101 protein-coding genes, 2 pseudogenes and 1 riboswitch (1 of these 104 running past the window's edge) are annotated in these 114002 nt (G+C 65.2%); of the genes and pseudogenes, 54 read left to right on the top strand and 49 right to left on the bottom strand.

The window, feature by feature from the left end; all coding sequences use genetic code 11:
* Positions 1 to 537 carry the 5' portion of a sodium:calcium antiporter gene (locus tag AB3X99_RS34370; RefSeq protein WP_368619514.1) on the bottom strand. 462 nt of this gene lie to the left of the window's left edge, so only the first 537 of its 999 coding nucleotides appear in the window; its start codon is at positions 535 to 537; the stop codon falls past the left edge of the window.
* A gap of 177 nt (positions 538 to 714) precedes the next feature.
* Positions 715 to 818, bottom strand: a riboswitch (yybP-ykoY riboswitch).
* A gap of 710 nt (positions 819 to 1528) precedes the next feature.
* Here AB3X99_RS34370 and ugpB point away from each other — a divergent pair.
* Positions 1529 to 2875, top strand: a complete 1347-nt coding sequence (gene ugpB, locus AB3X99_RS34365) for a sn-glycerol-3-phosphate ABC transporter substrate-binding protein UgpB (protein ID WP_368619513.1) — start codon at positions 1529 to 1531, stop codon at positions 2873 to 2875.
* A 117-nt stretch (positions 2876 to 2992) separates the two neighbouring features.
* On the opposite strand, the gene AB3X99_RS34360 is transcribed toward ugpB, so the two are convergent.
* Positions 2993 to 4840: an acyl-CoA dehydrogenase gene (locus AB3X99_RS34360; protein ID WP_368619512.1), complete on the bottom strand. Its 1848-nt coding sequence runs from the start codon at positions 4838 to 4840 to the stop codon at positions 2993 to 2995.
* 365 nt (positions 4841 to 5205) lie between these two features.
* On the opposite strand from AB3X99_RS34360, the gene AB3X99_RS34355 reads away from it, so the two are divergent.
* Together AB3X99_RS34355 and AB3X99_RS34350 are read left to right on the top strand one after the other, a co-directional pair.
* Positions 5206 to 5583 carry a hypothetical protein gene (locus AB3X99_RS34355; protein ID WP_368619511.1) on the top strand — a complete coding sequence of 126 codons (378 nt, stop codon included), beginning with the start codon at positions 5206 to 5208 and terminating at the stop codon, positions 5581 to 5583.
* Positions 5584 to 5599: 16 nt separating this feature from the next.
* Positions 5600 to 7711, top strand: coding sequence for a putative bifunctional diguanylate cyclase/phosphodiesterase (locus tag AB3X99_RS34350; RefSeq protein WP_368619510.1), 2112 nt, complete (start codon positions 5600 to 5602; stop codon positions 7709 to 7711).
* Here AB3X99_RS34350 and AB3X99_RS34345 read toward each other — a convergent pair.
* A complete protein-coding gene (locus AB3X99_RS34345) occupies positions 7708 to 8010 on the bottom strand; it encodes a CoA transferase (RefSeq protein ID WP_368619526.1) in 303 nt (100 codons plus the stop codon). The genes AB3X99_RS34350 and AB3X99_RS34345 overlap by 4 nt on opposite strands.
* Here AB3X99_RS34345 and AB3X99_RS34340 point away from each other — a divergent pair.
* Together AB3X99_RS34340 and AB3X99_RS34335 are read left to right on the top strand one after the other, a co-directional pair.
* Entirely contained in the window at positions 7935 to 8570 is a 636-nt protein-coding gene (locus AB3X99_RS34340; RefSeq protein ID WP_368619509.1) for an SDR family oxidoreductase, read from the top strand. The genes AB3X99_RS34345 and AB3X99_RS34340 overlap by 76 nt on opposite strands.
* A 28-nt stretch (positions 8571 to 8598) precedes the next feature.
* The gene (locus AB3X99_RS34335; RefSeq protein ID WP_368619508.1) at positions 8599 to 9363 is read left to right on the top strand and encodes a crotonase/enoyl-CoA hydratase family protein; all 765 of its coding nucleotides are present in this window, start codon (positions 8599 to 8601) and stop codon (positions 9361 to 9363) included.
* A gap of 12 nt (positions 9364 to 9375) precedes the next feature.
* On the opposite strand, the gene AB3X99_RS34330 is transcribed toward AB3X99_RS34335, so the two are convergent.
* Together AB3X99_RS34330 and AB3X99_RS34325 are read right to left on the bottom strand one after the other, a co-directional pair.
* On the bottom strand, positions 9376 to 10125 hold the full coding sequence (locus tag AB3X99_RS34330; RefSeq protein ID WP_368619525.1) for an aldolase: 750 nt from the start codon (positions 10123 to 10125) through the stop codon (positions 9376 to 9378).
* A 71-nt stretch (positions 10126 to 10196) separates the two neighbouring features.
* Complete coding sequence (locus AB3X99_RS34325) at positions 10197 to 10676, bottom strand: Lrp/AsnC family transcriptional regulator (RefSeq protein WP_028208368.1); 480 nt, start codon at positions 10674 to 10676, stop codon at positions 10197 to 10199.
* A 115-nt stretch (positions 10677 to 10791) separates the two neighbouring features.
* Between AB3X99_RS34325 and AB3X99_RS34320 the strand changes: the two genes are divergently transcribed.
* The 3 genes and pseudogenes from AB3X99_RS34320 to AB3X99_RS34310 form a co-directional block, all read left to right on the top strand.
* Entirely contained in the window at positions 10792 to 12006 is a 1215-nt protein-coding gene (locus tag AB3X99_RS34320; protein WP_368619507.1) for a diaminopropionate ammonia-lyase, read from the top strand.
* A gap of 21 nt (positions 12007 to 12027) precedes the next feature.
* Positions 12028 to 13203 carry a M20 aminoacylase family protein gene (locus tag AB3X99_RS34315; RefSeq protein ID WP_368619506.1) on the top strand — a complete coding sequence of 392 codons (1176 nt, stop codon included), beginning with the start codon at positions 12028 to 12030 and terminating at the stop codon, positions 13201 to 13203.
* Positions 13204 to 13281: 78 nt separating this feature from the next.
* Positions 13282 to 13473 (top strand): annotated as a pseudogene (locus AB3X99_RS34310) (M20/M25/M40 family metallo-hydrolase); the annotation flags it as partial.
* 260 nt (positions 13474 to 13733) lie between these two features.
* Here the strand turns inward: AB3X99_RS34310 and AB3X99_RS34305 are convergent.
* Positions 13734 to 13946 (bottom strand): annotated as a pseudogene (locus AB3X99_RS34305) (acyl-CoA dehydrogenase); the annotation flags it as partial.
* Positions 13947 to 14421: 475 nt separating this feature from the next.
* Here AB3X99_RS34305 and AB3X99_RS34300 point away from each other — a divergent pair.
* From AB3X99_RS34300 to AB3X99_RS34255, 10 genes are all read left to right on the top strand, one after another.
* Positions 14422 to 14601, top strand: a complete 180-nt coding sequence (locus tag AB3X99_RS34300) for a hypothetical protein (protein WP_368602042.1) — start codon at positions 14422 to 14424, stop codon at positions 14599 to 14601.
* Positions 14602 to 14692: 91 nt separating this feature from the next.
* Complete coding sequence (locus AB3X99_RS34295; RefSeq protein WP_368619505.1) at positions 14693 to 15649, top strand: chemotaxis protein CheV; 957 nt, start codon at positions 14693 to 14695, stop codon at positions 15647 to 15649.
* A gap of 198 nt (positions 15650 to 15847) precedes the next feature.
* The gene (locus tag AB3X99_RS34290) at positions 15848 to 17269 is read left to right on the top strand and encodes a DNA-binding protein (RefSeq protein ID WP_368619504.1); all 1422 of its coding nucleotides are present in this window, start codon (positions 15848 to 15850) and stop codon (positions 17267 to 17269) included.
* Between the two features lie 311 nt (positions 17270 to 17580).
* Positions 17581 to 18810 carry an ABC transporter substrate-binding protein gene (locus AB3X99_RS34285; protein ID WP_368602045.1) on the top strand — a complete coding sequence of 410 codons (1230 nt, stop codon included), beginning with the start codon at positions 17581 to 17583 and terminating at the stop codon, positions 18808 to 18810.
* An 85-nt stretch (positions 18811 to 18895) separates the two neighbouring features.
* On the top strand, positions 18896 to 20107 hold the full coding sequence (locus tag AB3X99_RS34280) for an ABC transporter substrate-binding protein (protein WP_368602046.1): 1212 nt from the start codon (positions 18896 to 18898) through the stop codon (positions 20105 to 20107).
* A 28-nt stretch (positions 20108 to 20135) separates the two neighbouring features.
* Entirely contained in the window at positions 20136 to 21008 is an 873-nt protein-coding gene (locus AB3X99_RS34275; protein ID WP_368602047.1) for a branched-chain amino acid ABC transporter permease, read from the top strand.
* A gap of 5 nt (positions 21009 to 21013) precedes the next feature.
* Complete coding sequence (locus AB3X99_RS34270) at positions 21014 to 22003, top strand: branched-chain amino acid ABC transporter permease (RefSeq protein ID WP_368602048.1); 990 nt, start codon at positions 21014 to 21016, stop codon at positions 22001 to 22003.
* Positions 21990 to 22730 (top strand): ABC transporter ATP-binding protein, encoded by a 741-nt coding sequence (locus AB3X99_RS34265; RefSeq protein WP_368619503.1) that lies wholly within the window; start codon positions 21990 to 21992, stop codon positions 22728 to 22730. The genes AB3X99_RS34270 and AB3X99_RS34265 overlap by 14 nt, the downstream gene beginning before the upstream one ends.
* The gene (locus AB3X99_RS34260; RefSeq protein WP_368602050.1) at positions 22723 to 23424 is read left to right on the top strand and encodes an ABC transporter ATP-binding protein; all 702 of its coding nucleotides are present in this window, start codon (positions 22723 to 22725) and stop codon (positions 23422 to 23424) included. The genes AB3X99_RS34265 and AB3X99_RS34260 overlap by 8 nt, the downstream gene beginning before the upstream one ends.
* Positions 23425 to 23545: 121 nt before the next feature.
* Positions 23546 to 24553: an aldo/keto reductase gene (locus tag AB3X99_RS34255; RefSeq protein ID WP_368619502.1), complete on the top strand. Its 1008-nt coding sequence runs from the start codon at positions 23546 to 23548 to the stop codon at positions 24551 to 24553.
* A gap of 26 nt (positions 24554 to 24579) precedes the next feature.
* Here the strand turns inward: AB3X99_RS34255 and AB3X99_RS34250 are convergent, their stop codons facing one another.
* A complete protein-coding gene (locus tag AB3X99_RS34250; RefSeq protein WP_069266851.1) occupies positions 24580 to 25473 on the bottom strand; it encodes a LysR family transcriptional regulator in 894 nt (297 codons plus the stop codon).
* On the opposite strand from AB3X99_RS34250, the gene AB3X99_RS34245 reads away from it, so the two are divergent.
* Positions 25472 to 25732: a hypothetical protein gene (locus tag AB3X99_RS34245; protein ID WP_368619527.1), complete on the top strand. Its 261-nt coding sequence runs from the start codon at positions 25472 to 25474 to the stop codon at positions 25730 to 25732. The genes AB3X99_RS34250 and AB3X99_RS34245 overlap by 2 nt on opposite strands.
* Here the strand turns inward: AB3X99_RS34245 and AB3X99_RS34240 are convergent.
* The 6 genes from AB3X99_RS34240 to AB3X99_RS34215 form a co-directional block, all read right to left on the bottom strand.
* Entirely contained in the window at positions 25725 to 26462 is a 738-nt protein-coding gene (locus AB3X99_RS34240) for an energy transducer TonB (RefSeq protein ID WP_368619501.1), read from the bottom strand. The two genes, AB3X99_RS34245 and AB3X99_RS34240, sit on opposite strands and share 8 nt — an antisense overlap.
* On the bottom strand, positions 26455 to 26853 hold the full coding sequence (locus AB3X99_RS34235) for a biopolymer transporter ExbD (RefSeq protein ID WP_069266848.1): 399 nt from the start codon (positions 26851 to 26853) through the stop codon (positions 26455 to 26457). Before AB3X99_RS34235 ends, AB3X99_RS34240 begins: the two co-directional genes overlap by 8 nt.
* Positions 26850 to 27443 (bottom strand): MotA/TolQ/ExbB proton channel family protein, encoded by a 594-nt coding sequence (locus tag AB3X99_RS34230; RefSeq protein ID WP_069266847.1) that lies wholly within the window; start codon positions 27441 to 27443, stop codon positions 26850 to 26852. The genes AB3X99_RS34235 and AB3X99_RS34230 overlap by 4 nt, the downstream gene beginning before the upstream one ends.
* A gap of 27 nt (positions 27444 to 27470) precedes the next feature.
* Positions 27471 to 29822, bottom strand: a complete 2352-nt coding sequence (locus tag AB3X99_RS34225; protein WP_368619500.1) for a TonB-dependent receptor — start codon at positions 29820 to 29822, stop codon at positions 27471 to 27473.
* A gap of 370 nt (positions 29823 to 30192) precedes the next feature.
* Positions 30193 to 31281, bottom strand: a complete 1089-nt coding sequence (locus tag AB3X99_RS34220; protein WP_368619499.1) for a hypothetical protein — start codon at positions 31279 to 31281, stop codon at positions 30193 to 30195.
* 682 nt (positions 31282 to 31963) lie between these two features.
* A complete protein-coding gene (locus tag AB3X99_RS34215) occupies positions 31964 to 32839 on the bottom strand; it encodes a hypothetical protein (RefSeq protein ID WP_368619498.1) in 876 nt (291 codons plus the stop codon).
* A 550-nt stretch (positions 32840 to 33389) separates the two neighbouring features.
* Between AB3X99_RS34215 and AB3X99_RS34210 the strand changes: the two genes are divergently transcribed.
* Together AB3X99_RS34210 and AB3X99_RS34205 are read left to right on the top strand one after the other, a co-directional pair.
* Complete coding sequence (locus AB3X99_RS34210; RefSeq protein ID WP_069266844.1) at positions 33390 to 34301, top strand: YihY/virulence factor BrkB family protein; 912 nt, start codon at positions 33390 to 33392, stop codon at positions 34299 to 34301.
* Between the two features lie 183 nt (positions 34302 to 34484).
* Positions 34485 to 35738: an arsenic transporter gene (locus tag AB3X99_RS34205; RefSeq protein WP_368619497.1), complete on the top strand. Its 1254-nt coding sequence runs from the start codon at positions 34485 to 34487 to the stop codon at positions 35736 to 35738.
* Between the two features lie 453 nt (positions 35739 to 36191).
* Here the strand turns inward: AB3X99_RS34205 and AB3X99_RS34200 are convergent, their stop codons facing one another.
* The 3 genes from AB3X99_RS34200 to AB3X99_RS34190 all read right to left on the bottom strand — a co-directional run bounded on the left by AB3X99_RS34200 (position 36192) and on the right by AB3X99_RS34190 (position 39568).
* The gene (locus AB3X99_RS34200) at positions 36192 to 37799 is read right to left on the bottom strand and encodes a rhodanese-related sulfurtransferase (RefSeq protein ID WP_368619496.1); all 1608 of its coding nucleotides are present in this window, start codon (positions 37797 to 37799) and stop codon (positions 36192 to 36194) included.
* The gene (locus AB3X99_RS34195; RefSeq protein WP_069266841.1) at positions 37796 to 38392 is read right to left on the bottom strand and encodes a cysteine dioxygenase; all 597 of its coding nucleotides are present in this window, start codon (positions 38390 to 38392) and stop codon (positions 37796 to 37798) included. Before AB3X99_RS34195 ends, AB3X99_RS34200 begins: the two co-directional genes overlap by 4 nt.
* A gap of 99 nt (positions 38393 to 38491) precedes the next feature.
* On the bottom strand, positions 38492 to 39568 hold the full coding sequence (locus AB3X99_RS34190; protein WP_368602061.1) for an LLM class flavin-dependent oxidoreductase: 1077 nt from the start codon (positions 39566 to 39568) through the stop codon (positions 38492 to 38494).
* A gap of 226 nt (positions 39569 to 39794) precedes the next feature.
* On the opposite strand from AB3X99_RS34190, the gene AB3X99_RS34185 reads away from it, so the two are divergent.
* Positions 39795 to 41252, top strand: a complete 1458-nt coding sequence (locus AB3X99_RS34185) for an NAD(P)-binding domain-containing protein (protein WP_368619495.1) — start codon at positions 39795 to 39797, stop codon at positions 41250 to 41252.
* Between the two features lie 9 nt (positions 41253 to 41261).
* Here the strand turns inward: AB3X99_RS34185 and AB3X99_RS34180 are convergent, their stop codons facing one another.
* Complete coding sequence (locus tag AB3X99_RS34180; RefSeq protein WP_368619494.1) at positions 41262 to 42248, bottom strand: aliphatic sulfonate ABC transporter substrate-binding protein; 987 nt, start codon at positions 42246 to 42248, stop codon at positions 41262 to 41264.
* Positions 42249 to 42494: 246 nt separating this feature from the next.
* Between AB3X99_RS34180 and AB3X99_RS34175 the strand changes: the two genes are divergently transcribed.
* Complete coding sequence (locus AB3X99_RS34175; RefSeq protein ID WP_368602064.1) at positions 42495 to 43556, top strand: LLM class flavin-dependent oxidoreductase; 1062 nt, start codon at positions 42495 to 42497, stop codon at positions 43554 to 43556.
* Positions 43557 to 43577: 21 nt separating this feature from the next.
* Here the strand turns inward: AB3X99_RS34175 and AB3X99_RS34170 are convergent, their stop codons facing one another.
* From AB3X99_RS34170 to AB3X99_RS34150, 5 genes are read right to left on the bottom strand one after another with little or no spacing between them, the layout of a single operon-like run.
* On the bottom strand, positions 43578 to 44819 hold the full coding sequence (locus AB3X99_RS34170) for an acyl-CoA dehydrogenase family protein (RefSeq protein WP_368619493.1): 1242 nt from the start codon (positions 44817 to 44819) through the stop codon (positions 43578 to 43580).
* Positions 44820 to 44841: 22 nt separating this feature from the next.
* Complete coding sequence (locus AB3X99_RS34165; RefSeq protein WP_368619492.1) at positions 44842 to 45849, bottom strand: NrtA/SsuA/CpmA family ABC transporter substrate-binding protein; 1008 nt, start codon at positions 45847 to 45849, stop codon at positions 44842 to 44844.
* Between the two features lie 34 nt (positions 45850 to 45883).
* Positions 45884 to 46627, bottom strand: a complete 744-nt coding sequence (locus AB3X99_RS34160) for an ABC transporter ATP-binding protein (RefSeq protein ID WP_368619491.1) — start codon at positions 46625 to 46627, stop codon at positions 45884 to 45886.
* On the bottom strand, positions 46627 to 47466 hold the full coding sequence (locus tag AB3X99_RS34155) for an ABC transporter permease subunit (RefSeq protein WP_368619490.1): 840 nt from the start codon (positions 47464 to 47466) through the stop codon (positions 46627 to 46629). The genes AB3X99_RS34160 and AB3X99_RS34155 overlap by 1 nt, the downstream gene beginning before the upstream one ends.
* 44 nt (positions 47467 to 47510) lie before the next feature.
* The gene (locus AB3X99_RS34150) at positions 47511 to 48440 is read right to left on the bottom strand and encodes an ABC transporter substrate-binding protein (RefSeq protein WP_368619489.1); all 930 of its coding nucleotides are present in this window, start codon (positions 48438 to 48440) and stop codon (positions 47511 to 47513) included.
* A gap of 168 nt (positions 48441 to 48608) precedes the next feature.
* Here AB3X99_RS34150 and AB3X99_RS34145 point away from each other — a divergent pair, with 168 nt between their 5' ends.
* Entirely contained in the window at positions 48609 to 49520 is a 912-nt protein-coding gene (locus AB3X99_RS34145) for a LysR family transcriptional regulator (RefSeq protein ID WP_368619488.1), read from the top strand.
* Positions 49521 to 49580: 60 nt separating this feature from the next.
* On the opposite strand, the gene AB3X99_RS34140 is transcribed toward AB3X99_RS34145, so the two are convergent.
* From AB3X99_RS34140 to AB3X99_RS34115, 6 genes are all read right to left on the bottom strand, one after another.
* Positions 49581 to 50231 carry a peroxidase-related enzyme gene (locus AB3X99_RS34140; RefSeq protein WP_342950088.1) on the bottom strand — a complete coding sequence of 217 codons (651 nt, stop codon included), beginning with the start codon at positions 50229 to 50231 and terminating at the stop codon, positions 49581 to 49583.
* Positions 50232 to 50295: 64 nt separating this feature from the next.
* Positions 50296 to 51507 (bottom strand): acyl-CoA dehydrogenase family protein, encoded by a 1212-nt coding sequence (locus AB3X99_RS34135; protein ID WP_368619487.1) that lies wholly within the window; start codon positions 51505 to 51507, stop codon positions 50296 to 50298.
* A gap of 309 nt (positions 51508 to 51816) precedes the next feature.
* Positions 51817 to 53028: a cytochrome c gene (locus AB3X99_RS34130; RefSeq protein ID WP_368619486.1), complete on the bottom strand. Its 1212-nt coding sequence runs from the start codon at positions 53026 to 53028 to the stop codon at positions 51817 to 51819.
* A 41-nt stretch (positions 53029 to 53069) separates the two neighbouring features.
* Positions 53070 to 53882 carry an ABC transporter ATP-binding protein gene (locus AB3X99_RS34125; RefSeq protein ID WP_368619485.1) on the bottom strand — a complete coding sequence of 271 codons (813 nt, stop codon included), beginning with the start codon at positions 53880 to 53882 and terminating at the stop codon, positions 53070 to 53072.
* Positions 53876 to 54976 (bottom strand): ABC transporter permease, encoded by a 1101-nt coding sequence (locus tag AB3X99_RS34120; protein ID WP_368619484.1) that lies wholly within the window; start codon positions 54974 to 54976, stop codon positions 53876 to 53878. The genes AB3X99_RS34125 and AB3X99_RS34120 overlap by 7 nt, the downstream gene beginning before the upstream one ends.
* 4 nt (positions 54977 to 54980) lie before the next feature.
* Positions 54981 to 56018 (bottom strand): ABC transporter substrate-binding protein, encoded by a 1038-nt coding sequence (locus tag AB3X99_RS34115; RefSeq protein ID WP_069266828.1) that lies wholly within the window; start codon positions 56016 to 56018, stop codon positions 54981 to 54983.
* A 381-nt stretch (positions 56019 to 56399) separates the two neighbouring features.
* On the opposite strand from AB3X99_RS34115, the gene AB3X99_RS34110 reads away from it, so the two are divergent.
* The 8 genes from AB3X99_RS34110 to groL all read left to right on the top strand — a co-directional run bounded on the left by AB3X99_RS34110 (position 56400) and on the right by groL (position 63731).
* Complete coding sequence (locus tag AB3X99_RS34110; protein WP_069266827.1) at positions 56400 to 56618, top strand: hypothetical protein; 219 nt, start codon at positions 56400 to 56402, stop codon at positions 56616 to 56618.
* Between the two features lie 173 nt (positions 56619 to 56791).
* Positions 56792 to 57259, top strand: a complete 468-nt coding sequence (locus AB3X99_RS34105; protein WP_368602073.1) for a rhodanese-like domain-containing protein — start codon at positions 56792 to 56794, stop codon at positions 57257 to 57259.
* A 45-nt stretch (positions 57260 to 57304) separates the two neighbouring features.
* Positions 57305 to 58267 (top strand): serine O-acetyltransferase EpsC, encoded by a 963-nt coding sequence (gene epsC, locus AB3X99_RS34100; protein ID WP_342950081.1) that lies wholly within the window; start codon positions 57305 to 57307, stop codon positions 58265 to 58267.
* The gene (locus AB3X99_RS34095; RefSeq protein ID WP_069266894.1) at positions 58267 to 58530 is read left to right on the top strand and encodes a helix-turn-helix domain-containing protein; all 264 of its coding nucleotides are present in this window, start codon (positions 58267 to 58269) and stop codon (positions 58528 to 58530) included. The genes epsC and AB3X99_RS34095 overlap by 1 nt, the downstream gene beginning before the upstream one ends.
* 114 nt (positions 58531 to 58644) lie before the next feature.
* Positions 58645 to 59577, top strand: a complete 933-nt coding sequence (locus AB3X99_RS34090) for a family 2A encapsulin nanocompartment shell protein (RefSeq protein ID WP_368602074.1) — start codon at positions 58645 to 58647, stop codon at positions 59575 to 59577.
* Complete coding sequence (locus AB3X99_RS34085) at positions 59552 to 61546, top strand: family 2A encapsulin nanocompartment cargo protein cysteine desulfurase (RefSeq protein ID WP_368619483.1); 1995 nt, start codon at positions 59552 to 59554, stop codon at positions 61544 to 61546. Before AB3X99_RS34090 ends, AB3X99_RS34085 begins: the two co-directional genes overlap by 26 nt.
* A 233-nt stretch (positions 61547 to 61779) precedes the next feature.
* A complete protein-coding gene (locus AB3X99_RS34080) occupies positions 61780 to 62070 on the top strand; it encodes a co-chaperone GroES (protein WP_069266822.1) in 291 nt (96 codons plus the stop codon).
* Between the two features lie 26 nt (positions 62071 to 62096).
* Positions 62097 to 63731 carry a chaperonin GroEL gene (groL, locus tag AB3X99_RS34075; RefSeq protein ID WP_069266821.1) on the top strand — a complete coding sequence of 545 codons (1635 nt, stop codon included), beginning with the start codon at positions 62097 to 62099 and terminating at the stop codon, positions 63729 to 63731.
* An 87-nt stretch (positions 63732 to 63818) separates the two neighbouring features.
* Here groL and AB3X99_RS34070 read toward each other — a convergent pair whose 3' ends face one another.
* Positions 63819 to 64853 (bottom strand): sulfonate ABC transporter substrate-binding protein, encoded by a 1035-nt coding sequence (locus tag AB3X99_RS34070; RefSeq protein WP_368619482.1) that lies wholly within the window; start codon positions 64851 to 64853, stop codon positions 63819 to 63821.
* A 188-nt stretch (positions 64854 to 65041) separates the two neighbouring features.
* Between AB3X99_RS34070 and AB3X99_RS34065 the strand changes: the two genes are divergently transcribed.
* Together AB3X99_RS34065 and AB3X99_RS34060 are read left to right on the top strand one after the other, a co-directional pair.
* Complete coding sequence (locus tag AB3X99_RS34065; RefSeq protein WP_368619481.1) at positions 65042 to 66385, top strand: LLM class flavin-dependent oxidoreductase; 1344 nt, start codon at positions 65042 to 65044, stop codon at positions 66383 to 66385.
* A gap of 104 nt (positions 66386 to 66489) precedes the next feature.
* Positions 66490 to 66834, top strand: a complete 345-nt coding sequence (locus AB3X99_RS34060; RefSeq protein WP_342950075.1) for a DUF3088 domain-containing protein — start codon at positions 66490 to 66492, stop codon at positions 66832 to 66834.
* Positions 66835 to 66878: 44 nt separating this feature from the next.
* Here AB3X99_RS34060 and AB3X99_RS34055 read toward each other — a convergent pair whose 3' ends face one another.
* The 5 genes from AB3X99_RS34055 to AB3X99_RS34035 all read right to left on the bottom strand — a co-directional run bounded on the left by AB3X99_RS34055 (position 66879) and on the right by AB3X99_RS34035 (position 71954).
* Entirely contained in the window at positions 66879 to 67637 is a 759-nt protein-coding gene (locus tag AB3X99_RS34055; protein WP_368602080.1) for an amino acid ABC transporter ATP-binding protein, read from the bottom strand.
* Entirely contained in the window at positions 67637 to 68314 is a 678-nt protein-coding gene (locus AB3X99_RS34050) for an amino acid ABC transporter permease (protein ID WP_069266816.1), read from the bottom strand. The genes AB3X99_RS34055 and AB3X99_RS34050 overlap by 1 nt, the downstream gene beginning before the upstream one ends.
* Before the next feature lie 13 nt (positions 68315 to 68327).
* Positions 68328 to 69107, bottom strand: coding sequence for an amino acid ABC transporter substrate-binding protein (locus AB3X99_RS34045; RefSeq protein ID WP_342950073.1), 780 nt, complete (start codon positions 69105 to 69107; stop codon positions 68328 to 68330).
* Positions 69108 to 69285: 178 nt separating this feature from the next.
* Positions 69286 to 70704, bottom strand: coding sequence for an LLM class flavin-dependent oxidoreductase (locus tag AB3X99_RS34040; RefSeq protein WP_368602082.1), 1419 nt, complete (start codon positions 70702 to 70704; stop codon positions 69286 to 69288).
* Between the two features lie 5 nt (positions 70705 to 70709).
* Positions 70710 to 71954, bottom strand: coding sequence for an acyl-CoA dehydrogenase family protein (locus AB3X99_RS34035; protein ID WP_368619480.1), 1245 nt, complete (start codon positions 71952 to 71954; stop codon positions 70710 to 70712).
* Positions 71955 to 72277: 323 nt separating this feature from the next.
* On the opposite strand from AB3X99_RS34035, the gene AB3X99_RS34030 reads away from it, so the two are divergent.
* From AB3X99_RS34030 to AB3X99_RS34015, 4 genes are all read left to right on the top strand, one after another.
* The gene (locus AB3X99_RS34030) at positions 72278 to 73765 is read left to right on the top strand and encodes a sugar ABC transporter ATP-binding protein (RefSeq protein ID WP_368619479.1); all 1488 of its coding nucleotides are present in this window, start codon (positions 72278 to 72280) and stop codon (positions 73763 to 73765) included.
* Positions 73762 to 74820, top strand: a complete 1059-nt coding sequence (locus AB3X99_RS34025) for an ABC transporter permease (protein ID WP_368619478.1) — start codon at positions 73762 to 73764, stop codon at positions 74818 to 74820. Before AB3X99_RS34030 ends, AB3X99_RS34025 begins: the two co-directional genes overlap by 4 nt.
* Positions 74821 to 74885: 65 nt before the next feature.
* Positions 74886 to 76124 carry an SfnB family sulfur acquisition oxidoreductase gene (locus AB3X99_RS34020; RefSeq protein ID WP_368602085.1) on the top strand — a complete coding sequence of 413 codons (1239 nt, stop codon included), beginning with the start codon at positions 74886 to 74888 and terminating at the stop codon, positions 76122 to 76124.
* Between the two features lie 24 nt (positions 76125 to 76148).
* Complete coding sequence (locus tag AB3X99_RS34015) at positions 76149 to 77207, top strand: substrate-binding domain-containing protein (protein ID WP_368619477.1); 1059 nt, start codon at positions 76149 to 76151, stop codon at positions 77205 to 77207.
* A gap of 55 nt (positions 77208 to 77262) precedes the next feature.
* Here AB3X99_RS34015 and AB3X99_RS34010 read toward each other — a convergent pair whose 3' ends face one another.
* Positions 77263 to 77958 (bottom strand): alpha/beta fold hydrolase, encoded by a 696-nt coding sequence (locus AB3X99_RS34010; RefSeq protein WP_368619476.1) that lies wholly within the window; start codon positions 77956 to 77958, stop codon positions 77263 to 77265.
* A gap of 28 nt (positions 77959 to 77986) precedes the next feature.
* On the opposite strand from AB3X99_RS34010, the gene AB3X99_RS34005 reads away from it, so the two are divergent.
* The 7 genes from AB3X99_RS34005 to AB3X99_RS33975 all read left to right on the top strand — a co-directional run bounded on the left by AB3X99_RS34005 (position 77987) and on the right by AB3X99_RS33975 (position 84149).
* Positions 77987 to 78346 carry a LysR substrate-binding domain-containing protein gene (locus AB3X99_RS34005; protein ID WP_368619475.1) on the top strand — a complete coding sequence of 120 codons (360 nt, stop codon included), beginning with the start codon at positions 77987 to 77989 and terminating at the stop codon, positions 78344 to 78346.
* A 131-nt stretch (positions 78347 to 78477) separates the two neighbouring features.
* Positions 78478 to 79245: a class II aldolase/adducin family protein gene (locus AB3X99_RS34000; RefSeq protein ID WP_069266807.1), complete on the top strand. Its 768-nt coding sequence runs from the start codon at positions 78478 to 78480 to the stop codon at positions 79243 to 79245.
* 73 nt (positions 79246 to 79318) lie between these two features.
* Positions 79319 to 80218, top strand: a complete 900-nt coding sequence (locus AB3X99_RS33995; RefSeq protein ID WP_069266806.1) for a LysR family transcriptional regulator — start codon at positions 79319 to 79321, stop codon at positions 80216 to 80218.
* A 95-nt stretch (positions 80219 to 80313) separates the two neighbouring features.
* Positions 80314 to 80988 (top strand): histidine phosphatase family protein, encoded by a 675-nt coding sequence (locus tag AB3X99_RS33990; RefSeq protein ID WP_368619474.1) that lies wholly within the window; start codon positions 80314 to 80316, stop codon positions 80986 to 80988.
* Positions 80989 to 81010: 22 nt separating this feature from the next.
* Positions 81011 to 82030, top strand: a complete 1020-nt coding sequence (locus AB3X99_RS33985) for a phosphotransferase (protein ID WP_069266892.1) — start codon at positions 81011 to 81013, stop codon at positions 82028 to 82030.
* A gap of 46 nt (positions 82031 to 82076) precedes the next feature.
* Positions 82077 to 82841: an SDR family oxidoreductase gene (locus AB3X99_RS33980; RefSeq protein WP_368619473.1), complete on the top strand. Its 765-nt coding sequence runs from the start codon at positions 82077 to 82079 to the stop codon at positions 82839 to 82841.
* A gap of 69 nt (positions 82842 to 82910) precedes the next feature.
* Complete coding sequence (locus AB3X99_RS33975) at positions 82911 to 84149, top strand: acyl-CoA dehydrogenase family protein (RefSeq protein ID WP_368619472.1); 1239 nt, start codon at positions 82911 to 82913, stop codon at positions 84147 to 84149.
* A gap of 117 nt (positions 84150 to 84266) precedes the next feature.
* Here AB3X99_RS33975 and AB3X99_RS33970 read toward each other — a convergent pair whose 3' ends face one another.
* Positions 84267 to 84659: a hypothetical protein gene (locus AB3X99_RS33970; protein WP_368619471.1), complete on the bottom strand. Its 393-nt coding sequence runs from the start codon at positions 84657 to 84659 to the stop codon at positions 84267 to 84269.
* A gap of 288 nt (positions 84660 to 84947) precedes the next feature.
* Complete coding sequence (locus AB3X99_RS33965; RefSeq protein ID WP_368619470.1) at positions 84948 to 86309, bottom strand: carboxymuconolactone decarboxylase family protein; 1362 nt, start codon at positions 86307 to 86309, stop codon at positions 84948 to 84950.
* A 119-nt stretch (positions 86310 to 86428) separates the two neighbouring features.
* On the opposite strand from AB3X99_RS33965, the gene AB3X99_RS33960 reads away from it, so the two are divergent.
* The gene (locus AB3X99_RS33960) at positions 86429 to 87307 is read left to right on the top strand and encodes a LysR family transcriptional regulator (protein ID WP_368619469.1); all 879 of its coding nucleotides are present in this window, start codon (positions 86429 to 86431) and stop codon (positions 87305 to 87307) included.
* 214 nt (positions 87308 to 87521) lie between these two features.
* Here the strand turns inward: AB3X99_RS33960 and AB3X99_RS33955 are convergent, their stop codons facing one another.
* The 3 genes from AB3X99_RS33955 to AB3X99_RS33945 form a co-directional block, all read right to left on the bottom strand.
* A complete protein-coding gene (locus tag AB3X99_RS33955) occupies positions 87522 to 88379 on the bottom strand; it encodes an MBL fold metallo-hydrolase (protein WP_069266800.1) in 858 nt (285 codons plus the stop codon).
* 256 nt (positions 88380 to 88635) lie between these two features.
* A complete protein-coding gene (locus tag AB3X99_RS33950; RefSeq protein WP_368619468.1) occupies positions 88636 to 89253 on the bottom strand; it encodes a LysE family translocator in 618 nt (205 codons plus the stop codon).
* Positions 89254 to 89866: 613 nt separating this feature from the next.
* The gene (locus tag AB3X99_RS33945; protein WP_368619467.1) at positions 89867 to 90763 is read right to left on the bottom strand and encodes a LysR family transcriptional regulator; all 897 of its coding nucleotides are present in this window, start codon (positions 90761 to 90763) and stop codon (positions 89867 to 89869) included.
* Between the two features lie 84 nt (positions 90764 to 90847).
* Here AB3X99_RS33945 and AB3X99_RS33940 point away from each other — a divergent pair, with 84 nt between their 5' ends.
* Complete coding sequence (locus tag AB3X99_RS33940) at positions 90848 to 91624, top strand: NAD(P)H-dependent oxidoreductase (RefSeq protein ID WP_069266797.1); 777 nt, start codon at positions 90848 to 90850, stop codon at positions 91622 to 91624.
* A gap of 260 nt (positions 91625 to 91884) precedes the next feature.
* On the opposite strand, the gene AB3X99_RS33935 is transcribed toward AB3X99_RS33940, so the two are convergent.
* From AB3X99_RS33935 to AB3X99_RS33905, 7 genes are all read right to left on the bottom strand, one after another.
* Positions 91885 to 92817, bottom strand: coding sequence for a hypothetical protein (locus AB3X99_RS33935; protein ID WP_368619524.1), 933 nt, complete (start codon positions 92815 to 92817; stop codon positions 91885 to 91887).
* 122 nt (positions 92818 to 92939) lie between these two features.
* On the bottom strand, positions 92940 to 93098 hold the full coding sequence (locus AB3X99_RS33930) for a hypothetical protein (protein WP_368619466.1): 159 nt from the start codon (positions 93096 to 93098) through the stop codon (positions 92940 to 92942).
* Positions 93095 to 94141: a DUF2955 domain-containing protein gene (locus tag AB3X99_RS33925; RefSeq protein WP_368619465.1), complete on the bottom strand. Its 1047-nt coding sequence runs from the start codon at positions 94139 to 94141 to the stop codon at positions 93095 to 93097. The genes AB3X99_RS33930 and AB3X99_RS33925 overlap by 4 nt, the downstream gene beginning before the upstream one ends.
* Positions 94142 to 94150: 9 nt before the next feature.
* On the bottom strand, positions 94151 to 95269 hold the full coding sequence (locus AB3X99_RS33920; RefSeq protein ID WP_368619464.1) for an HlyD family secretion protein: 1119 nt from the start codon (positions 95267 to 95269) through the stop codon (positions 94151 to 94153).
* Positions 95266 to 96795, bottom strand: coding sequence for a TolC family protein (locus AB3X99_RS33915; RefSeq protein WP_368619523.1), 1530 nt, complete (start codon positions 96793 to 96795; stop codon positions 95266 to 95268). Before AB3X99_RS33915 ends, AB3X99_RS33920 begins: the two co-directional genes overlap by 4 nt.
* Before the next feature lie 64 nt (positions 96796 to 96859).
* Positions 96860 to 97966, bottom strand: coding sequence for an AI-2E family transporter (locus AB3X99_RS33910; protein WP_342950051.1), 1107 nt, complete (start codon positions 97964 to 97966; stop codon positions 96860 to 96862).
* A 341-nt stretch (positions 97967 to 98307) separates the two neighbouring features.
* Positions 98308 to 98676 carry a hypothetical protein gene (locus AB3X99_RS33905; RefSeq protein ID WP_256094897.1) on the bottom strand — a complete coding sequence of 123 codons (369 nt, stop codon included), beginning with the start codon at positions 98674 to 98676 and terminating at the stop codon, positions 98308 to 98310.
* A 497-nt stretch (positions 98677 to 99173) separates the two neighbouring features.
* On the opposite strand from AB3X99_RS33905, the gene AB3X99_RS33900 reads away from it, so the two are divergent.
* The gene (locus AB3X99_RS33900) at positions 99174 to 99908 is read left to right on the top strand and encodes a type IV pili methyl-accepting chemotaxis transducer N-terminal domain-containing protein (RefSeq protein WP_342950049.1); all 735 of its coding nucleotides are present in this window, start codon (positions 99174 to 99176) and stop codon (positions 99906 to 99908) included.
* A gap of 23 nt (positions 99909 to 99931) precedes the next feature.
* Complete coding sequence (locus AB3X99_RS33895; RefSeq protein ID WP_368619463.1) at positions 99932 to 101326, top strand: MFS transporter; 1395 nt, start codon at positions 99932 to 99934, stop codon at positions 101324 to 101326.
* Positions 101327 to 101382: 56 nt separating this feature from the next.
* Here AB3X99_RS33895 and cobA read toward each other — a convergent pair whose 3' ends face one another.
* Positions 101383 to 102177: a uroporphyrinogen-III C-methyltransferase gene (cobA, locus tag AB3X99_RS33890; protein ID WP_368619522.1), complete on the bottom strand. Its 795-nt coding sequence runs from the start codon at positions 102175 to 102177 to the stop codon at positions 101383 to 101385.
* Between the two features lie 612 nt (positions 102178 to 102789).
* Here cobA and nirB point away from each other — a divergent pair.
* The 4 genes from nirB (at position 102790) to AB3X99_RS33870 (ending at position 110261) form a co-directional block, all read left to right on the top strand.
* Positions 102790 to 105381: a nitrite reductase large subunit NirB gene (gene nirB, locus AB3X99_RS33885; protein ID WP_368619521.1), complete on the top strand. Its 2592-nt coding sequence runs from the start codon at positions 102790 to 102792 to the stop codon at positions 105379 to 105381.
* A gap of 29 nt (positions 105382 to 105410) precedes the next feature.
* Positions 105411 to 105758, top strand: a complete 348-nt coding sequence (gene nirD / locus AB3X99_RS33880; protein WP_069266789.1) for a nitrite reductase small subunit NirD — start codon at positions 105411 to 105413, stop codon at positions 105756 to 105758.
* Between the two features lie 84 nt (positions 105759 to 105842).
* On the top strand, positions 105843 to 110039 hold the full coding sequence (locus AB3X99_RS33875; protein ID WP_368619462.1) for a molybdopterin-dependent oxidoreductase: 4197 nt from the start codon (positions 105843 to 105845) through the stop codon (positions 110037 to 110039).
* A gap of 54 nt (positions 110040 to 110093) precedes the next feature.
* Positions 110094 to 110261, top strand: a complete 168-nt coding sequence (locus tag AB3X99_RS33870; RefSeq protein WP_368619461.1) for a hypothetical protein — start codon at positions 110094 to 110096, stop codon at positions 110259 to 110261.
* A 25-nt stretch (positions 110262 to 110286) separates the two neighbouring features.
* On the opposite strand, the gene AB3X99_RS33865 is transcribed toward AB3X99_RS33870, so the two are convergent.
* Positions 110287 to 111675, bottom strand: coding sequence for an alkaline phosphatase family protein (locus AB3X99_RS33865; RefSeq protein WP_368619460.1), 1389 nt, complete (start codon positions 111673 to 111675; stop codon positions 110287 to 110289).
* Between the two features lie 284 nt (positions 111676 to 111959).
* Here AB3X99_RS33865 and ilvD point away from each other — a divergent pair, with 284 nt between their 5' ends.
* Positions 111960 to 113819, top strand: a complete 1860-nt coding sequence (gene ilvD / locus AB3X99_RS33860; protein ID WP_368619459.1) for a dihydroxy-acid dehydratase — start codon at positions 111960 to 111962, stop codon at positions 113817 to 113819.
* Positions 113820 to 114002: the final 183 nt, after the last annotated feature.

Raw genomic sequence — 114002 nt, 5'->3', positions numbered from 1 at the left:
CAGCTTCAGCGGCTCGAGATCGCCTTCCACCTCGCCGCTATCTTCAGCGGAAAGCTCCTTCCCACAGTAGAACGCGTAGGCCGCGAGAAACGCGATCCCCAGTACCGGCTTGAAGCTGAACACCACGAGCCCGAGCGCGATCTTCGCGACGAAGATTGCGAGGAACCAGAGCTGGTCGCGGCGCAGACGGCGTGTATTCACGTCGACGGTGGCCGCGCGCTCGCGGCCCACGCGCTTTGCTGTCGCTAGCAACGCGAAGCCCACGACGGCATAGGCGATCGTGCTGAGCGCGAGCGGGCCGCCAATCGCGGCGCCTACGCCGATTTCCTTGTGCGCGGGATCGCCGCCGAAAGCGACGGCAACGAGCGTGACCACGCTCTCGGGCAGCGCCGTGCCGAATGCGGCGAGGATCGTGCCGGTTGCGGTTTGCGTGACCTTGAGCTTGTGGCCGAGCCACTCGACGCTATTGACGAACGTCTCGCAGGACAGGTAGATGATGCCGGCCGCGGCAATGAGCAAGGCGAACGTCAAGATCATGACGAACGCTCCGTGGCGCAAATGAGGAGGTGAAGCGGGGCGAGACGAGTCATTATTTTTGCCGTGATGTGCGAGCCGGGCACCGAAACCATGACGCTTCCCTTCGCCCGGCCCGGGTGAAAGGGAAAACGTCATAGGTCTCGTCAGGCCGCGCTATTGCAGCGATGCGCTGCAATGATCCGCAATACGGCTGCCGGCGCCATGGTGCAGGGGCACCAATTATGTTGACGGCGGCGCAACGCCGAAGCAGGCGTTGCAGACTACTCCCCTAAGACAGGGGGCGATTATAGCCGAAGTTCATGGCGGCGAGCGATTTCCGGCGCGCCCGCCGCGGTGCCTCGCGCGAAGCGAACCCGAACTTGTGACGCAGCGCGGCCATCACCATCGCCTGCTTGTCGTTGCTCGCATCGTTGCCGAAGTCGCCGAACGAGGCGACTGCGTTGACGAGCTCGCCCGTGTCCGCGTCGATCGTCTTGCCCGACGCCTTCTGGTGGCCCGCGAGCGCTCGAAAGCTGGGTCGCGTTGCTCGACGTGAGCGGTCTCGATTGGCGTGCGCTGCGCGAGCCGCTCGACCCGCGCAGCGGCAAGCCCGCTTCTGTGCTGCTCATGGCGCAGCGGCGCGGCTGACACCGCCCCGCGCGCCGCTGAGGAGGTAAGGTGCCGACGAGGGCGCGCCCGGGCTGCGCCCGCACTATCACCCGAACTGCTACGGCGCGTACTTTCGCGGCCCCGAAGGCAACAAGTTCTGCGTCTGTTGCCACGATCCCTCGGACCATTGACACCGCGCGGCAAGCCATCACACGGGCGTCCCATTCGCTGTGCTACCCTTGCCCTGCCTTGGGCCGAGGGTGCCGTGCACGCGTGCAAGCGGCCGCCGGCGGACGGTCCGATGTATCAAAGTCGAAAATCGAAGTCCTGAACCAAAGTCCCGCGCCGCGCCTCCTCGCGTGCATGCGCCGGGACAACGACCAATAACAGGAAGAAGACCCAGATGAAAAAGCACGAGATACAACGCGCAGGTTCGCGCGGCCGCTTGCGCGCGCTGATCGCCGCCGTGGTGCTGGCGGGCGGCGCTCAAGCCGCGCATGCCGCCACGGAAATCCAGTTCTGGCATGCCATGGAGTCCCAGCTCGGCGAACGCGTGAACGCGATCGCCGAACAATTCAACGCGTCGCAAAGCGAATACAAGATCGTGCCCGTCTTCAAGGGCACCTACGACCAGACGCTCGCTGCCGGCATCGCGGCTTATCGCAGCGGCGACGCGCCCGCCATCCTCCAGGTGTACGAAGTCGGCACCGCCACGATGATGAACGCAAAGAAGGCCGTGCTGCCCGTGTACGACGTGATGAAGACCGCCGGCGTGCCGCTCGACGAGAAGGCCTTCGTGCCGACCATCGCGAGCTATTACAGCGATGCCAGGACGGGCCATCTGGTGTCGATGCCGTTCAACAGTTCGACGCCGGTGCTCTACTACAATCGCGACGCTTTCAGGAAGGCTGGCCTGCCCGACGCGCCGCCGAAAACCTGGCCCGAAGTCGCCGAAGCCGCCGCGAAGCTGAAGGCCTCGGGCATGAGCTGCGGCTTTACCACGGGCTGGCAGGGCTGGATCCAAGTAGAGAACTACAGCGCGTGGCAAGGCGCGCCGATCGCGACGCGCAACAACGGCTTCGACGGCCTCGACGCGCAACTCGAAATCAACAAGCCGATGCAGGTCGCGCATATCGCCTTCCTGCAGAACATGGCGAAGCAGGGCACCTTCACCTATGTGGGCCGCAAGGATGAAGCCACCGCGAAGTTCTATAGCGGCGACTGCGGCATCATGATGGGCTCGTCGGGTGCGCTGGCGAACGTGCAGCAGTATGCAAAATTCAAGTTCGGCACCGGCATGATGCCGTACGACCCGAGCGTGAAGGGCGCGCCGCAGAACGCTATCATCGGCGGGGCAAGCCTGTGGGTGCTGGGCGGCAAGAACCCCGAGGTCTACAAGGGCGTGGCGAAGTTCCTCGCGTACCTGAGCTCGCCGGCCGTGGCCGCGAAGTGGCATCAGGACACGGGTTATCTGCCGGTGACGAAGGCCGCGTACGAACTCACGCAGCAACAAGGCTTTTACGCGTCGCATCCCGGCGCCGACACGGCCACGAAGCAGATGCTCAACAAGCCGCCGCTGCCGTGGACCAAGGGCCTGCGCCTTGGCAACATGCCGCAGATCCGCACGATCGTGGACGAGGAACTCGAACAGGTGTGGACGGGCGCGAAGACGCCACAGCAGGCGCTCGATTCGGCCAACTCGCGCGGCAACGATCTGCTCAGGCGTTTCGAGCAGCAGGCCGCGAACTGACGGCCCGACGCACGTGAAGTGAACCGATGCCTCGCGTGAGGCATCGGGCAGCGCCCCAAAAGGCCGACGCCAGTCTGGTCTTTTGGGGCGCCTGGCTTTCGCTCCGTGATCGCGGCTTTAGAACCACGCGTCCTGCATGTCGAGCGTGGTGCGGTCGAGCGAGGCGAGCAGATCGAACTGCGCGCCGGTTTTCGGCAACTCCCATGCGAAGAAGTAAGCGGCCGCCGCGAGCTTGCCGCGATAGAAGTCCGCCTCCTCGCCGCCGGTTTTGGCGAGCGCCGCGCCGGCCACGAGCGCCTGTTCGAGCCACACCCAGGCGAGGACCACGTGGCCGAACGCTTCCAGGTACACCGAAGCATTGGCGAGCGTCACCGCCGGGTCGCCGGCTGCCCACAACTGCCGCGTGACTTGCGTGAGCCGCTCGAGTGCGGCTGCGAGCGTGCTTGCGTGGGCGGCCTCGTCTGCCGTGCCCGAAGCGTGTGCGCGTTCGAGCGTAGCCTGCACGCGCGCCACGAAGACCTTGAGCGCCGCACCGTCCTTGATGACGACCTTGCGGCCGAGCAGGTCGAGCCCCTGAATGCCATGCGTGCCTTCGTGGATCGGATTGAGACGGTTGTCGCGATACAACTGTTCGACGTTGTACTCGCGCGTGTAGCCATAGCCGCCGTGCACCTGGATGGCGAGGTCGTTGGCCGCGAGACACCATTGCGAAGGCCAGCTCTTCGCGATGGGGGTGAGCAGGTCCAGCAGCAGCGAGAGCGGCTCGCGCGCCGCGCCGCTGGCGGCACCCGCTTCGTCCACGAGTTTGGCGCACCAGAGGTTGAGTGCGAGCGCGCCTTCCACGTAGCTCTTTTGCGCGAGCAGCATGCGGCGCACGTCGGCGTGCTCCACGAGCCTCACCTGCGGCGAAGCCGGATCTTTGCCCGCCGCGCCCACGGGACGCCCTTGCGGACGGTTGCGCGCGTAATCGAGCGCATGCAGATAGCCGGTATAGCCGAGCATCGTCGCGCCGAGCCCCACGCCAATGCGCGCCTCGTTCATCATGTGGAACATGTACGCGAGCCCGTGATGCGGCTCGCCCACGAGGTAGCCGATCGCGCCCGCGCGGCCGCCCGGCGTGTGCTGCGTGCCTTCGCCGAAATTCAGCAGGCAGTTCGTCGTGCCGCGATAGCCCATCTTGTGATTGAGGCCTGCGAGCACGACGTCGTTGCGCTCGCCGCGCGAGCCGTCCTCGTTCACGAGGTACTTGGGCACGACGAACAGCGAGATGCCTTTGACACCCGCAATGAGCTTGCCATCGGGACCGGGAATCTTGGCGAGCACGAGGTGCACGATGTTCTCGGCAAGCTCGTGCTCGCCACCCGAGATCCACATCTTGTTGCCGCGCAGACGGTATTGCGCGCCGAGCGGGGAGTCGCATTCGAAGTCGGCGCGCGTGGCGACATCCGAAAGCGACGAACCCGCTTGCGGCTCGGAAAGGCACATCGTGCCGAAATAGCGGCCTTCCAGTTCGGGGCGCACGAAGGTGTCGATCTGCTTTGCACTGCCATGCGCGAGCAGCAGGTTCGCGTTGCCGATGGTGAGGAACGGATAGGCGCTCGTGCCGACGTTCGCCCCCTTGAACCACGCGAAGCCTGCCTTCTCGACGACGAGCGGCAACTGCATGCCGCCGTATTCGTAGTCCTGACCTGCGGCCATCAGGCCTGCGTCGCTGAACGCCTTCAACGCCGTCTTAACCTCGGGGATGATCGTGACCGCTTCGCCGTCGAAGTGCGGTTCGTACTGATCGTTCTTCTTGTTGTGCGGCGCGAAGAGGTCAGTGGCGATCTTCTCGCAGGTGTCGAGCGCGGCGTCGAAGGTCTCGCGCGTGTGATCGGCGTAGCGCGGAATACGCGTGAGGCTTTCGACATCGAGCCATTCGTAGAGCAGGAAGTTCAGATCGCGGCGGGAAAGGATCAGCGACATGGCGGAACGGTCTCGCATCTTGAGAGGAGAAGGCTGCTAGCGTACCTAAAATAGAACGGTCGTGCTATTGGTAGTTTCTCCAGCGATAAACGGGGCTCGTTCGGCAAGCGGCAAATAAACGGGACCAAAACATTGCAAACGTTTGCAAATACCTGTCCCATAAAGGGTTTCCTGAAGTTTATTGATTTGCTGCCGTAAACTCGTGCGCGGTCCCGATTTTCCCTGTCGAGCCCGCCAACGAGTCGCGCCGATGCCTTTACGGCGGCTCTTTTTGCAGCCGAATTCAACCAGGCGCATCAAGGTCCATCAGCTGCCGCCGCATTAACGCCTACCTGCAACTTTTCTTCCTCATTCAAGTGCCGTTCATGCTGGCAGATTCGCCGGGTCGCGCGCAGTCGCTTCGACTGTCCGGCTCGCCACCGCGCGTGGCCATTCGCGCGCTCGACGACGTCGCGCGCGCCGCCGACGCGATCATGTATTCGTGCCTCGCGGTGGACGGCGTTCCGGCCAGCGCGCCCACGGCGGTCGCGCTCAAGGGGGCGATCGCCCAGGTGGCGCGCGCCATGCAGGAGGTCAGCACGAGCACGGCGCACGTGGAGCAGGCCGCGCTCGAAATCGCGGAAGGCAACGCGAACCTGAGTGCGCGCACCGAACCACCGAACACCAGGCGGGCAGCCTGGAAGCCGCGCGTGCGGGCGAACAGGGACGCAGCTTCGGCCGACGTCCGGGTGAACGAGTGGTGAACAAGGAGATCTTCCCATGATGAGCGTGGCGGGCTGCATCGTCTACAAACACAACCTGTGGCTCGTCGTCGTCGCGCTGCTGATCTGCGCCGCGGGCTCGTGGGTCACGGCGCGGCTCGTCCTGCGCGCGTTCGCCACGCGATCGCTGCAGCGCATGGGCTGGTCGTTCATCGCGGCCGTCGTGGCCGCCGCCGATATCTGGTGCACGCACTTCGTCGCCATGCTCGGCTTCGAACCGGGCGTGCCGATCGCCTTCGACCCCGTGCTGACCATCACGTCGCTGCTCATCGCGCTCGTGGGTAGTTTCGCGGGGTTCCTGCTCGCCACGAGCCACGCCGCGAACCGTCTCACGCGTGCTGCGCCCGCGCTGGGCGGTGCGATCGTCGGGCTGGCGGTCGCGCTCATGCATTACGCGGGCATGCTCGCGTATCGCGTGGAAGGCATCGTGATCTGGAATCGCGTCGGGATCGCCTTGTCGATCGTGTTTGCAGTCGCAATCAGCGCGCTCGCGCTGCATCTCGCGGGCGTGGCCGCTCGGCGCCCGCAGGAGAACGCGGCCAGCGCGCGGGCGAGCGCCGACGCGTCCGCGCGCCTCGTGGCGGGCGTGCTCGCGCTCGCCATCGCCGCGCTGCACTTCACCGGCATGTCCGCGTTCCAGGTGGTGCCGATGCCGCTCGACGGACACTTTTCGAATCCCGCCGCGTTGCACGCGCTCGCGCTCGCCGTGGCGTGCATGGCGCTCGTGATCGCGGGTGCAGGCTGCGTGAGCTTTCTGCTCGACGACAGCGTGCGCGCCGAATCCGTCGAGCATCTGCGCACGATGGCGATGAGCGACATGCTCACCGGCCTGCCCAATCGCGCGAGCTTCAACGCACGCATCGACGCCGAACTGGCGCGCACGCAGGACACCCGCAAGCTGGCGCTCATCGGCATCGACCTGAACCGCTTCAAGGAAATCAACGACCTGCACGGCCATCACGCTGGCGACGAAGTGCTGCGCATTCTCGCGCGGCGTCTTTCGAGCCTGATGCGCGAAGGCGAGTTCGTGGCGCGCGTGGGCGGCGACGAGTTCGTGGCGCTCACGCGCTTCTCCTCGCGCGATGATCTCGGCGATCTGCTCTCGCGCCTCGAAACCGCGCTGTACCGGCCGGTGCGCTACGACGACGCCGAAGTGCTCTCGGGCGCGAGCCTTGGCGTCGCCATCTATCCCGACGACGCCACCACCAAGACCGTGCTCATCAACAACGCCGACCTCGCCATGTACCGCGCGAAGGCGGATCTGGCGCAGTCGGTGTGCTTCTATGAGCCGGCGATGGACGAGATCGCGCGGGCGCGCCGCTCGCTCACGCACGACTTGCGCGAGGCGCTCGCGCGCGGGCAGCTGAGCGTGCACTACCAGGTGCAGACCTCGATCGCGAGCGGCGAAATTTGCGGCTATGAAGCGCTGCTGCGCTGGGAGCATCCGCGGCTCGGCTTCATCTCGCCCGCCGAATTCATTCCGCTCGCCGAAGAGAACGGCCTCATTCTCGGCATTGGCGCCTGGGTGCTGCGTGAGGCCTGCACGCGCGCCGTTTCGTGGTCGCCGCCGTACAAGGTGGCGGTGAATCTTTCGCCCGTGCAGTTCTCGCACGCGGACCTGCCGAAGCTCGTCGAGACCGTGCTGGTCGAGACCGGCCTCGCGCCCGAGCGGCTCGAACTGGAACTGACCGAGACGACCATTTTCGCGGACCGCGAGCGCTCGCTCGACGTGCTGCAGCGAATCAAGGCGATCGGCGTGAGCATCGCGCTGGACGACTTCGGCACCGGCTACTCGTCGCTCGACACGCTGCGCTCGTTCCCGTTCGACAAGATCAAGCTCGACCAGTCTTTCATCAGCGAGGCCGAGTCGAGCCGCCAGGCCACCGCGATCATTCGCGCGGTGCTCGCGCTCGGCAAGAGCCTCGGCATTCCGGTGCTGGCCGAAGGCATCGAAACCGAGGCGCAGCTCACGCTGCTCGCCGACGAAGGCTGCGACGAAGTGCAGGGCTATCTGCTCGGCCGCCCGGCGCCGCTGAGCCATATCGTGGCGAGCGGGCAACTGTCGCTGCTCGCCGACGACGAAGCAGCGCTGGGCGCGGTGCGCGGTTAAGCGCTCTCGCCGCCGTAGCCCACGAAGCGCGGCGCGCATTGCGGCTGCCATGCGCCGCCGCTCTGCGCGAACGCGCCGCGCGCCACGTTGTGCGCATCGAGCGGCGCTTCCGCAAGACCCAGCACGGGCGTGACGCATGCGTCGCTGCCTTCGAACACGGCGGTCCATTCATCGCGCGTGCGCGTGGCGACCGCCTGGGCGATCCGTTCCTGTACACGCGGCCGTGGCCGATGAACTCGGCGCGCACGCGAGCTTCGTGCCCGCCGACGTGACGAGCGCCGACGACATGAACGCCGTATTCGAGGCGGCTACGAAGCGCGGCACGCTGCGCTCGCTCGTGCATTGCGCGGGTCGTGGCGGCGCGGTGCGCCTGATCGAGAAGGACGGCTCGCCGGGCTCGCTCGAAGCCTATGAGAACGTGGTGCGCGTGAATCTCTTCGGCACTTTCAATGCGCTGCGCCTCGCGGCGGCGGCGATGGCGCGCAACGAGCCCGATGCCGGAGGCGAGCGCGGCGCTTGCGTGCTCACGTCTTCGGTGGCGGCGTACGAAGGGCAGATCGGGCAGGTGCCGTATGCGTCGTCGAAGGCGGGCGTGGTGGGCATGACGCTCGTGGCCGCGCGCGACCTGGCAAGCAAGGGCATCCGTGTGTGCACGATCGCACCTGGTCTCTTCGACACGCCGCTGCTCGCGCGCCTGCCCGAAGAAATTCGCGAATCGCTCGGTCGCATGGTGCCGTTCCCGCCGCGACTCGGTGAAGCCGACGAATTCGCCGCGCTCGCGCTGCACATTCTCGAGAATCCGATGCTCAAGGGCGAGACCATCCGCCTTGACGGCGCGATTCGCATGCAGCCGCGCTGAGCGAGGCCGACCATGAGCGAGGCCGACCATGAGCGACGAATTGCTGATCGAATTCTGTGACGGCATCCAGATCCTCACGATCAACCGTCCCGAGGCACGCAACGCCTGCACGAAGGCGGTGGCCGAAGCGATAGCCGCCGCGCTGGACGAACTGGAACAGCGCGACGACTTGCGGCTTGCCATCATCACCGGCGCGGGCGGCACGTTTTGCGCGGGCATGGACCTGAAGGGCTTTCTCAAAGGCGAGCGGCCGAGTCTGCCGGGCCGCGGCTTTGCCGGGCTCACGGAAGCGCCGCCGCGCAAGCCGCTCATTGCGGCGGTCGAAGGCTACGCGCTCGCGGGCGGTTTCGAAGTCGTGCTGGCGAGCGATCTCGTGGTGGCAGCGAACAACGTGCAGTTCGGTTTGCCCGAAGTGAAGCGCGGGCTATGCGCCGCGGCTGGCGGATTGTTGCGTCTGCAACAGCAGGTGCCGGAGCGTATCGCGATGGAGCTCGTGCTTACCGGCGACATGTTCGGCGCCCAGCGGGCCTTCGAGTTCGGCCTCGTCAACCGTCTCACCGCGCCGGGCGAAGCGCTGGCGGGCGCACTCGAACTCGCGCAGAAGATCGTGGCAAACGGCCCGCTCGCGGTGGCCGCGAGCAAGCGCGTGATGCGCGAGTCGCGAGACTGGCCCAGTACGGAGATGTTCGCGCGTCAGCGCGAGATCAGGGACCCGGTGTTCGCTTCCGCCGACGCGCGAGAGGGCGCGGCGGCGTTCGCGGAGAAGCGCAAGGCAGTGTGGCAGGGGAGGTAGGGCGGCCTTTTGTCAGGCATGCGTGAGGGTTCTTCGCAGCGCCGCGAAGAACAACTCCGACTGCAATCGCTCGCCCTGAATCTGGTCGGCCACGCGCTGCGCGAGTTCGGACGCCACGGGCCGCAACGCGCGCCCGGTCGAGCCCGCGAGCACCTGCGCGGCGCAGGCGCGCTCCAGGTAATAGAGGTCGTCGAACGCGTAGTCGACGCGCTCGCCGCACACTACCACGCCGTGATTGCCGAGGAAGCCGATGTCCTTGCCGTCGAGCGCATGCGCAATGCGCTCGCCTTCTTCGGGGCCGAGCGCGAGGCCGTTGTACTCGCGGTCGAGGGCGACGCGGCCGTGATAGCGCATCGCGTTCTGCGACAAGGTCGTATCGAGCCCACAGTCCTCCGTGAGCGTGAGGGCGGTCGCGTACGGCATGTGCGTATGCAGCACGCAGGCCTTCTTCGCGACGCCGTGGATGGCGGCATGAATGAACATCGCCGTCGGCTCAACGGCATGGCGGCCCGCCATCACGTCCCCCTGTGCGTCGACGATGACGATGTCGTCGGCCATCACCTCGCTCCACATCAGGCCGCGCGGGTTCAGCAGAAAGAGGCCGTCTTCGCCGGGAAGCGCGACACTGAAGTGATTGCAGACGCCTTCACCCAGGCCGAAATGTGCAGCGGCACGCAGCGCGAGCGCGAGGTCCGCGCGCAGCGTCGCGATTTCCGGGTGATGGAACAAGTCTTCGCTTTCAATGGCTCCAGCATCATGCATTGCGTGGCTCATGGGTCGTGGCTCCTGTTGTTCAGATGACCGCGTGGCGTCTGCGTCGCAGCCCGCATTCGTCATTCGCCGTCGAGCGCGAGCGGCACTTCGAGCCCCACCTTCACGCGGCTCATGCTCACCAGCGTCTTGAACCGCTTCACGTTGTTGTTCGAGAAGAATAGCTCGCGCGTGAGTTCCGTGTACTGGTCCATGTTACGCACCGCGAAAATGAGCACGAAATCCCACTCGCCCGCGACGTAGTAGCACTGCTGAATCTGCGGGCAGCGCTCGAAGGTGCGCTTCATGGCGTCCAGCAAGTCGATCTGCTCGCTCTCCACCTCGACGGTCGCGACGATCGTGATGGGATGATCGACCTTCTCGGGTGAGACGATCGCCGCGTAATGGTCGATCACGCCTTCGTCGGCGAGACGGCGCAAACGCCGGTTCACCGCAGCCGTAGAGAGGTTCACGCGTGCGCCGAGTTCGTTTTGGGGAATCTGGGCGTCGCGCTGGACTTCCATCAGGAGTTTGCGGTCGAAGGAGTCGAGATGTGTCGCCATTTACGCGGGAGCCTGAAAGTCGATATTTTTTTGCGTGACGTGGCCGCATTATGAGACTTTTTCGCGGGGGCTGCGCAATATCATTTCGACATCGCAAGTCCACCGGAGCCCACCCATGCTGATCGCCAACCCGCGCGCCACGCGCCATGCCTACCCCGAAACGCTCGGGGCCATCCTGAACGTGAAGTCGGGCGACGAGAGCCGGGCATGGCTCGCCGGTTGGTCGCTGATCAGCCCGGAGTCCACGCCGCTCTGGGATCTGGACGGCGCAGCGGCGCGTCTGGGCGTTGCTCGCATTGGACTCAAGGACGAATCGTTTCGTTCTCCTCTTGGCAGCTTCAAGGCGCTGGGCGCACCCATCGCGCTGATGCGCCTCGTCATGCGCCTGTGGCCCCTGCAGGAGATCGATCCTCGCAAGCTGATCGAAGGCCGCTACGGCGAGATGGTCACGAACCTCACGGTCATCAGCGCGACCGATGGCAACCACGGCAACGCGCTCGCCGCAGCCGCGCAATCGATTGGCTGTAACTGCGTGATCGTGCTGCATGCGAACGTCAGCGTCGAGCGCGAAGCGGCGATCGCCGCGTACGGCGCGCGTATCGTTCGCATCGTCGGCAACTATGACGAATCGGTCGAGCACGCGGCGCAACTGGCGAAGACGAACGGCTGGCACGTCGTTTCCGATACCTCCTATGACGGCTACGAGGCGATCCCGCGCGACGTCATGCAAGGCTACGGCACCATCGCGGCGGAACTCATCGAACAGTCCGGCGATGCGTGGACGCACGTGTTTCTGCAGGGCGGCGTGGGCGGACTCGCGGCCGGCGTAGCCAGCTACCTGTGGGAGCATCATGGCGCGGCGCGTCCGCGTTTCATCGTGGTCGAACCGCGCCAGGCCGACTGCCTGTATCAAAGCGCCATCGCCGGCCGCGCAGCGAAAGCCACCGGGTCGGTCGATTCCGTGATGGCGGGCCTTGCGTGCGGGGAGACGTCGCCGCTCGCGTGGCAGATACTCGAGCCGTGTGTCGACAACTTCATGCTGATCGACGACGAGGATGCCGTGGAGGCGATGCGTAGCCTCGCCACCGGCGCGGCAGGCGACGTGCCGATCGTAGCGGGCGAATCGGGCGCGGCAGGGCTTGCGGGCCTCGCGATGCTAATGCGCGAACCCGATCTCGCGCGCGCAGCAGGGCTCGACGCAGCCTCACGCGTCCTGTTGATCAGTACCGAGGGCGCCACGGCGCCCGGCGTGTACGCGCAACTGGTCGGCGCGTCCGCGGAGACCGTGGCGGCCCGTCGCGACACCTGGCTGAGTCAGGTCGCGCAGTAACCGAAAAGAGGACACCCCCATATGGAAAGCACACTGCAAGGGCAACTCAAAAGCTGGCGACAGTATCTGCACCAACGTCCCGAAACCGGCTTCGAGGAGATCCATACCGCCCACTACGTGGCCAACATCCTCGAGACACTGGGTCTCGAAGTGCACCGCGGCATTGGCGGCACGGGGCTCGTGGCAAACCTCACGGTCGGCAACGGCAAGCGCGTAATCGGCCTGCGCGCCGATATGGACGCGCTCAATATCGCGGAGCAGGCGCCGGGCCGCGCACATGCCTCGTTGAACGCGGGAAAAATGCATGCATGCGGACACGACGGCCATATGTCGATGGTCCTCGGCGCGGCGCGGCTGCTCGCAGAGCGGCGCGATTTCGACGGCACGGTGCGTTTCATCTTCCAGCCGGCCGAAGAGCATGGCCGCGGCGCGAAGGCGATGATGGCGGACGGGCTGTTCGAACGGTTTCCCGTCGATGCGATCTTCGGCGCGCACAACATGCCGGGCATGCCCGCCGGCACGTTCGCCACGCGCGCGGGTGGCATCATGGCGAGCGAGGATAACTTCGTCATCCATATCAAGGGGCGTGGCACGCACGCGGCGCGCCCGCACATGGGGGCCGATCCCATCGTCATCGCGGCGCAAATCGTGCTCGCGCTGCAAACCATCGTGTCGCGCAATCTCGACCCGAGCCTGCAAGCCGTGATCTCCTGCACGGAAGTCATCACCGACGGCATTCGCAATGTCATTCCGTCGAACGTGATCATCAAGGGCGATACGCGCAGCTATTCGAAGGAGGTGCAAGCGCTGCTAGAAACCCGCATGCGGGAAGTCAGCGTCGGCATTTGCCAGACGCACGGCGCCGAATGCAGCTTCGAGTACACGCACGAGTTCGCGCCAACGGTCAATTCGGAGCAGTTCGTCGAACTGGCAGTGAACGCCGCGCGCAGCGTGGCGGGAGACGCCGCCGTTGACGCCAACGTGCAACCGATGATGATCTCCGAGGATTTCGGTGCGTTCCTGCAGGTCGTGCACGGGAATTTCATCTTCATCGGCAACGGCGACGCGCCGGAGCGCGGCGGGATTCCGCTGCACAACGCCGGCTACGATTTCAACGACGACATCCTGATGACCGGCGCCCGCTACTTTGCGGAGATCGCGCGCCTCGCGTTGCCGGGCGGAATCAACCAATCGTGAATATGCTGAAACTGAATGGCGAAGTGCTGCTTCGGCAACTGCGCGAACTGGGTGAAACGCGTTTGCAGGACGCCGAGTGCGGGCCATGACGCCCAAATGATTGCGCGGATCGCGCCGGCGGCGATGATCTTCGTGCCGAGCCGTGGCGGCACTAGCCACAATCCGCGCGAGCACACGGACGACGATCAGCTCATCGACGGCGCGAACGTGCTGCTGGATGTGGTCCTGGAGCGCGTTGGCACGGCGTCAGGCCCGCGTTCGCGCGGTTAGGTTCCGACCGCCGCGGCTTCATCGAGCGCATCGTAAATGCCGATGACCCCCGCGGCGACGTTGTTCCAGTGATCGATGGCGTGCGTGCCGACGACGTCGTCCCAGAACGACTCCGATCCATATTGAAGACGTTGCGCGTGTAACCGTCTCGTATAGAGCTGCAGATCGAACTCGGCGGTGATGCCCATCGCGCCCACGAGCGCATGTGCGCCGTTCGCCACCAGCGGCGCGGCTCGCACGCGCCTTCGCAATGGCCGCCGCACGATGCTCGAATAAATGCGCTCCGGGCCGCTGCGCTCGAACGCGAGTTCCGCGGTGACCTGTTCCCAGCCCGCGCCTTCGGTGCCGATCAGTGCGTCATCGGGCAATTCCACATCGTCGAAGGTGACTTCGGAGAAGTGCGCATCGCCGGTGAGGTCCCGGATTGGCGCGACATGCACGCCCGGCAGTGACAGATCGACAATCACTTGCGAGCCCGCGATGCCGGTCCTCGGGCGCCCGAGGTGCGCACGATTGGGCAGCCATTTTTCTAACAAAAGATTAATCTGGATAGCGAAATAACGACCGTGCTTTTTTGTTCGGATCTGTCGCTTACAACTATTCACGGCGTATCTTTCTGCGGCCCGACATCGATGAGCGTTAGCCGTAAGGGCCAGAATTAACCTGCGGGCTAACCCGAACAAAGACGAGGTAAACGTGTAAATCGACTCAAGGTAGACGCGCCCGAGCCGTTAGTAGGGGAAAGCTCAGATGTCACGCGGAAAGCAGCCGCACAGGAGAAAGAATTGGGCGGATTGCTGATGGAAGAGGCGTCGCCGCGCGCCGCACGGGTGGCGCGCCAGCCGATTACGGATATTTCGCGCGGCCGGAGGTGTTCGCGGTGCGCGCTACGCCGCCGCCCTTCAACGCGGTGCTGGCGGTGATGGAGTTGCTGATGAACAGCGGCCCTTGGCGTTGCGTGCCGTGCTCACCGGTTCGCTCTCGTTGCTGCATTTGGCCCATGGCGCCAGCGCCCGCGCGTTCTGGCAGGGCTTGCCGCTCGCCGGCGACGTGCTCGCCGCACTCGTGGAGCGCAGCGGCGTGCTCGGCGAGCGGTACGAGCCGGTGATGTCTCCTGCATTCGCCTGATACCACCGGAAGCCCCCTGAAACAAGCACAACGGTAAGCTGGATGACCGGTTCCCCAAGCCTATTCGCGACAGATCATTACGGAGTGCAAATTGAAATCAGTACAGCAGCATGGCGTGGACGAGCGTACCACTCTGACGAGCAATAACCGGCTCGAACTGCTCCTCTTTCGCCTGGGTTCGGCGCGCAAGGGGACGGTCCGCGGCCTTTACGGCATCAACGTCTTCAAGATTCGCGAAATCGCGACCATGCCCGAGCTCACGCCGATTGCAGGCTCGCCCGAGCATCTCGCCGGCGCGGTGGATATTCGCGGCCAGATCATTCCGGTGATCGATGTCGGCTCGATGATCGGCTCCGTTTCGGAAAAGCCGCCCGGCATTCTGCTCGTGACCGAGTTTTCTCGCGGCACGCAGGCGTTCGCCGTGGAGGAAGTGGAGGACATCGTCCGGCTCGAGTGGAGCGAGGTGCTGAGTGCGGAATCGAGCGGCACCACGGGCTATGTGACGGGCGTGGCGCGCATCAATCCGGGCACCGCGAACGCGCGCCTCGCGCAACTGCTCGACGTCGAGCAGATCATGCGCGACGCCTTCCCCGAGCAGCACACCGAAGTGGGCGCCGACGCCGTGGGCGAAGCCGTGCGTCTTGCCGGCGGCCGCATCCTCGCTGCCGACGACTCGGGCTTCGCCCGCGCGCTGATCGGGCAGGCGCTCACCGCCCTCGAAGTGCCGCACGTGATTGCCCACAACGGCCAGGCCGCGTGGGAGATCCTCCAGCAGATGGCGACTGATGCGCAGAGCGATGGCATCGCAATTCGCGACAAGGTTTCGCTCGTGATCACCGACCTCGAAATGCCTGAGATGGATGGCTTCATGCTCACGCGCAAGATCAAGGCCGACCAGCGCTTGAAGCACCTTCCGGTGCTCATTCATTCGTCGCTTTCAGGCAGCGCCAACGAGGCGCACGCGCGCAACGCGGGCGCGAACGGATACGTCTCCAAGTTCGCACCTGCGGAGCTTTCGGCGGCGATTCGCAGGGCGCTGGCCGCCTGACGCGAGCCACAAAACCCCGGTGGCCAGCGTGGAGGAGCCGACTTTGGGCTGCGGCAGCGGCGTGACGCGGAGCGCGCCCGGCGGCGCAATCCTGTGAACACCTCCCCTTAAACCCGGCTTTTCGAGCGATTAACCGGGAGGTGGTTGCCTGACAATCTCTAGAAACGCGGGGTGGGCTCGCACTTTCTCGAGGCAGATATGTCAAGCAGCATTACGATCACGGACGAACTGGTTGCTGAAATCGCGGAGCGGATGGCCGACGAGGGTCAGAAGGTTTCTCCCATGGCCATCTGGTCCGAAGTTCATACCGGTTCGGTGGTCGCAGTGGCTGCCTCGCTGCGCAAGTGGCGCGAAGAGCGTGCGCCGCGCGTGCAGCAGGTCGTGGAGCGCCCCGGGCTGCCGGAAACCGTGACAGACACGATGCGCGACGCGCTCGACCGTCTGTGGACGTCGGCGCAGGACGAAGCCGAGCGCGCCGTGGCGCGCCGCCTGCTGTCGATGCGCGAGCGCGTCGAGGACGCGTGCAACGAGCGCGACAATGCGCTCGAAGAGCTGCAGAGCACGGTCCAGGAACTCGACGCCCTGCAAGTCCAATTGGATAACATGACGCGCGCCTACGAGACCAGGCCCAATGCCGGCCCGGCTCTCGAGGAAGACATCGCGAGCGCGATCGAGCGCGCCGACGCCGCCGAGAAGCGCGCCGAGGAACTGGCCGGGCGCGTTTCGGCCCTCGAGGCAGAACTGGAGCGCGCGCTCGCCGAATTGGCCGCTGAGCGCGAAGCGCACGCGGCCCAGGCCGCCCAAGCCGAAGCCGCTGAGGAAAGCGGCCAGGCCGAGCCGGCAGCCTCGACCGGGAATGACGAAGCGGAGCGCGCAGCGCTGGAAGCGGCTCACACGGAAGCTGTGGCGAAGCTCGAGGGCGAACTGGAAGCGATTCGCGCGGCGCTGCAAGCCGAGCAGGAAGCGCACGCGGCCCAGCGCGAACAGGTCGCCGGTGCCCAGGCCGAGCGCGATGCCGCCGCCACCGAACTGCAGAATGCCCAGCAGCAGCTCGCCAGCCTGAGCGACGAGCGCACGGCCGACGCCTCCGAAATCGCGCGTCTCACGGCGAGCCTGACCGAGGCGCAGGAGCGCGCCGACGCCGCGCAGCAGCAGGCGACCGAACTCGCCGAGATGGGCGAATTCGCCAAGGCCGCGGAATCGAGCGAAGCCGCCGAGGGCGCAGCCGAGGCACAGCCCGCGGCCGCCGATCCGGAAGAAGTCGAAGCGCTGAAGGCCCAGCTTGCCAGCGAGACGGCCAGGCACGCCGCCGCGATTGCCGATGCGCGCGAGAACATCAAGCGCTGGTCCGAGTACGCGAACGGACTGAAACAGCAACTGGCCCAGGCCAACGAAAAGGCGATCGTGGGTCTCGCCCGCAGCGCCGGCGAAGCCTCGTTGAGCCGCCGCCTCGCCACCGAGCTGGGCCAGGTCGCGCCGGAGCATGAACTGCTGCGCAAGGAGTCCCAGCAGCAAGTGGTCGTCGAAGCGGTCAGCGCCCATCTCGAGCAGCAGGGCTATGCCTACGACGCCAAGACCGGCATGGTGTCGAAGCTGAGCACCGAAAACGCGCCGGCCTGAGCGCACCGTAGACCGTCCGTTTGACGGCGCATCGCGAGTACGTGCGCCGACCTGGTTCCCAATGACCGCTGCCTGAGTGCAGCGGTTTTTTTTGCGCCGCCTCGATGGATCCGCTGACTGCACGCGCGCAGGCATCGGGACAAATGCCGACTTCCAGCCAGCCGAACGCCCGCTTTCCCGAAAACGAATTGTTGGCCTCGCGCGCCTGAACCACACTGGCACCTGTCCAGTGGCGCGCACAAACGAATCAGGCGGCCGCCGCGCAGCAGACTCCAAAGCAGACAAAAGCCCCCAAGGGCAAAGGAGGAGACATGACGCGACCCAACACGCAGCACGGGAGCATCGGCAAACCGGGACGCGAACGGCCCGCACAGACGAACCTGCGCGGCGCGCTGGCGGCGGCGCTCGCCATCGCACTCGCGCCGTCGTTCGCGCACGCCACGGAATGGCGCGTGGGCGTCGAACTGCCGCTCACCGGCGCGCTCGCGCAGGCGGGCACCGAAATGTACCGCGGCATTCAGGTGGCGGCCGACATCTACAACCGGCGCCATCCGCAGGACAAGATCACGCTGGTGGCCGTCGACGACGAATCGAACCCGGCCAAGGCCGTCGCTGCTGTCGAGCAACTCGCCTCGCAGCACGTGGTCGCGATTGCGGGCGCAGCCAATTCGAACTGCGCCGGCCCGGCGTCGGAAGCTGCGAACAAGGCCGGGCTCGTCTACGTGACGTCGGGCGGCACGAGCGATGACATGGTCACGCGCGGCCTGAAGAACTTCTTTCGCGTGAGCAACACGCCTGGCTACACGAAGGGCATGGTGGGCCTCTTCAACACGCTGGGCGTGAAGTCAGTGGCGATCGTCTACTCGACGAAGGACGCGACGAGCGACCTCGCGAAGCAGCTCGACACGGCGCTCAAGGCGCAAGGCATGAAGACCTTCCTGCATGCCTACGATCCCTCGATCGGCGACTTCAAGCCACTCGTCAACAAGGTCAAGCTGCAGGACAAGCCCGACGCCATGGCGATGCTCGGCTACGAGAACGACTACGTGGGCATTCTGCGCGCCTCGCGCGTGCTCAAGCCCGACCTGAAGGCGATCGCGGCGCCATGGGCGTTCGCGAGTCCGAAGATGGCGCAGTCGTTCCCAGACCTCGTGCCGAACGTGTATGGCGCGACCGTGCTCTCTTCGCCGGCCGACTACCGCTCGGCGGACCAGCGCGACTTCTCCGACACGTACCAGCGGCTCTTCAAGACCACCTCGAACTATCAGTCGCAGACGTCGTTCGTCTACGCGCAGCTGTTGTTCGACGCGATCGCGAACGCGCAGAAAGCGGGCACGCTCGACAAGGGCGGTCTCGCCGACACGCTGCGCGCGACCCAGCGCGACGACACGTTCCTCGGCAAGGTAGCGTTCGACGCACGCGGCGACAACACGAACTACGTGGCGCATATGGGCCAGTTCGCGCGCGACGGCAAGCTCTCGCTCGTCTGGCCCGCGACCTACGCGACGGCGAAGCCGGTGTATCCCGGCGTGCCGTGGTAACGAAAACATAGAAAAACGAAACAGGGCGAGCACTGCAATTGAACGGTGCCGCTTCCTATTACCGAGACTCAGGTTTGGAGGTTCGATGGACCGCTTCGCGACTCGCAGCAAGCCGCGCGCCCTCGTGCGCGCACTCTTTCGCATCGGCGCGGGCGCCGCAAGCGCCTGCGCGCTGCTCGCCCACACGCCCGCCGCATTTGCCGACACACTGCCCGTGGGGGTGGAGTTGCCGCTTACCGGTTCGATGGCGCGTGCAGGCAACGCGCAGCTCGAGGGCATCCGGCTCGCCGCCGATCTCTTCAACAACGGTAGCGGTAAACACAAGGTCGCGCTCACCGTGGTCGATGACGAGGCGCAGCCCGCCAAGGCCGTATCGGCGGTGGAGAAGCTCGCGTCGCAAGGCGTGCTCGCCATTACCGGCGGCTATGGCTCCAATTCGGTGAGCCCGGCTTCCGAAGCGGCCGACAAGGCGGGCATCGTCTATATCACCTCGGGGGCCGTGGACAGCGCGATGACCTCGCGCGGCCTCAAGCACTTTTTCCGCATCGGCCCCGCATCGGGCTATTCGAAGGCCGTGGTGGGGCAGTTGAACGCCATGGGCGTGAAGTCGGTTTCGATTCTCGCCTCGACGAAGCAGGCCACCACCGACCTCAGCAACGAAGTCTCGACGCAACTGCGCGCGCAGGGCGTGGCGGTGACGGTGCATGCGTTCGACCCGGCGATGACGGACTTCAAGCCGCTCGTGAACAAGGTGCGCTTGCAGGACAAACCCGAAGTTCTGCTGATGATCGCTTACGAGAACGACTATATCGGCATTCTGCGCGCGGCCAAGGTGCTGCGCCCGCAACTAAAGGCCGTGATGGGCGCGTGGTCCATCGTGACGCCGAAAATGACCACCGACTATCCCGATCTCGTGAACAACGTGATCGGCTGCGCGATGCTGCCATATCCCGCGGACTTCGGCACGGCCGACGGCAAGGCCTTCGTGCAGGCATATCAGGCTGCATATCACAAGGAGCCCGACTATCTGGCCGAATTCGCCTACGTGCAGTCGCGGCTGCTGTTCGAGGCCATGGCGCGCGCTGCCGACGCGGGCACGCTCAAGCAGGACGGCATTGCCGCCGAACTGCGCGCGAAGCCGCACGACACGCTGATCGGAAAGGTGAGCTTCGCGCCGAACGGCGACAACCCCGTGTTCCTGAACAACATGGCGCAGATCCAGGGCAATCGCATCGTGCTCGTGTGGCCGAAGGAGCGCGCCACGGGCAAGCTGAACTACCCCGCGCTGCCGTGGTAATTGCGCGCGCAACGAAGGAGGAGCCGCGATGACGGACCTGTTGCTGCAATCGCTGTATTCGGGCGTGCTGGTGGGCGGCGCCTACGCGCTCGTCGCGCTGGGGCTCGCGCTGGTATTCGGCTCGATGCGCATCATCAATCTCGCCCACGGCGAACTGGTGCTGCTTGCCGCCTATATCGCCTATACGTTCGAGACGAAGCTGGGCCTGAACCCCGTGTTCGCAATTCCGGTGGCGATTCCGGTGGTTTGCGCCGCGGCGGCCGCTGCGTGGTATCTGGTTAGCCGCATCAAGCGCGACCGCGAGCTGAACTCGCTGATTCTGACCTACGGAATCGGCATCGTGTTGACCAATGCCGTGCTGCTGGGCTGGGGCGCCGACGTGCGCTCGACCGGCAGCGCATGGCTGCAGGACAGCGTGATGCTCGGCAACCTGCTTTCCATGCGCAGCGAAGTGCTCTCGTTCGGTATCAGCGTCGTGCTGATGCTCTCGCTCTGGTGGTGGCTCTCGCGTTCGTGGTATGGGCGCGCCGTGCGCGCGATTTCCAGCAACCGCGATGCGGCGCGCCTGATGGGCATCGACCCGCGCAAGACCGAACTGATCTCGTTCGTCGTAGCAGGGCTGCTCGCTTCGTGCGCGGGCGTGTCGATCTACGCGTCGAGCGCGATCCAGCCATCCATCGGCGAAGCGCTCACCGTCAAGGCGTTCATCATCACGGTGCTCGCGGGCGTGGGCTCGATTCCGGGCGTGCTGGCGGGCGCGATGCTGCTCGGCATTACCGAGGCGCTCACCGTCACGCTCGCCAGTTCGGCGTTGCAGGAACTCGCGGGCATGCTGCTGTTTCTGCTCGTGCTCTACGTGCTGCCGAACGGCTTGTTCGGTGTGGCGAAACGAAGGGGATGAGATCGATGTCGACTTTGAAAATCACACTGGCCTGGTCCGGCCCGCGCCTGGCCGGGCTCGCGGTGGCGCTGGCCGTGCTGTATGCGGGCGTGCCGCTCGTGTTCGGGCAAAACCTGTATCTGATGAGCCTGGCGGTGGCCTCGCTCACGATCGCGGGCGTGGCGCTCGCGTGGGCGCTGCTCGGCAATCTGGGCGGCATGGTGAGCTTTGGCCACGCGGCATTTTTCGGCGTGGGCTCGTATATTTCCGCGCTCCTCACGCTCAAGGCCGGCTGGCCCGTGTTTCCCGCGATGCTCGCGGGCGGCGTGGGGGCGGCAGTTGCCTCGCTTGCGATGGCGCCCGCGCTGCGTCTGAAGGGGCCGTACTTCGCGCTTGCCATCCTCGCCTATGCGCAGATCTTCCGCATCATCGCGACCGAATGGTCCGATCTCACGGGCGGCGCGAGCGGCCTTTCGAGCATCCCGGGGCTGCCGAAGGTCGCGGGCTTCGACTTCGGCAGCAAGAGCGGCGGCTACCTCGTCGTGCTCACGCTCGTGCTGGTGTTCGCCGCGATCTATGCGCGGCTGCGCGGCAGCCATGTGGGACTCGCGCTGCGGGCGATGCACGAGTCGGAGGACGCCACGCGCGTGGTGGGCGTGAACAGCGTGATGCTCAAGCTCGCCATGTTGATGCTTTCCGCGCTGATGACAGGGCTCGTCGGCGCATTCAACGCGCACTACATCAACTTTCTCGAACCCGACTACGCGTTCAACGCGAGCTGGGCCGTCGTGCCGATCATCGCGGCGATCTGCGGCGGCTATCGCACCATCCTCGGACCGCTCGTGGGCGCGGTGACGGTCTATCTGGTCGACCAGCTCGTGCTCAAAAGCCTGCTGCCGACGGGGCACCAGATCGTGCTGGGCATGCTGCTCGTGGCGATGATCATCGTGAGCCCCGCGGGTCTGACCGCGCTGCGCTTCAAACGTACCCGGCGAGGTGTCTATGCAGCAAGCTGAACAGGCGGCGGAACTGCGCCTGCAGGATGTGTCGATCCGCTTTGGCGGCATCACGGCGGTCAACGGTGTAAAGCTCTCGCTCGGCACGCGCGATGTGGTGGGGCTGGTCGGCCCGAACGGCGCGGGCAAGACGACGCTTTTCAACGCGATTTCGGGGCTCGTTCGGCCCACGAGCGGCTCGATCCGTTTCGGCGATGTGGATTTGTTGAAAGCGCCGCTCTATCGACGCGCGCGCCTGGGCATCGGCCGCACGTTCCAGGTGCCGCAGCCCATGCACGAGCTCACGGTGCGCGAGAACCTGATCGTCGCGCAACGCTTCGGCACGGGGCGAGTGGACGAGGCGCGCATCGACGAGATCCTCGCGTTCCTGGGACTCGAAGGCAAGGCGCAGCGCGACGCGGCCACGGAACTTGCGCTCACCGAACTGAAGGCGCTGGAGGTCGCGAAGGCGCTCGCGACGGGGCCGAAGCTGCTGTTGCTCGACGAAGTGCTGGGCGGTCTCGAGACGGCCACCAAGCGCCGCTTCATGCAAACGCTGCTGGTGGCGCATGAGCGATACAACGTAGGTATCCTCATCATCGAGCACGATATAGAAACCGTGATGAGCCTGTGCCGGCGCGTGTGCGTGCTCAACTTCGGCAAGCTGATCGCCGATGGGCCGCCCGCCGAAGTGTTCCGCGATCCCGAGGTCGTGCGCAGCTATACGGGGGAGGCCGCCCATGCTTGAGGTCAGCAGCGCCCGCGCCGGCTATGGCGCGATCAATGTGTTGTGGGACGTTACGCTCAATATCGCGAGCGGCGAGGTCACGACGATCGTGGGCCCGAACGGGGCGGGCAAGACCACGCTGCTACGGGCGATCATGGGGCTCGTGCCGCTGGAGCGCGGCCAGATCACCTTCGACGGCGCGTCGCTCGCGGGCGTGCCTACATGGGACATGGCGCAGCGCGGTGTCGCGATGGTGCCCGAGGGGCGCATGATTTTCCGCGACATGTCGATCGAGGAGAATCTGATGCTGGGCGCGTTTGCGAAAACGCGGCGCGCAGGGGCGAAAACGCAGCTCGAGGAAGTCTATGCGCTGTTTCCGCTGCTCAAGGAGCGGCGCGCGCTGCCTGCGGGCACGCTATCAGGCGGGCAGGCGCAGATGCTGGCGCTGGGGCGCGGGCTTATGTCTTCGCCGCAACTGATGCTGATCGATGAGCCTTCGCTTGGGCTTGCGCCTGTGATGGTGCAGGAAGTTTTTGCGATCCTGGAGCGGCTTAAGGGGGCGGGGCGTACTATCGTGCTGGTGGAGCAGAATACCAATATGGCGCTGCGGCTTGCGGATCAGGTTTATCTCATGCAGGGCGGGAAGGTTACGTTTGCTGCGCGTGCCAGGGAGGTGAACGTGGAGGTGCTTCACGATATGTATTTTGCGCGGTAGCTTTTTTGTCAATAGCGTTTCATGAATCGCATTCATGAAAGCATGCGCGATCCAGGCCTTTATCGAAAAGCCACTCCGTATTTAAATCTCCACTTTGGCAACGAGCTCGAAGTGAGAGGATATGGACTATAGCAATCTGGGCCGCAGTGCACTCAAAGTTTCGCCGCTGTGCCTCGGCGCGATGATGTTTGGCGGCGAGACCGACGAAGCCGCGTCGAAACGCATCATCGACAAGGCCTTCGAACAGGGAATCAACTTCATCGATACGGCGGACGTCTATCACGGAGGCCGCTCGGAAGAAATCGTGGGCCGCGCCATCGCGGCGCAGCGCGACAACTGGGTCGTGGCGACAAAATTCGGTTTCCCGTTCGCACAGGGGCCGAATGAGCAGGGGCAGTCGCGCAAGTGGATCTACCAGTCGGTGGAGGCGAGCCTGAAGCGCCTCGGAACCGACTATATCGACATCCTCTACTTTCACCGCGCTCTGCCCGACGTGCCACTCGACGAAGCCGTGCGCGCCGTCGGCGATCTGATCCGCCAGGGCAAGGTGCGCTATTTCGGCGTGTCGAATTTCCGTGGCTGGCGCATCGCCGAGATCGTGCGCCTCGCGGACCAGATGGGCATGGACCGGCCCGTGGCGAGCGAGCCGCTCTATAACATCGTCGATCGTACGGCCGAGGTCGAGCAGTTGCCCGCGGCCGCGCATTACGGGCTGGGCGTAGTGCCCTACAGTCCGCTCGCGCGTGGCGTGCTGACCGGCAAATACGCCGTCGATGCGCCACCGCCCGGCGACAGCCGAGCGGGCCGCGGCGACCGGCGCATCCACCAGACGGAGTGGCGCGCCGAGTCGTTGCGGATTGCGACCGAGATCGCGAATTACGCCGTAGAGCGCGGCACGACGCCTGTTGCGTTCGCGCTCGCATGGGTGCTCAAGAATCGTCACGTCAGTTCGACGATCGCGGGCCCGCGCACCGAAGCGCATTGGGACAGCTATATCGACGCGCTGAACCTTCAGCTCGGCCCCGACGACGAAACGTTCGTCGACAGCCTCGTGGCGCCGGGGCATGCCTCTACGCCGGGATATACGGACCCGGGCTATCCGGTCGAAGGGCGCAAGACGCGTACGTAATCCGCACCGGCAGGCGCTGCGCTACGCTAAGCGCGATAGCGCAGCGCGTCGATCACTAGCGCGAGCGCGCGCGACGACTGTCGCCGGCTTGGATAAAACGCGTGATAGCCCGGAAATACCGGGCACCAGTCCTTGAGCACGCTTTTCAGGCGGCCTGCGCGGATGAACGACAACGCGGCGTTCTCGGGAACGAACGCGAGGCCGCGACCGTCCAGCGCCGCGTTGAGCATTTGCGGCATGGCGTTGAACGTGAGCTGGCCGTCCACGCGCACTTGCAGCGCATGCTCGTCCTTCTTGAGTTCCCACGCGTACAGGCCGCCCGACGACGTGAGCCGCAGCGTAATGCAATTGTGCTTGAGCAGATCCTGCGGCGCGCGCGGCGCCTTGTGCGCCGCGAAATAATCGGGAGAACCGACGATTGCCATCTTGACGTCCGGCCCGATGCGCACCGCGATCATGTCCTTCTCGACCTGATCGCCCAGGCGCACGCCGATGTCGTAACGATCGGCGACGATGTCGCGCAGGCCGTAGTCCACAGTGATCTCGACCTTGATGTCGGGGTAGTCTGCGAGGAGCGGGCGCAGCTTCGGCCAGATCACGGTGTCGATGGGATGATCGATCGCGGTGATGCGGATGGTGCCCGCGGGCTTGTCGCGCAGTTCGGTGAGCGCGGCAAGCTCGGCGTCGATCTGCTCGAAGCGCGGCGAGAGCGCCTGAAAGAGCCGCTCGCCGGCTTCCGTGGTGGCGACGCTACGCGTGGTGCGCGTGAGCAGACGCAGGCCGAGACGCGTTTCGAGGCTGCGGATGGTGTGGCTCAGCGCCGACTGTGAGACGCCGAGCTGCGCGGCCGCACGCGTAAAGCTGCGCTCGCGCGCGACGGCGAGAAACGCAATGAGATCGCTGAAGTTTTCGCGCGCCATGATGGGGTTCGCTGTGGGGGCGGGTGAAGCGAATCGTATCAAACACGCGAACGGCAGGTGTGCGTCTCGCCTCCTGCCGTTCGACCTCACGACGCTCAGGATCGTCCTGCCCTACGCCGCTTTGATGACGATGGTCGGGCTGCCCGAGACGCTCCTCACGCTCAACCTCACCGACGACGTGACGGCCACGCGCGGCCGCCCCAATGATAAGGAGCGGCCGCGCGTGCACGCCTGGCTCATCGTTCAGTGTGTCAATTGACATTGAAGTGGACGCGAACGTCCTGATGGCTCTCGACGGGCCGACCGTTCTCAATTGCCGGGAAGAAGCGCCACTGCCGCAGCGTGACAAGCAGAATCTGGTTCAGCCGCGGACTTTGCGTGGGCTTCACCAGTTCGATATCGAACGTACCGTCCGCATGGACGGCGAAGCGTACAACGGCGACGGCCTGAAATGCCTGCTCTCGAAGATCGTCGGGGACTTCCGGCAGGGGTTGTGAGAGCAGCCGGGCCTGCTGGCTGACGGGCCCGGTTGAACCGTCAGCGTTCGATAGGGCGCCGGACTGCAGCGTGTCAGCGCCCGGGGCAGATGCAGTTTTTGACGAGGGCGTTGCGGATGCGTCTTGCTGTGTGGCTGTCGCGCCTCGAGGAGCGTCGGGTGCCGGGCGGGGCGGCGTAAGCTCGCGAGGGGCATGGTGCGACGCGCTGCTGCGCGCCACCTGCAGCTGCTGCCGTTGCACGCGGGGCGCGCTGTGAGGGGCGGCAGGCGCAGCGAGCCGGACGTTGCCGTGTGGCGTTTCGCTTGCGCGTTGCGCGCGCGGTAGTTCCACGACCTGCAGCTCTATCGCCTGCGGGGGCGCTGCGGGTCGCCCGGAGCCCATGAGCCAGCGCAGATGCGCAAGGAAGAACCACCACGCTATCGCTGCCACCGACGCGGCAACGATAAAGCGACGCACATTGTGGTTGCGGCGTGACAGCGATTCGCTATTCACGATGCACGGCAACGAGAAAATGTTCGGCGCCCGCCTTGCGCGCTTCGAGTATTGCTTCCACGACCACGCCATGCGAAGCGCCGTCGTCTGCGGCTACGACAATACGCCCGTCCTTTCGGAGCAGGTTCGCCACCACCGCGCGCACTTCATCGAGGCGAACGGGCTGCTGGTTCACGAAGATGTGGTTGGCGCGATTCACGGAGATGGTGAGCGGCCGGTCCATCTGCATCGGCTGTGCCTCTCCTCGGGGCAGATCGATATGGACCGCGTCGAGCCGCTGCATCGCCAGTGTCGTCAGCATGAACGTGGCGAGCAGAAAGAACATCACATCAATCATCGGGATGATCTCGATGCGGCCACGTCTCGACGTGCGTGCACGTCTGAGCTTCATGACGCCGCACCGGAGCGTTCGCGCGCGAGGCGCAGGTCGCCGATGCGGCCGTTCGCGAAGGTCTCGACGTCATCCATGAGCCGGTCGACGCGACGCGAAAAATAGTTGAACGCAAAGAGTGCGATCAGTGCGATCACGAGACCGATGGCGGTGGCAACCAGGGCCTGGGCCACACCCCCCGACACGCCCGAAGGGCTGACGAGGCCATCGCCGCCGATCAGTCGGAACGAATGCATCATGCCGACGATCGTGCCAAGCAATCCCAGCAGCGGCGCAGCGGTCACGATCGTTTCGAGCAGCCACAGACCGCGGCCCATCTCGCGCTCGATCTGCGAAGCGGCCGTTTCGACCTGCCCCTCGATACGCCAGATGGGCATGCTGCTGTCATCGAACAGCATGTCCACGCGTCGCAGCACATGTTCGTCCGGCAGTGCGCGTACGGCGCCATCACGCGGCATTCGGGCGTAGCGCCACCAGACGTACATCCGGTCGAACGTGATGGCGAGTGCGAAGATCGCCAGCAGGCTCAACGGGTAAATGACCCAGCCGCCGAGCCGCAACGCTTCGGCAATACCGTTCCATTCGTTCATGATTGGACTCCTTTACGCGTGAAATGATCAGAAGTGCTTGGTAATGCCTGCGTAGATCGCTCGCTGCGGGCCATACTGTGGCGCACCCACGCCGATGCCGGATCCATCACGCAGTTGGTAGACGCGGCCGAAGGCATTGACCAGCACGAGCCGCGCATCGAAGCGGCCGATCAGCGGTTCGCTGAAATGCTGGATCACACCGACGTTGACCTGCGCATACCAGGGCAGACGCCCGGTATTCGCAAAGCCGCTGCGCAGGCCGCTACCTACGATCGCATCTGTGGTGAGAGTCGTCTGGCCGACGGAGTAGGTGCCGCCGAACGACGCGGTAATGCGCTGATCGTGATCGAGGTAGACCCAATGGTTTGCAATGTAGGCCAGTTCGTCGGCGCCGAAATTGAACTGCGCCGATTCGATGTTCTTGCCCTGCGCGCGGCTGAATGCGACATTCAGATAGGCCGTCACATTGTCCTGGTGGTAGCTCGACGTGAACTCCACGCCGTAGACTCGCCCATACTGGTAATTGAATGGCGTGAAGATGAGCGCGGTGCCGAATTGCCCCTCGTCGAGCAGATTGCTGGCGCGCTTGTAGTACGCGTCGAGTCCAACGGTCAGGCTGGAGGTGAGGCGCTGCGTAATGCCGATGTCGAAGTAATCGGCGCGTTCGGGCTTCACGGGATCGTTCTGCGCGTTCGGGCTCTGGTTGGTCGTGCCGTTGAACTTGCTGACCGTGGAGTCGGAAACGAGTTCGAAAGCCGGCGGCGTGAAGTAGCGCGCGTAGCCGGCGTGCAGCGTCGTCGCGTTGGTCGGCTGCCAGACGAGTCCGACGCGCGGGCTCAGTTGTCCGGCCTGCACATACTCGTCCATGCGGTCGTAACGCAGACCATAGTTGAGTGTCAGCTTCGGCGTGATCTTCCACTCATCCTGCAGGTAGAGGCTGTACAGATAGCCTGTTTTGCTGTTGGCATCCTGAATCGTGAGTGGCTGGTCGGAGGTCTGATTGCCGTTCGCGTCGATGGGAAACACGGCCACGCTGTTGTCGAACACGGCGTGCTCCTGCTGGAACATGAGACCCGCGCGCAGCGTGTGTTGATCATTGAGCCGGTAAGTGAAATCGGCCTGAAAGCCATTCGCCTGGTTGCTGTGGAAGTCCTCCGATGCGACGCCATTGAAAATGAGGTCGCCGACCGGGTCCGGATTGAACTTGGTGCGCGTGTAGCGCGTGAAGAGCGCCACCTGGTAGTCGAGTGCGCCACCGTTGGTGCCCTGCAATGCCACCACCGCGAAGTTGTTCAGCTCCGACTGGGTCTCGTTGAGGTTCGCCGAGTCGAACGTGGACTGGCCGTTCAGCGTGTAGACGGGGGCGAGCCCCGGCGTATTCGGAATCTGGAACTGGTTGCTTGCGGTGCCGAACATCACACTCACGCGCGTGAGCGGGTTGAGCAGGTACGACATGTAGCCGAAACCGTTGCCCTGGCGCGTGTGGTCGTGCAGGGGGCTGCCGTCCGAGGTGGGCGCCTCGATGCCGAGATTGTTCTGGCCGAGCGAACCGGCGAAGTAATAGCTGAACGGGCCGCTGGAGCCGAACACATCGGCGCTCGTCTGGATTGTCTGGTGACTGCCGCCGTAAACGTCAATCGTGCCTCCGTTGCCGGTGTCGCCGGACTTGGTGCGGATGTCGACGATGCCCGCCGTGCGATAGCCGTACTGAGCCGGCAGCGCACCCGTCACGAGATTCACCTGGTCTATGATCCGCGTATCGAGCGATTGCCCGAAGCCGCTGATCGGCTCCGGAATGATGATGCCGTTGAGGCGGTACTGCAGGTTGGCATGGTCACCGCGCACGTGGAGCTGACCGTAGGAATCGTTGGCGACGCCGGGCGCCTGCAGCAGAACCTGGTTGAGCGGCGTGTTCGCGCCTTGCGGCGACGAGTCGATGTCGGCCTGCGTGATGCGGTAGACGCTCGCACCCACTTCGGGCTGGAGACCGTTGCGGGCGCGGTCAAGGCGCTGGGCGTTGACGGTGATGTCGAGCGTGGAGTCTTTCTGGAGCACGACGGCGACCGGCTCGGGCGCCTGTCCCTGTGTCACCGTCGCGACGCGTGTGACGGTGTTGTAGCCCGTCGCTTCCACGTTGACGGCGTAGGTGCCGGGCGCGATGTCCTCGAGCCGGAAGCGCCCGTTGGCGTCAGCCGTCGTCTGGGCGACTTTTTTGCCGCCGGCGTCCTGGAGCGAGATCTGGACATGGGCGGGCGCGTGGCCCTGAGCGTCGGCCACCGTGCCGGCAAGCGCGGCTTCGCCACTGGCAGCGATCGAACGGGTGCAAAACGTACAGGCGAGCAGCACCATACCGGCCTGCGATTTCAGCGAGCGGTTCATTGTTTTGTTGTGATTTCGGGGTGGACGCGCCTTTTGTCAGGCAACGACGCGCCATCGATCAATCGAGCGTTGGCGCGCAGGATTGGTAATGTTATAACGTAACATAAAGAATTGGCAATCCCCCGCATCGCGCCGATCCAGGGCGCCAGGAACGGGCATGCTCACGCTTGATTGATTTCCCGTGGCGCTCGCTTTCGAAAATCGCTCGACCGGGTGTTCAAAGAAGAGGGGGAGGCTTCAGGAGCGCGGCGTCTTCGAGCCGAGGGGGCGCCCTGGGACCGTCGCGACGTTGGGGCGCACTTGCTTGATGACGCAATCGCCGCGAACCGGCTTGCTGCGATCACGTCATCCGGCAATCGATACGCGGCCGTTATTGCTGGGCGCCTGTCGATACAAAGGCCATGCCATGCGGACTGGCCAAATTGGTTACCAGCGGCAGAAGTGCTCCGCTGCGCAAGTCAAGTTGGCCAACGTAAGCCGGCACTGCCGGCGTGCTACCGGAAGCGGCCACACCCGTCGAGGCGGAGAAAGCCGCGTCACGCTGCCAGACATTGGCGCTGATCTTGTACACCGTGTTGGCTTTCGTATCGGATACCAGCAAGTACCCCTGTCGCGCCGCGGCGAATACCGTGTCATCAACCTGCACGTTGCCGAGAAGTGGCAGATATTGCACGCGCGGCTCATCGCCCGACGAGCGCAACAGGACAAGCTGACCGTCTCCCTGATCATCGAGCAGTACATCTCCCGACGGCGTGAGCGTCATTGAATCCGGATCGGTCAGGTTGAGGGTTGCCACCGTGCCAAACGGAATGTTGCTGGCGTCGAGCGAGCCGCTCATAACCGGCGTAACGTCGATCCTGTAGCTGTTTGCATCAAGGTGCACGACGCGGACGATCGCGGGCCCCGTATTCTTGCCGCTAGCGTTAAGGGTGGGATTGGACGCACTGAAGTAGGCCTGGCCGTCCTTGAACACGATGTCGTCATAGCCGCCACCGTGCAGCGTTTTGGCGAAGGAATACGGCTTGGACGCCTGGCCGGTCGCGGGATTGATGATGACGAGATTCGGATTCGCATCCTCGTTCTGCATCGCCCAGATCTCGCGCGTGTACGGATTGACCTTCAGGCCATCGTTGTGTCCCGCGACTTGATACGACTTCACGATGCTGCCGTCCAGCGTGTATTCGACAATCACGCTCATCGCGCCATTCGTGCCATCCGGTGCGCCGGTGTTTGCATAGCCAACCCAAACGTGATCATCAAGCACGGCAAGTGAGTCCGGTGCGCTCATCAGCCCGCCTGAACCCGTCGCGAAGACGGACAGGCTGAATCCCGGAGTGACTATCGGTTTTGCCGCGGTCTGGGCGTCGGCGGCACCGGCCGCGAAGCAGAGTACGGTGAACGCGAGCGCGGTGCGGCTAAAAATGCGGCTTGCTGCGTGAAGAGTTTGAATGCTTCGCATGTTCATCTCCTGAAGCAGGTACGCGGGCAGAAAAGTCGGGGCGCCATCGTTTTTGAGGCGACCGGTAGGAAACCGAAATAGATGGAAACACGCGGAAGTGACTTGATCGTGACGGTGCATGAGACGCCGCACTTGTTGAGGTGCGGCGAGCGGCGTCTCGCCATACCTCAACTGACCGGTAGCGCAAAATTGCCGCTATACGATGGGGAATCTCCCGCCAGGCGAGAGCTTTGGTACGGTCGGCCACCTGGTCATCGCGCTGCCTGCTGCAAACTGGCCGCGCGATGACTAGTTACCGCTTACGAGCAGCGTCGGTTCAGCCGTTCCTCTGCAAATTTTTTACGTCTCGTCGATTCGCCATGCTTGACCGCCACCGTCAGAAGATCGGTGCCTGGCTCGGGATGCTTGCCATCCTGCTGGCAAAGCCGCGGCCAGCCACGCGGCGGACGCGTGCGACTTCCCGGCGCGCGAAGCCATTCGTCTCGTGCATCTGAGCGCGACCGCGCTATGGGCCGGGAGGCACCGGCAGCCGCCATGTCCGGGTGCAGGCGTGATAGTTCGGGTCAATGCCAAAGGAGCGCGATAAGAATGATGATCGGAATCGGAACGCCAAGCAGAAAAAGAAGAATTGAGCGCATGTTTGCCTCCTCTCAGATCGAAAGTAGTGGGATTTGCCGAGCCGTCACCATTCACGCATCCTGCCGCCGATCGTCGCCATGAGACTGGCGGAGAAGGCCCCTATGAGCAGCGAAATGAAGAGCCACAACGTGACGCGAACGGTGGCCCTGCGGACCGCTTCTGCGGCTGCGCGCGCAGCGCGTTCCTCGGCATCGACGTTTTCCTGCAAGCGCGACCAGGTGGTCGTGACGCGCGCACGGGCATCTGCCGGTGCGAGCCCGGTTTTCTCGGCTACGATGCGCGCTACGTACGCGGTGTCCTCGGCCGAAAGCGCCCCGCCCGCGGGCAGACTGTTGAGGAAAATTCGCGCGATCTCCTGCTTCTGCTGCGCGGTCTCGAAGACCTGTTCGGCATGCAAGGTACTCGGTGAACTCGAAGCAACCGAGGTAGACAACGCACCGGATGCGGCGGCGCCCGCAACCGGACGCAGCATGCCGTCGATCAGATAGCCCATGGGCCAGGTGCTGTATGCGGCCTGGGCGTTGCCGCGATTGAGGGCGGCAACGCCGCTTGCGACGTGCGCTGCGCTCCGTGCGCCTGCGCTCACGCCCTCTCGGGCCAGCCCGGACATGGCCGCGGTGAACAGGACGGCGGAAAGGAGCGTGGCGAGCGCCCAGGCGAGAAAGCCATGTGCGGTGTCGCGGAAGTGGGTCTCGTCTGTACCGATACCGGGCCAGTGCCGACGCAACCGCCCCGCGAGATAGCCGCCGAGACCGGCAGACATCACCTGCGTCACGCAGATCCAGATGACGGCCGCCACGCCGAAAGTCTCTGCGTGCGCGCCGCTTCCGGACCAGGGCGAAAGCGACGAAAGCCCGAGGCCCGTGCCGAGCATGAGAAGAATGAGGGCGAAGGCCGCCATGCCCACGGCTCCCGCCACGACAGCGCTCCAGGAAACGGCGGAGCGTGGGCGTCCATTGCGGGACTCCGCGACCCGCGCTGCTGCGACGTCATTCCCGAGTCGATCGATCTCATCCATGGCTAACCCTCTTTTCGGTCGTGAGCCTGCCTGCGAAGCCACGCAGCGGCAGGCGGGTCAAGAGCGCAACAGCACGAAACGTGCCGCGCGCGCGAACGCAGCGGACCGCGGAAGAGGGTGGGAACATGGGCGACGTGCCAGACTGGCGCGTTGACCGGCTCGACATTCGCGCGCTTATTCCGACCATTCCTTATCGCCTTTGCGTTTCACAGTATCTACAAGTCTGTATTGCGCAAGCAGGTCCGCTGCTTGCTGCCAGGAAGGCGTCAGACTGCGCACCGCCAGGTAGCGATTTCTCCGCGCCAATGTTCGCTGACCGGTGACGTCGCACTTCGCTGTGCTTCAGGACGTCACCTGCACAATGAGCCCAGGCGGTGCGGCCTTGGGCGCAACGCCTCGCGCCGGTTGCAGGCGAACGCTGCCCGGAGCGGACGAAACAGGACAGCTTCACGTGAGCAACGCCGATCATCCACACGGACAGGCTCTGCGCTTCGTTACCCGGCATCCCCTCCGGTTCGTCTTCCAGGTGTGCACGGCGTTCCGCAGGAACCAGGGGTTGCTGCTCGCAGGTGCGATCGCTTACTACGCATTGCTGTCTATCGTGCCGCTCCTGATACTCGTCGCGATCGCGTTTAGTCATTTCGTTGGGGAGCAGCTTCTGCTCGATACGCTCGCGCATTTGCTCGAATGGCTCGTACCGGGGCAGTCGAAAGCGATTGTGGCGGAGCTTGCCAGCTTTCTCGCCCATCGCTCCGTGATTGGCTGGTTTCTCGTTGTCACGATGATCTTTTTCAGCTCGCTTGCCTTCACCGTGCTCGAGAACGCGCTTTCAATCATTTTCGTGCACCGGGTCGCGATCCGGCGCAGACACTTCCTGCTGTCGGCAATCGTGCCGTATCTATTCAGCCTGTCTTTGGGTATCGGCGTGCTGGTGGTGACGCTCGTCTCCAGCGGCCTGCATGCCGTAGCGAGCGACAGCATTGTGCTGTTCGGTCATGCGGTGCCGCTAACAGGCGCGACCCGGGTCGTGCTGTATCTGTGCGGTTTCGCGGGTGAGATTCTGGTATTGACAGCGATTTATCTGGTGATACCGGCGGGGCGCACGACGCTGCGCCATGCGTTCGTCGGCGCGGTCACCGCCGGCGTGTTGTGGGAGATCACGCGACGCGTGCTGGTGTGGTATTTCGCGACGCTCTCCGAGGTGAGCGTCGTCTACGGGACGCTGACGACGGCGATCGTCGTGCTATTCAGCCTCGAAACCCTTGCGACCCTGATGCTGTTCGGTGCGCAACTCATTGCCGAGTACGAGCGCCTCGATACAGGCAATGGCGAGCCAGCATCGCGGCCGGTAGTGACTGGTTGACCACAGGAGGCAGCCGAAAGCCTGCTCGCCACGTCGGATTCGAGCGCCGGACGGTCTTCGTCCCCGGGATCGTTGATCAAATTGCCGTCGGCTGCGCGAGCGCCGACCGGTCAGGGCAGGTACGACGGGTGCTCGAGGGGCTGCTGTCCCGATCTGTCAGGCTTGGTACAGTTGCAAGCACCCTTGAATCCAGCGGTCTTTTCCTGGACCATCGCAGCGGTCGCGACTGCGGGTGTCATCCTGCGGCCGCTTCGATGGCCGGAAGCCATCTGGGCGGTCGGAGGGGCGCTGTTGCTAACGCTGTCCGGATTGCTGCCGTTGAGCGCGGCATTGCAGGCTATCGGCAAGGGGACGGACGTCTATCTCTTTCTCGGCGGCATGATGCTGCTTTCGGAAGTCGCCAGACAGGAAGGACTATTCGACTGGATCGCCGCGCTCGCCGTGCAACATGCGCGTGGTTCTCCACTGCGGCTGCTGGTGCTCGTCTACGTGGCAGGAGTCGTCACGACCACTTTTCTCTCGAACGATGCGACCGCGGTCGTCATGACGCCGGCCGTCTACGCCGCCGCCAAAGAGGCCAAGGCTGAGCCGTTGCCCCTCCTGCTCTCGTGTGCGTTCGTCGCCAATGCGGCCAGTTTCGTGCTGCCGATCTCGAACCCGGCCAACCTGGTTCTATATGGAAATCACACGCCGCCGCTCGGAGCCTGGCTCTCGAGATTCGCGCTGGCGTCGGTGTTGTCATTGTTCGCGACCTTTGCGCTCCTATGGTGGACGCAGCGTCGCGCGTTGCAAGGCACCTTGGCCAACGATAAACCTGAGTCCGGTCTTGGCGCCGGTGGTCGCCTGACGCTTTGCGGCCTCGCCCTGACGTCAGTTGCGCTTCTGGCCGCGTCGTTGCGTGGCCTGCAGCTCGGTGCGCCGACCGCAGTGTTGGGTTCGCTCACTACCGGCGTCGTGCTATGGCGCGAGCGCGCGTCGCCGTGGCCGTTGCTCAAGCGCATCTCCTGGAGCGTGCTGCCACTTGTCGCCGGGCTGTTCGTGATGGTTGCGTCGCTCGATCATACCGGCGTGATCGACGCGCTGGCCGGTCTGCTGAAGCACGCGACTTCGGCGAACGAGACACTGACAGGATTGGGCGCGGGCGCGGCGGCGGCGTTCGTCAGCAACGTCGTCAACAACCTGCCTGCGGGACTGGTTGCTAGCGCAGCAACGATCAAGGCGCAGAGTCCCCAGCCAGTAATCGACGCGTTATTGATCGGCGTCGATCTCGGGCCTAACCTCTCGGTGACTGGATCGCTCGCGACGATCCTGTGGCTCGCCGCGCTTCGCCGCGAAGGTGAGTCCATTACCTTTGGCCGCTTTCTGAGCGTGGGCGCCGTCGTGATGCCGCCGGCCCTGATTTGCGCATTGGCCGCAAGGCTTCTGGCGGGAAGCTAGCCGAGTCGCTTTCACGTAATAACCCGGAGGCGGGGCTCTCGAGTCCTACGAACTGTTGCTCGAGAGGCTTGTCGAGTTCCTCGCGCTCACATCGATTTCGTCAGGCGACTCCGGCGTAGCCCGGTTAGGCTATCAGGCCGCGGCAATCGTCATCGCGCTGCATCACGTTACGTTCGACTGTCTGCAGATTGCCGGGCTGAACGCATCCTGTTTTACGCGACCCGCGCTCTCGGCGGTCTTCCTGCATGCCGGCCAAGTGGTCAGCAATATGGGCGAAATCGAAGCCGCCGTTCAGCGCATGGGGGACATGATCGCAAGTGGGCCGACTCCGACCAGAAAAATGGTGAGTGCCAAGGTGGCCTATGCTGGTCGCTGCTCATTGCCATTGCGATCCTGTCACGGTCGCTTGCGCAGGGGATGGTCAAGCGAAACGGTAATCGCGGGGCGTCGCCTTCAGATCACGAAGAATCCATGTGTGCCGTCGCGCTCTAGCTGCGCCACGAGCCCGTACTCCCATTCGAGGTACGCGTTCATCGCCTCGCGGGCGTTGTCGGTACCTTCGTAAGGGCGCCGGTAGCGGTCGATACGCGGCGAGGCCAGATGCGCATCGCCGCTTTGCACCGGCAGGCCGGCGCCTATCCATGCCGCCGTGCCGCCTTCCAGCACTTCGACGGGCTTGCCCGTGAGCGAGGCAATCTCGGACGCGGCGAACGGTGCGAGCGCGTTGGTCATGCACACGGCCACATAGCGGCGCGCATCGGGCAGCGCGCGCAGATCGTCGAAGCCTGGCGCGAGATGCGACCGCAGCGCCCACCACGCGCCGGGAATATGTGCCTTCACGTGATTGGCGCTCGATGTGAAATCGAGCACGACAGTGCCATGATCGCTCGCGGCAAGACGCGTGGCGAGCGCTTCGGGCGTGATCGTCGAGACGCTGGCGGCGGCGGGCTTCGGCGCGCGCCATGCGCCCGCTTCGGTGAGGTGCCCGCTGCGGGCTTCGTCGATCACATGCACGTCGACGTTCATCTGTGCGAGCCAGGAAGCGGTCATGTTGGCACGCACGCCGTCGTCGTCGAACAGGACCACGCGCGCGCCACGCACCGGCGCGAACATTTCGGTTTCCTGAACGAGCTGCCCGCCCGGCGCACCCTGAAACCCTGGAGCATGCGCGTGTTCATACTCGGCAGGCGTGCGCACGTCGAAGCGATACGTCGTACGCGACGTGTCGGCGGCCCACTGTTCGGCTTGCGCGAGCGTCGTGCGCTGCACGCCCGCGCGGCTGGCGAGCGCGGCGGCCGCTGCGCGCGATTGCGCGAGCGTGGCCGCGTCGCGTCCCGCCTGCGGTTCGAACTGGCGTGCGCTGCCATGCTCGAGCGTCTGCCCGGCCAGCGTCCAGCCGATCGTGCCGTTGCGCAGCGCCGCCACCGGGTTCGGCAGCCCCGCATTCACGAGCGATTGCGTGCCGATGATGCTGCGCGTGCGCCCCGCGCAGTTCACGATGACGCGCGTAGCGGGATTGGGCGCCAGCGCGCGGGCGCGCAGCGCGAGTTCCGCACCTGGCACGCTGATGCTGCCGGGAATGTTCATCGTCTGGTACTCGTCGAAGCGGCGCGCGTCGAGCACGACCACGTCTTCGCCGCCCGAGAGCAGCGCATTCACGGCCTCGGCCGTCAGCGAAGGCGTATGGCGCTCCGCTTCGACGAATTCACCGAACGCCTTGCTCGGCACGTTCACGTCGCGGAACACCTCGCCGCCCGCATCGATCCAGCCCGCGAGTCCGCCTTCCAGCAGCGCGATATCGGTGTAGCCGAGCGCGTCGAGCTTCGTGGCCGCGCGCTGTGCGAAGCCTTCGCCGTTATCGAGCAGCACGATCGGCACGCTGCGGCGCGGCAGCTTCGTCCAGGCGTCGAGTTCGAGCTTCGAGAGCGGCAGGTTGGCGGCAAAAAGCGGATGGCATTGCGCATGCGGATCTTCCTCGCGCACGTCGAGCAGCGCGATCTCGCGGCGGGCGAGCAGGGCGTTGCGCACGTCCTGATGCGTGCGTACGGGAAATGACTTCATGAGGCGTTGGGTTCCTTGCTGAGATCCCAGAAGTTCGGGAGGACGTCGTTCGAGTAACCGGAGATGAAGGGCTTGGGCGAGGCGTCGGCCGGATAGGTAAACCGGCGCACCGCGCCGATGTTCGCCCCATACACGTGAATGCTGACCGAAACGCGATCGTCGTAGGCATTGCGCACGCGGTGGATGTCGCCGAGCGTCGGCGAGACGGCCTCCACCTCGCCGCGCTGAAGCAACACCTCGCGGCCCAGCGGATGCAACGCACCCGCCGCGTCGTGCGCGTAGGGCTGCGCATATTCGGCGCCGCGCAGCACGCCTATCAGGCCCCACACCGTGTGGTCGTGAACGGGCGTTTGCTGGCCCGGTCCCCAGACAAAGCTGACCACCGAAAAGCGCTGGCGCGCGTCGGCGTAGAGCAGGTATTGCTGATAGCGCTCAGGCGAGGGCGCGGCGTAGGCGTCGGGCAACCAGTCGTCGTCGCGCACGAGTTCGCGCAGCGCATCGAGGCCGCGATCGATCAATCTGGACTCGCGCGGCGCGTGGTCCACGAGTTCCGCAATCGTGCCGACGAAGCGGCGAAGCTTGTGAATGCCCATCAGAGCTTGCGGATGGGCGCATGCCGGAGGACGGCGCGCGGTGCAGCGGTGCCGATATCTGCGGCGTCGGGATGGCTCATGGCGGTCTCTCCAGCCATATCAGGCGGCGGCGCGTACGCGCGAGGCCAGTTCGCGCGTGGCCGGAATCAGCGCGCGGCCGTAATCGATGGCGTCCTCGAGCGGGTCGAAGCCGCGAATCAGGAACGTTGTCACGCCCAGCGCGTGATATTCGGCGAGCGTCTGCGCCACCTGGCCAGGCGTGCCCACGAGCGCCGTCGAGTTCGAGCGCCCGCCAATTTCCTTCGCGACGGCGGTCCACAGGCGGTCGTCGGCGCGCACGCCGTCGCCCGCTGCGCCGAGCAGGCGACGCGCGCCTTCGCTCTGAAGCGGGCCGCCCGTGTCGAGACCCTGTTCGGCGCGCAGGCGACGCGTCTCGTTGAGGATATGTTCGGCGCGCTCCCACGCCGCCTTCTCGGTGTCGGCGAGGATCGGCCGGAACGACACGGAGAAGCGCACCTGGCGTCCGTGTTTCGCGGCTTCGGCACGCACGCGAGCAATGAGGTCGGCCACGCCTTGCTTCGATTCGCCCCACAGCGCGTACACATCCGCGTGCTTGCCGGCCACCGCGAGCGCGGCTTCGGAAGCGCCGCCGAAGTAGATCGGCACGTGCGGCTGCTGACGCGGCTTGACCTCCGACCACGCCTGTTCGAAGCGATAGAAGCGGCCTTCGTGGTCGAACGGTTTGCTTTCGGTCCATACACGTTTGAGCACCTGCAGGTACTCATCGGTGCGCGCGTAGCGCTCGTCGTGGCTCAGGTAGTCGCCGTCGCGCCGCTGGTCGGCGTCGCTGCCGCCCGAGATGAAGTGCACGGCGAGCCGGCCGCCGGAAAAGTGATCGAGCGTTGCGAGCTGGCGTGCGGCGAGCGTCGGCGAGACAAAGCCGGGGCGGTGCGCCAGCATGAAATGCACGCGCGACGTCACGCTTGCCGCATAGGCGATCGTCAGCGTGGCGTCGGGGCTGACCGAGCTGTGCGGCACGAGAATGCGGTCGAAGCCTGCGTGCTCGTGCGCCTGCGCAAAGTCGCGAACGTAGTCGACGTCGATGGCCGGACCTTCGGCGAGATGCGTCTCCGACACCTTGCGCTGCTGGATCATGCCGATGAATTCGATGCTCATGCGGGCTCCCTGGGTGGACGAACGATCCAAAGAGGCTACCACCCGGGCATGCGAGGTTTAAATATTGAATGCTGATAAACATTCCATTTGCACATGACATGCAGCGGCATGCCGCGCGCCGAAAAAGGAAAGTCCGAATCGTTCTTTGCCGGCGCGCGAGCGCTCACCGATACTCGGATTTCCGGCGCGCGGTTGCGCCCCACGTGCCCCTTCGCAGGACATTCCCATGAGCGATCCCACACTGCACGACCGTCTAGCGCACAGCACACTGCGCCTCATCGGCCCCGATCCGGAAGATTGGGTCGTCAACCGTGACGGCATCGATCACAACGCGGTCGTCGTGGGGGGCGGCCAGAGCGGCACGGCCTTCGCGTTCGGCTTGCGGCGCGCGGGGATCGGCAAGGTCAGCGTGATCGACGGCGCGCCTGGCGCGCCGCACGCGGGTGTCTGGACCACACGCGCTCGCATGCAGCGCTTGCGCACGCCCAAGACACTGGCGGGGCCGGAAGCAGGGTTGCCCGCGCTGAGTTTCCAGGCGTGGTACGAAGCGCGTCACGGCGAGGCCGCGTACGCCGAATTCGAACGCATTGGCCGCGAGGATTGGGCCGAGTATCTTGCGTGGTATCGGGAATTCCTCGGCATCGCGGTTCGTTACGGCACGACGCTCACGCGCATCGAACCCGTTGGAACGCACTTCAGGCTACATCTGGACGTTCGTCACGGTGACGATGTCGTGCGGCGTGTGGAAACGGCGCGCAAGGTGATACTCGCAAACGGCGTGGCGGGCAATGGCAAGCCCAACCTCGCCGCGGCGCTGGCCGTGCTGCCGCGCACGCACCTCGCGCATACGTCCGATGCGATCGATTTCGCCGCATTGCGCGGCAAGTCCGTCGCGGTGGTCGGGGGCGCGGCCTCGGCGTTCGACGCGGCCGCGACGGCGCTCGAAGCGGGCGCTGCCGATGTGCACCTCTTCGTGCGTCGCGCGCTGTTGCCAAGCCTTCCTGTGACGCGCGCCCGTGCGTATCCTGGCGCTTACGACAACTATCCCGCGCTGCCCGACGCGCTGCGCTGGCGCCTGGCACTGCGCTTTCGTCGCGCGGGATCGACGCCGCCCGCCGACGCCGTCTCACGCGCCACGCGCTTCCCGAACTTCCATCTGCATCTGGACGCCGTGTGGCAGCGCGCGACGGTGGAGGGCACGCGCGTAGCGGCGCGGGTGAACGACGCGACGTTCGCATTCGATTTCGCGATTGCCGGAACCGGTTACGCCGTCGACCTGCACGCGCGGCCCGAGCTTGCCGACCTGGCCGATCACGTGCTGCTCTGGCGCGATCATTACACGCCCGCGCCGCACGAGCAGGACGAGGCGCTTGGCGCGCATCCTTACCTCGGCGCGGCGCTCGAATACCTGGAGAAGACGCCGGGCACGGCGCCGTTCCTGCGCAATGTTCACGTCTTCAATCCGGCCGCGTTCGTGAGCCGCGGGCTGCCCGTTGGCGACGTGCCGAGCATGAAGCGCGATATTCCCGCCGTGATCCGGCGCATCAGCGAGGATCTGTTTCTCGACGATATCGAGGCGCATGAGGCGCGGATGAGCGCCGTGGTGGCCGCCGATTTCGAGCCGTCGCTGTATGTGGACAGCGTGTACAGTGAAGAGCGCGTCGAGCCGGCGCCGTCGCGATAACGGAGCGGCTTACACGCCGATCGCAATCGCACGCTTTTGCGCGAAGTCCCAGCGCTCGGCGTGCGCCGTCTCCACCGGGGCCGGCAGCAGATGCGCGTTGAAGAACGTATCGGCGATTTTCTGCTGCTCGCCGAAAACCGGGGCGCTCACCTCGCGCACGAGATAGCTTCGGCGTGCGTTGGCGCGCTCGATGGTGGGCGCATCGAGCCCCCAGACCGGCGCAAGCAGCCGCGCGGCGTCCTGCGGCGCGCTGCGCACCCATTGGCCGGCGTCGCGCAACTGCGCATAGACCACGGCGATCACGTCGGGCCGCGCCTGCGCGAAACGCGTGGAGGCGAGATAGTAGCGCTGGTAGGTGGCGAGCCCCTTGCCGTCGGCGAGCACGCGCACGTCGGGCTGCTGGTCGACCGAGGCCACATAGGGGTCCCACGTCACCCACGCGTCGACGCTGCCGTTCTCGAAAGCGGCGCGCCCGTCTGCAGGCGTGAGGTAGTGGATGCGCACCGCTTCGGCGGGCACGTTCGCCTGCGCGAGTGCAGCCAGTAGCAGATAGTGGCTGCCGGCCGCCTTCGTCACGGCGATGACCTTGTCGCGCAGGTCGGCGAGCGTGCGCAGCGCACCCGCGCGCTTGACGATGATGGCCTGCGCACCGGGCGAGGGCGCTTCCTGGGCGACGTAGACGAAGCGCGCATGTGCAGCCTGCGCGAAGATCGGCACGGTGTCGGCAACATCGGCGCTGAAATCCACGGCTTGCGCATTGAGCGCTTCGGTGAGCGGCAGCCCGCTCGCGAACTCGCTCCAGCTCACGCTCACGCCGAGCGGCGCGAGCGCGGATTCGAGCTTGCCTTGCGCCTTGAGCACGGTGATCAGCGTAGACGACTTCTGATAGCCGATTCGCAGCGTGGAAGCCGATGCGGCAAAAGCGAGACCCGTGGTCGCCGCGACGCCGAGAATCGATCCATGAATGAGCAGGCGGCGGCGGGAGGGAGAGAACATGGCGGACCCAGCGGATTCAGTTGACGAATCGAAAATGCTGGATGACCTTCGCGCACAAGGCAACGAAGCGATTCTGCTAAGGATTCGCGCGGGAGCGCTTTGGCCGGGTGAGCGTGCCATATCGGCGGCGTGATTCGCCTTAATGCGTTTTCACGGCTTTGATATCAGCAGATATTGGATTGGCCGTGACGCACGTGGCGTTAGTATGGATGCCCGATCATTGCCGTCCTTTGATGTTCTCACGCGATGTCCCCTTCTTTCCCACGTTTTGGCATCTGGGCGCTCGTGCACGGAAGCCGCGCGGCGCTGCAAGACCCCGCTGAACCCTACGATGCCTCGTGGGCCCGCAACAAGGCGCTCGTGCTCGAAGCCGAGCGGCTTGGCTACGACTCGGTGCTCGTGGCGCAGCATACGGTCAATCCGCACGATCCCGCACTCGACCAGCTCGAGGCGTGGACCGCATCAGCCGCGCTTGCGGCGCTTACCTCGCGCATCGAGATCATCGCCGCGATCAAGCCGTTTCTCTACCATCCGGTCGTGCTCGCGAAAATGGCGCAGCAGATCGAGCACATCAGCGGCGGCCGCTTTGCAATCAACCTCGTGAACGCATGGAACCGGCCTGAACTCGAACGCGCCGGCATCCCGTTTCCGGAACACGACGATCGCTACCGCTATGGCCGCGAATGGATCTCGGTGGTCGACGCGCTGCTGCGCGGCGAGCGCGTGACCCATCACGGCTGCCATTTCCACATCGACGATTACCGGCTTCTTCCGGCCGATCCGTACCGTGCGCGTCCGCGCATCTACGTGGGCGGTGAGTCTGAACCGGCGCGCTCACTTGTTGCCGCGCACGGCGATACGTGGTTCATCAATGGCCAGCCGCTCGACGACGTGGCGGCTCTGATCGCCGACGTGTCTTCACGCACGCGTCCGGCTGGCCACGAAGCGTTGCGTTTTGGCCTGTCCGCGTTTGTGATCGCGCGTGAAACGCAAGCGCAGGCCGAAGCCCATCTCGAGCATCTCTTCGCACTGGCCGAACTCGACAAGTCGTTACGCGAGCGCCAGAAAGCCAACATCGACCCGAACGCCGAAATGTTCAAGACCTTCGCCCGCTCGGCGCGCGTCGGTTCCAATGGCGGCACGGCCGCCGGACTCGTAGGCGATTACGATACGGTCGCGCGGCGCATCGCGGCCTTTCACCGGGCGGGCGTCGAGTTATTCATGCTCCAGTTCCAGCCGTTCGAAGACGATATGCGGCGCTTCGCGCAGGAGATCGTCCCGCGCGTGCGCCGCGAACTCGCAGCGTGAAGCGGGTAGCGGCGGGCGCGATCAGAAGAACGCGCCCGTTGGCGGAAGCTGGCCAGTCAGCAGGTTCTGGCCGAGCAGGCGCTCCTTGTAGAGGCGCGGATTGTGCGAGGCGATGACCTTGATGTTGCGCCAGTGCCTGTCCAGCGCGCCCACGCTCGACACCACAGAGCCGGAGCCGAGGTCGATGAGCCAGCTCGCGACTTGCGGCGCGAGATCGTCGATCACGACTTTCGCCTCCGAAGCCGCAAGCGTCGCGGCGAGCGTGGCGGCGTATTCCTCGTTCGTGCCTTCGCTATCCAACGCGCGTTGCAGCGCCCGCACGGCGCGGTCGGCGCTCGCCTCGATGCTCGCCGCGTAGGCGCGAATCCGGCCCAGCAGGGCCTGTAGCGCCGGTTCGTCGGCGGGATGCGCCGCCCCGCCGTGGTAGAAGTTGCGCTTGCGTCCTCGCAGCACCTCGACCGCATCGAGCACCACGCGCCGAACGATGCCGGCAATGCAATTGGTCAGGTAGATCTGGTGGAAGGTGAAGCCCCACGGCGCGGCTTCGGGCGCTTTCGGCGGGTCGGGCGCATAGACATGCTCGACCTTTACCACGACGTCGCGGAAGCGCGCGGTGCCGGAGCCGGTCAGGCGCTGCCCGAAACCCAGCCAGTCGTCCTCGTCGCTCACGCCTTCGGCGCGTTCGAGCACGTATTGCACAGTTGTGTTCGCACGGCTTTCCACAGCGACACCGATGAATGCATCGTTGTACAGATTACCTGTCGCGTAGACCTTGTCGCCCGAACCCAGATACACCTGTTTGCGCTCGTCCCATTCCAGGCGGCTCAATACGCGGCTCGGCCGCGCGCCGGCCGCCGTCGCGTCGCTTTCGACGAAACTAAGCCCGATCGTCTTGCGCTGGCGCACGAGGTCGAGCACGTGCGCATGGAACGGCAGGGCACGTTGCTTGAGCGCGGCTTCCACTTGCCAGAAGTGATTGCGCAAGGCGTGGGCGATGTTCGAATCGGCCGCGGCGACGTCACGCGCCACGGCGAAGAGTTCGCTCAATGACAGACCGCGGCCGCCGTCGTCGGCGGGCAGGCGCAACGCGCCGAAACCGAGCGCCTTCAGCGTGGCGATCTCTTCGTGCGGCAGGCGCTGCTCCCGCTCGCGCTGCGCCGCCGTCGCGGCGATCCCGATTATCGCTTCGGAGAACCCGAGCGCGGCGGACAACGGCGAGACGAGCGCGATGCCGCCGGGCTGGAGGGCGGAGGTTTCAGTCATGCGCATTCCCGTTCATGACGCGTCACACCTTGACGCTGTAATCGGCGACCTTGATGGGCCCGTTGATGATTCTGCGTTGCGCGAGCCAATCCGCCGCGCGCTGGAACTGCGCCATGAAGGCCGCGTCGTCCGGCTCGTGAAACTGGTTCACGCGCTTCAGGCTCGTCAGATAGTCGCGCACCTGGTCCGGATACTTCGCTTCCTTCTGCACGAGCTGTTCCGAATCGGCGGCATGCGCCGACTGCCAGGCGCCTTCCACGTAATACGCGTCGAGCACGGCGCGCACCAGCTCCGAATTTTCTTCGGTGAACTTGCGACGTGTCACGAGCGAGCTGTAGTCGATGAGGAAGTCGAGATCGCGCCCCTCGTTGAAAATGTCCTTCGCGTCATGCGAATAGCGCGCGATATCCACGGCGGGCGACCACATCGACCACGCATCGACTCTGCCTTGCGCAAATGCAGGCGCCGCATCGGGCGGATTCAGATAGACGAACTCGACCTTGTCGCGGTCGATATGATGCTTCTCCAGCGCCGCGATGAGCAGGAACTCGCCGAGCCCCGAGCGGTTCACCGCGACCTTGCGCCCGGCGAGGTCGGCAACCGAGTTGATGCCGCTCGACTTCTTCACGATGATGGCCGTGGACCGCGGCGAATACACGTCGAATCCGGTGAAGACGATGGGCGAGCCGGCCAGCATGGCGGCGAGCGCGGGTGTGGTGGAGCCCCAGAAGCCGAAGTCCGCGCTACCGCCGACCACGGCCTGGATCGAGGGCGCATGGTTCGGGAACGGACCGATCCATTCGACCTTGATGTTCTTCGCGGCGAGCGTCTTCTCGAACGCGCCGCGCTGCCTGGCGATGTCGGGCAGGGCGCCGTAACCCCAGCCAATGCGGACCGTGTCGGTGTTGCGCGTGAGCTTGCGGGGCGGCTCGGCCGCCTGCGCGGAAAGAAGAGGCGCGGCTGCGGCGCCGGCAAGCAAACCTCCCGCCGCGAGCAGAAGCTGGCGGCGAGTCAGTGAAACATCGTTCATTCGTGGTGGTTCCTTCTGTAGAGAGCGGAGCGCATCAGTGAGACCGAACGCCCAGTCCCTCGAGCAGCGTGAGCCGCAATGCCTGCGGCGTGTGGTCTTTGGTGTGAAACGAAGCCGCGATGCGCCCGGCGCGCATGACGAGTATCCGGTCCGCGAGCGCGAGCGCCTCGTCGACGTCGTGGGTCACGAGCAGCACGCCCGGCGCATGGCGCGCGACCAGCTGCTTCACGAGTCCATGCATCTTGATGCGCGTGAGCGCGTCGAGCGCGGCGAACGGTTCATCGAGCAACAGCAGCGCGGGGTCGCGCACGAGCGCCCGCGCGAGCGCCACGCGCTGCGCCTGACCGCCGGACAGATTGCGCGGCCAGTCGTCCTCGCGGCCTGACAAACCGACTTCGGCCAGTGCCCGGGTGGCGCCGGTGCGCCCGACGCTCGACTCGTGGCCGAGCGCGACGTTCTCCCACAAAGTGGCCCAGGGCAGCAGACGATGCTCCTGAAACACCACGGAGGGCCGCTCTGGCGCGCGAATTTGCCCGGCATCCGGTTTGTCGAGGCCCGCGAGCGCACGCAGCAGTGTGGTCTTGCCGCAGCCGCTTTCGCCGAGCAGCGCGACGAATTCGCCTGTGCGGATATCGAGGTCGAGTGCGTCGATGACGACGCGCTCGCCATAACGGCGTTGCAGGCCGCGCACCGATACAGCGGACGGTGCCGCGGCGGCTTCGTTTGCGGCGCGAGGCGCGCCATTCGCAGGAAGGGACAACGCGACGGTGGAGCCCATTATTTCGCCCCCTTCGCGTAGTTAGCGTGCCAGGAGAGGAAGCGCGCTTCGAGCGAGCGAACCAGCGCGTCCGCGGCAACGCCGATGATCGCGTAAATAATCATGGTCAACAGGATGACGTTGGTTTGCAGGAATTCGCGGGCGTCCATGGCGAGAAAGCCGATGCCCCTGGTCGTCGCGAGCGTTTCGGCGATCACGAGGGCGAGCCACGCATGCGCCAGCGCGTAACGCACGCCGGTGAGGATCGAAGGCATGGCGCCAGGCAGGATGATCCGGCGCACCACGGCCGGCCAGTTCAACCCGATCACCTTGGCCAGTTCCATCAGCTTGGGATCGATCTGACGAATGCCGAGCATCGTGTTGATGTAGACGGGAAACAGCACGGCGAGCGCGACCAGAAAAATCTTCGCGACTTCGCCCACGCCGAACCACACGATGACGAGCGGCAGCATCGCGAGAAAGGGAATCGCGCGGACCATCTGGATCGACCGGTCGATGAGCGCCTGCGCGAGGCGGGAAAAACCCACCAGTACGCCAAGCACGAGGCCGATCGTGCCGCCGATCAGAAGTCCTGTTACGGCACGCAGCAGCGAGACGCCGAGGTGCACGAACAGGTCGCCGTTGCGGGCAAGATCCCACGCCGTCGCGGCGACGCTGCTCGGCGCCGGCAGCACTTGCGGCGCGATCCAGCCCACGCGCGCCGCGAGTTCCCAGACCACGACGATCAGCGCGGGGATCGCCCACGAGAGCCAGAAATAAAAGCGACCCGTCGAAAGCCGCGAGCCGCCGGCGCGCGAAGGCGGTCCGTAGCGGTTTGAAGAGGATGTGACGTCTGCCATGGCGGTTCCGTAATTGCGGTGAAGTCCGGGCGATGGACGTCCGTTCAGGGAGCGGTCGACGAGAACTGTTTGTCGAAGCTCGGCGCAACGTCGAGGCGTGTTTTGATGACGTCCGCGCGCAGGTAGAGATCGGCGGTGCGCTGCTGCTCGGCGATCACGCCGTTGTCGATCGGCACGGGATGCAGTTGGGCGCGCTGATAGACGGTTTTGAGCACGTCGGCGGGCAGACCCGTCACGCGCGACTGGATCGCCGCGACTTCGTCAGGATGCGAGAGCGCCCAACGCTGGCCGGCCGCCACGCGACGCAGGAAGTCGGCGAGTTCGGCGTGCTTGTCGCGGATCGCCGTATCGGTGGCGGCCTCGAAGCTCAAGCCCGATGAAACGCCCACGCCGTTCGCGATGCTGCGCGTATGCTGGCGCGCTTCGGTGAGTGCCACGTAAGGGTCCCATGTGGACCAGGCGTCCACGCTGCCGGTGGCGAGTGCGGCCTGGGCGTCGACGGGCTGCATGTACGACAAGGTCACGTCGGTGAGCTTGAGGTTCGCATGTTCGAGCGTGGCCACGGCGAGATAGTGGCCGATCGAGCCGCGCGTGGTGGCGATGCGCTTGCCCTTGAGGTCGGCAGCGTTGCGGATGGGCGAAGCGTAGGGCACGACGATCGCGAGATCGACAGGCGTCGAGCGCGTGGCCGAAACGGCGCGGATTTTCGCACCTGCCGAGTACGCGAAGATGAGCGGGGCGTCGCCCAGGCCGCCCACGTCGATCGCGCCCGCGTTGAGCGCTTCGCCCAGCGGCTGCGCGGCGGGAAAATTGAACCATTCGATCTGGTAGGGCACGTCCTTTAGCTGGCCCGACGCTTCGAGTATGCCGCGCGTCTGGAGCTGCTGGTCGCCGACCTTGAGCGTGGCGGCGGATACAGCCAGCGGCAACGTTGCAGCAATCGCGACAAGAAAGCGGACATAAGCGCGGCGCATGAAGATTCCCTGGGTAATGCGGATAGCGAAGAGAGCACGATACGGAGCGCTCCCGTATAAGGCAAACGCATTGTTCTTCTAAGGAAATATGCAGATCGCAAATGCGCCGGCGCTTGAACGAAGCGTTGCAACGACGTTAAGCTACGCGATCAATACACCGGGATCATCATGACACTCGACGAGATCGAAGCCTTCGTCGCCGTGGTGCGCAGCGAGTCGCTGAGCCACGCGGCCGAACGGCTCGAACTGACGCAGCCCGCCGTGACTCGCCGCATCCAGAATTTCGAGGAAGCATTGGGCGTGGCGCTGCTCGATCGCAACACCAAGCCCATGCGCACGACGCCGATGGGCCGCGCCGTGTACGACCAGTGCCGCGCCATCGTGCGAGAGATCGACGCGCTGCGGCAACTCGTGAACGACGGGGCGCCGCTTGCGGGCGTGCTGCGTGTGGGAGTAGCGCAAACCGTTGCCGACATCGCGATGCTCGACGCGCTGCAATCGCTGCGTCACGCGCATCCCGGGTTGCAGGTGCGCGTATCCACGGGGTGGGGCGCACCGCTGCTGCAAAAAGTGGAGGACGGCGAACTCGACGCGGCCGTCGTGCTGTTGCCCGCGAACCGCGCGTTGTCCGAAACGCTGGTGGCGGAGTCGCTCAGCTCGCTCAAGCTCGCCGTGGTCGCGCAAAAGGGGCTGCTGAAGCGCCGCGCCTGGACGCTCGCCGAATGCCAGTCGCACGGCTGGGTGCTCAATCCGGACGGTTGCGGCTTTCGCGCCGGCCTGCAGCATGCGCTCGCTGCGCAAGGCCACGCACTCAAACTGAATTTCGAAACGCTCGGCACCGAGTTGCAACTCGGGCTCGTCGCGGACGGCGTGGGCCTCGGTGTCGTGCCGTATCCGCTCGTCGTGGCGAGCGCGCACGCCGATTTGCTGGACATCGTGCAGGTGAGCGACTTCAAGCCCGAAATCGCGGTGCGTATCGTCCGCTCACGCGCCATTGGCAAGATGGAATCCGCTATCGCGGTGCTGGCGCAAAGCGTTGCGCAAAGCTTCAAGTCGGCGAAGCTTGCACGCGCGGCGTGAGCGGCGGTAGCGCCTGCGGCGTGCGGCGGCGGCTATACGGTCCCGTCGACGGCGCGAATCTTATGATGTCTCGCGGTCTCTTCCCGAGAAAAACTGATCGTCTGGCACGACATTGAGCGCGATCGTCAGACGGTTCGCGTAATTGAAGAAAGCGGATATTTCGAGGATCTCGACGATCGCCTCTCGCGTGAAGCCGAGGTCGCGGAGCCGCTGCAAAGCGCTGTCGTCGACAAGGCCGGGTTCGCGCGTGAGCTGCTCCGCAATCCCGGCTAGCGCCGCCTCCTTCGGATCCAGCCGAACGTGATGCCATCCCTGCGCAATGCGCTGTGCGCGCACGGTGTCGCCGAGCGCAGTCGCGAGCGACTGGGTGTGGTTGAACACGCAATAGCTGCAGGTGTTCGCCGCGGAAGTGACGACTGCGATCAGTTCTCGCTCGGCGGCCGTCAGGCGGCTGCGATGCGGGTCGAACAGATGTTCGTAGAACGCCACGAGCCGCGACGCCGTGTCGGGGTTGACGGCCAGTGCGGCCAGCCAGTTTGGCACGAAGCCGTATTGGCGCCGAAATCGCTCGAAGAGCTCGGCAGCATGCGGCGGCAGCCCCGATTCTTCGGGCAGGCCAAGCCGGGAGACGGGCTCGTGTGCGATGTCGTGACCGGCAACGAAATCCGCCCGACGCGACGCGATATCGATAGTGGATGCGGCAGAAGACATAAAAGGACTCCTTATGTTTTGCGTGCGAACCGGAAATCTTCGAAGAATCGTTGAGATGCGTGCGCTATACGGTTTGGCCGAGGACGCCCAGCCATAGCTGGCCGATCAACTCGTGCGTTGCATCGGCGTTGGGCGGATGGAACGCGCCGGCGCGCACGTCGCGAAAAAGCCTTTCGAGTTCCTGCCGGCGCGAGAGCGAACCCGCGCCGCTCACCTGCAAGGCGAGATTGACCACACGCAGCGCGCCATCGACGGCGTGCTGTTTGGCCGCAAGGAGTTGCGCGAGCCACAGTTCGCCAGGTGCGTAGCCGTCCCACCAGCGCTGTGCGGTACGCTCGAGCAGCGCCTCGATGCTCTCCAGTTCGATCGCGGCTTGCGCGACGTGGGCCTGCGTGAGCGGCTTGAACGCATACGTCTGGCCGCCCAGCGCGAGAGAGCGCCGCGATCGCGCCGCATCCAGCGCCAGGTCGAAAGCGCGCTTCGCGATGCCGTAATACACCGCGCCCAGCCCGGGCAGGACTGCGCCAAGAATGCCGTCGACGAATGGATCGTCGGGCGGCCCCGCGGGCAACACGCGGGTGACGTGCTCGGGCTGCGCAACGACGCCTTCGAGCCACGTGTCGTGACTGCTCGTCGCACGCAATCCGAGCGCGTCCCACGTGGGCTCGGTGCGATGGCCCGCCGCGTCCCGGCGAATGAAGGCGTGCACGATGCGCGGATTGGCCGGATCGCTGTCGTCGCGTCCATGCACGCCGAGCCAGTCCCATGCGGGGGCGAGCGACGTGAATATCTTGTGGCCCTCGAAGCGCCAGGCGCCGCCGGGTAGCGGCGTCGCGCGCACTGTCGAGTCCGCGAGGCCCGCATCGTTGCCAGGCTCGCCATGGCCTGCGGCGAACACCTTGCCCGCGCCGATCTCGCGCAGAATCCAGTCGGCCGAAGGATCGCCGCGCCGCCACAGATGCAAGGCGGCGCCTGCCCAGTAGAGATGCATATTGAGTGCGAGCGCCGTGGCGGGCGCCCGGGAGGCGAGCCTGATCTGCTCGCGCAATAGCGCCGGCAGCGTGAAACCAAGGCCGCCGAACTGGCGCGGCACGCTTGCACGCAGGAAGCCTGATGCGTGGAGGTCAGCCAGATCCTCTGCGAAGAACGCGTTCTCGCGGTCGTACTGCGCTGCGCGGCCACCGATGCGCTCCAGCAGTGATTCGGTGAGCAGTGGCGACCCCGCTTGCGGGGTAAGTGATGATTGCGGCGCTCGATGTTCCAGTACGGTACTCAAGACGTTACCTCCTGCATGGGCGCGAGCGCGGGTCACGTCACCGTGTGGCGGAAGTGGCCGCGCCCGCAGCGATCCAGATACGGTTGAGAGGTCGCGCTTCAAGACTGCGGGAGCGCGCGGGCGGTGCAATCCGCTCGTTGCCCATTATGGTTTGGGACGCAAACCGTGGCCAATATCAAATCGAGATTTACATATCGAAGGCAGATAATAGGGATGCCGAATCATATGCGTTACTTTTCCGATTCGTTCGATGCGGCGGAAGGTGCGCGATGAAGGTGTGCGATGAAGGTGCGTTTTTCCGTGCCGCGATCAATGCACGTAGCCACCCTTCACGTAACGCACTGGCTCCGCGTCAATGCGCAGCAGTAGCGAAGTGAGCGGATCGGACCGCCCGCGGCTCACGCGCCCGCCGCGCCCGCCGCGTTCGCCGCCCGCGCCGGCGGCTGTGCAGAGCAGCGCCGCGTTGGCCCATGCGGGGTCGCCCGGTTTCGCCTCGGCGCGCAGCCAGCCGTCGCGGTCAGCGATCAGTTGCGAGCCCGCGAAGGCTTGCGCATTCACGCCCGCTATGCCCGCGAACGCAGTCCACGCTCCGGGCGAGACGGCCACGCACGAGGCGTCGCCATTCGCTGCCCAACGCGCGGCTTCGGACGGCGCGGGCAACGCGCCGTCGCGGAACAGCAGCAGCGTTTGCCAGCGCGGATCTTCGAGCGGAGGCGCGCGCCCGTCGACGGCCACGGCCCGAACTCGCTGCCCTGCGCGCCAACTGGCCAGCGGCACGGCCGGCGCGTCGCCGCAGCGCACGTCTAGTGCAGGCAGGGCCACAGGCACGGGCCAGCCTTCGCCGTCCTGCGCGCCGCCGCCCGCGGCCAGCACCTTCAGGTAATCGAGAATGGCCCACGTCTGTGCATCGGACAGGCGTCCTTCGAATCCGGGCATCGTTTGCGCGCCGTCGCGTGCGTGCATGCCATGCAGCACGCGCCAGAACAATTCCCCGTCCAGACGATGACCGAGCAGCGGGCCCACGACGGTCGGCGGCCAGTGCACGAGCGTGCCGGCGCGCGGGCCGTCGCCGCGGCCCGTGTCGCCGTGGCAGGCCGCGCACTCGCGCGCATAGTGTGCCGCGCCGAGCGCGATCGTCTCGACCGAGAAGGGCGTGGTCTGGAAGCTCGTGGGCACGGCGTCGGTCAGCCACAGCGAAGTGTCGGGCCACGGCGCGAACCAGGCGGCGAGTGCGGCCGCGGCGAACAGCGCGATGCGCCGCCCGCGCCAAACCAGGCCCGCGACCGCGAGCAGCAGTGCGCCGCCGGTGGCGGCGAGCGCCAGTGCGAGCTGGCGCGCGACGCCCGCATCGATCAGCAGAACCTCTACGGCGAGGCGTTTCGGCCACGGCCACGCGGGCTGGCCGTGGCTGTCGCCGGCGATGCCGAACGCGTGCGCCACACTGCCGAGTTCGACCTGCGCCGCCTGCAGCGCGCCGAGAAACGGGTTGAGCCAGGCGTTGCCGGAAAGCAGCGCGCTCATCGCCGCGCGTGGGATGAAGCGTGCCGCATTATTCGTATTCCTTACCAGCTCGCGTCGAGGCCGAGATGCTGCAAGGCTTCGCGGCGCAGCGCGGCAAACGCCGGGTCGCCGCGATGGCGCGGATAGGGCAGGTCGACATGCAGTTCGGCCGCGACGCGCGCGGGCCGCGGGCTGAACACGATCACGCGCTGGGCAAGAAAGAGCGCTTCTTCCACATCATGGGTGACGAGCAGCGCAGAGAAACGGTCGCGCTGCCAGAGATCCTCGAGTTCGCTCTGCATTGCCAGACGCGTGAGCGAGTCGAGCTTGCCGAGCGGCTCGTCGAGCACGAGCAGGCGCGGATCGTTGACGAGCGCGCGGGCCAGCGCCACGCGCTGCGACATACCGCCCGAAAGCTGGTGCGGAAAGGCATCCGCGAATTCGGTGAGGCCAACGCGTTCGAGCTCGACATCCACACGCTTGCGTTCCTGCTTGATCACGCCGCGCGCCTGCAGCCCGAGCGCGACGTTCGCGCGCACGCGCCGCCATGGGTAGAGCGTCGGGTCCTGAAACACCACGACGCGCGAGGGATCGGGCCGCTCGATCGGCGCGCCGTCTTGCAGGACCCTGCCCTGCGTCGCCGGTTCGAGCCCCGCGACGAGACGCAGCAGCGTGGACTTTCCACAGCCGCTTGGGCCCAGCAGCGCGACGAATTCGCCCGGCGCGACCGAGAGCGTCACGTCGTCGAGCACCGCGAGCGGGCCCTTGGGCGTGTCGAAGCGGTGGCTCACCTGCTCGACAGTGATATGTGCGCCCCGGATCGCTGGCTCGGGCGAAATCGAGGGCGTGGCGTGCGCTACGGCGGCATTTACCATTTGACGGTTCCTTTCTGCCAGACGAGCGTGCGATCGCGCACGAGGAAGAGCAGGGTGATGAGGCCCGAGAACAGGACAGCCATCACGAGCAGCGCGGCGTACATGTTCGAGTACGACGCCCACCCCTGCGCCCATGTGAGGTACCAGCCAAGGCCGGATTTCACGCCCATCATCTCGGCTGTCACGAGCACCGTGAACGAGGCGCTCAGGCCCATGAAGAGGCCGACGAAGACCTGGGGCAGCGCAGCCGGAATGGCGACGCGCAGCACGAGGAACCGCTGGCTTGCCCCGAGCGTGCGGGCCACGTCGTAGTACGCCTTGTTCACGCTCGCGACTCCCGACCACGTGAGCACGGTCACGGGGAACGCGGTGGCGAGCGCGATCAGGAAGATCGCGGCGGAACGGCTCGACGGGAAGATATAGAACGCGAGCGGCAGCAGCGCCGTGGCGGGCACGGGGCCGAGCACGCGCATGACGGGGTGCACCCAGTAGCCCACGGCGCGCGACCAGCCGATCGACACGCCGATGAGGAATCCGGCCGCGCCGCCGTAGAGAAAGCCTACGGCGAGCAGGCCGATCGAATGGGCCACGCAATCGGCGAGCCGCGCCCAGTCGTCGCGATAGACCTCGACGAGCGCCTGCGGCGGCGCGAAGAACGGCGTAGGCAGGAGCGCGGTCTTCGCCGTGAGGATCTCCCAGAGCGCGAACGCAACGGGCAACGCGATCAGCCATGGACCCGCTTTTCTCAAGCCGCGCAGCGCGGGCCGCAACCGCTCGCTGCTGCGTTCGAGAGCGGGCAGTACGAGCGCGAACAGCGCGAGCCATGCCGCGATCGCCCAGGCGGCCGCGCCCAGTTCGGCGGTATAGGCCCAGTCGGAAAAACCGGTGATGCGGTTCGGCCACAGGCGCGTGACGCCGCCAAACACGGCCCATGCCGCCGCCACCGCGAGCCCGGTGTACCACGCGGTTGGCTGCCCGGAAGAACGCCGGCCCCGCAGGTCGACATTCGCGAAAGGCTGGCCTGCGCCTTCGCTGGCCTCCAGCGCGTCGCTGGCGCCGGCGCGCGCCAGCGCAGGCCGTTCGAGCGTCGTCATCGCGTCACCCCAGTACGTTGGTGTAGACGGCCGCGGCGAAGCGCTGCGGGTCGGTGGTGGGCTTGAGCACGCCGGCGCGCTTGAAGTCCTCGGCGAAGTACGCGATCTCCTGCTGGAGATCGACGTTGGTCGGATGGTGATCGTAGGTGAGCGACGAATAGAGCTTTACAAGGTCATCCTCGGCGAACTTCGGCGTGTACTTCGCGAACGATTTCGCCGCTTCCCGCGGGTTCTCGCGCGAGAAGTCGGTGGCCTGAATCAGCGCACGCGCAAGCGCCGCAGCGGTCGGGCGATCGCTGCGCAGCAGCGAGCCCCGTGCGGCGATCACGCAGCAGACCTTGTGCGCGTATTCGTCGGAAAGATTGCTGGCGAGATGCGTGTATGCACCCGGACGTTGCCGTTCCAGCAGATAGAGATTCGGGTCGCCGTCGGCGATGGCCTGGATCTCGCCCTTTTGCACGGCGACATCGAGCAGGTCCGCGGGATACTGGCGCCAGCTCACGTCGCGGTCCGGGTCGATGCCGTGCTTGAGCAGCAGGATGGCGAAGAAGTTCTTGCCCGGAGAGGCGAGGTCGCTCACCCCCACGGTTTTGCCTTTGAGCGCGGCGAGCGACGTCACGCCGGCCGCGCTCGAGCCGATCAGGCGCACGCATCCGCCGTGCACGCTGCTGATGATCTTCACATCGAACCCTGCCTCCAGCGGTTTGAGCCAGCGGTGGATCATGCCGACCGCAGCGTCGGCCTTGCCGGTGGAAAGCGTTTGCAGCAACTGGTCGTTCGAGCCGGCGTAGCTCACTAGATTGACCTTCAGTCCGTTCTTTTCGAAGAACCCCTGCTCCTGCGCGACGGCGACGGGCGTGAGGCAAAAGCCGTTCGGCGCCCACGCGAAGGTGAACGGCTTGAGCGCCGGCGCCGACCATGCCTTGCGGCCGAGTGTCAGAACCGGCGCGCTCAGCGCGGTCGCGCCGGCGGCGCGCAGCCATTTGCGGCGTTGCCCGTTCGGGGCGGGCGGGGTGAGACTGGAACCGTGCAATGCGGCCATGAATCGGTCTCCGTGCGGATCGAAGTGAAGAGGCGCTTGAGGTGAGTGCGGTCTGCATACGTGCGCGCGCGTCGCCATGAATCGAATCGTATGTAAACCTAATTAAATGGCGTAAGTATTGGAAAGCGACGTCGAATGTCAGCGTAATGCCGAATCTGGTTTGCCGCGAAATAATGAATTGCGCAAACCATATGCTGTCGTTTGTCATCGGACGTTCCAGCGTGAATATTCCCGCCCATGCAGGCAAAGTGCATCGTGATGACGAAGTGATGCCCGTGCTGATTTGCTAACGCCAAAGCCTTCTTTGCCGTCGTGCGCTTCTTGCACCAGGATGAAGTGCCGCGGGCGCTTGTGTCCGCGTTTGTCATTACGGGAGCCTTCATGCGATATAAGGGCTACGAAGTCGAAGCGTCCGCACACGCATTGCCGAGCGGACTCTACGCGGCGAACCTGACCATCGAAAACTGGTCGTCGCCGCCCGGTTCGTCGTTCACTTTCGACGCACTCGATTACTTCTTCGAGGCCGATCACGCCATTGCGTACGCCTCGCGCTGGGCGCGACTGTGGATCGACCAGCGCGGCAGGCCGGCGTCATGTTGACGAGGGCGCACGCGATCGAATTCGCACGATTGCATCTCCCACCTGTGCCCATTTGCATATCAGTTTTTATTGGTTGGAACGGCGGCGGCGCACTTGCATAGTGGAATCCTGATGGCTATAGGCGGCAGCGCTCCGAGGGTCGGGGCGCTGCCGTCCACATTAAGGAGACACTGATGACAGTGGAACTGCATGAAACGCCGCTGCACGCGGATCTGGAAGCGGCGCGCGGCGCCGCGCAGGCGGCCGGCCTGCCCTACGCGGGCAGCGTGACGCCGCGGCAAGCCTGGGCGCTCCATCAGGCGGGCGAAGCGGTGCTCGTGGACGTGCGCACGGCCGAAGAGCGCAAGTTCGTTGGCCACGTGCCCGACACGTTGCATGTGGCGTGGGCCACGGGCACGAGCTTCACACGCAATCCGCGCTTCGTGCGCGAGCTCGAGGCAAAGACGGGCAAGAGCGCGGCGATTGTCCTGCTGTGCCGCAGCGGGAACCGGTCGGCACAGGCCGCCGAAGCGGCGGCCAAGGCGGGTTTTACCCATGTGTTCAACGTCACCGAAGGCTTTGAAGGCGACCTGGACGAAGCCGGCCGGCGCGGGCGCCGTAATGGCTGGCGTTTTCATGACTTACCGTGGGTGCAGGATTAGAGCCTGTTCCCGACGCCCCCAACGAATAACGAAGAGAGAACTGGCGTGACCGTATTTCATGTGTCGGAAATCGTCGATGCGCTGCAGGGCGTGCGTCAGCAATGGCGGGAATTGCAGCGCCGCGCCCTGGAGCCGGGCGGGCGCGACCTGCCCGCGCGCGAAGCGCTGGCCGAGGTCGTCGAAACGCTCAAGGGCGTGCTGTTCCCGATGCGGCTCGGGCCGCCCGACCTGCGCCAGGAAAGCGAGAACTTCTACGTCGGCCATGCGCTCGACGCCGCGCTGCACGCACTGCTGGCGCAGGCGAGGCTCGAACTGCGCTACAAGGCGCGCCACGCCGAAACCGATCACGGCGAAATCGATGCACGCGCATTGGCTGCCGTGCGTGCGTTCTCGCAGCGCCTGCCAGTCATCCGGGGATTGCTCGACAGCGATGTGCTCGCGGCGTTCAACGGCGATCCGGCCGCGGGCAGCGTCGACGAGGTGCTGCTCTGCTATCCGGGCGTGCTGGCGATGATTCACCACCGGCTCGCGCACGAACTCTACCGGCTCGGTTTGCCGCTGCTCGCGCGCATCATTTCAGAACTGGCGCATGCGGCCACCGGCATCGACATTCATCCGGGCGCGCAGATCGGCAGTGCGTTCTTCATCGATCACGGCACGGGCGTCGTGATCGGCGAAACCGCGATCATTGGCGAGCGCGTGCGTGTGTACCAGGCCGTGACGCTCGGCGCAAAACGCTTTCCCCGCGACGCGGCCGGCAATCTCGAGAAAGGGCTGCCACGTCATCCCATTGTCGAGGACGAGGTCGTCATTTATGCGGGCGCGACGATACTCGGGCGTGTCACGCTCGGGCGCGGCGCGGTGATTGGCGGCAATGTCTGGCTGACCGAAAGCGTGCCGGCAGGGGCGCATATCACCCAGGCGATTTCCCGGCACGAAGTGCGCGCGCCGGCGCATGAACGCCCCGGCACCGCCGCGCCGGATGCCATCGCAACGGGCGCGGCATGATGAGCGCCATCGTCCATGACTTCGGCGCCACGGTGCGCCGCCTGCGCGAGGCGCAGGCCTGGTCGCAGGAGCGGCTCGCCGAACATGCGGGACTCAACCGCACCTACGTCGGCGAAATCGAGCGCGGCACGGCCATCGCTTCGATCGTCACCGTCGAAAAGCTTGCATTGGCTTTCGGCTTGGGTATCGCGGAGCTGCTTGCGGGTGGGGCCGCGGGCGCGCCGACCGCGATCTCGCTTCCCGGCAGCCCGTTGTCGCCCTGAGGCTTCCCGCACGCTGCCGTCTATAGCCGGTTGATCCGGCTCCATTGGCTCCTCATAATCAGCCGTCTTCATAAGCAAAGCAGTTTTCGTTATAAGTCACCGGAGCCCTCGTTCATGTCCTCGATTCAGAGCGGCCAGACCGCGCTTGGCGATAACGCCGCGCGGCAACTGGCGAATGCCACCAAAACCGTCCCGCAGCTTTCCACGATCACGCCGCGCTGGCTTACGCACCTGCTGCAATGGGTGCCGGTCGAAGCCGGTATTTATCGTCTGAACCGCGTTAAGGATCCCGAAGCAGTGCGTGCCGCCTGCACGGCGCGCGAGGACGAAGGCACGCTGCCCACGACATTCGTGCCTTACGAAGAGCAGCCGCGCGAGTACTTCCTCAACGCGGTGAGCACGGTGCTCGACGTACACACGCGGATTTCCGACCTCTACAGCAGCCCGCACGACCAGATCAAGGAGCAACTGCGCCTCACGATCGAAACGATCAAGGAGTTGCAGGAAAGCCAGCTCATCAACAATCCCGACTACGGCCTGCTGGCGAACGTCGAGGAAGACCAGCGCATTTTCCCGCTGACCGGCGCGCCCACGCCCGACGACCTCGACGAACTGCTCACGAAGGTCTGGAAAGAGCCCGCGTTCTTCCTTACCCATCCGCTCGCGATTGCCGCATTCGGCCGCGAATGCACGCGGCGAGGCGTGCCGCCGCCTACGGTCAGCCTGTTCGGTTCGCAGTTCCTCACGTGGCGCGGCGTTCCGCTGATTCCTTCGGACAAGGTGCCGGTTGCCGACGGCAAGACCAAGATCCTGTTGCTGCGCGTGGGCGACAAGCGCCAGGGCGTGGTGGGCCTGTATCAACCGGGCGTGGCGGGCGAGCAGGGACCGGGGCTCTCGGTGCGCTTCATGGGCATCAACAACCAGGCGATCGCGTCGTATCTGATCTCGCTGTACTGCTCGCTGGCGGTGCATTCGCCGGATGCGCTGGCTGTGCTCGATGACGTGGAAATCGGCAAGTACCATGACTACCCTGACACCTACCGCTAACCCAACGGAAATCGCGCATCCGCCGTTGCCGGGCGGACTGCCGGATCCCGCCACGCTTGCGCGGCTCGCCAACGAGTTCTTCAGCACGTTGCCGGGCGGCGCAGGCGCGCCCGGCGTCGCGGCAGGAAGCGGCGCGGTAGGCGGCGTGCCGTCCGCCTTGCCCGCGGCCGCGCCGATACTTGCCTCGGTCAGCAATCCGGCGCCGGCGGGCTCACCGCTCGCGGGTCCGGGCGGCACCGGCACGGGCGTGCCGGGCTTCGCGCCGCCGCAAGGCAAGGCGCCGGGCTTGAATCTCGCGCCTTCCGCGCCCACGCACGTGCTTTCGCTCGGCAATCGCGTACCCGCGCTCGCGCCGCACGCGGCGGCGGCGAACGGACTGCCCGACAACGCGGTGACGGTCGCACCGGCGCTGGAGCCGCGCGCGGGCGGCTCGCTGCTTGGCGTGCCACAGGCTTACGCGGTGGCCGAGCCGTCCGAGCCAGTGCGAGCCACGACGAGCGAGCGTTCGCCGTTCTACTTCACGGAAACGGCGGGCAACGGCTGGCGCGATACGGCGCGCGATATCGAGGTGCCGGTGCACGGGCTCGCCTCTCCCGAAGCGTTCGGCTTGCCGGGCGACGATGCGCTGCGTGGCCTGCTGACCCCCGATCGTCGGGACTACGATGCAAATGGCGGCCCCGCGCGATACTTTCTCGACGAACGGGCAGCGGCGCCAGGCGTGAGCCAGGGCGTGCCGTTGCGCGGCGCGCATCCGCCTTTCGATGTCAATGCGGTGCGCCGCGACTTCCCGATCCTCCAGGAGCGCGTGAACGGTAAGCCGTTGGTGTGGTTCGACAACGCCGCGACGACGCACAAGCCGCAGGCCGTGATCGATCGCCTCGCGTACTTCTACGCGCACGAGAACTCGAACATTCACCGCGCGGCGCACACGCTCGCGGCGAGAGCGACCGACGCGTACGAGCATGCGCGCAAGACGGTGCAGCGCTTCATCAATGCATCGTCGCCCGAAGAGATCGTGTTCGTGCGCGGCACGACCGAGGCGATCAACCTGATCGCGAAGACCTGGGGCGTGCAGAACGTGGGCGAGGGCGACGAGATCATCGTCTCGCATCTCGAGCACCACGCGAACATCGTCCCGTGGCAGCAGCTCGCCGCGCTCAAGGGCGCCAGGCTGCGCGTCATTCCGGTCGACGATTCGGGCCAGGTGCTGCTGGACGAGTACCGCAAACTGCTCAACGACCGCACGAAGATCGTCTCGGTCACGCAGGTGTCGAACGCGCTGGGCACGGTCGTGCCCGTGGACGAGATCGTGGAGCTTGCGCATCGTGCGGGCGCGAAGGCGCTGGTCGACGGCGCGCAGTCGATTTCGCACATGCGGGTGGACGTGCAGGCGCTCGATGCGGACTTCTTCGTGTTCTCGGGCCACAAGATCTATGGGCCGACCGGCATCGGCGTGGTGTACGGCAAGCGCGAGGTGCTGGAAAACATGCCGCCATGGCAGGGCGGCGGCAACATGATTCAGGACGTGACGTTCGAGCGGACGGTGTTCCAGCCGCCGCCGTCGCGCTTCGAAGCGGGCACCGGCAATATCGCCGATGCGGTGGGGCTGGGCGCCGCGCTGGACTATGTGAGCCGCGTCGGCATCGAAAACATCGCGCGTTACGAGCACGATCTGCTTGCCTACGCAACGAGCGTGCTCGCGCCGGTGCCGGGCGTGCGCCTCGTGGGCACGGCTCGCGACAAGGCCAGCGTGCTGTCGTTCGTGCTGAAGGGCTACAGCACCGAAGAGGTGGGGCAGGCGCTGAGCCGCGAAGGCATTGCAGTGCGCGCGGGGCATCATTGCGCCCAGCCCATTCTGCGCCGTTTCGGTCTGGAAGCCACCGTGCGGCCCTCGCTCGCGTTCTACAACACGTGCGAAGAGGTCGATGCGCTCGTGTCGGTCGTTCGCGGTCTGGCGCCGCGGCAGTAACACGACCCCGGAGCGGCGTTGCCTGACGCCGCTCCCTTCCTCTTTTCCTCTCTCCTTTCCGTTTTCCACTTCCGCGCGATATCGATAAGCCCGTTCGTGAGATATCGATCTGCCAATCCGTTATTGGAGCGGCGCGCGCCGGCTTTCTATACTCGGTTTTCCATCAGCACTCGCACGAGGCGAGTGCCATTTTCACCGCGAATAACCGAGAGATAACCGCAAGGAAGCCACCCATGAGCCTGCGCCCACTGCACGATCGCGTGATCGTCAAACGACTCGACCAGGAAACCCGCACCGCTTCGGGCATCGTCATTCCCGATAGCGCCGCCGAAAAGCCCGACCAGGGCGAAGTGCTGGCCGTGGGACCGGGCCGCCGCGACAACGACGGCCGCCGCATTGCGCCGGACCTGAACGCGGGAGACCGCGTGCTGTTCGGCAAATACGCGGGCCAGACCGTGAAGGTGGACGGCAACGAACTCCTCGTGCTGCGCGAAGAAGACATCGTCGCAGTCGTCAATCAATAAGCGAGAACCTGAGAGAGCACGTCATCATGGCAGCCAAAGACATCGTATTCGGCGACATCGCCCGCACCAAACTCATCGAAGGCGTGAACCTGCTCGCCGACGCCGTCAAGGTCACGCTCGGCCCGAAGGGCCGCAACGTCGTGCTCGAACGCAGCTTCGGCGCGCCCGTCGTGACCAAGGACGGCGTTTCGGTCGCCAAGGAAATCGAACTGGCCGACAAGCTCCAGAACATCGGCGCGCAGGTCGTCAAGGAAGTCGCCTCGAAAACGAGCGACGCAGCGGGCGACGGCACCACGACCGCCACCGTGCTTGCGCAGGCGATCGTGCGCGAAGGGCAGAAGTACGTGGCGGCGGGGCTCAACCCGCTCGACCTGAAGCGCGGCATCGACAAGGCGGTGGTGGCCGCCGTTGAAGAACTCAGGAAGATCAGCAAGCCCACCACGACGAGCAAGGAGATTGCGCAGGTCGCGACGATTTCGGCCAACGGCGAGGAGTCGATTGGCCAGCGCATTGCCGAGGCGATCGATCGCGTGGGCAAGGAAGGCGTGATCACGGTGGAAGACGGCAAGTCGCTCGCCGACGAACTCGACGTCGTGGAGGGCTTGCAGTTCGATCGCGGCTATCTCTCGCCGTACTTCATCAACAACCCGGACAAGCAGGTCGCCGAACTCGACAATCCGTTCATCCTCCTGCACGACAAGAAGATCTCGAACATTCGCGACCTGCTGCCGCTGCTCGAACAGGTGGCGAAGGCCGGGCGCCCGCTGCTGCTGATCGCCGAGGATATCGAGGGCGAGGCGCTCGCCACGCTCGTCGTCAACAACATTCGCGGCGTGCTGAAGACGGTGGCCGTGAAGGCGCCGGGTTTCGGCGACCGCCGCAAGGCGCTGCTCGAAGACATCGCGATCCTCACGGGCGGCCAGGTGGTCGCCGAGGAAACGGGCCTCACGCTGGAGAAGGCCACGCTCCAGGAGCTGGGCCAGGCCAAGCGCATCGAGGTGGGCAAGGAAAACACCACGGTGATCGACGGCGCGGGCGAAGCCGGCGCCATCGAGGCGCGCGTGAAGCAGATTCGCGTGCAGATCGAGGAAGCGACCTCCGACTACGACCGCGAGAAGCTGCAGGAACGTGTGGCGAAGCTGGCGGGCGGCGTGGCTGTCATCAAGGTGGGCGGCGCCACCGAGATCGAAGTGAAGGAAAAGAAGGACCGCGTGGACGATGCGTTGCATGCCACGCGCGCGGCCGTGGAAGAGGGCATCGTGCCGGGTGGCGGCGTGGCGCTGATCCGCGTGCGTCAGGCGATCCTCGACCTGAAGGGCAAGAACGCCGACCAGACGGCGGGCGTGAAGATCGTGCTGCGTGCACTGGAAGAACCGCTGCGTCAGATCGTGAGCAATGCGGGCGAAGAAGCGAGCGTGGTCGCGGCGAAGGTCGCGGAAGGCACGGGCAACTTCGGTTACGACGCGGCCACGGGCGAATACGGCGATCTGGTCGAAAAGGGCGTGCTCGATCCGACCAAGGTCACGCGCACGGCGCTGCAAAACGCGGCTTCGGTGGCGGGACTATTGCTCACGACCGATGCCACGGTGCATGAGGCTCCCAAAGCCCAGGCGGCGCAAGCGCCGGTGGGTGGCCCTGGCGGCGCCGATCTCGGCTTCTAGGCCGGTTTTGCCGGGCAAGGGGGGAAGGCCGCCCTGGCGTGATGCCAGGCGCGGCTGCCATGTCTCGACAAGCGGGCGTCAGCGCGCTCAGGCGGATTGCCAGCGCGCATCGGCGACGACGAGCTTCTTCGGGATCAGCTTGAGTTCGGAGAACGTATCGGCAATTTGCTGCTGGTAGGCGAGCGTGGCCGCGTCGACGGGCTGCACGCCGTAGCTCGCGCGCCTGAGGGCGAGTTCGAGCGTCGACGCGTCGAGGCCGACAAGCGGTGACAGTTGAGCCGCAACGGCCGGAACGTTGTCGCGTGCCCAGGCGTCCACGGCGCCGATTTCCTCCACGACCACATGCAGGACAGACGCATGCACATTCGCGAAGTTACGGCTTGCTATGTAGTACTGTGTATTGCGAACGAGGTTTTCGCCGTTCGCGATCGAACGCACTTTCGCCTGGCGTTCGATTGCCGCGAGGTAGGGATCCCAGATCACCCAGGCGTCCACGCTGCCGCTCGTGAATGCGGCGCGCGCATCGGCGGGAGCGAGATAGACGGGCTGGATATCTTCATACTTGAGGTTGGCTCTCTGCAGCGCCTTGACGAGCAGATAGTGCACGTTCGAGCCTTTGTTGAACGCGACGCGCCTGCCGCGCAGGTCGGCGGGCGTGCGGATCGGCGAATCTTCGTGCACGACAATGGCCTCACCCTGCGGCGCGGGCGGTTCGCTGGCAACGTAGACGAAATCCACGCCGCCGGCCTGCGCAAAGATGGGCGGCGTTTCGCCCACGGTGCCGACATCCACCGCGCCGGCGGCAAGCCCTTCCAGCAACTGCGGGCCACCGGGAAACTCGAGCCATTGCACGGTGAAGCCGAGCGGCGCGAGCCGCTTCTCCAGCGTGTGCTGAGCCTTTAGCACCACAAAGTTGCCGTACTTCTGGAAACCGATGCGCAGGACCCGGCCTTCGTCCGCGCGTGCCGCGCCGCTTTGAAGCGTCAACGCGGCAGCGCTCGTGAGCCCCGTTGCGCCACGCAGCGCGGCGGCCGTCGCGGCCCCCGCTGCGAGCTTCAATAGCTTGCGGCGCGCGCCGTTTGCCGTGTGGTCGTCGTGATGGTCGTAGTTGTCGTTCGACATCGTGCCGTTGCCTGTTTAAAGATGCATGTTGAAACTGCCGCGGGTGCGCGGCGATCCATCTCTCACCTTAATCTGTTTCAACATCGGCACAACCAAGATATTGTCAGATGCTTATCTGCGCTGACGCCCTCAGCGGAGTTTGCCGATCCGGAGTATGTTGTGACTTTCGTTTTCCGGCGGCCGAAGCGATGAACCGTAACCGACAGTTGCATCTCGGCGCATTCATGCGCCCCGTCAGCCTGCACACGGGGGCGTGGCGTTACCCCGGTGCGTACCCTGACGCGAATTTCAATTTCGCGCATCTGAAGCGCTTTGCGCAGACGCTCGAGCGTGCGCGTTTCGACGCGTTCTTCATGGCCGACCACCTCGCCGTCTTGAACATGCCGGTCAACGCGCTCAAGCGCAGCCACACCGCCACCTCGTTCGAACCGTTCACCTTGCTCTCGGCGCTTGCCGCCGTGACGGAGAAGATCGGGCTCGTCGCAACGGCTTCGACGACGTTCGACACGCCATATCATGTCGCGCGCCGCTTCGCCTCGCTGGATCATCTGAGCGGCGGCCGCGCCGGGTGGAACCTCGTGACGACTTCCAATCCGGACGCAGCGCTCAATTTCGGCCTCGAGGAACACGTGGAGCACGACGAACGCTATCGCCGCGCCCGCGAATTCTTCGATGTCGTGACTGGCCTCTGGGACAGTTGGGCCGACGATGCATTCCTGCGCGACGTGGAGAGCGGCGAGTATTTCGATCCGGAGAAGCTCCATGTGCTCGCGCACAAGGGTGACTACTATTGCGTGCGCGGGCCGCTCAATATTGCGCGGCCGCCGCAGGGCTGGCCGGTGGTGGTGCAGGCCGGATCGTCGGAGGCCGGGCGGCAACTCGCTGCCGAAACGGCCGAGGCGGTCTTCACCGCGCAGCCGAATCTCGAAGCCGGCAAGCGTTTCTATGCCGACGTGAAGGGGCGCATGGAAAAGCTGGGCCGCGATCCCGATCATCTGAAGATCCTGCCTGGCGCGTTCGTCGTGGTGGGCGACTCGCAGGAAGAGGCGCGCGAGAAGCGCGAACGTCTCGACAGCTTCGTGCACTATGACAGCGGCATTGCCTCGCTATCGATCGCGCTCGGTCACGACGTCTCCGGTTTCGAGCCGGACGGCCCGCTGCCCGAGATTCCGGAGAGCAATGCGAGCCGTACCGCGCGGCAACGCGTGGTGGACTGGGCGCGCGACGAGGGCTTGACGATTCGCCAGCTCGCGCAGCGCGTGGGCGGTTACTCGGGCCTGCAAATGGTCGGCACACCGGATTCGATCGCGGACGAGATGGAGCAATGGCTGGTGGAGGCGGGCAGCGATGGCTTCAACGTGATGTTCCCGTATCTGCCCGCGGGCCTCGACGACTTCGTGGAGAAAGTCGTGCCCGAGTTGCAGCGGCGCGGCATTTTCCGTCGCGAGTACGAGGGCAATACGCTACGCGAGCATCTCGGCCTGCCGAAACCGGAGAACCGGTTTTTTACGGTCAGCCAAAATGCCGGTTAGCAGCGGCGCGAATATTGTTGGATCGATTCGTTCGTGGCGGCAGTGGCCGCCGCGCACGACAATCCCCGTGTGCCCTCAATTCGATCACGGAGCGTCGATCTACCATGACTCGAGATCTGCTGCTGTTGCTGGAACCTGGCTTCACTGACCCCGCGCGTCCCGGCGAGCGTTTCATCTGCCCGGACGGCGCGCCGATAGAAGGACTGCTCGTGTCCGAGCCCGAGCGCGTCGCGCGGCTCGATGTGAAACGCCTGCCGTTTGCGCGCCCGCGGGCGGCCGTGATCGACGTGCTCGACGAGGCGCATCAGGGGTTGCCCGTGCTCGTGCTGGGCGACGAGCATCCGGTACCCGAGGGCGTACAGACGCTGAACGGCCGTCACTTCGTAACCGACACGAAACGCATTCTCGCGCTGCTTGCCGATCGGCACGGTTTTCCCAGGGTGCATTGAGCGGATACGATCAGGCGGCGTCGGGCGACGCCGCCTGCGTGAGCTCAGAGCGGCGGAAGGGCCTGGGTAAGCGTAGAGACGAAGCGAGCCGTGCGCGCATCGCGCGGCCGCGCGAAGAGTTCATGCGACGGGCCGGCTTCGACGATCGCACCCTCCTTGAGAAAGACTGCGTCGTGCGCGACGGAAGCCGCGAGCCGCAAATCATGCGTCGCCATCAGCATGGTCGTGCCCTCCTGCGCGAGCTGCCTCAGCACGTCGACCACTTCCGCGGAGAGTTCGGGGTCGAGCGCTGAAGTCGGCTCGTCGCAGAGCAGCACCTGGGGCGAGGGCGCGAGTGCGCGCGCGATCGCTACGCGTTGCTGCTGGCCGCCCGAAAGCGTGGAGGGCCATGCGTCCGCCTTCTGGGCAATCCCCACTTTCGCAAGCAGCGCGGCGGCGCGCTCGCGGGCTCGCTCCTTCTCCCATTTGAGGACCGTGACGAGACCTTCCATCACATTCTCGATCACGCTCAGGTGCGGGAACAACTGGAAGTTCTGGAACACCATGCCGGTATGCCGACGCACCGAGGCGATTTCCGCGTGGGAGAGCCGCCGGCCGCGGCTGAATTCGAGGCGGGCATCGCCCACGCTCAACGTGCCGGAGTCTGGCATTTCGAGCAGATTGATGCAGCGTAGCAGCGTGCTCTTGCCGCTGCCGGACGGCCCGATCAGCGCCGTGACGCTGCCGGCCTTGAGCGTGAGGTCGATGGCCGCGAGCACCTCGTGGTCGCCGAACGACTTGTGGAGTGTCTCGATGTGGATCATCAGCGCCCTGCCTGGAACAGGGCATGGCGGCCATAGCGCGCTTCGAGACGCCCTTGCGCCTGCGAGAGCACGGAGCTGAACAGGAGATAGATCAGTGCGGCCTCGGTATAAAGAATGAGGGGTTCGTAAGTCACGGCGGCGATGCGTTGTGCAGCCTGAAAGATTTCCGGCACGGTCAGCACGGCCGCGAGGGAGGTGTCCTTCACGAGCGAGATGAACGAGTTCGAGAGCGCGGGCAACGCTACGCGAATCGCTTGCGGCAGGATGGCGCGGCGTAGCGCCTGCGCGCGCGTCATGTTCATCGAGTAGGCGGCTTCCCACTGGCCGCGCGGAATCGATTCGATCACGCCACGAATGACTTCCGCGTTATAAGCGCCCACATTGAGTGAAAAGCCGATGATGGCCGCCGTCAACGGATCGAGCACGATGCCCACGTTGGGCAGCCCGTAGAAGATGACGAACAGCTGCACGAGCAGTGGCGAGCCGCGAAAGAGCCAGATATAAAAACGCACGGCCGCGACCGCCCAGCGTTGCCCGAAGAGGCGGATGAGCGCCGCGCAGAACGCGAGCGCCATGCCGATCGCGAACGAAGCCAGCGTGAGCGGGACGGTAAAGACCAGTCCCGCGTAGAGCAGTGGCCACAACGATTGCGCCATCAAATGCAGCCATGCCGGCATTGTTCAGTCCGCCTTATTGCGAAACGTCTTTGCCGAAATACTTCTGCGAGATCTTCGCGTAGGTCCCGTCGGCCTTGATATCGGCGAGCGCCTTGTCGACGGCCGCGACCAGGTCCGGGTTGCCCTTGCGCAGCAGCACGCCCGACTGGTCGTCAGCGGAAGACGCGTCGATGGCGGCGATCTTGAGTTTCGCGTCCGGCTTGTGCTTCTGGAAGTCGAGGAACGAAAGCGCGTCGTTGACGGTGGCGTCCACGCGGCCCGATGTCAGCAGATCGATCGATTCGTTGAAACCTTGAACCGGCACGACGTCGGCACCATGCGACGCGGCAAGCTTGCCGAAGTTGCTGGTCAGCGTATTGGCCGACTTCTTGCCCTTCAGGTCGTCGAAGGAATGGATGGTCGTGTTCTCCGAGCGCACGATCAGCACGGCGTGCGTCGAGATATACGGCTTCGAAAAATCGTACTTGGCCTTGCGTGCGTCGGTGATCGAAACCTCGTTGATCACGGCGTCGTAGCGATTGACGTCCAGGCCCGCGATCAGGCCATCCCATTTGCCTTCGACGAACTGCGGCTTCACGCCAAGCCGTTGTGCGATGGCCGTGGCGATATCGACGTCGAAGCCGGTCAGCTTGCCGGTTTCGTCATGGTAGGTGAACGGCGCGTAAGTGCCTTCGGTGCCGACACGGAACACACCGGACGACTTGACCTGCGCGAGTTCGTCTGCAGCGAGGGCCGGCGCAGCGGCGACGACCGACAGCAGAGCGGCGAAAAGAGCGGAGCGGATGGCTTTCATGATTGAAATGTTCGTAATGAGAGTTTCGTTGACGGCATCAGTGAGTCGACGGATTCTACTGTCGGCGTGTCTGCCTGCAAACCAGACACATTCGCTATGCATATGCGCTGGTGGAATATAACGACGGATGTGCTGCATCCACGGACGCGCCTTCCTGTTTTGGGTTGCTTATGTTTATTCACGCAGCCGGGGCGGGAACCACTTCGCCCGTCTCAACGGCCGATTCGCGCTTCACTCGCTCGATGTCGCGATAGCGTGCCGCCGGATGCTCGTCGGGCAATCGCGCACCGCCGCCGAAGAGCTTTTCGCGCAAGGTGCCCGGCGCGTAATCGCGCGGGTACACGCCGCGGCGCTGCAGCTCGGGCACGAGGTACTCGACGACATGCTCGAAGGTCTCATGCGCGAGCGCGTACGCCAGATTGAATCCGTCCACGCCGGTTTCTTCGACCCACTCCTGGAGGATGTCGGCAATCGTCGTGGGGGAGCCGACGAATACCGGTCCCATTCCGCCTACGCCGCCCCACTTCGCCAGCGCTTCGATGGTCCAGGTCGTGTCGCCGCCCGAGAGATGTTCGACAGCCGAATGGATCGCATTCGTTTGCACACGCTTGACTGTGTCGGTGGGCAGGTACTGCCCGAAGTCGATGCCGGTCCAGCCCGACATGAACACGAGCGAGCCGTCGTAGGAGACGTGGCGCTGATACTCCTCGAAGCGCGCCTGTGCTTTGGCATCGGTCTCGTCGACGATCACGGTGACGAGGTTGTAAATCAGCAGCCTGTTGCCATCGCGCCCGGCGAGCGCCGCCTGGCGGCGCACGTCCGCCACATAGTCGCGCAGCAGGTTTTTCGTGAGCGCCGCGACGAACACACATTCGGCATGCTGCGCCGCGAACGTCTTGCCGGGGCCCGATGCGCCGGCCTGAAACAGCACCGGTGTGCGCTGCGGAGAGGGCTCGCAAAGATGATAGCCTGGTACTTCGAAGTATTTTCCCTTGTGGCCGATTTCGTGCACTTTCTCCGGGTGCGTGAACACGCGCCGGTCCCGGTCGCGCACCACGGCGCCGTCTTCCCAGCTGCCCTCGAACAGCTTGTAGAGCACCTCGACGTATTCCGTCGCGACCTCGTAGCGGTTGTTGTGGTCGCGCAGGCCGCCTTGCCCGATATTCTTCGCGCCGCTCTCGAGATACGACGTCACGATGTTCCACGCGAGGCGCCCCTTCGTATGATGATCGGCTGTGGACAGACGCCGCGCGAACGTGTAGGGGTGCTCGAAGCTCGTGGAGGCCGTGATGCCAATACCTAGATGCGACGTCACCATCGCGATGGGCGCAGCGAGTTGCAGTGGGTCGTTGACCGGAATCTGTGCGGCCTGATGAAGCGCGTGATAGTTACTTCCTTTGTAGACGTCGTAGTAGCCGATTACATCTGCGATGAAGATCGCATCGAAGACCCCACGCTCGAGTATCTTCGCGAGGTCGGTCCAGTAATCGAGATCCTTGTACTGCCACGAGCGATCGCGCGGGTGGGTCCAGAGGCCTGGCGACTGGTGGCCCACGCAGTTCATCTCGAACGCGTTCAGGTGGATAGTTTTGCTCATGATGTTCAATTGCTCCCGCGTTCCTGTCCGTTGCCGATTTGCCAGAGAAAGGGCGGCTCGGTGCCGTTGATGGTCCAGTCACCCACGATCTTCGCCTTGTAGACGAGCGGATTGTGCGACGACACCGCGCGTGCATTGCGCCAATGGCGGTCGAGCGCGTGGCCGGCGCGGATGGCAGACGCGCCGAGCGCATCGAACAGATGCGTCGCCGCGCGCAGCGCGAATTCGGAGGCGACGATCTGGGCCTGTGCCGAAGCGATTTCGGCTTCCACGTTTGCCGCGCGCTCGGCCTCGTCGTCACCTTCGAAGCGCGCCTCGTAAGCGCGCTGTGCGGCTTCTCCAGTCTGCAGCGCGACGGCCTTTGCACCATAGGCCCATGAGGCGATTTCGCCGATCACCTGCTGGATCTGCGCGTCGTCACTCACGCGCGGCGCGTTGCCGTGGCTGTAGATACGCTTGCGGCTGCGCACGAGGGTGGCGGCATCGCGCCTCGCTGCCTCGGCAATTCCTGCGAGCGTGGCGACGTGAAAGAGCTGATAGAACGCGGTCTGATATTTGAAGCGGCGGCTGAAGTCGATGATGTTGCGGCCCTCGACCGCGGCGTCGCGAAAGAGCGTGGTGCCGCTGCCCGTGGTCGTCTGGCCGAAGCCGTCCCAATCGTCTTCGCGAAGCACGCCGGGCTGGTCCGTCGCCACGGCCACGATCACGTCGCTGCCGTCTTCTTCGCGCTGCGCGAACACGTCGATCCAGTCCGCGTAGAGGCTCCCGGTGCTGTAGTACTTCGAACCGTTGAGCACGAAGCCGCCGTCGCGGCGCGCGACCTTCGTGTTGATCTGGCCGAGCGCGACGTCGCCAGCCTCGGTCCATGCATTGCCGACGAGCTGGCCGCTCACGAAGCGATCGAACCATGCGCGCTGGTCCGCGCCGGCAGGCACGTTCAGCCAGTCCTCGACGAAGGCGAAGTGCCCGCGCAGCGCCTGCGGCAGGTTCGAGTCCGCGGCGGCAAGCTCGATGAGCAGTTGCGCCAACTGCGCGATCGAAGCACCCGCGCCACCGTCACGCACCGGAATGCGCACGGCGCCGAAGCCCGCTTGCTTGAGCGCGGCAATCGCGTCATGCGGCAGTGTGCGCGAGCGCTCGCGTTCGGCGGCTTCGCGGCCGATCTCCGTGAAGATCGGGCGGAAGCGGGCGGCGAGGGTTTCGTAGTCGGCGCCTTGCGAGAGCGCGTCATGGGATCGGGAGACATTCATGCGTTCTTTCTCGGTTGGGGGTGGAGAGACTGCGCACCACGCAGCGAAGAAGAAAAGTATAGAAACCCGCGCGCTGCGGCTCCAATAACTGATTGATGAATCGATATCGGCTTGCCCGATTTGCTTCTGCGCGTTCTTTGCAATGTCGTCGAATTGGCTGTTGCGACAGCGGATACGCCCTGTTGCTGTCAGGCCGCTTTCGGTAGGGCGCCTTATCAAATGCAGACGCATGAATATGAGCATCGCTTAGTTGGGCTCCCTCCCATGCCTCGCTACGATGGGCAGCACTGTCCGCTAGCGATCCCCAACCGGCTAACCCAGCGATGTCCGCTCCGATTCTGACTGCCCACTCGATCACGAAGCGTTTTGGCGCGACGCTCGCGCTGTCGCGGCTGAACTTTTCCATCCACGCCGGAGAGGTCGTTGCGCTGATGGGCGCGAACGGCGCCGGGAAATCGACGTTCGTCAGGATCCTGAGCGGCGTGAATTCACAGGACGAAGGCGGGCTCACGCTCGGCGAACAGGCCTATGCGCCGGGTTCGCCCCAGGCGGCGAAGCGTCTGGGCGTGGCGACCGTGCATCAGAGCATTGCCGACGCCGTGGTGCCCGCGCTGTCCATTGCCGACAATCTTCTGCTCGACGAACTTTGCGGCGGCGGAGCGCGCTGGTGGACGCCGCGCGCCTCCCGCTATACCCGTGCAGCCGCGCTGGCCGCGCGCGTGGGGCTCGAAGCCGATCTCACCGCACCGCTCGGTTCGCTTTCTCTCGCCGGCCAGCAGCGCGTGGTGATCGCGCGGGCGCTGGCTTCGCGCCCGCGGCTGCTGATTCTCGACGAGCCTACGGCCAGCCTTTCCACGAGCGAGGCCGCACGGCTCCATGCGCTTGTGGATGACTTGCGCGCGGAGGGCGTGGCGGTGCTGCTCGTCTCGCATCGGCTTGGCGACCTGCGAAGACTGGCTTCGCGGGTGGCCGTGCTCCGTGACGGCCGCATCGTGTCCGAACAGAGCGCGCCCCTCGATTTCGACGCGGCGCTGGAGGCGATGATCGGCCGCGCACTGCCGCAGGCGCGAGTCTTGCCACGCACGGGCGAGGCGGGCGCGGAACCCGCATTGCGGCTGCGCGGCTTGCGCCTCACGGCGCATGGCGACGCGTTCGATCTCGACGTGCAGCAAGGCGAGATCGTCGCGGTTGTCGGCCCGGTCGGCGCGGGGAAGTCGAGGCTTGCCCAGGTGATATTCGGCGCGTTGCGCGCGACCGCGGGCGAGATGCGCCTTTACGGCAGCGCCTGGGCCCCGCGCTCGCCAACCGACGCGATCCGCGCGGGCGTATTCCTCGCCGGCGAAGACCGGTGGCGCACGTCACTCTTTCCCGACACCGTTGCGTTCGCATCGATCGCCGGCACGATCAGTTTTCCGTTTCTGTCCCGCTGGCAGCGCGGCGTGGGCCTGCCTCGCGATCGCGAAGGCGCGCAGGCGCAAGACGCCATCGAGACATTCGGCATTCGCTGCTCGGGTCCGGACGACCGCGTCGCGCGGCTTTCGGGCGGCAATCAGCAGAAGGTGCTGCTGGCGCGCTGGCACGCCGAGCCGGCCCGGCTGCTGCTGCTCGACGAGCCGTTCCAGGGCGTCGATGCGGGCGCACGGGCCGATATCGCCGCCGCGTTGCGCGAGCGCGCCGCTACGCGCGCGACGCTCGTTTTCGTCAGCGACCTCGAAGAGGCGCATGAAGTCGCCGACCGCATCGTCCTGTTCGACCGCGGCACAGTCGAACGCGTAGCCGTAGCGGAATCCCTCTTATCAGCCCACTCATGAGATCCATCACACCCACGGCAGCATCGGACGAGTCTTCCGCGCGCGACACGACCCGGCAGCGCCGGCACAGCCTCTTCGTCGCGCTCGAGCGCGGCGGGCTACTGCTCGTGCTCGTCGCTCTTGGCGTCATCTTCACGGTTCGCGAACCCGCGTTTCTGAACGTCGCGAACCTGTTCAGCATCTTGCAGGCCGTCTCGATCGTGGCGTTGCTCGGCATCGGTGTAACGGTCACGCTCGCCGCGGGCGGCTTCGATCTTTCCGTGGGCAGTGTCGCCGCCTCGGCGCAGATGGCCGCTAGCTATGTGCTCGTGGTGTGGCACGGCAACGGCTGGGAAGCCGTGCTCGCGTGTCTCGCGCTGGGTGTGGCGGCGGGGCTCTTCAACGGGTTGCTGATCACGCGCCTGCATGTCCCGGACCAGCTCGCGACACTCGGCACGCTCTTCCTGCTTGCAGGCCTGCAACTGATTCCCACCGGCGGCCGCTCGCTTGCGAGCGGCACGATCCTGCCCGACGGCACCGAAGCGAGCGGCACGTTCCCCGATGCGTTCCTCGCGCTAGGCCGCGCACGCCTCCTCGATGTGGTGCCGGTGCCTGTCCTCGTGCTGCTCGTGCTGACCGCGCTCGTCTCATTCGTCATGGGCTCCACGCGCTGGGGCCGGGTGGTCTATGCGATCGGCGGCAACGAGACGGCGGCCCGGCTGGCCGGTGCGCCAACGGCCCGCTACCGGCTCGCGGCTTATGTCGCTTCCGCGACGATCGCCTCGCTCGGCGGGCTGCTCATCGCCGCGCGCGTGGGGCGAGGCGACGTGAGCGCGGGGCATTCGTTGCTGCTCGATGCGGTGGCGGCAGCGCTGGTTGGCTATGCGGTATGGGGCGCGAAGCGGCCCAATGTTCCGGGCACGGTGATCGGCGCGGTGTTCGTCGGCGTGCTGCTCAACGGGCTCACGATGCTCAACGCCCCGTATTACCTCCAGGACTTTATCAAGGGCGCATTGCTGGTCGTGGCGCTGGCGTTCACGTTCAGCATCGGGCGCCGGGCGGAAGGGCGCAACTGAAGCCGGCAGACGCCTGGCAATTTCGTGGTTAGCGAGTTACACAATCTGATCGAGCGGAGCAAATCATGGCAGAGACACTGGCAGGCAGCGAGACACTGGGCGCCGCTCCCGTAACGGAGGCCGCGCATGTGATTGCTACGGAAAACGAAGCGATCGCTGTCGCAACGGAGCTGGCCGCGCGGCTGGCCGTTGGCGCGGCACAGCGCGACAGCGAGCGGCGCCTGCCGCACGAGGAGATCGAGTGGTTTTCGCGCTCGGGACTGTGGGGCATTACGGTGCCCAAAGCGTATGGCGGCGCTGGCGTGTCTAACGTCACGCTCACGGAGGTCGTCAAGATCATTGCGGCTGCGGACCCGTCGCTCGGGCAACTGCCGCAGAATCACTTCGGCCTCGTCGATGTGATCGCCCTGACGGGCACCGAGGAGCAAAAGCGCGAGCTGTTCGGCGAAGTCATCGCCGGCAAGCGCTTTGGCAACGGCTTCTCGGAAAAGGGCACGAAACACGTGCTCGACCTGAAGACACGCGTGCGCCGCGACGGCGATCACTACGTCGTGGACGGCACCAAGTTCTATTCGACGGGCGCCCTGTTCGCGCATTACGTTCCCGTGCTCGGGCTCGACGAGGACCGCAGGGGCTGGCTCGCCTATATTCCGCGCGGCACGCCAGGGCTCAGCGTGGTCGACGATTGGTCCGGTTTCGGCCAGCGCACCACCGCGAGCGGCACCGTGACGCTAGAGAACGTGCGCGTGCCGGCAAGGCTCGTGTTGCCCGCGCATCGCGTGTCGGAGCAGCCCACGCTCAACGGTCCGCTCTCGCAGATCATCCAGGCCGCCATCGACGCAGGCATTGCCCGCGCTGCGATCGAAGACACGCTCGCGTTCGTGCGCTCTCGCTCGCGGCCGTGGGTCGATAGCGGCGTCGAGCGCGCAAGCGACGACCCCCTGACGATCCGCGAGGTCGGCAATCTGCATATCCAGCTGCATGCCGCCGAGGCCTTGCTCGAACGTGCGGCGCGTGTACTCGACGAACTCGCCGCAAAAGGCGAGACGACGGAGGACGACGTGGCGCGCGCCTCGGTCGCCGTGGGCGAGGCGAAGGTGCTCACGACACAAGTCGCGCTGCTGGCCGGCGAGAAGCTGTTCGAACTGGCCGGCACGCAGTCGACGCTGGACGTGCACAACCTCGACCGCCACTGGCGCAACGCACGAACGCACACGCTGCACGATCCGGTGCGCTGGAAGTATCACCTTGTTGGCAATTACTACCTCAACGGCGTCAAGCCGGCACGTCACGCCTGGAACTGACCCCATCGCACAAACGGGAACGTCATGAAGACATCGATTCAACGGCTCATTCGCAACAGCGCGCTGGCGCTCTGCACGGCGGCCCTGTTCGGCACGCTCACGGCGCAGGCGGCCACCCTGGCGGGCGCCCCGGCGCCGTTCGACAAAGGCGGCGTCAAGATCGCGCTCGTTAATTATCTTTCGGAGGGCGACTTCTTCCAGGCCTACGAGGCGGGCGCGCAGAAACAGGCGAAGGCGCTCGGCATCGACCTGCGCATTTACGAAGGGCGCCAGGACGCGGCCGAGCAGCGCGACCAGATCCAGCAGGCCATCAATCTGGGCGTGTCGGCGATCATCGTCAATCACGGCTTGCCCGAGTCGCTCAAGGACGTCGTGCAGCAGGCGCTCGACAAGGGCATCAAGGTCGTCGCTTTCGACGTCAATCTGACAAACCCCAGGGTCCCGCAAATCGAGCAGAGCGACAGCGACCTCGCTTCGCTGCTGCTCGCTCAGGCCGTCAAGGACAATGGCAACGCGTTTTCCGCGGGCTACGTGTACGTAGCGGGCTTTGCGCCGCTCGACCGGCGCGACGCCGTCTGGCAGGCGTTCAAGCACGAGCATCCCGGTATCCAGGAAAAAGCGCGCTGGGGCACCGTGGACAATCCGATTGCGCAGTCGGTTGCCAATCAGGCGGCTGCCGCCTACCGCGCGCATCCGGATATTCGCGTGGTCATTGCCCCCTATGACGAATTTGCGCGCGGCGCCAATCTCGCGGCGAATGAATCGAACGTGGCGAGCAAGGTGCGGATCTACAGCGCGGACATCTCGACTGCCGACATCGAGGCGATTCGCGCGCCGAACAGCGCGTGGGTCGCCACCGCGGCGACCAACCCGGCCGTAGTGGGCGCCGTATCGGTGCGGGCCGCGGCGCTCGACGTGGCCGGGCAGCCGCTCGACCATCACATCCTCGTGAAGCCCACGCTCGTCACGCGCGACGATCTCGTCAAGAACGATATCCACACCATTGCGGAACTGGGGGCGAAATTCCCGGCATTCCGGGCCAGCGACGCGGCGACGGCGAACTGGATTCCCGTCGATCAGTAACCCTGATGGCGGCGCGGGCTGAGCACCCGGCGAGTTGCGCCGGGTTCCATTCCCTTCACTCCGCTGCTTTCGAGTCAATGCGTCGCGCGGGAATATTCGCGCCGACGAACCGCGCAATGACCCGCGCCACATCGGCGGGCGCTTCGAGCGGCGACAAGTGTCCCGTTCCGGGCAGGATGTGCAACGCCGCGTGCGGGATGCGCGGCAGCAGTTCCGCCTGCAGCGTCGCCACGCGATCGACCTGGTCGAGTTCTCCTGAAATGACGATGGTCGGCACGTTGACGGATGCCACCGCCTCGGTGATGTCTTCGCGCATGGCTACGTTCGGCCAGGCCGCCTTGGCCTGCGGCGCGGCCTTCAGGCTGTCCTCGATGACTTGCTCGCGGCGGGTGGCGTCGAGCGATTTCGCGGTCAGCACGTGGTCGATGACGTATTCGACCGATGCGCGCGATTGATACGCGCCGGTCAACGTCGCGCGCTGCTCGTCCGACAGGACCATCGGCGACGGCGGCGAAGGCGCCACGAGCACGAGACCTTCGAGCCCGCCCGGCCGGCGCGATGCGATCAGTTGCGCGACCTTGCCGCCCATTGAATGCCCGACAAGCACGTAGCGCTGCAGGCCCAGCGCCTCGATGACACCCTCGGCATCTGCGGCGAGATCGGCGATGCGGTAGCCGTCAGCCGGCGCCTCGGAATCGCCCCAGCCGCGGTGATCGGTGGCTACGATCCGATACCGGTCGGACCATGGCACGCCGCGCACTCCCGACGAGTTGCGGCGCGTGCAGCGCCTCGCCTTCAGCGAGGCGGTGTCGGTGGGCGACTGGACGTTGCTCGATGCGCGCCACCGCGCACACGTCATCGACGGGCCGTGCCGGCTGGCGGCCAACAATACGCAGATGCTGTTCGGCGCGGCGCTGGCGGGTGCCGGCATCGCCCATGGTCCGACCTTCGTGTTCGGCGAGCACCTCAGGCGCGGCGAACTGGTGGCGCTGCTGCCAGACTATCGCGCGACGGAACTGGCGATTCAGGCTGTGTATCCTGGCGTGCGGCGCATACCGCTCAAGGTGCGCCGGTTCGTCGATTACCTCGCCGAGACGTTTGGCGACGAACCGCCGTGGGATCGCAAGGCGGTGCCTTAGGCGAGCAGTATCGAATGGCATGTGCCGGCCGCGGTTGAATGGAGTTGTCGCCTGGCCGACAATCTTTCGGGGAGTTCGCACGCATCATGAGGACTCTCTGGTGTTCACCAAACCAACCAAGGAGCGTCGACATGGCTTCACCCTGTGTCAATGTCAAGAACGACGTGTCACCCGCCGAATGGGAGGCGCGCGTCAATCTGGCAGCTGCTTATCGCCTCACAGCGTTGTTCGGCTGGGACGATCTGGTGTTTACCCACATCTCGGCGCGCGTGCCCGGCCCGGAGCATCATTTCCTGATCAACCCGTACGGCATGATGTTCGAGGAAATCACGGCGTCCTCGCTGGTGAAGATCGACCTCGATGGCCGCAAGGTGAGCGAGTCGCCGTACGACATCAATCCCGCTGGCTTCACGATCCATAGCGCCGTGCATGCGGCGCGTGACGACGCGCATTGCGTGATGCACACGCATTCGATCAACGGCGTGGCCGTGTCGGCCCAGGAGGCGGGACTGTTGCCGCTCTCGCAGCAGTCGCTCGGGGTGTTGGCGTCGCTCGGGTACCACGACTATGAAGGCCTTGCGCTGAACGAAGCCGAAAAGCCGCGTCTGGTTCGAGACCTCGGCGACAAAATGTATCTGATGTTGCGTAACCACGGGCTGCTGACCGTCGGAAGCACGCCGGCGGACGCCTTTGTCGCGATGTACTTCTTCGAGGCGGCCTGCATGATCCAGGTGCGCGCGCAGTCGGGCGGCGCAAAGCTCACGCCAATCGCGCAGCCCATTCTCGACGGCTTCAGGCAGCAGATCGTGGCAGTGACGCGGGGCGTCATGCCAGGGGCGCTCGTCTGGCCCGGTCTGCTGCGCCGGCTCGATCGAGCCTATCCGGGGTATGCGGACTGACGTTCGAGGCGACGCGATGCCCGATCACGCCCTCGATTGACGGCATTGCGATGGGCCGGTTAGGCTCGGGACCATGCGCCCATCCAAAGTCGATCTGAATCTCTTCGTCGTGTTCGAGGCCGTCTATCGAACGCGCAACCTTACGCGTGCGGCGGAGTTGCTCTTCATCACGCAGCCCGCCGTGAGCAACGCGCTGGCGCGCATGCGCAAGGCATTCGACGATCCGCTGTTCGTGAGCACGCCGGCGGGCATGATGCCCACGCCCGTTTCCGAAAACATCATCGGGCGCGTGCGCGAGGCACTGCAGTTGCTCGATTCGAGCACCCATGCCGGTGAACGCTTCGATCCGGCCTCGTCGCAGCGAACCTTCCGGCTCAGCATGAACGATCTGACCGAGACCATGCTGCTTCCTGCGCTGGAAGAGGTGTTGCAGCGTCTTGCGCCGGGCATCCGCATCGAGAGCTACTTCACGACGCGCCGCGACGTGCCGGAAGCGCTGGCGAGCGGCGCGGTCCATCTGGCGATCGACGCGCCGCTCATCGACGATCCGTACCTGGAGCAGGAACCGATGGGCCGCGACCGTTACGCGTGCATGCTGCGCGAGGGCCATCCGTTCGCGAAGAAGAAGCTCACGATCGACGACTACCTGCGCTTCGGCCATATCCATGTGTCCAGCCGCCGGCAGGGACCTGGTCTCGTCGACACCGAACTCAACAAGCTGGGACTTCGGCGCACCATCCAGACCCGCGTTCAGCATTATCTCGTCGCGCCCCTGATCGCGATGCGCACCGATCTCGTCCTGACTGCGCCGCTCATGTTGCTCAAGCGCTATGACGCGCGCATCCTGGCGCTGCCGTTCGATCTCCCCGATCTCGAGACGCATGGCTACTGGCACCGCAGCGTCACGACCGATCCGGCCCATCGCTGGCTGCGCGAGCAGATCGGCCGTCTCATGCGCAAGCAGCGTCCGTAGCTGTCACGAATCGTTATGGCGCGGTATCACCAGAATAAATTTCCTGAATAGCCAGTGTCCCGGTATCGTTTGCGTCATGTCCAGACGAGGTTGGCATGGCGGAACTCTACCTGGTACGGCACGGGCAGGCGTCATTCGGCGCGGAAAACTATGACGAGCTTTCCTCTTCCGGCGTTACCCAGTCGCGCTGGCTGGGCGAATATTGCGCGCAGGCGGCCCTGACGTTCGATCGCGTCGTGACCGGTACGATGCGGCGGCACGCGCAAACCGCCGACGCCTTGCTCACCGCGATGGGCGGCGCGACAGTGGAGGTCGTGCAGGACGCGGATCTGAACGAGTACGATTTTCACGCCCTCTTTTCCGCGCTCGGCGAGAGCGGTCTGGCGCCCGGCCTCCTGGCCGAAGGCTCGATGAAGCCCTTCTACAAGGGGCTCAAGCAGGTCTTGCAGCTTTGGTCCGAAGACAAGCTGCCCGGACGCATTCCCGAGACCTGGGGGCAGTTTCAGGCGCGCTGCGAGCGTGCGCGTCTCGCCATTCAGCGCAGCGGCGGCAAGCGCATTCTGGTGGTGAGTTCGGGCGGACCGATCGCGGTGTTTGCCCAGCAGGTTCTGCAGGCGCCGGCTGCGGCCGCCATCGCGCTCAACATGCAGATCCGCAACAGCAGCGTGAGCCAGTACGTCTTCAACGACAGCGCGATGTCGCTGGTCACCTTCAACACGTTGCCGCATCTCGAACAGGCCGAGAGGCGCGAACTCGTCACCTATGGCTGATTCGAATCCGGATTCCCGCTCCATGATGAATGCAAGTCTTCAGTTCGATGTCGATGCACTCGCGCGCTATCTGACCGCGCACGTACCCGGCTTTCAGGGGCCGATGGTCGTCGAGAAGTTCGCTGGCGGACAATCGAACCCCACGTTTCTTCTCGAGGCGCAAAGCGGCCGCTATGTGCTGCGGCGTCAGCCGCCCGGCGAACTGCTCAAGTCCGCGCATGCCGTGGACCGCGAATTCCGCGTGCTGAGCGCGCTCGGCGATACATCGGTTCCTGTTGCGCGGGCCTTGCATCTTTGCGAGGACCGCGACGTGATCGGCAGCCTGTTCTACGTGATGAGTTTCGAAGAGGGCGAAATCTATTGGGATCCAGCGTTGCCCGCGCTGCCCGTTGGAGAGCGCGGCGCCCTGTACGACGCGCTGATCGGCACGATGGCGGCTTTGCACGATGTGGACGTCGAGGCTGTTGGCCTCGCCGACTACGGCCGCGCGGGCAACTACTTCTCACGACAGATCGAAGTCTGGACGAAGCAATATCGCGCGGCGCAGACCGACGACCTCGACGGCATGGAAGCGCTGATCGACTGGCTGCCGGCGCATTGTCCGGCCGAAGCGGGCAAGCCTTCGCTCGTGCACGGCGACTTTCGCATCGACAACCTCATCTTCCACCGCGGCACGCCGAAGGTTCGCGCCGTGCTCGACTGGGAACTCTCCACGCTCGGCAATCCGCTCGCCGACCTCGCGTACTTCTGCATGTGCCTGCGGCTGCCGCCGAAAGGCCATATTGGCGGTCTTGCTGGCGTGGACCGGGCGGCGCTTGGGGTGCCGGACGAGGCCGCGATCGTCGAGCGGTATTGCGGCTTGCGGGGAATCGGATCGATCGGGAACTGGAATTTTTATCTCGCGTTCAGCTTCTTCCGGCTCGCTGCGATCGCGCAGGGCGTGAAGAAGCGCGCGCTGGGCGGCAACGCATCGCATGAGAGGGCGCGCCAGGTCGGTGAAATGGCCGGCGCGCTCGCGAAGATGGGCGTCGACGTCACCTGACGCCTGGCGTTTGACGCGGATACGCGAATACATTGAGGAGACAATTGTGACTACTAATTTGTTCGATCTGAACGGAAAAATTGCGTTGGTGACTGGCGCCAGCCGTGGCATTGGCGAAGAGATTGCGAAGCTGCTGGCGGAGCAGGGCGCCCACGTGATCGTGTCGAGCCGCAAGCTCGACGATTGCGAAGCCGTGGCGCGCGGCATCCGGGAAGCGGGCGGCAGCGCCGAGGCGTATCCGTGCCACGTGGGGCGTCTCGACGACATTCAAGGCGTTTTCCAGCACATTCGCTCGAAACATGGCCGGCTGGACATCCTCGTGAACAACGCGGCGGCGAACCCATACTTCGGCCACATTCTCGACACCGATCTTTCGTCCTTCGAAAAGACGGTGGAGGTCAATCTGCGTGGCTACTTCTTCATGTCGGTCGAGGCGGGCAAGCTGATGCGCGAGCACGGCGGCGGCGCGATCGTTAACACGGCTTCCGTCAACGCGCTGCAGCCAGGCGACAAACAGGGCATCTACTCGATCACCAAGGCCGCTGTAGTCAACATGACGCGGGCATTCGCCAAGGAGTGCGGGCCGCTCGGCATTCGCGTGAATGCGCTGCTACCGGGTCTTACCAAAACGAAATTTGCCGGAGCCTTGTTCGCAGACCAGGCCATGTACGAAAGCTGGATGACGAAGATTCCGCTGCGCCGCCATGCGGAGCCGCGCGAGATGGCCGGCACCGTGCTCTATCTCGTCTCCGACGCGGCGAGCTATACCAACGGCGAGTGCATCGTCGTGGACGGCGGCCTGACGGTTTGACGATGGGAGCGGCGCGCGTCATCGACCTACGCGCCGCATGACATTCACCACGATTCAAGGAAGAGCAAGATGGACTTTGCCTATAGCCCGAAAGTCGAAGCGCTGCGCACGCAGTTGCGCGCGTTCATGGACACGCATATCGTGCCGCGCATCCACCAATGGCATGAAGAAGTGAGCGCGGGGCAGTACCCCGTTTCCTTCATGGAAGACCTGAAGGAGAAGGCGCGTGCCGAAGGCCTCTGGAACCTGTTCCTGCCGCATCTGCGCGACGACGAGCCAGGCACGCGGTTGACCAATCTCGAGTACGCGCCGCTGGCCGAGATCATGGGGCGCGTGTCGTGGGCATCCGAAGTGTTCAACTGCAATGCGCCGGACACGGGCAACATGGAGTTGCTCCATATGTTCGCCACGCCCGCGCAGCGCAAGAAGTGGCTCGAGCCGCTGCTCGAAGGCAAGATCCGCTCGGCGTTTGCGATGACGGAGCCCGCAGTGGCGTCCTCGGACGCGACCAATATCACCACGTCGATTCGACTCGACGGCGACGACTATGTGATCGACGGCCGCAAATGGTTCATCACGAACGCGGCGCACCCGAACTGCCGGTTGTTCATCGTCATGGGCAAAACCGACCCGGAGGCGCCCGCGCACCGTCAGCAAAGCATGATTCTCGTGCCGCGCGACACGCCGGGCGTGAAGATCATCCGCAATATCACGGTGGTCAATCACACGGCGCCCGAAGGTCACTGCGAGATCGAATTCAAGGGCGTGCGCGTGCCGCGTTCGAATCTGCTCGGCGAAGAAGGCAGCGGCTTCGCGCTCGCCCAGGCGCGTCTGGGACCGGGGCGCATTCACCACTGCATGCGTTCGATCGGCGCCGCCGAACTTGCGCTTGAACTGATGATCGAACGCGCGCAGGCGCGCACGGCGTTCGGCAAGAAGCTCTATCAGCACGGCTGCGTTGGCGAGTGGATCGCGAAGTCACGCATCGAAATCGATCAGGCAAGGCTCTTCGTGCTGAAGGCGGCCTGGATGATCGACAACGTGGGTGCGAAGGAGGCGCGCAAGGAAATCGCCATGATCAAGGCACTCGTGCCGAGCGTGCACACGGCCGTATGCGAGCGCGCGATGCAGACCTTCGGCGCGATGGGGCTGAGCCCTGATACGCCGCTGGCGGACAGCTGGACCTGGGGGCGTGCATTGAAGTTCGCGGATGGCCCGGATGAGGTGCATCTCCAGAGCATTGCGCGCATGGAGATCAAGGCGCGGCCGTATGAGCCGGGCCATGAGAGTCCTTACCTGACGCGTTAGCGAAGGGGCTCGCGATCGCTTTGGGACGCGCCCAGCAGCGATCGCGTTTCCTCAGCAATTGACCGTTGCTGTGACTGAACTCATCCAGTTAGACACCCGGGCGCCTACGTAGGGCGATCACTCGATTTCAGCGCGCGCGCTGCGCTCGAGGTGCGCTTCGCCTTCAGCGATCAAGTCGGCGCCCATCTCCAGCACCTCGGCGAGCCTGAACAGCAACTGTTCGCGCCATTCCTCCTCCTCGTCGGCAGACGGGGAAGGCTTCGCGAGGCTTTCGATCAGCGAGTTGGCCGTTTCGACGAAGGGCAACCCACGGCGATAACTCAGGACGGCCACCCTCGCGTCATCTGTCGCGCCCTGCAGCGCGTGCAAATACGCATCGGTATGTTGCGTCGGTAGCAACTGCATTGCCGCGGTGAGCTGGTCAATGCGTGACTGCCCATGTGAGCCGAGGTTCAGCGCGCGCTGCTGGAGGTTCGCATACTGCTCACGCAGTTCGGTTTCACTGAGCATTGGGGGATCCGCTGGTTCCATGTTCATGGGCGCCATTTTACGGTAGGACCTTGACGTCGCTTGCGCAGCGGCCCGATGACCGACCCTGAGCCGACGTAGACCGCTCCCAGAACCGGACATCGAATCGGAGCAAAGCCGAAATTCAGGCAATTAGAGCGTCTACTTCAGTCTTCTACAACCACGCGGCTCGTACGCCCGCTAGCTCTGTTCCCGATACCGGTCGTGCTGCCTTCGGGCCGGCCGCGTATCCAAAGCGCGTGGCATTCGTTGCCGTTCTCCCGCCGCTTTTCAGGCGTGATCGCTGCGTTTTCTGAATTCCTCGCCGACGATACGCATGCTTTCCGCGACTGCGGGATATCCGCGATAGGGAATGACGTTTAGCAGCGTTTCGACGATTTCCGCCTGCGTCGCTCCCGCCGTCAGCGCCGCATTCGCATGGACCCGCAGCGGCGTCTCCGTCGCTTTGCTTCCCACCGCGGCGAGCGCCGAGCATGCGGCAAGCTCGCGCGTCTTCGCGTCGAGCCCGGTACGGCTGAAGATGTCGCCGTAGGAGTGCTCGACGATCGCGCGGCCGATATCCGGGGCCAGGTCGTTGAAGCTGTTGACCACGGCCTCGCCCGCCTGGGCAGAAGTCGTGGCAAGTGTCGCCAATCCGCGTTCGCTGCGAGCCTTGCGAGTTTCGGAGACGATGGCATTCGCGCGTACCCGGCCGCCTGCTCGTTCTTTCTCTTTCTGCTCCGGCTTCGTGAAGACGGCGTTCGCAACCCCAAAGGCATTTAAAGCGCTCGGGAACCCGGCATAGACGGCCAGTTGCATCAGGGCTTCGGTGATCTCGGTGCGGGACAGGCCCGACTTGAGCCCGGCTTCGATATGAAGGTGGAGCAGATCGCTGCGATTGCCAGCTGCCGCGAGCATCGAGATGATTGCGATCTGTCTTGCCTTTGGATCGAGTCCCTCGCGAACGAAGATCTCACCGAACACGAACTCGACCGCCCAGCGGGAGAGCTCGGGTGAAGTGCCTTCCAGCTTTTCCATGTACTCATCAGGATTAGCCATCAAGTCGTCGAGCACCTCGAGACCCCGCTGATATCGCGCAGTGCCATCGTCGGACACTGGGGCTATCGGATCGAAAGCCAGACCGCGCTCCAGAAAGATCTCGCGAACGATGCCCACGGCGTTGATCGAGACCGGAAACCCCAGGATGGCAATCGCCTGGAACAGCATTTCGACCAGTTCTGCCGGCTCTCCGCCGGTATTGAGGAAGCCGGTCATGTGATATTTCAGCTGCGGCTGCACGCTGCCATGGGCCATCAGCGCGGCAACGGTGGCGATCTGGCGAAGGCGCAGATCCAGCCCCGGCCGCGACAGGATGTCTCCATAGGCAAATTCAACCGTGAATCGTGCCAAATCCGGGGCAACCTGCGCCAGACGGTGGACCGGGATATCATAGCCCGCGCCACCGATCCTCTTCAGCACCTCGATACCCCGGGAATGACGTTCTGCACTGGTTTCGCCAGCGGAAGCACCCAACAAGGCCGTCATGCCTGTCTGAGCCGTAGATCCATTCATCGGTGTTTCGCCTTCGGCCGCTGCCAGCGTTCCGGCTGCGGCGATCCTCTGCAGAAAGTCCCTGCGCTTGCACGTATCCATGTCTGATTTGCTCCTTCTCGAAGTCAGTGGAACGAAGCATACGGGCAGGAAGGTGCAATGGGCCAAGACCAAATTCGTGATACCTTTTCTGCATGAGGATACGAATCGATCTACGCCAGTTGGAGTGCTTCGTTGCAGTGGCGGAGGAAGGCACCTTCCGCGCCGCGGCCGAACGACTGCACATGTCACAACCGCCTCTAAGCCGCCAGATCAAACAGCTCGAGAGCGAACTCGGGGTGACGTTGCTCAATCGCGATTCGGCGGGCGCGGAACTTACGACGGCGGGCAGCGCATTTCTGAAGGGGGCAAGGAAGACGCTGCTTCAAGCCGCAGAGGCGATCGAAACCGCACGACGGCATTCGAAGGGAACGCCCCGGCAGTTCAGGGTCGGTTATACCAAGGTCTTCGACCCGGAGGTCTTTCCTTCCCTCGAGCCTGCCTTCAAGAAAGCGGTTCCTGGCGCGTCGCTGGCTTTCGTTGCCGCCATTTCCGTCGAGCTTATCCGGCGCCTGCAGCGTGGCGCGCTCGATGTCGCCTTGATCGGACTGCCCAGCGCAACAGGGGAGCTTGTGGTTGAACCGCTGCACAAAGAGCCGCTGGTCGCGGTAATCCCCGTGCGGCATCCGCTCGCGCGGCACAAAGTTCTGTCGATCGCGCAGTTGAATGACCAACCCCTGTTCTGGCCGCAGCGCCGAACAAATCCCGGATTCTTCGATCACTACGAGGAAGTGTTCGCGACGCTCGGACATGCGCCGAGCCGCAGACTGACGGAACCCGCGGATCACCACCTCCTGCTGGCCGAAGTGGCAAGCGGACGGGGCATCGGCTTCATACCGAAGTCGATGACGAAGGTGCGGCGCGCCGGTGCGACTTTCAGGCCGCTCAAGGAAGGGGAATTCTGGATCGGATTCGGCCTCGCCTACAGGAATGCGCAACACGCATCAGAGTTGGATGCGTTGTTACGCATCGTGCGGCGCAAAATGGCGTTGCTCCCTTAGGGCATGGAATAGCCACGGCCGTGCCGTTCGTCCTGTGTCGCTTCTGGCGCTGGGACGGCGCCCAGTGGACCGTCTGGGAAAACCGTGTGCCGGATAAGGAAGACGTCGTGTGCTGGTGCGCCGAGCGCTTCTAGCGAGTAGAGAGAGCTCTCGCGAACGTCTGCTTCGCGGTGAAGTGCACCTGGCGATCGAGTGTCCGGAACTGGCGGCGGATTCAACCGTTTCGCATGCGTGCAACTAATGCGACCAGGCGAGCACTCATTTCCTTGGCCGGCAAGTGTGCGAGCCAGCCGTGACCAGGAAGCAGCCATTCGAAACGATACATGGCGAGCTTGCCGAGCGATTCGGTGAGCTCGGCCCATGAGTACCAGCACGCGTCCCTGAATGCGACGAGGTCCTGCTCGCGTGGGCTCCAGGCGAGCGAATCACCGGAGCAGAGAATGCGATCGTCGAGGAGATACACGACGCTACCCCGCGTGTGACCGGGCACGGGGACTGCCTGTACGCCGGCCGCAATGGTCGGCGCCGACACGTCGTCGAGTAGATCGGTTGCATAGGGGGCAGCCGAACTGTCCTCCCGGTGAATCCAGACGCGCGCGCCGAATCGACGCGCGTATTTGTCCGCGTCTGCGACGTCGTCGCGATGCGACAAAAGAATGTGTGCGATGCCACCGGCGTCGTCGAACCATTTGACGAGCTCGGCCGTGTAGCGCGGTGAGTCGATCAGCAGATTGCCGTCAACGCGCGAGGCAAAATACGAATGTGCACCAAACGATGAGCGTGAGTTGAATCCACAGCGCCACACGCCTGATGTGATTTGCTGCGGAAAGATCACCGCGTTCGGACGAAGCTGCTTCGTTTCGCTGCGTACCGATGCCGTTGGGCATACGAACGCCGCCCGCCAGGCAGCAAGCTGCTCTTCCGGCGTGCCTGGCTGGCGAACGAAGATACTTTTGTCGTTTCGCTCGACGATCAGCCCAGGCGCGACATGACGCGATGCACCGCAATTGATGCACGCTGTGTCGATGTACCACTCCCCTGGGGCGGAGTCGGTATTACGTGGTGGCTTCATTCGATGCTCGGGTCCTGACAACGCATGGCAAGCTCACAGTCCCATCATAGACCTTTCAACCACAAGGACACGACCGGAGCAACGGGAGGAAGTCGGAGCCGCGACCTTTGTAGCGCTTCACCTCTTGACTAACCGTTATTGCACGGTATTGGGGCCGCCTGCGAAGGTGCCAGAGGGCGACCCTGCTGTCTTGCTTGCTGCTCGCTCTCAGAAAAGAAACACCCGCCCTTGCGGACCAACGCCTTCATCTCTTCGCTTACCGAAATGCCTGCCGGATTCCCAACGCAATCATGAGCCCACCACATGTGAGGTCGATCCATGACTTCGCGCGTCGATACGCCGTCGCAATCGCCGCGTGCGATAGGACGAGCGCGACTGCTCCGTACCAGCACGTCGCTGTTGCACCGACGGTAGCAAGCATGGCGAAAAACGTCGGCATGGGGACGTGCGTGGGCACCGCTGAGGAAAACACCGCCGCATAAAAGGCGATGGACTTCGGGTTCGCGATATTTGTCGCGATACCTTGCAGGAACGCGGCACGAAACAGGGGCACCTTCGTTGGGTGACGTGTTTCGGAGGGGGTTGCCCGTGCCGACACAATGAGCCGCACCCCGAACCAGATCAGATAGGCCGCGCCAGCAAGCCTGATACCGACAGCGAGCCACGGGAAAATAGCGAACACCATGCCGATACCAAGAATGGCGCAAGTCGCCCAGAACAGATTCACCGTCACGATCCCGGCGACAAGCGCGAGCGCGTCGGAGCGTCTGCCGGCTACCGCCTTCTGAGTGATTGCGACGAAGTTCGGCCCAGGTATGACGACAGCTGCCGCATAGACGGAAAAGACTGTCGCAATAGCAGACGAATTAACCATGTGTAGCCTCAGTGAATTGGCCAGCCAGTATTCTGAAGCAATTCACGACTGCCCGCTGTTGGCCGCATGGGCTGCGGAACATCAAGGGGAGTCAATCTGGGCCATACAGGACGCCACGCACCATAAACACGCCGCATTCAACGCATTGAAAGTGCGGTTCGCCGTCCAGCCCGTGCCCATACGACCTGAACCGACATACGTGAATCCTGCCTTTCCATTTCCTTTCACGACTAGCCGGTGCGGATGCGCGCGCAATGCGCGTCAGCGTTGCCGGTCTGCTCGCATCTACATGGCTCATTCATCAGTTCCTGCGAGTTCACCCTTGCCCGACCAGGGAAGTGTGTAGCCCTATGGGACGGCGCAGAATGCGCTTCGACTTATGAATTCCCTGTGGCGAGCTTAGGGAATGATTCTTAAGGCTTCCTTATCTTGCAGTCGTGACAATGTCCCCTGGCTCCAGCGGATGGCTCGCCGATGCCATTGACATGCTGGCTGACGCGAGCGCCTACGCGACAGATTTGCTAGCGATATCGCGCACCGGCTTTTCAGGCGCCGCCGTGCGCGACTGGGTGACATCGTGTTGTTCTCTTCGGCGTCTGTCCGTCGCACGCAGTTAAACAGCGAGGGCGATTTGCTCGCGCAGCCAGCGATGCGCGGGGTCGCGATGCGAGCGCTCGTGCCAGAGCATGCACATTTCGTAGCCGGGTACCTCGACAGGCGGTTCGACCACGCGCAGTGCCGTGCTTGCGCGCACGAGCCGCCACGGCAGCATCGCTACCAGGTCGCTGCGTTCGAGTACGGAAATGACAAAGAGGAAGTGCGGAACGGAGAGCACGACGCGCCGCGTGAGTCCGGCTTGTGAAAGCGTTTCGTCGGTGATGCCGCGAAATCCGCCGCCATCGGGCGAGACGATGACGTGCTCCAGTGCGCAGAACTGCTTGACGCCCGGACGGCGCTTGAGGCGCGGATGGTCCGCGCGGCCCGCGAGCACGTAGCGCTCGGTGAAGAGCGCGCGTCGGCGCAGGTTCTCGGGTGCGTCGCTGGTGGTATGGAAGGCCAGATCGATTTCGCCCTGCGCCGCCTGCTTCGCGACGCGCGCCGGCGCGAGTTCCACCACGGCAAGGCGCGTATGCGGCGCGGCCTCGCGCAAGCCGCGCAGCGCCGGCAACGCGATGGTGGACTCGCCATAGTCGCTCGCGGCCACGCACCAGGTATCGTGGGCGCTGGCGGGATCGAACGGGCTCTCGGGCGCAATGGCGCGCTCGAGCGACTCGAGTGCCTCGCGCAGGGGTTCGCGCAAGGCGAGCGCGCGTGCCGTAGGCTGCATGCCGCGTGGGCCTGGCAGCAGCAGTGGATCGCCAAATATCTCGCGCAGCCGCGCGAGATGCACGCTAACCGACGGTTGCGAGAAGTTCAGGCGCCGCGCCGCGCGCGTGACGTTGTGCTCGGCGAGCAGCACGTCGAGCGTGACGAGCAGGTTGAGGTCGAGGCTGCGTAAATTAGCGGACATAATGGCTGGTATTCTCGTTATTCATTTTCACTATAGCAGCCGGGCAACTAAGCTGGGTTCGTACCACATCACGGAGCCCTCCCCATGAATATCCTGCTCGTCTATGCGCATCCCGAGCCGAAGTCGCTCAACGGCGCGCTCAGAGATTTCACCGTGCGGCGTCTCGAGGCGGCGGGGCACGCCGTTCAGGTGTCCGACCTCTATGCCATGAACTGGAAAGCGGCGCTCGACGCTCAGGACAGCGTCGAACGCCGGAGCGACACGCCGTTTGATCCGTCGCTCGATTCGAAGCACGCTTTCGAGAACGGCCTCCAGACCGGGGACATCGCGCAGGAGCAGGCCAAACTCGTGTGGGCCGATACGCTCATCCTGCAATTTCCGCTCTGGTGGTTCTCCATGCCTGCCATCCTCAAGGGCTGGGTGGAGCGTGTTTTCGCGTACGGCTTCGCCTATGGCGTGGGCGAGCACTCCGACGTGCGCTGGGGCGACCGCTACGGCGAAGGAACGCTGGCCGGCAAGCGCGCGATGCTCGTCGTGACGATGGGCGGCTGGGCGTCGCACTACGGGCCTCGGGGCGTGAACGGCCCGATCGACGACATTCTGTTTCCGATCCATCATGGCGTGCTCTATTACCCGGGCTACGACGTGCTGCCGCCGTTTCTCGTGTATCGCACGGGGCGCATGGACGAGGAGCGCTATGCGCAAACACGCGACGCGCTCGGCGCTCGCCTGGATGCGCTGGCGCAGACCGAACCGATCGCGTTCCGCAAGCAAAATGGCGGTGCGTATGACATTCCGGCACTCACGCTGCGTGAAGACGTTGCGCCGGAACGCACGGGGTTTGCCGCGCACGTTGCGTAAGCGGGTGGGGCGGCGTTCGCGGGCCCCGCGTTCAATCGGAAAACGATCCCCTGGCGCCCCATGCGCTGGTCGTAGCTGGCGGGCGTCATGACCACGGTGCCCGGTGGCGCCGCGTAGTAGGGCATCCCGCCAGTGGCGGCAGACATGCCCAAACGCCCGCGAGCGCGAGACGCCTCGATGCGGAACCTGCCGTTGAATGTAGTTGACGCTCACCTCTCGGACTCATCGTAATTTACCTCACGCATCCATCGTTCGAATTCCTAAAAGCTGACCGCCAGCCCGAACGACACGCCGCGCACGTTGTGGCCAAACACATAGCGGACCATCGCCCGCGTTCGGGTAATGATGACGGGATGCGCGCTGCTGTCGAGTTCCAGGCCCACGCCCAGCGAAGTGAGTTCGTTGAAGCCGAGCACCCCGGCGCTGTCGCCGAAGTAATGCGAGTAGGCGAACTCCAGCACGTAGCGCACCGGCTTGTCGAGCGCGTGCCAACCTGTCGGCGCGCGCCAGCGCGTCCAGAGGCTCACTTGCTGTGCCATCGCAGAACCCTGAACGGCTTCAGAACTCCCGCCGAAGCTGCGCAGGTAGATATCGGTCGCGCGTAGTTCTGCATCGATTTCGTAGTTTTCTCGGTAGTGCTCATAGTCGAGCATGAGCGAGCCGCCGTAGCCGTACGCGTCCAGATAGCCGTTATTGAGGAACTGGAGATTGCTGTCCGTGACATGGTTGAACAGCGTTTGTCCGATTCGCAGATCGCTGGAAACACGGCCAATCGTGCCGTTTATGATCGGGCGAAACACGAGTTCGTTGGTGATGCGGAAGTCCCAACCAAGCCCCACCGTGCCGCTGAAGGTATTCCACCTGGTGGGCACAGCGCGTGTCTCGGTTCCGTCGGTCGCGATGAACGTCGGGTCGTAGCGGCTATAGGCGATCGTGCCTTCCATGTACAACGGAAACGACCGGCTCAGCGTGAAACCACCGCCTAGCTGTGTTTGCCCGAAGCCCGGGTTGCCGGTGGTGCCGTTGTTGATCGAAAGCGAGCTGGTGGTGACGTCCGGCACCGTGGTGTAGGTCATGATGGACAGCACGGCGTCCGCATGCTGTTTGATGTTGCCGCCTATCACGGTCTGATTCGACAGCTGGCCCGGTACGTTCTGCGCGTGCGCTTGCCACGGCAGCACTGCGGCGAGCATCGCCACGCCAGTCTTCACTAGCGCGATGCGCAGTTGCAGCCAACGGACGGTGGTGTTCGTCATGTTCGATCCTGCCGGGTCCCGATGCCCGATTGGGTCTGATTACACCTGCTCGAATTCGCTTAAAGCCTTCTCACACCCGATTGCGCATGGCGTGAGGCCGCCTTCACGCCAATCAGTCCGCGCAGTAGCAGGCCGCCCAGAAGCAGGCGCCGCCCCGGTTCCAGCAGAATTTCGCGTGCGTTCGGGGCATGGTCCGCGCTCGTTGACGCATCGTTCATGGCGTATTCCTCTTGAGTGCGGTTGCGCCGCGCCGTGCGAAACGCTCGACTATCTGCAGCATCAGACACGCGTAAGCGGTGACGGCGAGAAAGAGCGCCATGCGCACGGCAAATGCGCGGTACACGTCCTTGCCCGCCACGCTGTCCTCGACCGACTGACCCAGCAGAATGATCATGGTGACGAGACTGTTCAGCCAGAAGCCGGGCGAGTAACGCGTAGGGCGGATGCGATATAGCTTGCGCGCCACGAGCAGACCGAACAGCAGCATCCAGAGATAGAACATCCAGATATTCACGAAGAGCCTGAGCGCAAACCAGAACGCGACGGCGAGCAGTCCGCCGAGCGCCGTGGAGCCGAGCAGTTCGCGCGCTGCGCCGCGTGCCGACGTGGTGCAGGTTTGCCTGCCGAGGCTCACGGACTTCATGATGATCGGCATGTAGCTCGCGGGGTCGTTCATCGCCAGCAGCCAGGCGGGCATGACCACGAGCGCGGCCTGCAAGGCGATGCGCGACGCTGCGTCCGGCGGCATGACGCGCGCGGCGGGTTTGGCGCCCGCACCCGCGGCGCCGGGCTCGGGAAAGAGCGCGTGACTCAGGACCGAGACGAGCACCGCGAGCAGCAGTCCCTTTACGAGCGCGCCGACCACCGTGGCCGCGAGTTGCTGGTCGGCCACGCCTGCCGCGCTGATCATCGTGAGGCCTGCCGCGAGGAATGTCGCCACGAGATTGTTGCCGCCACGCAGGCCGGCGCGGAACGCCAGGAAGAGACAGAGGCCGACGAGCAACACGCCCCCGAACGCGTAATAGCGCAGAACGGGGACGAGCAGCAGGCCGCTGCCTGTCGTGAGCGCAACGACTACGGCGAGAGCGAGCGCCGCCTTGAGCGAAAGCGGCCGGTTCTGCGTCACCAGCAGAAAGACGGCGAGCACCGGCGCGATCACCGGAATCGGAAAGTCGAGCGCGAAGCTGACGGCAAGCGTGAGCGCCGTGCCGGAGGCCACGCGTAGCGCGCGGCGGCCGGGAAGCGATGGGCTCGTTTGCATGGGCGCCCCTCAGTAGACGTAGGAGAGCCAGCTCATCGCGCGCAGGAACGCGCGGCCGAGCGGATTGAGCGGGTTGCCGGCGCTCGGAAACGCCATCACTTCGGCCTGCCCGCCCACGCGAACGTTGCGCAGCCGTGCGCGCTCGTCGCTGTCGAACTCGACGATCACGGGAAAGCGTTGCGCGGGCCGCAGCCAATCGCGGCTATTCTGCACGGTCGGCAAGGTGCCGGGCGGTGTGCTCTGTCCCACGCTCACGCCATAGCCGATGCTGCGGATGCGTCCGGCGAACACTTCGCCCGGCAGCGCGTCCAGCGCGATGGCGACGGGCGTGCCCGTATGGAGCCGGCCCAGATTGTTCTCCGTCATGTCCGCGCTGACCCAGACATCGTGAATGGCGATCAGCGTCATGACCGGATTGCCCGCGGCCGCGAACTGGCCGACTTCCGTGCGCAGGTCGGTGATGACGCCGGCCGGGCGCGCGCGAATACGCGTGTTGGCGAGATCGAGTTCGGCCTTTTCGAGCGCGCCCGCCGCGCTGCGCAACTGGGCGTTCTCCGCTTCGTTGCCGCCTTGCTGTTCGCGTGCGCGTTCGACTTCGGCCCGGGCCGCTTCGACCTGGCTTTGCGCCTGCTCGTGCGTCGCGCGCGCCACTTCGAGCCGCCGCAGCGAGACCGTGCCCTCGTCTTCGCGGTACAGCCGTTCGAGCCGGTCGCTGTCCTGGCGCGCCTTGACCTCGTTGGCGAGCGCCGCGCGCAATGAGGCTTGCGCCGACTCGACGCCTGCCGTGCTCGCGCCGATTTGCCGCCGCGTCGATTCGAGGTCGGCGCGCGCGCGGTCGGCGGCAATACGGTATTGCTCGCTGTCGATTTCGAACAGCACGTCGCCTGCGTTGACCTCCTGGTTGTTGCGCACGAGCACGCGCGTCACGCGTCCCGACACTTCTGCCGCAACGGGCACGACGTAGGCTGCGATGCGCGCCTGCTGCGTATAAGGCGTGAAGCGATCGGCAAGCAGATACCAGATCAGGCTGATGACAATCAGGATGACAATCCACTTGAGCGCCTTGCCGGAGGGGTCGGAAGCCGGCCGCGTCTCGCGCGGGTTCGAAGGTTCGGACGCGCTGCTCATCGTGTCGGACCGCCCTGTCGGTTGCCGGCACCCTGCGCGGCAGCGGGCGACGCCGGTTCGTCGAGCAGGTCGCCCCAGTCCGTGCGTCGCTGCATCTGGGCGCGGGTCGCGGGATCGATGAGCGGCTGATCGAGATCCCAGCCGCCGTCCACGGCCTTGTACAGCGCAATCAGGCTGCTCACGGCGTTGCCGCGATTGACGACGAACGCGTCTTGCTGCGCGGAGAGTGCGCGCTGCGCGTCGAGCACGCGCTGGAAGTCCGAGTACCCTTCGCGATAGATCGTATTGGCGAGCGTGAGCGAGCGCTGCGCCGCGCCTTGCGCGTCGTGCAGGATCGTGTCGCGCTGCAGCGCCGCGTTCAGCGCCGTTGCGGCGTCGTCGGCTTCGCGCGCCGCGTCGCGCACGGTGTCCTGATACGCGACGATCAATTGCTGCAGACGGGCGTCCTGCACGCGCACGTTGTTCGTGATGAGGCCGTGATCGAACAGGTTCCATGTAATGCTCGGCCCGCCCGCCACGCCAAGCGTGCTCGGCGCGCCCGCAAGCGAACTGGCGCTCCAGGCGAGTGAGCCAACGAGCGAAATGGACGGATACAGGTCGGCCTTCGCCACGCCGATCAACGCCGACTGCGCGGCCATCTGCTGCTCCGCGGCGCGTACGTCCGGCCGGCGCAGCAACAGCTTCGCGGGCACGTCCTGCAGCACCGCACGGTCGACGAGCGGGACGAAGCCTGCCTTGGCCGGCTGCACGTCGAGCTCCGGCAGCGGGCCGGGGGGGCGCCCGAGGAGCACGCTAAGCGCGTGACGCGCCACCGCGATCTGGCTTTCGAACACGGGAACGCTGCTCAGCGTGCCGAGATACTGGGTTTTCGCCTGCTCGAGATCGAGCTCGTCGGTTTCGCCGCTCTTGAAGAGCTTTTGCGTGATCTCGTAGCTGCGCTTTTGCAGTTGCGCGTTTTCGCGCGCAATGCGCAGGCGCGCTTCGGTCGTGCGAAGCGTGAAATAGGTGTCCGCGACCTGCGCGTGAACGAGCACGAGCGCGTCCTCGCGGTTGTCCCGGGCGGCGAAGAACGAGGCATCGGCCGATTCGATCGCGCGGCTGAAGCGCCCCCAGAAGTCCAGCTCCCAGCCGATGCTGAAGCCAAGACCGTACTGAAAGTACGCACCCGAACGCGGGTCGAAACCGTCGTGGCGTTTGCGCGCCGAGGCCAGCACGTCGGCGTTGGCCTGCTGCACCTGCGGGTAACGCCCTGCGAGCGCGATGCCGAGTTGGGCGCGCGCCTCGATCACGCGCAAGGCGGCGATCTTCAGGTCGCCGTTGTTCGCGTCGGCCGCGGCAATCAGCTGTTCGAGATTTTCGTCTCCGAATACACGCCACCATTGCCGCGCGTCGGGTTGCGCGTTGGCTTGTGCCGCGATCGACGTGACCTGCTCGATCGACGCGCTGCTCCAGTGTTCGCTCCAGCTTTCGCGTTGCGGCTGAAAATCGGGGCCCACGCGCATGCACGCGCCCAATAGCGTGCTCAGGCAGCAGGCGCCGAGCGGGAGCCAGTAAGGGCGCTCGCAGAGGATCACAGGGCGGCCTCGCGGCTCAAGCCTGCTGTTCTTCTCGTGCGTGCTCGGCTTGCGGCTGGTCTTTCACCCAGCGCCAGAACAGTTGATAGCCGACGGCGAGCATCACCGGGCCGATGAAAAGGCCGACTACGCCGCCCGTGACCATGCCGCCAATCGCGCCGATCAGCACCACGGGCATCGGCACGGCCACGCCGCGGCCAAGCAGCAGCGGCTTGAGTACATTGTCGGCGAGACCGGCGACGAACTCGTAAACGGCGAAGACGATGGTCGCCGTGCTCACGCCCTGCGTCATGATCACGAAGATAATGACGGGCACGGTAATGAGGGTGGCGGGCAGCTGCATGATGCCGATCAGCAGCACGGCCAGCGCGAGCAGGCCTGCGCCGGGAATGCCCATCACGATAAAGCCGACGCCGATCAACACCATCTGGATGAACGCGATGCCCACCACGCCCTGGGCGACGGCGCGAATCGTGGCAGTGCAAAGGTCGGCGATTTGCGGGCCGTTTTCCGGGCCGGAAACGCGCGACGCGATCTGCACCGTACTGCGATAGCCCGACTCGCCGTGGGCCATGAGAATGCCTGCAACGATCAGGGCTACGAAGAAAATCAGCAGCGCGGCGCCAAGCCCGGTGATCGTGCCGAGCAGCGCAAGGCCAGCCGCCTTCAGTTGCGGCGCGAACCGCTGCACGAGACCGGCGATGTCGGTCGACGCCTGCATCCAGAAGTCGTATACGCGCTGACCGACGATTGGCCAGTGAGCGATCGAGTCGGCGGGAGGCGGGATATGAAACGTGCCCCCCTTCGCGACGCTCATGGCATGTTCGATCGAATCGGCGACGGCGACACCGAGCAGCCAGGTGGGTGCGAGGATCACGGCGAACGCCAGGAGAATGATGAGCGTGGCGATGAGTCCATCCTTGTGAGGGAAGCTGCGCTGCAGCTTCGTTTGCAGCGGATAGAGCGTGACCGCGAGAATCACGGACCACACCATGAGGTCGAGGAACGGGGCGAAGATGCGAAAGCAGAACATCGCCAGGACGGCAATGAGCGCGGCGCGAATCAGGACATCGAGCAAATCCCGGGACTGCGCCTTCGGCGTTGATCTAGTGGGCAGCAGCATCGTTTGTGTCTCCTCGCTGACCGGGCGTGCAATCCAGACGCGCCCAGGCTCCTATCGCGTTCCGGCGAGGCCCGCCGGAATTCCAGGTAGTACGAGAAACTGTCCGCCGACGTTGCGCTCCTTCCTGACATGACCCCGTGACAGGGAGCAAGACTGTACGATGTTTGCAGTCGCCTGTGAGTTGTGCGGAGCGCGTCGTCGAATTGAGTCTATTACACGCACTGAAAAGGGACAATGAACGCGCGGCCCGCTTTGGACCGGCGCAAAAAGTGGTTAGCAATGCGCTGAAAATGGCGTCATGCGCGGGTTGCGTTTCTGATTCTGATTCTTGTTTGCAGGCCTCAATGCCCCGGACCACTCGAAGGCTCGCAACTGAGAATGAGTCGATCGCCGTCGCCCGCACCGGGAGCCAGTGCGGCGTTGTGGAATTCATGACCGCCGCAGCGCCACTCGGCGAGATAGTCATTGCGACAGCCGTCTGACTGCGCGGCGACCATCGACACCGGATAGCTGCAGGTTCGCAAACCGTCACAGTGCGCGGCGAGATCGCGCGTGACATTGCCGTGTGGCGCGCCGCAGTTGCTGCCGTAGGTGCCGGAGACGATAGCAATCGTCGCTTGATTCGCGGCGCTCGCCGCAGACGGGATAACGAGCCCTCCAAGGCTGACGGCGCCCCATGCGAGCGTGAGGGCGATTGCGGTTGCCTTCATGATGCACCTCCCAGGCCGGCGTTGCGCATGAGCGCTGGCGCGGCCCACCCATCCATGTTTACAGAGTAGTGCGGTAGCGCCGGAGGGCAAGATAGTGCCCGGCGATGGTGCGGGGCTTCGTTGCAGTGCACCAGCAGCAGTCACCTGAAGCACACGATTGGTGGTGCGCAGTCGGTCGCCGTTTCGCGAGCTACGCACCCTGCGTGGGCCGTGAAACCCGCGCCAGCCGGGCGTTATGCGGGGCGCGCGGTTTGCATGTGGGGCGGGTGGCATACCTATTGCTTTGTCGCTACCGGAGCCAATGACGGCTCCAATGAATTGCATCATCGTCCCGCGGTGCGCGGGATCATTCGATCGTGCGGGGCAACGGCGTCCCGAAGCGGCACTCCACGGCACAGCGTGCGTGGCGGGTGCGCTTCGGGACGCTTTTTTTATGCGCGTCGCACAAACGCCGTGGTTCTGACAAACACCTGGCGATGCGATTTGGACAACTAAAGATGACCATGCAGGAACCGATACCTGACATCTCTGCGGAAATCGTCGGCGAACTCATCAATCTGGCCGGGCGCCAGCGCATGCTCTCGCAGCGCGTGGTCCTGCATGCGCTGCTCGGCTTGCGCGGCGACACGGCCGCGCTCGTCGTCGCGCGCGACTGCCTCGACACGTTCGCGGCTTCGCACACGCGGCTAGTAGACGGTGACGATCATTTTCCCGGCGTGTTCTCGACGGCGTTGCGCGAACTCTACTTCGGCGCGCGCAAGGCCGACGAGCGTATACGCGCGTTCATGCAACTCGCTGCCCACGCCTGCGCGTGCCTCGAGCGCTCAGTCCAATTCGCAGCGGCCGATAGCGGGTGCGAGGCAGCCGTGACGGAACTCACCGCTGCCGCCACGCCGCTGCTCGAACTGTTGCAAGCGCTGACCCAGGCGTACCAGGACGAACTGCGTAGTGTGGAAGCCGCCGCGGCGAAGCGCCAGGCCGGCATTGTCGACGAACTCGCTGCCATTTCACTGCGCGCGAACATCGTCGCGCTCAATGCACGGGTGGCTGCCGCTCGCGCCGGCCAGTTCGGCCGCGAATTCGCGGTGATCACGGCGGAACTCGCGCACGTAATAGGCGAAATGGACAGGCTCGTGCAGGGCGTGGTCGGCAAGCCCGAAACGCACAATAGTGCGCCCGAAAGACATTCTGGATTCCGAAATCAACGGATGCATGCCCGCCTGGCGGGTTGAGATCCACTATTGGGGAGAACCTCGTGAAAGACCTGGTAAGTTCGCTCAAGAGCGGTAACTGGCGCGCGCTCGTCGCGTGCTTCCTGTACTTCGACACCGGCTTCACGGTGTGGGTGATGTTCGGCCCGCTCGCGCCGTTCATCCAGAAGGACATTGCGATGACGCCGGGCGAACTGGGCCTGCTCGTGGCCGTGCCGGTGCTCGGCGCGGCGATTCTGCGCGTGACGCTCGGCAATCTCTATCAGGCCTACGACGGCCGCCGTGTCGCGCTGATGGGCATCGCGCTTTCCGCCATTCCCGCCGCCGTGCTGCTGATGATGCCGGGCACGCCGTCCTATACCTTGCTGCTCGTGCTCGGCGTGCTGCTCGGCGTGGGCGGCGCGAGCTTCGCCGTGGCGCTGCCCATGGCGGGCAGCAACTATCCGCCGAAGGTGCAGGGCCTCGTGCTCGGCCTCGCCGCGGCCGGCAATATTGGCGCCGTGCTCGACGGCTTCCTCTTCCCGGGCCTCGCGAGCCACTATGGATGGGCGCGCGCCACGGGCGCGGCGCTCCCGCTGCTCGCGCTCGCCGCGACGGCAGTGATCTTCTGGGCTCGCGATCTCGGCCAGAAGTCCGGCAGCGCGCCGCAGGCGTTGCGCTCGTTCGGCATCACGCTCGCCGGTTTGATCGCGCTCGTGCTTGCCGTGCATGCAGGCTTGTTCGGCGCGGGCAAGACCGGTGTTCTGCTGCTGCCGGTGCTCGGCGCGCTGCTCGCCATCGCCGTGTTGCCGCGCCACTATCGCGCGGTACTGACCGAAGGCGACACGTGGGTCGTGATGCTCGTGTACAGCATCACGTTCGGCGGCTTCGTCGGCATGTCGTCCTATGTCTCGACGCTGCTGATTTCGCTCTACCAGGTGCCCAAGCTCGAAGCCGGCGTGATGATGTCGCTGCTCGCGCTGACCGGTGCGATGGTGCGCCCGCTCGGCGGCCTGATCGCGGATCGCATTTCGGGCGTGCGCGCACTCGTGGTGCTGCTTGCCGCGATCTCGGTGTGCGACTTCGCATTCGCGCTGTGGATGCCGCCGTTCGCCGCGGGCATTGCGCTGCTCGCCTTCACCTACGTGTGCTTCGGTCTCGGCAACGGCGCGACGTTCCAGCTCGTCCCGCGCCGCTGGCAGGGCCGCACCGGGCTGATGTCGGGCATCATCGGCGCGGCGGGGGGGATCGGCGGCTTCTATCTGCCGGTCATCATGGGCATCGCCAAGGAGAGCACCGGCAGCTACCAGATGGGCTTCGCGACGTTCGGCGTGATCGCGGCGGCCGCATTCGGACTCGTGGTGCTGCATCGCGCACGCTGGCTCGAATGGGCGCTGCCCCAGGAGCCGGCGATGGCCCAGGCCGTCGTGCAGGGCGCCCAGGCGAGCGCAAGCAACTGAGAACTGGGTCGTTAGCAGGATGCGGCCCGCGCGTGAGCGTCGGGCCGCCAACGCGTTTACGCGCGTCGACGCAGCTCTTCGATACTCGATTCGTGCGAATGCACGCCGAACGACGCAGGCGAAATCGCGAACGAAGCCGCCTCGCCAATCGCGTGGCCGACGAGGATGATGGCGGGGCTGCCGAGGCCTGCTGCACGAGCATGCGCTGCGATCGTGCCGAGCGTGCCCGTGACGCGCCGCTCGTTCGCGCTGCCCGCCCACTGCACGACGGCGGCGGGCGTCGTTGTGGGCAGCGCGCCCACGAGCGTTGCGCACAGCGACTCGATGCGGCTCATGCCCATATAGATGGCGAGCGTCATGCCCGTCGCGGCGAGCGCGTTCCAGTCCGGTTCGCTGTGGTCGCGCAGGTGCGCAGTCACGAAGATCACGCCCTGGCAATGATCGCGATGCGTGAGCGACACGCCGAGTCCCGCCGCTGCCGCGAACGCCGAGGACACCCCGTTCACGATTTCCACCCTCACGCCCGCCCGGCGCAGCGCCGCGAGTTCTTCCCCTGCGCGGCCGAACAGCAGCGCGTCGCCGCCTTTCGCCCGCACTACGTGCAAGCCGCGGCGCGCGTAGCGCTGCATCAGCCGCTCGATGAAGGCCTGTGGCGTGGACCGGCAGCCGCCGCGCTTGCCCACGCGGATCACGCGGGCCTGCGGCGCGAGCGTGACGATTTCCGGATTCACGAGATCGTCGAGCAGCACGACGTCGGCGCTCGCGAGCACCTTCGCCGCCTTCAGGGTGAGCAGGTCGAGATCGCCCGGACCTGCGCTCACCAGCGTGACCTTGCCTTCGTTGCCCGTCATCATCGTCGTCTTCCTTTGTATTGGCGCACCGCATGGGCAGCGCCATAAGACAAATGGCGTCCGCTCGCCGCTTGCGACGAGGGGACGCCATTGTCCGGTGTGTTCGAGTCGAGGCGCGAAGCGCGGCCTCAGGTTGCATGCCCGGCAACGTTGCCGGGCGCTCAGGCGCAAGCAAGTTCCAGACCAATTTACGCGCGCTCGCGCCGCCCGTCCGTGGGCGCCGGCCACAATCGACGACGCCGCAACCTGCACGCCCAGGGCGCACAGTCAATGTGCTGCAGGGCACCAATCTTGTGCTGGCCTGCATCACGATGCGCGCGCGGGCGTTGTGGCGGACGCCCCGCTCACCAGCCGCCGAACTCCGCCGGACGGGGCGTTTGCACGGAATGCGCGCAGATTGGCACAGTGCTTGCGTATTGCTTCGCAGCAAGTGCCACGCGAATCAATGAGGATTCGGCCGCAAGCAGTAGCGCGGCGCACAAGGGTTTCGTATTCAGGACAACGGCGTCCCCCGAATCTGGCTTCGCGCAAGCTGGAATCGCGGGACGCCTTTTTTATTGGCAGGGGCTCAGCATGGTGCAAGCAACGAACGAAGTGAACAGCTCGGCCGCGATGGAGATCGTCGTCGTCGGCCACGGCATGGTGGGCCACAAATTTCTCGAGTGCATCCTTGCGGACGGCGCGCCCAACGCGCGCGTGACCGTGCTCTGCGAGGAACCGCGCCCCGCGTACGACCGCGTGCACCTCTCCGAATTCTTCGCAGGCAAGTCGGCGGGCGATCTCTCGCTCGTAGCGCCCGGCTTCTTCGATCGCGAGAATGTGCGTCTCGTGCTGAACGCGAAGGCGGTGTCGATCGATCGCGAAGCGCACACCATCGAGGTGTCCAACGGCGAGACGCTTTCGTATGACAAGCTCGTGCTGGCCACCGGCTCCTCGGCGTTCGTGCCGCCCATTGCGGGCAACGATCGCGCCGATTGCTTCGTCTACCGAACCATTGACGATCTCGAAGCGATGCAGGCGCGCGGCGCGAGCGCGAAGTCGGGTGTAGTGGTGGGCGGCGGTCTGCTCGGTCTCGAATGCGCAAAGGCCCTGCGCGACCTGGGCCTCGAGACGCACGTGGTGGAATTCGCGCCGCGCCTGATGGCGGTGCAGGTCGACGACGACGGCGGCCGCATGCTGCGCGGCAAGATCGAAGAACTCGGCGTGAGCGTGCACACGCAGAAGAACACGCTGGCGATCGTGGATGGCAAAACGGTAGACGGCGCAACGGCCGCCAACCGCATGCAGTTCGCCGACGGCACGCACCTCGATGCCGACATGATCGTGTTTTCGGCCGGCATTCGCCCGCGCGACGAAATCGCCCGCGCCTGCGGCCTCGAAATCGGCGCGCGCGGCGGCATCGTGATCGACGACCAGTGCCGTACGAGCGACGCGAACATCTACGCCATCGGCGAATGTGCCCTCTGGCAGGGGCAGATCTTCGGCCTCGTCGCCCCCGGTTACGACATGGCGCGCATCGCCGCCAGGGCGCTGACGGGCGAGGCATCGAGCTTCGCGGGCGCCGACATGAGCACCAAGCTCAAGCTGATGGGCGTGGACGTGGCGAGCATCGGCGACGCGCACGGCAAGACGCCCGGCAGCCGTTCCTACCGCTACGCCGACGAGCGCCGCCAGGTCTACAAGAAGATCGTCGTGTCCGATTGCGGCAAGAAGCTGCTCGGCGCGGTGATGGTGGGCGACGCGAGCGAATACGGCACGCTGCTGCAGATGATGCTCAACGGCATCGAGTTGCCCGAGTCGCCCGAATTCATGATCCTGCCGCAGGCCGACGGCAAGGCCAAGCCCGCGATCGGCGTGGAAGCGCTGCCCGACGCCGCACAGATCTGCTCGTGCAACAACGTGTCGAAGGCGCAAATCTGCGCGGCCGTCCAGGAAGGCGCGACGACCATCGCCGCGGTGAAGGGGGCGTGCAACGCCGGCACGTCGTGCGGCGGCTGCGTGCCGCTCGTCACGCAGATCATGAAGTCGGAGATGAAGCGCCAGGGGCTCGCCGTCAATAATCACCTTTGCGAGCACTTCCACTATTCGCGCCAGGAGCTGTATCACCTCGTGCGCGTGGAGGGCATCAAGACCTTCGGCGAACTGCTCGCGAAGCATGGCAAAGGGCTGGGCTGCGATATCTGCAAGCCGGCCGTGGCCGGGATTCTGGCGTCCTGCTGGAACGAATTCGTGCTGAAGAAGGAGCACGCGAGCCTGCAGGATTCGAACGACTACTACCTCGCCAACATTCAGCGCGACGGCACGTATTCGGTGGTGCCGCGCATGCCGGGCGGCGAGGTCACGCCGGAGGGCCTCATCGCCGTGGGTCAGGTGGCGAAGAAGTACGGCCTGTACACGAAGATCACGGGCGGCCAGCGCGTGGACCTCTTTGGTGCGCGCGTCGAGCAGTTGCCTTTCGTCTGGGAAGAACTGATCGCCGCCGGCTTCGAATCGGGGCACGCATACGGCAAGGCCCTGCGCACCGTGAAGTCGTGCGTGGGCTCGACGTGGTGCCGCTACGGCGTGGGCGACTCGGTGGGCTTCGCGATCGAACTCGAGAACCGCTACAAGGGTCTGCGCGCGCCGCACAAGATCAAGTTCGGCGTCTCGGGCTGCACGCGCGAATGCGCGGAGGCGCAAGGCAAGGACGTCGGCATCATCGCCACCGAGAAGGGCTGGAACCTCTACGTGTGCGGCAACGGCGGCATGAAGCCGCGCCACGCGGAACTGCTCGCCGCCGATCTCGATCAGGCTACCCTGGTGCGCTACGTCGATCGTTTCCTCATGTTCTACGTGCGCACGGCCGACCGCCTGCAGCGCACGAGCGTGTGGCGCGACAACCTCGAAGGCGGCCTCGACTATCTGATCGACGTGGTCGTGCACGACAAGCTGGGACTCGGCGCCGAACTCGAAGCGGAAATGCAGCTCGTGGTGGACACCTACGAATGCGAATGGAAGAAGGCCGTGACCGATCCTGAAACGCGTCGCCGCTTTCGCCACTTCGTCAATAGCGATGCGGGCGACCAGCACGTCACCTTCATCGAAGAGCGCGGCCAGATTCGTCCGGCTACGCCCGAGGAGCGCACGCAGGTCCCGCAAGCGGCGCCGCGATACGAGCGACATGAGGCGCTGTCCGGCATTCCCGTCGTCGTCGAAGCCGTCTGATTCCCTTTCATCGAACCGAGGAGTACGAAATGAGCAACGAACATAGTCAAGGCAACTGGGTTCCCGTCTGCACGCTCGACGACATCGTGCCGAACACCGGCGTGTGTGCGCTCGTTAAAGGCGAGCAGGTCGCCGTGTTTCATGTCGACGACGGCGACGCGCGCGTGTACGCCATCGGCAACTACGATCCGAACTCGCACGCGGCCGTGCTCTCGCGCGGGCTCGTGGGCAGCTTTGGCGAGCGCGTCGTGGTGGCCTCGCCCATCTACAAGCATCACTTCGATCTGTCCACCGGCGAGTGCATCGAGGCGCCCCAGCATTCGGTCAATGCGTTCCCCGCGCGCGTGGAAAACGGTCAGGTTTGGATTGCCGCCTGATTGCCAGAATGAAGTGACAAACTCGCGGCGTGCAGGATGCGCCGCGCGCCCCGAATCTGTTTCAAGCTGATATCGATCGACCGCATGAGCAGCGAGAGCGTAAAGAGCGTTTGCCCGTACTGCGGCGTAGGCTGCGGGATGGTCCTGCACGTCGAGGACGGCCAGGTCGCGAAGATTTCCGGCGACGCCGAGCATCCGACCAACTTCGGCCGCCTCTGCACGAAGGGTTCGTCGGCGCACGTGGCGCTGCGCAAGTCGGGGCGCCTCGAGCGTGCCTTCGTGCGCCACGCCCGCGACGAGGACCCGGTGCCGCTGCCGCTCGCGCAGGCGATCGCCGATACGGCGCGCCGGCTGCGCTCGACGCTTGATGCGCACGGCCCCGACGCGCTCTCGTTCTACGTTTCCGGGCAGATGTCGATCGAGGCGCAGTACCTCGTGAACAAGCTCGCCAAAGGCTTCGTGCGCACCAACAACATCGAGTCGAACTCGCGCCTGTGCATGGCGAGCGCGGGCAGCGGCTACAAGCTCTCGCTCGGCGCAGACGGGCCGCCGGGTTCCTATCAGGACTTCGACCGCGCCGACCTCTTCTTCGTGATCGGCGCGAACATGGCGGACTGTCATCCGATCCTGTTCCTGCGCATGATGGAGCGCGTGAAGGCGGGCGCGAAGCTCATCGTCGTGGACCCGCGCCGCACGGCGACCGCCGAGAAGGCGTCGCTGTTCCTGCAGATCGCGCCGGGCACCGATCTCGCGCTGCTCAATGGCCTGCTGCACCTGCTGCACAGGAACGGCCACTCCGATGCGGACTTCATTGCACAGCACACCGAAGGATGGGACGCGATGCCCGCGTTCCTCGACGACTACACGCCGGAAAAGGTCGCTGAAATCACGGGTCTCGCCGTCGACGACATTCGCCGCGCCGCGCAGATGATCGGCGAGGCGCCCGAGTGGATGAGCTGCTGGACCATGGGCCTGAACCAGAGCACGCACGGCACGTGGAGCACGAACGCGATCTGCAACCTGCATCTCGCGACTGGCAAGATTTGCCGTCCCGGCAGCGGACCGTTCTCGCTCACGGGGCAGCCCAACGCCATGGGCGGGCGCGAGATGGGCTACATGGGACCCGGCTTGCCCGGCCAGCGCACGGTGCTCGCGCAAGAAGACCGCGCGTTCGTCGAAGCGGCGTGGGGCGTGGCGCCCGGCACGCTGCCCGTGAAAGTGGGTGGCGGCACCATCGACATGTTTTCGCGCATGGCCGCGGGCGAGATCAAGGCGTGCTGGATCATCTGCACGAACCCGGTGGCGAGCGTTGCGAACCGCCAAACGGTGGTAGCGGGCCTGAGGGCCGCCGAACTGGTGATCGCCCAGGACGCTTTTCTGGACACCGAAACGAATCAGTACGCCGACGTGCTGCTGCCCGGCGCGCTCTGGGCCGAGGCCGAGGGCGTGATGATCAACTCCGAGCGCAACATGACGCTCATGCAGCAGGCCGTCGAGCCGCCGGGCGAGGCGCTGCCCGACTGGCAGATCATCGCGCGCGTGGCCTGCGAGATGGGTTTTGCGCAGGCGTTCAGCTACGCGAGCGCCGCCGAGGTGTTCGACGAAATCACGCGCTTCGCGAACCCGAAGACGGGCTACGACCTGCGCGGCGCGAGCTACGCGAAATTGCGCGAAACCTCGCTGCAATGGCCCATCGCGCCGGATGCCGCGAGCGATCGCAACCCGCTGCGCTATGTGAACGACGGCGTGAGCCAAACGCTCAGGGAAAACGTCGACGGCACGCGCCCTCGCATCGCATTCGCCACGCCGCACGGCAAGGGCGTGTTCTTCGCGCGTCCGCATGTTGCGCCTGCCGAACTGCCCGATGGCACGTTCCCGGTCGTATTCAACACGGGTCGCCTGCAGCACCAGTGGCACACCATGACGAAGACCGGCAAGGTGCCGATGCTCAACAAGCTCAACCCGGGCCCGTTCGTCGAGATTCATCCCGAGGATGCCGCCGCGCTCGGCATTGCCGCGAAGGACCGCGTGGAAGTGCGCTCGCGCCGCGGCCGCGTGGTGTTGCCCGCCGTGGTGACCGAGCGTGTGCGTCCCGGCAACTGCTTCGCGCCGATGCACTGGAACGACGTGTATGGCGAGGAGCTTTGCGTGAACGCGGTCACGAGCGACGCGATCGACCCGATTTCCCAGCAGCCCGAATTGAAATTCTGCGCGGTCGCGCTCTCGCGCGTCGGCCCGCCATCCGCGCCGCGCGAGACCGCGCGCGTACCGGATGGCACCGATGCCGCCGTTGCGTCGGGCGCGTTCGACGCCAGCGCGCCGAAAACCGCCAACCCGTCTCAGGAACTCGACATGTCCCGTATCGATGCCTTTTCGACGCTACTCGGTCTCGACGACGTCGCTGCGCCGCAGCTGGACGACGCGCAACGCCAGTATCTCGCGGGCTTTGTCGGCGGCCTGCGCGCGTTGCGGGCGGCCGAGCCCGTTGGCGTGCCCATGCTGCCCGCGCACGCGCCGTTTCCCGCCGACACACGCGTGTGGCTGGACGGACTGCTGGCGGGCCTCTTCAGCCGCGGCGAGCCTGTCGCGCGCACGGCTGCGCCCGCCGTGCCGGGTGCACCGGAAGAAAAGCCGCATGGCGTGCGCATCGCCCATACGCGCCCCAAGGTCGTGCTGCTGTGGGCCTCGCAGACGGGCAACGTCGAATCGCTCGTCGAGCAATACGCGACGCAACTGATGGAGTCGGGCTTCGAGATTCGCACGGCCTGCATGGCCGATTACCCGCTCGGGAGCCTCGCCAAGGTGCAATACGTCCTCCTGATGACGAGCACGTTCGGCGACGGCGACGCGCCCGACAACGGTGCGGCCTTCTGGAGTGCGCTCGCGGCGGACAACGCGCCGCGCCTCGGCTCGCTGCGCTTTTCCGTGCTCGCCTTCGGCGACCGCAACTACGACGCGTTCTGCGGTCACGGGCGCAAGCTTGACGCGCGCCTCGAAGCGCTGGGCGCCAGGCGTCTCATGGAGCGCGTGGATTGCGACAGCGAATACCAGAGTGCCGCCGACGCCTGGCTCGAGCGCATAGTCGTGCGCATCAAGCAGGAGGACGCGGCGCTGCACGCGGTGCCCGCCGACGGTTCGATTCCCGAGGTGCTGCCCGGCTGCGCGGCGACGAAGACGCGTCCGGCCGCCTCGAAGCTGCTGAAGAACGTGCGCCTGAACATGAAGGGCGCGACGAAGGACACGCGCTACTTCTCGCTCGCAACGGGCGAGGCGGGCCTCGACTACGAAGCGGGCGACGCGCTCGGCGTGTGGCCCACCAACTGTCCCGCGCTTGTCGACGAGTTGCTGGGCCTCACGCGCCTCGCCGCCGACACGCCGGTCGCCGTGAGCGGCCACGGCGAGATGCGCCTCGGCGAGGCGCTCGGCAAGTACTACGAGATCGCGCGCCCGAGCCCCGATGCGCTCGCGTTCATTGCGGCGCGCACGCGCTCGCGGGGCCTCGCCGAGATGCTCGACGATTCACGCAAGGGCGATCTGCGCAACTGGCTGTGGGGCCAGCAGCTCGCCGACGTGCTCCACGAATATCCCGTCGACATGAGCGCGCCCGAACTGCTCGGCATGCTCAAGCGCCTGCAGCCGCGGCTCTATTCGATTTCGTCGAGCCCGAAAGCCCATGCGGGCGAAGTGCATCTGACCGTTTCGGCCGTGCGCTACAACAACGGCCGCCGCGAGCGCAAGGGCGTGGCCTCGACCTTCCTCGCGGACCGCGCGCAGGAGGGCAGCGTCCCGGTGTTCGTGCAGAAGAGCACGCATTTCCGGCCGCCGCGCAACGGCGACGCGCCGATGATCATGGTCGGCCCCGGCACGGGCGTCGCTCCCTTCCGCGCCTTTCTGCACGAGCGGCAGGCGCGCGGCGACACGGGCCGCAACTGGCTCTTCTTCGGCGAGCAGCACGCGGCCACCGACTTCTACTACCGCGACGAACTCGAGCAAATGCGCAAGGACGGCCACCTCGACCGGCTCGACCTCGCGTTTTCGCGCGACCAGAGCGAGAAGGTCTACGTGCAGGACCGCATGCGCGAGCAGGGCGCGCAGCTATGGGCATGGCTGCAGGAAGGGGCGCACCTTTACGTGTGCGGCGATGCAAGCCGCATGGCGAAGGACGTGGATACGGCGCTCAGGGAGGTGGTGGCGGGCCAAGGCGGCATGAGCGCCGAGGCCGCGCACGACTACGTTAGTGCACTCGGGCGGGACAAGCGTTACCTGCGCGACGTCTATTGAAGGGGCGCGGCTTCGGACCGGCGCTGCACGCTCGCCACGCTGCTGCCTTCGGCGGTGCTGCGCGAGCATCGCGGGCTCGTCACGCTGCCGGTCACGCCGGCGTTGCCACAGCGCACCGTCGCGCTGCTCAAGCGGCTGCGGGCATCGAGCACGCTCGCCGCCAACGCGTTTTCGGACGTGCTGCTCGCGACGATTTCACAGGAAGGCCTGGGCGAAGCCTGAGGCGGCTTTTGGTTTTCTCGTCTGCTCAGGGTTGGTCGGACGAGAGCAGGTTGTGGAAGAAGTCCACGGCGTGCTGGCGCGTCGACATCGTCCCGAGCGTGGCTGCCGGATCGAGCCCCGAACGCCGCGCCGTGCCGCTCACGAGACTCTTTTGCAGGTCGTTGAGCGGGCGGGCGAGATTGGTGGCGATGAATCCGGAAGCGGGCGGCGCGGCGATGGCCGGCAGGTCGGTGCGCGGCGTGTCCAGCGTGAGCAGCGGAGCGAGCGTGGGCGCGGCGGCCACGCGCTGACTCGCGAGCATGTCGGCGGGCGCGATGCCGAGCCAGTCGCGCAGTGTGGCGAGAATCGACGTGTGGTCGTAGGGTGTGGCGCCCGGTGAGCGGAACACGGTGCCCGGTGCGATATACGGCGACACCACGACCGCCGGCACGCGTACGCCGAAGCTGTCGAAGGCGAAGTTCTGGTCGCCGGGATTGCTCGCGGCATCGGGCGCTACGGCGTTGGCGGGCGGCAGCACGTGGTCGTAGGTGCCGCCGTGCTCGTCGTAGGTGATCACCAGCAGCGTTTCGGGCCATGCGGGCGACGTGCTCAACGCGTGCCAGATGTCGTAGAGAAAGCTCTCGCCCGCATAGACGTCGTGTGGCGGGTGCTGGTCGTTGGGGTCGAGCAGAAAGCGCGGCTCGATGAACGAATACTGCGGCAGCGTGTTGTTCTCGCAGTCGAAGATGAAGTTGCTGAAGCGCTGGAAGTTGGCCTTATATTTCGCATCCCATAACGTTGGGAACATGGTGAGCGTGAGCGAGGGCGCGACGAGGGCGGCGCTATACACGGCCCAGCTCGTGCCCATGTCGCCCAGCACGTTGAAGATGGTGCGCACTTGCCAGTCGAACGGGTCGGGCGGCGCACCGTTGTCGACGTGGCCGTTCGACGTGCCCGCGTGGGCGAAGGCGCGGTTCGGCCAGGTCTGGCTCGGCACGGGAGCGAACCAGGCGTCGCAGACGGCGTATTCGCGCGCGAGTGTCGAGAGCACCTTCAGCTGATCCGGGCTGTGGCACTGCATGACCTGGCTCGCGTCCGTCGTCGCGGTCGTTTCGTAGTCTTGCACGAAGCCCGACATGGGCGTCGCGCCTGCCGCGTTGCCGAGCAGTTGCACGCGCACGTTCGCGAACGTCTCCTGCGGATCGGGGTCGGGCAGCGTGGCCGTCGAGGCCGGCATGGTGGCGGCGATGGTGCCGCCGGCCTTCGTCGGGTTGCTCAGGCCCATCGTGAGCCCATCGAATGGCCGTTCCGCGCTGGCCGCGGGCAGGAAATGCGTGGGGCTGCTGCCGTTCGTGTACAAGCCGCCAAGCATTGTGTCGAACGATCGGTTCTCGAACATCACGACAACGACGTGCTTGATGTTCTGCAGGGACATGGGCTCTCTCCGTCACGCGGGTTTGACGAAGAATAGTGGTGCAGGCGGGTGGATTCGGCAAGGTTCGGCAACCCTGAGAAAACGGCCGACGCCTGGGGGGTGCCTTCGGGCGTACCAGCTGCACCCCGCGACCGCCGCCGGCCGATCCAGCGGGGCGCCCATCCCTGTGGGATAATGACGAGTTCTGCCCAGAGCGCAGCTCAAGAGGTTGTTCGCAAGGGCGTGCGTGGGGCCCTCAATCCCGTGGCCCGCTTCCTTTCTGCGATTTTTCTCCTACAGCCACAATGCCCGCATACCGTTCCAAAACCTCCACCGCCGGCCGCAACATGGCAGGTGCGCGCTCCCTCTGGCGCGCCACCGGCATGAAAGACGAGGACTTCGCCAAGCCGATCATCGCGGTCGTCAACTCGTTCACCCAGTTCGTTCCCGGCCACGTGCACCTGAAAGACCTCGGCCAGCTCGTTGCGCGCGAAATCGAAGCCGCGGGCGGCGTGGCCAAGGAATTCAACACGATCGCCGTCGATGACGGTATCGCCATGGGCCACGACGGCATGCTGTATTCGCTGCCGAGCCGCGACATCATCGCGGATTCGGTCGAATACATGGTCAACGCGCACTGCGCCGACGCCATGGTCTGCATCTCGAACTGCGACAAGATCACCCCGGGCATGCTCATGGCCGCCATGCGCCTGAACATCCCCGTGATCTTCGTCTCGGGCGGTCCGATGGAAGCGGGCAAGACGCGCCTCGCGAACCCGGTCACGAAGGCCATCGAAGTCAAGAAGCTCGACCTGATCGACGCCATGGTGATCGCGGCCGACACCAAATACTCCGACGCCGAAGTGGCCGAAGTCGAGCGCTCGGCCTGCCCGACCTGCGGTTCGTGCTCGGGCATGTTCACGGCCAACTCGATGAACTGCCTGACCGAGGCGCTGGGCCTCTCGCTGCCGGGCAACGGCACCGTGGTCGCCACGCACGCGGACCGCGAACAGCTCTTCAAGCGCGCCGGCCGCCGCATCGTCGAACTCGCGCGCCAGTACTACGAGCGGGAAGACGAGCGCGTGCTGCCGCGCTCGGTGGGCTTCAAGGCGTTCGAAAACGCCATGACACTCGACATCGCCATGGGCGGCTCGACCAACACCATCCTCCACTTGCTGGCCATTGCGCAGGAAGCGGGCATCGAGTTCGGCATGGCCGACATCGACCGCCTTTCGCGCGTCGTGCCGCAGCTCTGCAAGGTCGCGCCGAACACGAATAAGTACCACATCGAAGACGTGCACCGCGCCGGCGGCATCATGGCGATCCTGGGCGAACTCGAGCGCGCCGGCAAGCTGCACACCGACGTGCCGACCGTGCACACGCCGACGCTCGGCGACGCGCTCGCGCAATGGGATATCACGCGCACCCAGGACGAGGCGGTCAAGACGTTCTACATGGCTGGCCCGGCCGGCGTTCCGTCGCAGGTCGCATTCAGCCAGAACACGCGCTGGCCGAGCCTCGACTCGGACCGCGCCGAAGGCTGCATCCGCTCGTACGAGCACGCGTTCTCGAAGGAAGGCGGCCTCGCCGTGCTGACCGGCAACATCGCGCTCGACGGCTGCGTGGTGAAGACCGCGGGCGTGGACGACAGCATCCTCGTGTTCGAAGGCACGGCTCATGTGACCGAATCGCAGGACGAAGCGGTGGAAAACATCCTCGCCGACAAGGTCAAGGCCGGCGACGTGGTGATCGTGCGCTATGAAGGGCCGAAGGGCGGCCCCGGCATGCAGGAAATGCTCTACCCGACGAGCTACATCAAGTCGAAGGGCCTCGGCAAGGCGTGCGCACTGCTGACCGACGGCCGCTTCTCGGGCGGCACTTCGGGCCTCTCGATCGGCCATTGCTCGCCGGAAGCGGCGGCAGGCGGCGCGATCGGCCTCGTGCGCGACGGCGACAAGATCCGCATCGACATTCCGAACCGCACGATCAACGTGCTGGTCTCGGACGACGAACTCGCGCGCCGCCGCGAAGAGCAGAACGCCAAGGGCTGGAAGCCGGCGAAGGCGCGTCCGCGCAAGGTGTCGGCGGCGCTGAAGGCCTACGCCAAGCTCGTGATGTCGGCAGACAAGGGCGCCGTGCGCGATCTTTCGCTGCTGGATGATTGAGATTGCAACGGGCTTCGCGCCCGTCGATCGGCAGATCAGTAAAGCCGCTCCCCGGAGCGGTAATGAGATGGTCACCCCCACCCTACACGCGGGTTACGCTGTAGGGTGTTTTCTTTTCTGGAGAGGCCATCATGCAGGATGTGACGCTGGTTGGAATCGATCTGGGCAAGCACTCCTTTCACC

It is taken from the genome of Paraburkholderia sp. BR10882 (assembly GCF_040948855.1).
GTDB classification, from domain to species: domain Bacteria; phylum Pseudomonadota; class Gammaproteobacteria; order Burkholderiales; family Burkholderiaceae; genus Paraburkholderia; species Paraburkholderia nodosa_A.
Note: the sequence above shows the minus strand (reverse complement) of the source record. Positions and strands in the feature narration are given on the sequence as shown.

Coding starts and splice junctions, on each gene's coding strand:
- ugpB (WP_368619513.1), top strand. CDS start 1,529: ATGAAAAAGCACGAGATACAACGCGCAGGTTCGCGCGGCCGCTTGCGC.
- AB3X99_RS34360 (WP_368619512.1), bottom strand. CDS start 4,840: ATGTCGCTGATCCTTTCCCGCCGCGATCTGAACTTCCTGCTCTACGAA.
- AB3X99_RS34355 (WP_368619511.1), top strand. CDS start 5,206: ATGCTGGCAGATTCGCCGGGTCGCGCGCAGTCGCTTCGACTGTCCGGC.
- AB3X99_RS34350 (WP_368619510.1), top strand. CDS start 5,600: ATGATGAGCGTGGCGGGCTGCATCGTCTACAAACACAACCTGTGGCTC.
- AB3X99_RS34335 (WP_368619508.1), top strand. CDS start 8,599: ATGAGCGACGAATTGCTGATCGAATTCTGTGACGGCATCCAGATCCTC.
- AB3X99_RS34330 (WP_368619525.1), bottom strand. CDS start 10,125: ATGCATGATGCTGGAGCCATTGAAAGCGAAGACTTGTTCCATCACCCG.
- AB3X99_RS34325 (WP_028208368.1), bottom strand. CDS start 10,676: ATGGCGACACATCTCGACTCCTTCGACCGCAAACTCCTGATGGAAGTC.
- AB3X99_RS34320 (WP_368619507.1), top strand. CDS start 10,792: ATGCTGATCGCCAACCCGCGCGCCACGCGCCATGCCTACCCCGAAACG.
- AB3X99_RS34315 (WP_368619506.1), top strand. CDS start 12,028: ATGGAAAGCACACTGCAAGGGCAACTCAAAAGCTGGCGACAGTATCTG.
- AB3X99_RS34290 (WP_368619504.1), top strand. CDS start 15,848: ATGTCAAGCAGCATTACGATCACGGACGAACTGGTTGCTGAAATCGCG.
- AB3X99_RS34285 (WP_368602045.1), top strand. CDS start 17,581: ATGACGCGACCCAACACGCAGCACGGGAGCATCGGCAAACCGGGACGC.
- AB3X99_RS34280 (WP_368602046.1), top strand. CDS start 18,896: ATGGACCGCTTCGCGACTCGCAGCAAGCCGCGCGCCCTCGTGCGCGCA.
- AB3X99_RS34275 (WP_368602047.1), top strand. CDS start 20,136: ATGACGGACCTGTTGCTGCAATCGCTGTATTCGGGCGTGCTGGTGGGC.
- AB3X99_RS34270 (WP_368602048.1), top strand. CDS start 21,014: ATGTCGACTTTGAAAATCACACTGGCCTGGTCCGGCCCGCGCCTGGCC.
- AB3X99_RS34265 (WP_368619503.1), top strand. CDS start 21,990: ATGCAGCAAGCTGAACAGGCGGCGGAACTGCGCCTGCAGGATGTGTCG.
- AB3X99_RS34260 (WP_368602050.1), top strand. CDS start 22,723: ATGCTTGAGGTCAGCAGCGCCCGCGCCGGCTATGGCGCGATCAATGTG.
- AB3X99_RS34255 (WP_368619502.1), top strand. CDS start 23,546: ATGGACTATAGCAATCTGGGCCGCAGTGCACTCAAAGTTTCGCCGCTG.
- AB3X99_RS34245 (WP_368619527.1), top strand. CDS start 25,472: ATGATGGGGTTCGCTGTGGGGGCGGGTGAAGCGAATCGTATCAAACAC.
- AB3X99_RS34250 (WP_069266851.1), bottom strand. CDS start 25,473: ATGGCGCGCGAAAACTTCAGCGATCTCATTGCGTTTCTCGCCGTCGCG.
- AB3X99_RS34235 (WP_069266848.1), bottom strand. CDS start 26,853: ATGAAGCTCAGACGTGCACGCACGTCGAGACGTGGCCGCATCGAGATC.
- AB3X99_RS34230 (WP_069266847.1), bottom strand. CDS start 27,443: ATGAACGAATGGAACGGTATTGCCGAAGCGTTGCGGCTCGGCGGCTGG.
- AB3X99_RS34225 (WP_368619500.1), bottom strand. CDS start 29,822: ATGAACCGCTCGCTGAAATCGCAGGCCGGTATGGTGCTGCTCGCCTGT.
- AB3X99_RS34220 (WP_368619499.1), bottom strand. CDS start 31,281: ATGCGAAGCATTCAAACTCTTCACGCAGCAAGCCGCATTTTTAGCCGC.
- AB3X99_RS34200 (WP_368619496.1), bottom strand. CDS start 37,799: ATGAAGTCATTTCCCGTACGCACGCATCAGGACGTGCGCAACGCCCTG.
- AB3X99_RS34195 (WP_069266841.1), bottom strand. CDS start 38,392: ATGGGCATTCACAAGCTTCGCCGCTTCGTCGGCACGATTGCGGAACTC.
- AB3X99_RS34190 (WP_368602061.1), bottom strand. CDS start 39,568: ATGAGCATCGAATTCATCGGCATGATCCAGCAGCGCAAGGTGTCGGAG.
- AB3X99_RS34185 (WP_368619495.1), top strand. CDS start 39,795: ATGAGCGATCCCACACTGCACGACCGTCTAGCGCACAGCACACTGCGC.
- AB3X99_RS34180 (WP_368619494.1), bottom strand. CDS start 42,248: ATGTTCTCTCCCTCCCGCCGCCGCCTGCTCATTCATGGATCGATTCTC.
- AB3X99_RS34175 (WP_368602064.1), top strand. CDS start 42,495: ATGTCCCCTTCTTTCCCACGTTTTGGCATCTGGGCGCTCGTGCACGGA.
- AB3X99_RS34170 (WP_368619493.1), bottom strand. CDS start 44,819: ATGACTGAAACCTCCGCCCTCCAGCCCGGCGGCATCGCGCTCGTCTCG.
- AB3X99_RS34165 (WP_368619492.1), bottom strand. CDS start 45,849: ATGAACGATGTTTCACTGACTCGCCGCCAGCTTCTGCTCGCGGCGGGA.
- AB3X99_RS34160 (WP_368619491.1), bottom strand. CDS start 46,627: ATGGGCTCCACCGTCGCGTTGTCCCTTCCTGCGAATGGCGCGCCTCGC.
- AB3X99_RS34155 (WP_368619490.1), bottom strand. CDS start 47,466: ATGGCAGACGTCACATCCTCTTCAAACCGCTACGGACCGCCTTCGCGC.
- AB3X99_RS34150 (WP_368619489.1), bottom strand. CDS start 48,440: ATGCGCCGCGCTTATGTCCGCTTTCTTGTCGCGATTGCTGCAACGTTG.
- AB3X99_RS34145 (WP_368619488.1), top strand. CDS start 48,609: ATGACACTCGACGAGATCGAAGCCTTCGTCGCCGTGGTGCGCAGCGAG.
- AB3X99_RS34140 (WP_342950088.1), bottom strand. CDS start 50,231: ATGTCTTCTGCCGCATCCACTATCGATATCGCGTCGCGTCGGGCGGAT.
- AB3X99_RS34130 (WP_368619486.1), bottom strand. CDS start 53,028: ATGAGCGCGCTGCTTTCCGGCAACGCCTGGCTCAACCCGTTTCTCGGC.
- AB3X99_RS34125 (WP_368619485.1), bottom strand. CDS start 53,882: ATGGTAAATGCCGCCGTAGCGCACGCCACGCCCTCGATTTCGCCCGAG.
- AB3X99_RS34120 (WP_368619484.1), bottom strand. CDS start 54,976: ATGACGACGCTCGAACGGCCTGCGCTGGCGCGCGCCGGCGCCAGCGAC.
- AB3X99_RS34115 (WP_069266828.1), bottom strand. CDS start 56,018: ATGGCCGCATTGCACGGTTCCAGTCTCACCCCGCCCGCCCCGAACGGG.
- AB3X99_RS34110 (WP_069266827.1), top strand. CDS start 56,400: ATGCGATATAAGGGCTACGAAGTCGAAGCGTCCGCACACGCATTGCCG.
- AB3X99_RS34105 (WP_368602073.1), top strand. CDS start 56,792: ATGACAGTGGAACTGCATGAAACGCCGCTGCACGCGGATCTGGAAGCG.
- AB3X99_RS34095 (WP_069266894.1), top strand. CDS start 58,267: ATGAGCGCCATCGTCCATGACTTCGGCGCCACGGTGCGCCGCCTGCGC.
- AB3X99_RS34090 (WP_368602074.1), top strand. CDS start 58,645: ATGTCCTCGATTCAGAGCGGCCAGACCGCGCTTGGCGATAACGCCGCG.
- AB3X99_RS34085 (WP_368619483.1), top strand. CDS start 59,552: ATGACTACCCTGACACCTACCGCTAACCCAACGGAAATCGCGCATCCG.
- AB3X99_RS34080 (WP_069266822.1), top strand. CDS start 61,780: ATGAGCCTGCGCCCACTGCACGATCGCGTGATCGTCAAACGACTCGAC.
- groL (WP_069266821.1), top strand. CDS start 62,097: ATGGCAGCCAAAGACATCGTATTCGGCGACATCGCCCGCACCAAACTC.
- AB3X99_RS34070 (WP_368619482.1), bottom strand. CDS start 64,853: ATGTCGAACGACAACTACGACCATCACGACGACCACACGGCAAACGGC.
- AB3X99_RS34065 (WP_368619481.1), top strand. CDS start 65,042: ATGAACCGTAACCGACAGTTGCATCTCGGCGCATTCATGCGCCCCGTC.
- AB3X99_RS34060 (WP_342950075.1), top strand. CDS start 66,490: ATGACTCGAGATCTGCTGCTGTTGCTGGAACCTGGCTTCACTGACCCC.
- AB3X99_RS34055 (WP_368602080.1), bottom strand. CDS start 67,637: ATGATCCACATCGAGACACTCCACAAGTCGTTCGGCGACCACGAGGTG.
- AB3X99_RS34050 (WP_069266816.1), bottom strand. CDS start 68,314: ATGCCGGCATGGCTGCATTTGATGGCGCAATCGTTGTGGCCACTGCTC.
- AB3X99_RS34045 (WP_342950073.1), bottom strand. CDS start 69,107: ATGAAAGCCATCCGCTCCGCTCTTTTCGCCGCTCTGCTGTCGGTCGTC.
- AB3X99_RS34040 (WP_368602082.1), bottom strand. CDS start 70,704: ATGAGCAAAACTATCCACCTGAACGCGTTCGAGATGAACTGCGTGGGC.
- AB3X99_RS34035 (WP_368619480.1), bottom strand. CDS start 71,954: ATGAATGTCTCCCGATCCCATGACGCGCTCTCGCAAGGCGCCGACTAC.
- AB3X99_RS34030 (WP_368619479.1), top strand. CDS start 72,278: ATGTCCGCTCCGATTCTGACTGCCCACTCGATCACGAAGCGTTTTGGC.
- AB3X99_RS34025 (WP_368619478.1), top strand. CDS start 73,762: ATGAGATCCATCACACCCACGGCAGCATCGGACGAGTCTTCCGCGCGC.
- AB3X99_RS34020 (WP_368602085.1), top strand. CDS start 74,886: ATGGCAGAGACACTGGCAGGCAGCGAGACACTGGGCGCCGCTCCCGTA.
- AB3X99_RS34015 (WP_368619477.1), top strand. CDS start 76,149: ATGAAGACATCGATTCAACGGCTCATTCGCAACAGCGCGCTGGCGCTC.
- AB3X99_RS34000 (WP_069266807.1), top strand. CDS start 78,478: ATGGCTTCACCCTGTGTCAATGTCAAGAACGACGTGTCACCCGCCGAA.
- AB3X99_RS33995 (WP_069266806.1), top strand. CDS start 79,319: ATGCGCCCATCCAAAGTCGATCTGAATCTCTTCGTCGTGTTCGAGGCC.
- AB3X99_RS33990 (WP_368619474.1), top strand. CDS start 80,314: ATGGCGGAACTCTACCTGGTACGGCACGGGCAGGCGTCATTCGGCGCG.
- AB3X99_RS33985 (WP_069266892.1), top strand. CDS start 81,011: ATGATGAATGCAAGTCTTCAGTTCGATGTCGATGCACTCGCGCGCTAT.
- AB3X99_RS33975 (WP_368619472.1), top strand. CDS start 82,911: ATGGACTTTGCCTATAGCCCGAAAGTCGAAGCGCTGCGCACGCAGTTG.
- AB3X99_RS33970 (WP_368619471.1), bottom strand. CDS start 84,659: ATGCTCAGTGAAACCGAACTGCGTGAGCAGTATGCGAACCTCCAGCAG.
- AB3X99_RS33965 (WP_368619470.1), bottom strand. CDS start 86,309: ATGGATACGTGCAAGCGCAGGGACTTTCTGCAGAGGATCGCCGCAGCC.
- AB3X99_RS33955 (WP_069266800.1), bottom strand. CDS start 88,379: ATGAAGCCACCACGTAATACCGACTCCGCCCCAGGGGAGTGGTACATC.
- AB3X99_RS33950 (WP_368619468.1), bottom strand. CDS start 89,253: ATGGTTAATTCGTCTGCTATTGCGACAGTCTTTTCCGTCTATGCGGCA.
- AB3X99_RS33945 (WP_368619467.1), bottom strand. CDS start 90,763: ATGTCCGCTAATTTACGCAGCCTCGACCTCAACCTGCTCGTCACGCTC.
- AB3X99_RS33940 (WP_069266797.1), top strand. CDS start 90,848: ATGAATATCCTGCTCGTCTATGCGCATCCCGAGCCGAAGTCGCTCAAC.
- AB3X99_RS33935 (WP_368619524.1), bottom strand. CDS start 92,817: ATGCTCGCCGCAGTGCTGCCGTGGCAAGCGCACGCGCAGAACGTACCG.
- AB3X99_RS33930 (WP_368619466.1), bottom strand. CDS start 93,098: ATGAACGATGCGTCAACGAGCGCGGACCATGCCCCGAACGCACGCGAA.
- AB3X99_RS33925 (WP_368619465.1), bottom strand. CDS start 94,141: ATGCAAACGAGCCCATCGCTTCCCGGCCGCCGCGCGCTACGCGTGGCC.
- AB3X99_RS33920 (WP_368619464.1), bottom strand. CDS start 95,269: ATGAGCAGCGCGTCCGAACCTTCGAACCCGCGCGAGACGCGGCCGGCT.
- AB3X99_RS33910 (WP_342950051.1), bottom strand. CDS start 97,966: ATGCTGCTGCCCACTAGATCAACGCCGAAGGCGCAGTCCCGGGATTTG.
- AB3X99_RS33905 (WP_256094897.1), bottom strand. CDS start 98,676: ATGAAGGCAACCGCAATCGCCCTCACGCTCGCATGGGGCGCCGTCAGC.
- AB3X99_RS33900 (WP_342950049.1), top strand. CDS start 99,174: ATGACCATGCAGGAACCGATACCTGACATCTCTGCGGAAATCGTCGGC.
- cobA (WP_368619522.1), bottom strand. CDS start 102,177: ATGACGGGCAACGAAGGCAAGGTCACGCTGGTGAGCGCAGGTCCGGGC.
- nirB (WP_368619521.1), top strand. CDS start 102,790: ATGGAGATCGTCGTCGTCGGCCACGGCATGGTGGGCCACAAATTTCTC.
- nirD (WP_069266789.1), top strand. CDS start 105,411: ATGAGCAACGAACATAGTCAAGGCAACTGGGTTCCCGTCTGCACGCTC.
- AB3X99_RS33875 (WP_368619462.1), top strand. CDS start 105,843: ATGAGCAGCGAGAGCGTAAAGAGCGTTTGCCCGTACTGCGGCGTAGGC.
- AB3X99_RS33865 (WP_368619460.1), bottom strand. CDS start 111,675: ATGTCCCTGCAGAACATCAAGCACGTCGTTGTCGTGATGTTCGAGAAC.
- ilvD (WP_368619459.1), top strand. CDS start 111,960: ATGCCCGCATACCGTTCCAAAACCTCCACCGCCGGCCGCAACATGGCA.